Source organism: Allobosea sp. (assembly GCF_017308075.1).
Classification (GTDB): Bacteria; Pseudomonadota; Alphaproteobacteria; order Rhizobiales; family Beijerinckiaceae; genus Allobosea.
The window spans coordinates 1-114,353 of sequence record NZ_JAFKFX010000035.1 but is presented as its reverse complement, the minus strand read 5'-3'; the positions used below and the strand labels follow the sequence as shown (position 1 = coordinate 114,353).

Below are 114,353 nucleotides of genomic sequence, written 5' to 3'. Positions count from 1 at the left end.
AGTGCCTCGGCGAGCTCGCCCATGCGGGCCGAGGCGGCGGCATGCGTCGCCAGACCTAAGGCCAGCGCATCGCCCTGGCCGACACGGTCACCGGTCAAGGCGAGGTAGACGCCGGCGGCATCCGGCAGGCGCGGCAGCGCGAAGGTCGCCCCGACATCCGGGAAGAAGCCGATGCCGACCTCGGGCATGGCGAAGAGATAGCGCTCGCCGGCGACGCGATGGCTGCCATGCAGCGAGATACCGACGCCGCCGCCCATGACGATGCCGTCGATCAGCGAGATATAGGGCTTGGGATAGGCCTTGATCCGCGCATTCAGGATGTATTCCTCGCGCCAGAAGGCGAGCATCTCGTCCTGCCGGCCGGCCTTGCCGAAATCGTGGAGGGCGCGAATGTCGCCGCCGGCGCAGAACGCCTTCTCGCCGGAGGCGGTCACGACGATGCGGGTCACCGCCGGGTCGTTCTCCCAGGCGTCGAGCGCGCGCGCAAGCTCGCGCACCATGCCATGGCTCAGCGCGTTGAGCGCCTTGGGACGGTTGAGCAGGACGAAACCCGCCGCACCGCGCCGCTCGCAGATGATCTCCTGGTCCTGCGTCATGTCCGAAATGCCATCCTGCTGTCGCTTCCGGTTCTGGAAGCCGTGGCCGGGCTTGTCAACGCGAGGCGGCAGACACCCCGCCCGGGCCTGGGCGCACGGCGCGACACGCCGGGCCGGCATGCGACGCCAGTACCTGTTTTGGAATGGTTCCGATGTGCTAAAGCAACGCTCAAGACTGCTGTCGGGCAGGTTGGAGGCGTTCATGGCATCTCGGGTTGTGCGGTCCTTTCCCGCCCCGCAAGCAAGACTGGTCGAGGCCCCGACCTCGACCTCCCTCGGCCTCACCCGCCGCATGCGCCGCAACCGCAAGGCCGACTGGTCGCGCCGCCTCGTGCGCGAGAACCTGCTGACGGTCGACGACCTGATCTGGCCGATCTTCCTGATGGATTCGCGCGAAGCGCGTTCCCCCGTCGCCTGGATGCCCGGCGTCGACCGGCTCAATATCGACGAGGCGGTGCGACAGGCGGCGGAGGCCGCGGCGCTCGGTATCCCGGCCATCGCGCCCTTTCCCTTCGTCGAGCGCGAATTGCGCGACCCGACCGGCTCGGAAGCACTGAACAGCCGCAATCTGATGTGCCGGGCGGTGAGGGCGATCAAGGCGGCGGTGCCGGAGATCGGCATCATCTGCGACGCCGCGCTCGACCCCTACACCTCGCATGGCCATGACGGCGTCATGGATGGTGAGAAGGTGCTGAACGACGCCAGCGTCCACATCCTGACGCAGCAGGCCCTCGCTTTGGCCGAGGCCGGCGCCGACGTCATCGCTCCCTCCGACATGATGGACGGGCGCGTCGCCGCGATTCGTGCCGAGCTCGACGGCGCCGGGCTCGAGGACGTCCAGATCATGGCCTATGCGGCGAAATACGCGTCGGCCTATTATGGCCCGTTCCGCGACGCGATCGGCACCAATGCCACGCTGATCGGCGACAAGCGCACCTATCAGATGGACCCGGCCAATTCCGACGAGGCGATCGCCGAGGTGGCGCTCGATCTCGAGGAAGGCGCCGACATGGTGATGATCAAGCCCGGCCTGCCCTATCTCGACGTCGTGGCGCGGGTGAAGGAGACCTTCGCGGTACCGACCTTCGCCTATCAGGTCTCCGGCGAATACGCGATGATCATGGCCGCCGCCAATAATGGCTGGCTCGACGGCGACAAGGCGATGCTGGAGAGCCTGCTCGCCTTCAAGCGCGCCGGCGCCGACGGGGTGCTGAGCTATTTCGCGCCGAAGGTCGCGCGGATGCTGAAGGAACGCGGCTGAACAAGAGCCGTCATTCTCGGGCGCAGCGAAGCGCAGATCCGAGAATCTCCTGAAAGAGATGCTCGGGTCGAGCCCGAGCATGGCGCTCTGCATGAGGCATGTTCCGCGCAGCCATGAAGCGCGTTAGCCTCAGCCTCGATGCGCGCGCTGCTCACGTCGATTCTGCTCTGCCTGGCGCTCGCCTCCTGCGGGCAGCGCTTCGACACCGACCAGCGGCGCGCCTGCCGCCTGGCGATCCCGGCACTGAACCCGAGCGACAGCACGATCGTGATCGAGGGCAGCGGCCAGGGTCCGCGCCCCGGCATTTTGCGCATCGTCTACCGGGTCGAGCGGCCCGACATGCAGCCGAGGCGACGCACCATCGACTGCATCTTCGCCGGCGAGGGCACGCCGCTGCCGCGCGGCGCGCTCGCCGGCCTCGCCTCGGACGGGCGGCCGATGACCGATGCGAGCTTCCTGCTGCTGCGGCGCTTCTACCTCGAGAACAAGGCCGATCCGCCGGTCGACCCCGAGGCGACGCCGATCGCGCAGCTGCCGCTGCTGCCGCCGGGGCTCGCCTATTTCCTGCAGCAGGCGCTATCCGCCCTGCCCGCCGCCGCGGTCTATGCCCTGCTCGCCAGCGCCTATGCGCTGATCTACGGGCTGAACGGCCGCATCATCCTGACCTTCGGCGAATTCTCGGCCCTGGGCGCCGCCGCCGCCGTGGTCGGCGTCGCCGTGGTCTTCTCGCTCGCGCCTTCGACCCCGGCCTCCGGCCTCGCCATCGCCTTCCTGGTCGCCATCGCGGTCAGCGCCATACACGGCTTCGCCATGGGTCGCTTCGTGCTGCGCCATCTCGACAAGGCCAATGGCCAGCAGGTGCTGATCGCGACGATCGGCCTCGCCATCGCGCTATCCGAGTATCTGCGTCTCGCACAAGGTGTCGAACTGCGCTGGCTGCCACCGGTGTTCAACGAGCCGCTGCCGCTGGCCCGGGCCGAGAACTTCATCGTCACGACCACGCCGGTCGGGCTCGCCATGACGACCGGTGGATTAGCTGCGGCGCTGGGACTGATCCATTACCTGCGCCGCTCCGCCTATGGCCGGGCCTGGCGGGCCGTGGCGGACGATGCCCGCACCGCCACCCTGTTCGGCATCGATGCGCGCGCCGTGCACGACCGGGCCATCGTTATCGCTTGTGCCGCCTGTGGCGCGGCCGGCGTGATCGTCACGGTGATCTATGGCGGCATGGGTTTTTCCGGCGGCTTCACACTCGGCCTCAAGGCGCTGGTCGCGGCCGTGCTCGGCGGCATCGGCTCGGTTCCGGGCGCCTGCCTCGGCGGGCTCGCCATCGCCGCCTTCGAGATGGCGTGGTCGACGGCGATGCCGCTCGAACAGCGCGACATCGCCGTCTATAGCTTGCTCGCCGTGACGCTGATCCTGCGTCCCGGCGGCTTCTTCGGCGATGGCGCGCTGTCGCCGCGCCAGGTCTGAAAAGCGCTCCGGGGGGAAAACGTGGCAGAGACCGCATTCGCCGTCAGCTTCGCCGATGTCGAGGCCGCAGCGCACACCATAGAGGGCCATGTGCTGAGGACACCGCTGATGCCGGCGCCGCGCCTCTCGGCCCTCACCGGAGCCGAGGTCCTGGTCAAGCACGAAAACATGCAGGCCACCGCCTCGTTCAAGGAACGCGGCGCGGTCAACAAGCTGCTCAGCCTCTGCGACGAGGAGAAGCGCCGCGGCGTCATCGCGATGTCGGCCGGCAATCACGCCCAGGCGGTCGCCTATCATGCCAGGCGCTTCGGCATTCCGGCGACGATCGTGATGCCGGAGCCGACGCCGCTGGTGAAGGTCGAGAACACCCGCGCCCATGGCGCCGAGGTCGTGCTCTTCGGCGAAACATTGTTCGAGGCCGCCGAGCAGGCCCGCAAACTGGCGCAGGAGAAAGGGCTGGTCTTCGTCCACCCCTATGACGATGCCGCGGTGATGGCCGGCCAGGGCACGGTCGCGCTCGAAATGCTGCGCGAGGCACCGGATCTCGACGTCCTGCTCATCCCGATCGGCGGTGGCGGGCTGATGGCCGGCAATGCTGTCGCTGCCAAGGCGCTGAAGCCCGGCATCGAATTGATCGGCGTCGAGGCGGCGCTCTACCCCTCCTTCCACAACGCGCTGCACGCAGCCGAGCTGCCGATCGGCGGCGCGACTCTGGCCGAGGGCATCGCCGTCAAGACGGTCGGCGTGCAGACCCTGCCGATCGTCAGGGCGCTGGTCTCAGACATCGTGCTGGTCGGCGAAGACCTGATCGAGCGCGCCGTCAACGCCTATGCCTGCCTGCAGCATACGCTCGCCGAGGGCGCCGGCGCGGCCGGGCTCGCCGCCATGCTGCAGCAACCCGAGCGCTATCGCGGCCGCAAGGTCGGGCTCGTTCTCACCGGCGGCAATATCGACACGCGGCTGCTGGCGGCCATCATGGTCCGCGAACTCGAGCGCGAGCAGCGCATCGCCGCCTTCCGCCTGACGGCGAGCGACCGGCCGGGCCTGCTCGGCAAGGTCGCGAGCCTGCTCGGCACGCTCGGCGCCAACATCCTCGAGGTCAGCCATGGCCGGCTCTTCCTCGACGTGCCGGCGAAGGGCGTGACGCTCGACGTCACCGTCGAAACCCGTGACGAGCACCATACCGCGGCGATCGAGCAGGCGCTGTGCCGGGAAGGTTTTGCGCCGCGGCGAATCTATCCGCGCGGCCAAGAGACCGATCGCTCCGGTCAGTGACACTTCGGGAGCGTGAATCGGTCTCCTTCTCAACGAACCAGTGCGTGATCCTGGGCGAAAGCCGCTTGCACTTTTCGGCATCGCGGGCTTGCGGAACCGGGAGGCTGATCAAACATTGTCGGAGCGGGCGCCAATTCCGATCAGCAGCCTGCCCGCACGGACAAGGAAGTCGACCACCAAATGAGCCAGCCCTCTTCCTATCGCCAGCCCCTCCCGCTGGAGGAGCGCCCGGTACAGGATACGCGCGGCGTGCTCGGCTCGCGGCTGTTCGCCTGGATCGGCGACGTCGTCATCCTGTTCTTCCTGACCTGGATCGTCCTCGTCCTGCTCGGCATCCTCGGCATCGTCACCTTCGGGCTGACCTGGCTCCTGATGGGCGGGGCGACCATCGGCGTCGCGCTCGGCTACGCCGCCATCACGATCGGCGGCCGCAAGCAGGCGACGTTCGGCATGCGCATGGCCGGCCTTCGGGTCGAAACCGCCTCCGGCGGACGCCCGGATGCGCTGGCAGCCGCGGTGCACGCGCTGTTCTTCTATGTCGCGGCCGGCACGGTCGCGCTCTGGTTCCTCGACATCCTCTGCGGCCTGGCCCGTTCCGACCGGCGCCTCGGTCACGATCTGCTGACCGGCCTGGTCGTGGTGCGCGCCTGAACCGCGCGGCGCTTGTTGCCGGCGTCGTGGGTGCTACACTCGCAGCACGCGATTGACGGAGCCCTTCGAACGTGACGCGCCCCCTGCGGGATGCTCCGCAATTCTATCTGACCTCGCCGACGCCCTGCCCCTATCTGCCGGGCCGCGAGGAACGCAAGGTGTTCACCCACCTTGTCGGCGGACGTGCGCGCGATCTCAACGACGTGCTCTCGCAGGGCGGCTTCCGGCGCTCGCAGAGCATCGCCTACCGCCCGGCCTGCGAGACCTGCCGGGCCTGCATCTCGGTCAGGATCGTCGTCGACGATTTCCGGCCGTCGCGCAGCTTCCGCAAGGTGCTGTCCCGCAACAGCGACCTGATCGGCGAGGCGCTGCCGCCGCAGCCGCGCTCGGAGCATTACTCGCTGTTCCGCACCTATCTCGACGTGCGCCATCCCGAAGGCGGCATGGCGACGATGTCGGCGCTCGATTTCGCCATGATGATCGAGGACACCCATGTCGAGACCAGCCTGGTCGAATATCGCCGGCGCGGGCCCGATAGCGGCTTCACCGGGCGCGGCCAGGGCGATCTCTTCGCGCTGGCGCTGACTGACCGGCTCAGCGACGGGCTCTCCATGGTCTATTCGGTCTATGATCCCGATCTCGAGCTGCGCTCGCTCGGCACCTTCATGGTGCTCGACCATGTCGAGCGCGCCCGCAAGCTCGGCCTGCCTTATGTCTATCTCGGCTATTGGGTCGATGGCTCACCGAAAATGGCCTATAAGGCGCGCTTCCTGCCGCAGGAGCGGCTGATGCCGCAGGGCTGGGAACGCGTCGGCTGATCGCCGAGCGGCACCGACGCCGGAAAGGCGGGAGCCATGTCTAGCGCCGGCCCGTGAGTATCTAAATCGTTTGAGATGCACGACCGGGCTGCAGAACGAGCACTTGCCCAGGCGGGCGGCAACGGGCGATAGCTAACCGCGAGGGCCGCCGCCCTCTCAGGCGGCCCGTATTGGAGGAAATATGGTCGACCAGCTGACCGAGCGCCTAGAGCGCTGCTACACCGGCGTAATTCACGACATTCTTCGCGAAATGGGGCTGAAGGACTTCGTCCTGCCGTCCGAACTGCGCCCGCTTCTGCCCGGAACCAAGCTGGCGGGTCCGGCCTTTACGCTCGAGGGCAAGACCGGCGAGTTCGACGCGCATGAGACGCTGCTCGCCTGGACCGGCCTGCTCTCGCGCGCCAAGCCCGGCCATGTCTGGGTCTGCCAGCCCAACACCGAGGGCTGCGCGCTGATGGGCGAGCTCTCGGCCGAGACCCTGAAGAACAAGGGCGTGCGCGGCTGCGTCATCGACGGCCTGGCCCGCGACACCGAGTTCATGATCGACATGGGCTATCAGGTCTACTTCAAGGCCTATACGCCGCGCGACATCGTCGGCTTCTGGCAGCCCAAGGCGGTCGAAGAGCCGATCAAGATCGGCGATGTCTGGATCCGTCCGGGCGACTTCATCCTGGGCGACCGCGACGGCGTGGTCCGTATCCCCGCCGAGATCATCGAGGAAGTGCTGACCAAGTCCGAGACCGCGATCACGGCCGAGAACAAGGTCCGTACCGCAATCCTCGCCGGAACCGACCCCCAGCAGGCCTATCTGCAGTTCGGCAAGTTCTGATGAGCCACGACCCGCGCCTGATCCTGCTCGATCCCCGCGACAACGTCTTCGTCGCGCGCACCCGCCTGCCAGCCGGCGAGGCGATCGAGACCGGTGCGGGCGCGGCGACGCTCGACCGCGATGTGCCCCTGGCACACAAGGTCGCACGCCGGGCGATCGCGCCCGGCGATAAGATCCTGAAATACGGCGCGCCGATCGGCGTCGCGACGGTCGCCATCGCCGCCGGCAGCCATGTCCATGTCCAGAACATGCGCAGCGACTACACGCCGACCTATCATCTCGAAGACGAGCGCAAGGCAGGAGCGACCCAATGAGCGAGCTCAGGGGTTATCTGCGCAGTGACGGCCGCAAGGGCATCCGCAACGTCGTCGCGGTGGCCTATCTCGTCGAATGCGCCCATCACGTCGCGCGCGAGATCGCCCTGCCCTGGCGCGAGAACGAGGTCCACGCGATCGGCTTCCCCGGCTGCTACCCGAACCCTTACGCCGAGCGGATGATGGAGCAGCTTTGCACCCATCCCAATGTCGGGGCGGTGCTGCTGATCTCGCTCGGCTGCGAGAGCTTCAACAAATACGCGCTGGAGCGCGCCGTCCGCGCGACCGGCCGCCCGGTGAAGACGATCGTCATCCAGGGCACGGGCGGAACGCGCGCCTCGATCAAGGAGGGGCGCGCCTGGGTCGAGGAGCAGCGCAGCCTGCTCGACGAGACCGAGACCGTTCCGATGGCGGTGAACGAACTGGTGATCGGCACGGTCTGTGGCGGCTCCGACGGCACCTCCGGCATCACCGGCAACCCGGCGGCCGGCCGCGCCTTCGACCAGCTCATCGCCGAGGGCGCCGCCTGCATCTTCGAGGAGACCGGCGAGCTGATAGGTTGCGAGCACATCATGGCGGCGCGCGCGATCACGCCCGAGCTCGGCGCCGAGCTGGAGAAATCCGTCGCCAAGGCGGCGCGCTATTATGCGACGCTAGGTTATGGCTCATTCGCCGCCGGCAATGCCGAGGGCGGGCTCTCGACCATCGAGGAGAAGTCGATGGGCGCCTATGCCAAATCGGGGGCATCGCCGATCTCCGGCCTGATCAAGCCGGGCGACATCCCACCCAAGGGCGGGCTCTATCTTCTCGACGTGGTACCGGATGGCGAGGTCCGCTTCGGCTTCCCCAACATCAACGACAATGCCGAGATTGCCGAGCTGATCGCCTGCGGCGCGCATTGCGTGCTTTTCGTCACCGGCCGTGGCTCGGTCGTCGGCTCAGCGATCTCGCCGGTGGTGAAGATCTGCGCCAACCCCGAGACCTATCGCCGGATGAGCGACGACATGGACGTCGATGCCGGCCGCATCCTTGAAGGGCGGGCGAGCCTCGACGAGGTCGGCACCGAAATCCGCGACCTCGTCGTCTCGCTGGCGCAGGGCGCACGGACCAAATCCGAAGAGCTCGGCCATCAGGAGTTCATCCTGACCTATAAGAGCTTCGAGCCTCTCGGCCCGGCCTGTCTGCCGGCCGCCTGAAGCGCCTCAGCCGCCGCTCGCAGGAGCCGACCAGTTGGTGGTCCAGGTCTCCGTCAGCGAGCGCAGCGACGTCCGCAGGAAGAGGCGCAGATCGGTGCTTTCGTCGGGGCGCAGCGCCACATCGACGATGGCCCGGAAGCCTTTTGCCGCGAAATTAGGAGCCAGGATCGTGCTGGTGACGGCCCCGGCCGATACCGAGGCGACGGCTGTGACGCGCTTGGGATCGCTCAGGTAGAATTCGAGGTCGCCGGCGTTGAAATCGACGATGAAGCGCTTGCGGACCAGCCCCGCAGCGGTATCCGGCACATCGTCGGCCGCAAAACTGCTCTGGACCTGCCCCATGGCGTGCAAGGTCTCTGTCGTCGAGACGCTCGTCATCCGGTAGTTCAGCTCGGTCTGGCGCCCCGGTTCGAGCGGCGTCTTCGGAGTCCAGCAGCAGACGATGTTGTCGAACTCCTCGCCCTGGGTCGGGATCTCGATCAGATCGACGCGCCCCTCGCCCCATTCGCCGACCGGTTCGATCCAGTAGCCCGGCCTCGCATGGTAATGCGCCTCGAGGTCCTGATAGTGGCCGAACTCCCGATCGCGCTGGATCAGGCCGAAGCCGCGTGGGTTCTTGTCCTGGAAGGAGGAAATGGTCAGCGCCTTCGGGTTGCGCAGCGGTCGCCAGATCCATTCGCCGACGCCGGTATGGAGCATCAGCCCGTCGGAATCGTGGATCTCGGGGCGGAAATCAGTGCGCTGCTCGCGGTCGCCCTCGGCGGCCACGAACATCGAGGTCAGCGGCGCGATGCCGATGCGCTGGATCGGCTTGCGCGGAATGATCGTCGCCGTCACCGCGACACTGGTCTGGGGTCCGGGCGTGACCACGAAACGGAAGGCGCCGCTGACCGAGGGAGAATCGACCAGCCCATAGATCACCAGATCGAGGCTTTCCGGCGTTGGCCGCTCCAGCCAGAGCGAACGGAAGAATGGAAACTCCTCATCCGCCTCGCCGCCGACATCGAGAGCGAGCGCCCGCGCCGACAGGCCGTAGCGATGGCCACGCCCGAGAAAACGGAAATAGCTGGCGCCGAGGAAGGAGATCACCTCGTCCTGCAGCTTCAGGTCGTTCAGCGTCGCCGTGACCGAAAAGCCGGCAAAGCCCAGCGAGACCGGCAGCTTCTGCGGTACCGCCGCCTTGCCGAACTCGAACAGCGCCATGTTGTACGGAAGCGGAATTGCATTGCCGTTCGAGACGACGTGAATCTGGACCGGCCGGTCGTGAAGGAAGCCGAGATGGAACAGTTGCAGACGGAAATCCGTTCCGTCCTGCTGCCAGAGCGCCTTGTCGCGGCGAAACCTGATCTCGCGATAGCTGTCATAGGTCAGCGCCTTCAGCGCGTCAGGGATATCGGGCTGCGTATCGTCGAAGGGGCGCTCGGCGAGGATACGTGCTTGATTGACGACCTCGGCGTAGCTGAAGCTGCCTTGGCGCGGCGTCCCCGGCAACGGAGCATCCGGCGCGGCTCCGCCCGGCGGATTCGCCGCGTTCTGGGCCATGGCCGGCCCGGTGAGCGCCGCGGTCGAGGCCAGAAGGGCGAGAACCGAACGGCGCGAAGGCGGGATGACGGCCGCCTGCCGACGAGGCTCCTGGGAGATGACGGGACGACGCTGAGTGTCTTGGGAAGAGAAGTTCACACAAGGCTCCGGGCAAGTATCGCTCTGCCGCCACATGCCGTGACCGGTGCCTCGAAAACATGGCACTCGGAAGGAAGTTCCGGGGCAGCCCGGCAGAGACGTCCTGCGGAGCGGCCGGAAATGGCTGACCGCGCCCTGTGCCCGCACTCTCAAGCTTGCCGAACCGCCCAAATTGGGCCTTCGGCTTAAGACTAAATCAAAGAGACATGAGGCAGATTGCGGTCTTCGCTCGCAGCGTCGCGCGCTCACAATGGCCGGACCTACCCATGTTGCAGTCGCTCTCCCGCATGCCGGCGGACATGTCCTCGGACTCGCGGCGCCAGCTTCTCAATGCCGTGACCGACCTGTTTCTGCTCGACGGCGAACCCAGCGACATCTCCAAGGAGCATTACGGCGACATCGCGCTGCGCACCCTGCCGCATCTCGACAGCGAGGACCGCAAGCAATACGCTGATAGCGTCGCGGCGACGCCGAGCCTGCCGCACCAGGTCGCGGTTTCGCTGGCCGAGGACGCCGATTCCGAAGTGGCGAAGCTCGTGCTGAAGCTGTCTCCGGTCCTCACCGACACCGACCTCGCGGCCATCGCGGTGAGCCAGACCCAGGCGCATCTCAATGCAATAGCCGAACGCGCGCGCCTGTCGGAAAGCGTCACCGACATCCTGGTCGAGCGCGGTGACAATGCCGTGCTGCGTACCGTCAGCGGCAATGAAGGCGCGCAATTCTCCGAGCACGGCTTTGACCGGCTTCTCGAACGAGGCGGCGACGATGTCGCGGTCGGCGAGGCGCTGGTCCGTCGCAGCGACCTCTCGCCGCAACGCGTCCAGCGCGTGCTGCGCATCGTCGAGCAGGTCGCCGAGCAGGGCGAGCGCAGCCAGGATTCGGCCGCGCTCGCCAGGCAGGCGCGGCAACAGCGGCTCGAGGTCAAGCTTTTGCTGGCCGATCTGCGAACCAAGGTCCGCACGCTCGCCGAAGTGGTGACCATGCTGGCCGACGAAGACCGGGCCTTCCATCTCGCCCAGGTGCTGGGCGCGGCCGCGGAGATCAGCAACGAACAGGCATTGCGGGTGCTGTTGCAGCGCGACGTCAGCGGCATCGCCGTGCTGGCCCGCGCGCTCGACCTCGACCAGGAAACCTTCCGGGCAGTCCTCAGCCTGCGCGGTCGGCGGCTCTACTTCGCGGCCAAGACGCTCGAGGATGATCTGCGCGACTATACGAGGCTCGACAGCGCAACCGCCGACCGAACCATGCGCTTCCTGCGGCTGAAGACCAAAGTCGCCTGAGCCGGCCCGAGCCGACGCCACAAAAGCGCGACAATCGCGCCCTCATCTGCTAAATCATGAGCATGAGCGCGCCCGCATTCCTGGCACGAGCGAGAGGTCTTGCCCTTCTCGCCGGACTTGCGAGCCTGACCTGCGCCGGAACATCGGCCCAGGCTCAGGCCTTCCTGCCCTTCACGGGGTTCGCGACCCTGCCGAGTTTCGCCTGGTCGCAGCCCACCCTGGCGCCGGGCGGGGTCAAGTGGGAAGGCTCCTACGCCCGCATCTCGAGCGGCTTCCAGGTCACCAGCTCGAAGCATTACGGCACCTCGGCGGGGCCGACCATCGGCCTCGAAGGCGGCAAGATGTGGCGCGACGGCGACTTCGTCTACGGCATCGTCGGGGCGCTGGAATATGCGCCGGGCTTCGGCGGCTACAGCAATCCCGGATTCGGCCAGGCGAGCTTCACCCGCGACATCGCCGGCGCCTTCCAGATTAAGGCCGGCGTGCTCGCGACGCCGGACGTGCTGCTCTACACCAAGCTCGGCATGGCAGCCGCCAACGAGATCTATCGCTACGGCGCGACGCCGTTCTCTGCGCCATTCTCGCGTTCCGACATCGCTGTCAGGCCGGAGGTCAGCGCCGGTGTCGAATGGGCGGTCACCGACAAGATCACGCTCGGGCTCGAAGTCGGCATGGTCGGCCCTGCGATCCGCTGAGAGATTGAATCAAGCCGCTGGCGGATTGATTCCGGAATTCGGCGCAAGTCTCTGAAACAACGTAACTTTTTGACGAGGCGAGGCCCCGTACATCCCAGGGTGCTTCAAATGCTGGCCGGTGCCTCTGCCTGCGAGAGAGGCTCGGGTCTGCGCCCGAGGACGACGCTTCGACTACCCCCCGAACTTGTTGCTCTTCGGGAAGCCCTTCGGCGGCAAGCGACCAGCCTCCGCCCGGTGACCGAGCCATTCCAGCAGCTCGGCCTGTGCCACCGTCCAGGTGCGTGCCGAGGTGTCGAGCCAGGTCAGCCCGTCGGCCAAAGCGAAGACCTTGGCGTCGGAGAGCCCGCCATCCTTGTAGCGCTGCAGCTTGACGCCCTTGCCCCGGCTCATCTCCGCGACCTCCGAAATCGGGAAGCAGAGCAGCTTGCGGTTCTGGCCGATGATCGCGACATGGTCGCCCTCGACCGGCACGGCGAGCATCGCCTCGACCGGCGCATCGACGTTCAGCACCTGCTTGCCCTTGCGGGTATTGGCGACGATGTCGTCGCTGGAGACCACGAAGCCGCGTCCCTCGGTCGTCGCCATCAGCAGCTTGAGCCCTGGGCGATAGGGGAAGGCGGCGACGATCTCGGCGCTCTCCTCCAGCTCGATCATCAGGCGGATAGGATCGCCGAAGCCGCGCCCGCCGGGCAGCTTCGAGGCCTCCAGGGTGAAGATCTTGCCGTTGGTCGCCATCACCAGGATCTTCGCCGTGGTCTCGGTGAAGAAGGCGATGCGCAAGCCATCATCGCCCTTGAAGGACAGGCCCGACAGATCCTGGACATGGCCCTTCAGCGCCCGGATCCAGCCCTTTTTCGAGATCACCACCGTCACCGGCTCGCGTTCGACCATGGCCTGCGTCAGGTCGATCTCGGTCGTCTCGGGCATGTCGGCGAAGCTGGTGCGGCGCTTGCCGATCGCGGTCTCGGGACCGAACAGCTTCTTCACCTCGCGGATGTCCCAGGAGATGGTCTTCCACTGCGTCGCCTCGGAGGCGAGCAGCCCCTCGATCTGGCCCTTCTCGGCGGTCAGCTCGTCGAGTTCGGTCTTGAGCTGCATCTCCTCGAGCTTGCGCAGGGCGCGCAGCCGGGTGTCGAGGATTGCGTTGGCCTGGATCTCGCTGAGCTCGAAGACGCGCATCAGCTCGATCTTCGGCTCGTCCTCCTCCCGGATGATTTTGATCACCCGGTCGAGGTCGAGATAGACGATCAGCAGGCCGCGCAGGATCTCGAGCCGCTTCTCGATCTGGCCGAGACGAAAGCGCGAGCGGCGTAGCAGCACGTCGCGGCGATGGTCGAGCCAGGCGCGCAGCGCCTCGGCGAGACCGAGCACGCGCGGCACCAGCCCGCCGGTCAGCACGTTCATGTTCATCGGAATGCGCGCTTCGAGCTCGGAGAGCCGGAACAGCGATTCCATCATCAGGGCGGCGTCGACATTGCGGGCCCGCGGCTCGATGACGATGCGGATGTCCTCGGCCGACTCGTCACGCAGATCGGCGACCAGAGGCAGCTTCCGCTCGTTCAGGAGCTCGGCGATCTTCTCGATCAACCTGCCCTTCGAGACCATATAGGGGATCTCGGTGACGACGACCTGCCAGGCGCCGCGCTCGAGCTCCTCCTTCACCCAGCGGGCGCGGGTGCGGAAGGCGCCGCGCCCGGTGCTGTAGGTCTCGATCATCGAGGCCCGGCTCTCGACGATGATGCCGCCGGTCGGGAAATCCGGTCCCGGCACGAAGGTCATCAGTTGCTCGGAGCTCGTCTCCGGGTGCTGGATCAGATAGAGCGCCGCGTCACAGAGCTCGGCGGCGTTGTGCGGCGGGATCGAGGTCGCCATGCCGACCGCGATGCCCTGCGAACCGTTGGCCAGCAGGTTCGGGAAGGCGGCCGGCAGCACGACCGGCTCCTCGTCCTCGCCATTATAGGTCTCGCGGAAATCGACCGCGTCCTCGTCGATACCGTCGAGCAGCAGGCGCGCGACCTCGGTCATGCGCGCTTCGGTGTAGCGGTAGGCGGCGGCGTTATCGCCGTCGATATTGCCGAAATTGCCCTGTCCGTCGACGAGCGGGTAGCGTTGGGCGAAATCCTGGGCGAGGCGCACCAGCGCGTCGTAGACCGACTGGTCGCCATGCGGGTGGAACTTACCGATGACGTCGCCGACGATGCGGGCGCATTTCTTGTGGACCTGGCCGGGATCGAGCCGGAGCAGACGCATGGCGTGCAGGATGCGGCGATGGACCGGCTTCAGCCCGTCGCGCGCATCCGGCAGAGCGCGATGCATGATGGTGGAGAGCGCATAGGCGAGATAGCGCTCCTCGAGCGCGGTCTTCAGATCGACGCGCTCGGACTCCTCCTCCGGCGGCGGCTCGACAGGCTTACCCATGGTACACTCAACCTCGACTTTGCGGCCGCGTCCGGCCGCGAATCACTTCCCATGAAAATGCAGGCCCGCGCTGGCAACTGCAAAGTTTACCGATGCGCCTGCCGTGAAAATCAGTGGATTTTCGTAGCCAGCTCCAGCAACCGAGCTCGTTCGGGCGGTTCGGCGAGCCCGCGCGGCTCGTAAAGGTATCGCCGCAGGAAATGCCCGGTCAGCGCAAAGCCGGCGGCGATCTCGGCCGGCAGCGGCTGGTTCGCGCCCTGCCCTTCGCTGAGGAAGCGCGGGAGGGCCAGCAGGCGGTCGAGATAGGGCTCCGCCGCCTTGCGGCTCACCGCCTTTCCCGATTTCGGCGAGACATGGCTGAGCTCCTCGCGCACACCCGTCACGGCGCAGCGGTTGAGCTCGAGCCCAAAGCCGAGTTCGCCCAGCATGGCGAGTTCGAAGCGCACGATCAGCGCCGGCGCGAGGCGGACCTCGTCGAGATGCTCGATCAGCACGCCGAGCCCTTCGTGCAAGGCGGGATGCGGATCACGTTCCGGCAGGAGCCGCAGCAAAGCGGCGATGCTGGCGAGCCCGTAGAGGGCGACCGGTTGCGCCATCAGGCGGGCGGCGTGGGAGCTCAGGAGCTCGACCTTGTACTCGCCGAGATGCTCGTCGAGCCGCGCCCGCCAGGTCAGTGAAACCGCGTTCCCCGGCTGGAGAACGGGCTGCTGCCGGCTCGAGCGGCCACCGCGGACGAGACCGAGATGGCGACCATGGAGACGCGTCATCACCTCCAGGATCACGGCGCTCTCGCCATGCCGGCGGACGCCGATGATCGTGCCCTCGTCGCTCCATTCCATGGAGCAGAGTTATGGCGAAGGTTCCTGGCATTTCCAGTGCCTATGCACACAACGTTGTCAGCAGAAGCGCGGGATCCCCTCTCCTGGAAGGAGAGGGGTAGGGGTGAGGTGTTCGGGAGGGATATCGCGAGCCTGACCGCGGCGGCGCGGCCAGCGCTCGCGGCACTGGTCCGACGGCCTACACCTCACCCTGCCCTCTCCTTTCAGGAGAGGGTTCCCCGCGGTTCCTCGCCCAACGACTACGCCACGTACTGCGCGATCCCACCGCCGAACGACCAGTCCTCGCGCTTGACCTCGACCAGGCTGATGAAGATATCGTCCGGCCTCAACCCCGGCTCGCGCTGGAGGTTCGCGGCGATCGCGGCATAGAGCGCCTTCTTCTGGGTGACGCCGCGGGTGTTGGCGACGGTGATCTGGACGATCACCAGCCGGTCCGAGCGCTGAAAACCGAAATAGTTGGCATCGAAGACGAATTCCTCGGCCTCATGCTGGTGGACCACTGCGAACAGGTCGTTCTCAGGGACTTCGAAGGTGGCACGCAGGGCGCGATAGATTCCGTCGACGATGGCGGCGGGATGCGAGGCCGGATGGCCCCGGCGCATCGAAATTCGGATCAGGGGCATTGCAAACTCCGTCGGCAAGCGGGCGAGCCCGCGAACACCCCCAAGCTAGGCTTGTCCCATAAATCTGAAAATCGTATCATTACTGATATCAATGATATCTATTGATGATCATATGACCACCACGCTCGATCTCGACGCCGTCAGCGCCTTCTTGCGCACAGCCGAACTCAGCAGCTTCACCCGCGCGGCCGAAGCGCTCGGCACGGCGCAGTCGCTGGTCAGCACCAGGATCAAGCGGCTCGAGGCGAGCCTCGGCCAGACCTTGCTGCAGCGCCATCCCCGGCTGGTCCGGCTCACTCCGGACGGCGAGCGCTTCCTGCCGGCCGCACGCGAACTGATGGCGGCGCATGAGCGAGCCCTTCAGGCCTTCCGGCAGCCCGCCGAACGCATCACGATCGGGATCAGCGAACAGGCGGTCGGCGCCGACTGCCCGACCCTGCTGGCGCGGCTGGCACGGCAGGATCCGACCCTCGTCATCGGGTTGCGGATCGAGCCTTCCGCAGCGCTGGAGGCGGCCTATGAGCGCGGCGAACTCGATGTCGCGGTCATACTGCGTCTCGGCCAGGGACGGACGGGCGAAGTGCTGCGCCGCGACGTTTTCGGCTGGTTCGCAGCCCCTGCCCTGCCACGGCCCGACGGGCCGCTGCCACTGGTCAATCTCGTCGCCGAATGCCGCCTGCGGCTGCATGCCGTCGCAGCGCTGGAACGCGCCGGCCGGCCCTGGCGCGAATCCTTCATCGGCGGCGGCATGGCGGCGGTGCTCGCGGCTGTGGAAGGTGGGCTCGGCGTCTCGCCGCTCGCGGCACGGATCGCGCCACGCGGGTCGGTCGATGTCGGCGCCGCGTGGGGCCTGCCCGTTCTCGGTGCCTCCGAGGTGGTGCTACGCAGCAATGTCGTGACGCCGCGCGCCAACGCCTTCGTCAGAGAACTCGCGGCGGCGTTCCGGGCGGGGTGAACAAAACCGTATCTCGAACCATCATGCGCGCCCTCGTGGCGAGCATCCACGCCTTGAACACCGCCTTGCCCGAGGGAAGACGTGGATGGTCGGGACAAGCCCGACCATGACGGAAGCGCCTACGCCACCACCCGCTCGACCCGGCTGATCACCCGCTTCTCGCGCAGCTCGCTGACGATCGCGGAAAGATGCTTCAGATCCCAGACGGTCAGATCGATGGTTACGTCGGTGAAATCCGGCGTCGGACGGACCATCTGAACCGCATCAATATTGCCGTCATGCTCGGCGATCGTCGTGGTGATCTGGGCGAGCGAGCCCGGCTCGTTGATCGAGTTGAGCTGGATGCGCGCCGGGAAGCGCTGCGGGCGCTTGTCGTCGAGGTCCCAGCGCACGTCGAGCCAGCGTTCCGGCTCGTTGTCGAAGGCGGCGAGCGAGGGCGACTGGATCGGATAGATCGTCACCGCCTCGCCCGGCGTCAGGATGCCGACGATGCGGTCGCCCGGCACGGCGCCGCCGCCCGGCGCGAAGCGCACCGGCAGGTCGCCGCCGAGGCCGCGGATCGGGATCGCATCGGCGCCGGGGCTCTCTTCCGGCAGTTTGAACTTCAGGTTCTCGCCGCCCTGGCGCAATTCGAACCAGCCCTTGCCGGCCGCACCGCCCTTGCTCTTGGCATCGAGCGCGAGGCGCTTTTCGGGCTCCAGATCCGGATAGACCGCCTTCACCACATCGCCGGAGAACATCTCGCCGCGGCCGACGGCCGCGAAGACATCGTCGACGGTACTGCGCGCAAGGCGCTTCAGCGCCGCCTTGAGCTTCTCGTCGGAAAACGCACGTTCGGCGCGCTGGAAGGCGCGTTCGAGGATCTGGCGGCCAAGCCCGGCATATTGCCGGCGCACGGCGGCGCGGGTGGCACGGCGAATGGCGGCGCGGGCCTTGCCGGTGACGGCCAGCGATTCCCAGGCGGCCGGCGGCGCCTGCCCCTCGGCACGGGTGATCTCGACCTCATCGCCGTTCTGCAATTCGGTCAGGAGCGGCGCGATCCGGCCGTTGATCCTGGCCCCGACCGCGGTGTTGCCGACATCGGTATGGACGGCATAGGCGAAGTCGATCGGCGTCGCGCCGCGCGGCAGCGCGATCAGCCGGCCCTTCGGCGTGAAGCAGAAGACCTGGTCGTGGAAGAGTTCGAGCTTGGTGTGCTCGAGGAACTCCTCGGGGTTGTCGCCCTCGGCCAGGAGATCGACGGTGCGGCGCAGCCATTGATAGGCGCGGCTCTCATCCGCCTCGCCGATCGCGCCGGCGGTACGCCCGTCCTTGTAGCGGGCATGGGCGGCGATGCCGTATTCGGCGACGCGGTCCATCTTGTCGGTGCGGATCTGCAGTTCGACGCGCTGGCGGCCGGGACCGACCACGGTGGTGTGCAGCGAACGGTAGTCGTTCTGCTTCGGCGTCGAGATGTAGTCCTTGTAGCGACCGGGAACCATCGGCCAGGTCATGTGCACGATGCCGAGGACGCGATAGCAGTCCTCGGGCTTCTCGACGATGACGCGGAAACCGAAAATGTCGGAAAGCTGCTCGAAGGAGACGGATTTGCGCTCCATCTTCTTCCAGATCGAATAGGGGCGCTTGCGCCGGCCATAGACCTGCGCCTCGATGCCGCGCTCGGCGAGCTTGGTCTTGAGATCATTCTCGATCTCGCTGATGACGCGGCCCTCGCGCTGGGTCACCTCCTCCAGCCGCTTCGTGATGGTCTCGTGGGCTTCCGGCTTGATGTGGCGGAAGGCGAGCTCCTCGAGCTCCTCGCGCAATTCCTGCATGCCCATACGGCCGGCGAGCGGCGCATAGATCTCGACCGTCTCCTCGGCGATGCGCAGGCGCTTCTCGGGCGCCATGTAGTGCAGGGTGCGCATATTGTGCAGACGGTCGGCGAGCTTCACCAGGAGCACGCGGATATCGTCGACGATGGCGAGCAGCAGCTTGCGGAAGTTCTCGCCCTGCGCCGCCTTCTTGGAGACGAGATCGAGCTTCTTGATCTTGGTCAGCCCGTCGACAAGGCGGCGGATGTCGGGACCGAAGAGGTTCTCGATCTCCTCCAGCGTCGCCTCGGTGTCCTCGACGGTGTCGTGCAGGACGGCCGCGACGATGGTGGCGTCGTCGAGCTTGAGATCGGTGAGCAGCGCCGCGACTTCCAGCGGATGGGCGAAAAAGGGATCGCCCGAGGCGCGCTTCTGCGTGCCATGCGCACGCATCGCATAGACATAGGCGCGGTTGAGGAGCTCCTCGTCCGTATTGGGATTGTAGCGCTTGACCCGGTCGACAAGCTCGTATTGCCGCATCATGCCCATGCGGGCCCCGCTCCGCCGATCGCCGTCATAGAATTCATCCAATATCTGCGTAGGCCTGCCGGGCGGCAAGGCGGCATGCCGCGCATCGGGCATGAAAAAGCCCGGCAAGGCCGGGCTTTAGCAATCATCGTCAACAATTGTTCACACTGCCCGGCCTTGGCCGAGGCGCATGCGCTCAGTCCTCGTCGTCGGCGCTCTCGGTCGGCGGCACGAGCCCGTCGAGGCCGCGCAGCAGGTCCTCTTCGCTCATCCGGTCGAACTGGACTTCCGAATCGGGCGTGGCGACATGCGACTGCGAGGTCAGCAGCGGCACCGGGTCGGCCTCGGGCTCGTCGACCTCGACATGCTTCTGCAGCGAATGGATCAGATCTTCCTTGAGATCCTCGGGGGTCAGCTTCTCTTCGGCGATCTCACGCAGGGCAACGACGGGGTTCTTGTCGTTGTCGCGCGGCACCAGGATCGAGGAGCCGGAGGCGATCATGCGGGCGCGATGGCTCGCGAGCAGAACGAGCTCGAAGCGATTCTCGACCTTGTCGATGCAATCCTCAACGGTAACGCGAGCCATCCCGCGGGCTCCTTCCAGATGTCGTCGATGCGATGGAAACGATGAAGGGCGCTCTTACAGGCAGAATGCCACAGATGCAAGGTTTTACGCCGCCCTGCCCGGGCCGCCGGCAGGCACCCATGCCCGTCACGGCACCGCGACCGACTTGAGCCACTGCCGGGCGGCCTGGACGTCGGCCCTCGCCGCGCCTTCCTCGGTGGCGAGCAGATGATAGGAATGTCCCTCGACGACCGGCCCGAACGGGTGGACGAGGACGCCGCGGGACAGCTCGTCCTCGACCAGGACCAGGCTGGCGATCGCCACACCCTGGCCGGCGATCGCCGCCTGGATCGCGTGGTTCTCGTCAGTGAAGCGCAGGCCGGCTTCGGCGTTCATCCCCGTGATCCCGGCCGCGGCCAGCCACCGCGCCCAATCCGGCTGCCAGTCCCGGCGCTGCCACTCCGAATGAATAAGTGTGACAGCCTGCAGGTCGGCCGGCCCCTGGATGCCGAGCGCGGGGCTGCAGACGATCCCGAAACGTTCCTGGCACAAGGGTTCCGAAACGAGGTCTGCGAACGGGCCTGGGCCGTAGCGCACCGCCAGATCGGCCGTATCGCGCGACAGATCGACGGTCGCATCCGAGGCATGCAGCCTCAGCGTGATCTGCGGCCACTGCGCCTGGAAGGCGTTCAGAGCCGGAATGAGGCGGCGGGCCGTGAAGAGCGTCGTCGCGGTCACGGTCACCGCCCTGACCTCGCTCTGCGGAGCGAGATCGGTGATGGCGCGCGCGAAATCGTCGAAGCCATCCCTGAGCACCGGATAGAGCCGCTCGCCGGCCTGGGTCAGCGAGACGCGCCGGACATGCCGATGAAACAGCGAAAGGCCGAGCGTGGCTTCCAGCAAGCGAAGCTGATGACTGACCGCGGTCGGCGACACCGCCAGCTCCTGGGCGGCCTTCTGAAAGCTCAGATGCCGAGCCGCCGCCTCGAAGGCGCGCAGCGCACCGAGCGGCGGGAGTTTCCGGATCGCGGTCATGGCTGAATTGAAATCATCTATTGGCTGAGAAATTCGCTTTTGTCTGCAGTTTCTTAGAGAGATATCTGAGGAGAAGCGAGAGTTTCGCATGAGAAATTCGACTTCATGGAGCCCCCTCATGACACCGCTTCACATCCTGCAGATCGATGCCAGCGCCCGCCCCGGGCGGTCTGGAACTGATCCTCGCGGGTCGCATACCCGCCGACTGACCGATCGCTTCGTCGATCGCTGGCGAGCTGCGCGACCGCAGGACAGCCTGACCTATCGCGATGTCGGGCAGCAGCCGCCCTCGCCCGTCAGCGGCGACTGGATCGCCGCCGCCTTCACCCGGCCCGAACGCCGAGACGACCCGGCGCAGGCGCTGCTCGCCGAGAGCGACCTGCTGGCGAGCGAGCTTCTCCGGGCCGACCTGATCGTGATCGGTGCGCCCATGTACAATTTCGGCCTTCCGGCGCAGCTCAAGGCCTGGGTGGACAATGTCGTGCGGGTCGGCGTCACCTTCGGCTTCGACCGCAGCCGGCAAGGCGAGCCGTACTGGCCGATGCTGCCCGCCGGCAAGCGGCTGGTCATCCTCTCCTCGCGCGGCGATCACGGCTACGGTGCCGGCGGGCGCCTGGAGGCCATCAATCTCGTCGAACGCAGCCTGACCGTGCCGATGGGCTATATCGGCCTCACCGAAACGCATGCGATCGCCATCGAATACGACGAGTTCGCGGACGAACGTCTGCGCGCATCGATTGCCGCTGCCGAGACCGCCATCGACGGGCTGGTCACCAAGCTCGTGCACCAGGCCGCTGCGCCGGCGGATCGGGCGCTGGAAACGGCCTGACGCATTGGCGGCGGCGCACATGCCGCCAGCGAGCGGCGGCGCCCCCCGATCTGCGGCGATCAGAGCCCGCGCATGCGGGCGACGAGCTCCTCGAGGCCGGGCTCCGGCCGGCCTGCGGTTCCCGGCCCGTGACCGGCCATGGCCGGAAGCTCCTCCGGTCGCTGGTCGAGGAAACGCATGCGCATCGTCGTCGCGACCGCCTCGCCGAAGGCGATCGCCTCGCGATTGCCGATCGAAGGCAGGAAGGCGAGCGTGCTGGCCGAGGCGTCGGCAATCGCCGCGCGGATGATCTGCTGGTCGGCGTCATTGGCGAGGCGCATGGCGAAGACCGTCGAGCATTGCGACAGGATCGTCGGATCGAGCTCGCCCGGGCGCTGCGTGACGATGCCGAGATAGGCGCCATATTTGCGACCTTCCCGCGCGATGCGGGCGATGGCGTGGCGCGTCGGCGCGAACCCCAGGCTCGGATCGTGCGGCACGTAGCGATGCGCCTCCTCGCAGAGCAGCAGGATCTCGTATCCGCCCCGGCTCGAGATTGCGAGATCGAAGGCCAGCCGCGCCAGGCTCGAGGCCACCGCATTCACCACCTCGGAAGGCAGGCCGGCGAGCTGGAAAACCGTGACCCGCCGGCCCTGATGCGGCACGCGGAAGATCTGGCCGATCACCGGCGCGATCGTCTCGATGCTGTTGGCATGGGCGAAGAGAAAACCATAGCGCGGATCGGCATGCAACGTCTCCAGACGCACGCGCAGCGAGCGTAGCGCAGTACGCGGATAGCGCTGCTCGTGCAGGCCGATCAGTTCGTCGATCGCGGCGAAGAGATCGACCATGCGATAGGGCACGGCGAGACCCGCCGCTCCGCCCATTTCCGCCGGGCGGCGCGCGCCGAGATCGAGCGGCCGCTTCAGCACGCTGCTGCCGAGGTCGCGCGCCATGTCGTGGGCAGCGCCGCTGCGGTAACGGCTGCGCGCGACGGCGATCACCTCGCGTAGGATCTCGGCCTCCTCCTCGACCAGCGGGCGGCCGCGGAAGACGATGTCGGCGAACTCGTCGAAACGAAAGGTCCAGAACGGCAGATCGAGCGTCTGGGCGTCGATGCGGACCGAATTCTCGGGAAAGGCGTGGGCGTATTCGTTGTGCGGATCGAGGATCAGCACGCGCAGATTCGGCTTTGCCGCCACAGCCTTGCGCAGCAGCAGGGCGACCGCGCTCGACTTGCCGACACCGGTGGTGCCAAGCACCGCGAAATGGCGCGAGAGCAGGCGCTCGACGCTGACCGTCGCGGGAATCGCGCCGTCCTGCGACAAGGTTCCGATCTCTGCGCCTTCCTGGCCCCCGAGATCGTGGACGGCGGCAAGGTCGCGCGAACGAATACGGTGCGCCAGCGCGCCCAGCGGCGGATAGGTCGAGATTCCGCTCTGGAAACGGCAGCTCCCATCCGGCCGGTCGACGACCTCGCCCAGAAGCTCGACCTCGATGCCGATCGCATTCGCGCCGCTCTCCTCCCAGCCCGGATTCATCACCCGCATCTGATAGACCATGCCGACGATGCGGCTCTCGCCGAGATTGATCGAGATCAGGCGGCCGACGGCCCAGATATTGTTCGGACCGAGGGCCGGCCCGAAGACGGTGGCAGCGATGGTCGCGCGCGCGCCGGAGCACGAAACCACCCGGCCCAGCGACCGATCGGGCGACTGGCTGGCGTCGCGCCGATCCGGCGAAACGTCCGCTTCGAAATGTTTTCGGTCCGAGACGGAGTACTGCATTGCCGCAGAATAGCGCGCAGGCCTTAACAACAGATCGCTCCCCGTACAGGCGACCGGCGCGAAAATTCACCGATGGCGCCGCGACCGATCAATAACGCTGAAGAGGCCGATCAACTCCGTTGCCTTGAGCCGGAGCCGGCCAGGGCGTAGAGGCTGGAGCAGGATCTGGGGAGCCTGACGATGCCGAAGAACCGCCTGCGCCTTGGTGTGAATGTCGACCACGTCGCCACCGTACGCAACGCCCGCGGCGGAGCCGTGCCCGATCCGGTCCGGGCCGCCCATCTTGCCATCGCCGCCGGCGCCGACGGCATCACCGCCCATCTGCGCGAAGACAGGCGCCATATCCGCGACGCCGACATGGCGCGGCTCGCACGCGAACTCTCCAAGCCGCTCAATTTCGAGATGGCGGCGACCGAGGAGATGATCGGCCTCGCCGAGCAGTTGAAGCCGCATGCCGCATGCCTCGTGCCGGAGAAGCGCGAGGAGCGCACCACCGAGGGCGGGCTCGACGTCGTAGGCCAGGCGGCAGCTCTCGCCCCCGCAATCGCGCGCCTGGCGGCCGCCGGCTGCCGTGTCTCGCTGTTCATCGAGCCGGACGAGGCACCGATCGCGATGGCGGCGAAGCTCGGCGCCCCGGTGGTCGAGCTCCACACCGGCACCTGGTGCCACGCCGTCGCCGATGGTCATGCCGACAAGGCCGAGGCCGAATTCCAGCGCCTCGCCAGAGGCGCCGTCTTCGCCGCCTCGCTCGGCCTCGAGGTCCATGCCGGCCACGGGCTCGACTACGACACCGCGCGCAAGCTCGCGGCCGTGCCCGCCTTCGTCGAATTCAACATCGGTCATTTCCTGATCGGCGAGGCGATCTTCGTCGGCCTGGCAACCGCGCTGGCCACGATGCGCCGGGCGATGGACGAGGGCCGCGCCGCCGGATGATCGTCATGCGGGCGCAAGCGAAGCAATCCAGAGAAACGCCCTGGCTTGCTTCGTCGCTGCGCTCCTCGCAGTGACGGTGGAGTTCCCAGCGAAGTCCTCATCGGCTAAAGCCTCGGCATGATCCTCGGCATCGGCTCAGACCTCTGCGACATCCGCCGCATCGAGAATTCGCTGGAACGTTTCGGCGAACGCTTCACGCAGCGCATCTTCACCGAAGGCGAGCAGGCGAAATCGGACCGCCGGGCGACCAGGGCGGCCTCCTATGCCCGCCGCTTCGCCGCCAAGGAGGCCTGCGCCAAGGCGCTCGGCACCGGCATCAGCCATGGTGTGTTCTGGCGCGACATGGAAGTGGTCAACCTGCCCGGCGGCCGGCCGACCATGAAACTGACCGGGGGCGCAGCGGCAAAACTCGCCGAAATGACGCCGCCGGGACATGAGATCATCGTCCATGTCTCGCTGACCGACGATCCGCCGATGGCCCAGGCCTTCGTGGTGATCGAGGCCAGGCCCCTACGGGCCTGACCTTACTCAATTCTTGATCGCCTACTTGGCAGAAGCGGAGGTTGTGCCGGTGATCTGAGCTTCAGGCTCGTTGCTCAGCCAGCGATAGGCGATGCCGCCGAGCACGCCACCGATCAGCGGCGCGATCCAGAACAGCCAGAGCTGGCCGAGCGCCCAGCCGCCGACGAAAAGTGCCGGCCCTGTCGAACGCGCCGGGTTCACCGAGGTGTTGGTCACGGGAATGCTGACGAGATGGATCAGGCAGAGCCCGAGCCCGATGGCGAGCGGCGCGAAGCCCGCCGGGGCCTTGCCGTGCGTGGCGCCCATGATGATGAACAGGAACATCATGGTCATCACCACTTCCGTCAGGAAGGCGGAGCCGAGTCCATATTTGCCGGGAGAGTGCTCGCCATAGCCGTTAGAGGCGAAGCCCTTGGCGAGATCGAACCCCGGAGCGCCCGAAGCGATCAGATAAAGAACGGCGGCAGCGACAATGCCGCCAAGGACCTGGGCGACGACATAGGGAACCACCTGATTGCCCGGGAATCGTCCCCCGGCAGCAAGGCCGACCGTCACCGCCGGATTGAGATGGCAACCCGAGATGTGGCCGATCGCATAAGCCATGGTGACAACGGTCAAACCAAAGGCGAGCGAGACGCCGAGCAATCCAATCCCAACCTCAGGGAACCCCGCGGCAATCACGGCACTGCCGCAGCCCGCGAAGGTGAGCCAGAAGGTGCCGATGGCTTCGGCGGCGTACTTCTTTGCACTCATGTTGATTCCCCCAAAGCGTCAGTCATCGACAAGACTGTTCTTGTGCGGCATTTTCGTCAACGCGCATCGCTGTACTTCGCCCGCGCACCAGGCAGGCCGACCATGCGCCTTCCGGAGGCTGCGCCACGCACGAGGCCGTGACGCGATGCGCGTTGTCCCTCGCCCGACATTCGGCTAGACCGCGCATTCGAACAGGTAGCCAGCGGGAGCCCCTTGTGGCCAACGACGCCGAAATCAAGAGCAAGGCCAAGGACGAAGGCGGGTTCCTGGAGACGGTCAAGGTCGTCGTCCAGGCGCTGCTGATCGCGCTGGTGATCCGCACCCTGCTGTTCCAGCCCTTCAACATCCCCTCGGGCTCGCTGATCCCGACGCTGCTGATCGGCGACTACCTCTTCGTCTCGAAGTACACCTATGGCTATTCCAAGCACTCGGTGCCGTTCAGCCCGCCGCTTTTCAACGGCCGCGTCTGGGCGGCTGAGCCGAAGCGCGGCGATATCGCCGTGTTCAAGCTGCCGAGCGACAATTCGACCGACTACATCAAGCGCGTCATCGGCCTGCCGGGCGACCGGATCCAGATGATCGACGGCGTACTGCACATCAACAACCAGGCGGTGAAGCGCGAGCGCATCGCCGACTTCGTCACCACCGACCCGTGGGGCCGCACCACCCCGGCGATCCAGTATCGCGAGACGCTGCCCAACGGCGTCAGCCACCAGATCATCGAGCGCGAGGGCGACACCGGCACCTTCGACAACACGCCGGTCTTCCAGGTTCCGGCCGGCCACTTCTTCATGATGGGCGACAACCGCGACAACTCGCTGGATTCGCGCGATCGCAGCGTCGGCTATGTGCCTTTCGAGAATTTCGTCGGACGCGCCGAGATCATCTTCTTCTCGATCGACGAAGGCGCCTCCGCCTGGCGCCTCTGGGAATGGCCCTGGACGGTGCGCTGGAGCCGCATGTTCACGACGATCAAGTGACGAAACCTGGTGAAACCGGCCGCAAGCTGCCGGATCTCGCGCGGCTGGAAGCACGGCTCGGCCATCGCTTCGCCGAGCGCTCCCTGCTGGAGACGGCGCTGACCCATATGAGCGCCGATCAGCGGCGGCTGGCCAGCTATCAGCGCCTCGAATTCCTCGGCGACCGGGTGCTCGGTCTCTCTATAGCCGACATGCTGTTCACCACCTTCCCGCAGGCCGAGGAAGGCGACATGTCACGTCGCCTCGCCGATCTCGTGCGCAAGGAAACCTGTGCCGAGGTCGCTACGGCCTGGGAGCTCGGCCCCAATCTGCGGCTCGGCGAAGGCGAGATTCTGGCCGGCGCCCGCAAGAACAAGGCGATCCTGGCCGATGCCTGCGAAGCCGTGATCGGCGCCGTCTTCATCGATGGCGGCTATGCGGCCGCCCGCAAGCTGGTCGAGGCCGGCTTCGGCCAGCGCCTGCTCAAGCCCGCAACGCCGCTGCGCGACGCCAAGACGGCGTTGCAGGAGTGGGCGCAGGGCCAGGGCCATCCGACGCCGACCTATGCCGAGCTCGGCCGCTCCGGGCCCGACCATGCCCCGGTGTTCCGGATCGTGGTACGGATCGGAACCCTGGTGGAAGCGGAAGCCGAGGGACGCTCGAAGCGTCTCGCCGAGCAGGCCGCCGCCGAAACGCTCCTGCGCCGGCAGGGCCTGTGGAACGAGAATGCGGAGGGCGAGCATGGCTGAGCCTCAACTGCCGACCCGATGCGGCTTCGTCGCGCTGATCGGCGCCCCCAATGCCGGCAAGTCGACGCTGCTGAACCAGCTCGTCGGCGCCAAGGTCTCGATCGTCTCGCGCAAGGTGCAGACCACGCGGACCCAGGTACGGGGCATCGCGCTGTCCGGCCCGGCCCAGATCATCTTCGTCGACACGCCCGGCATCTTCGCGCCGAAGCGCCGGCTCGACCGCGCCATGGTGACCAGCGCCTGGGGCGGCGCAAGCGATGCCGACCTGATCGGCGTGCTGATCGATGTCGAGCGCTTCGACCATGAGGAGAACACCCGGCTGCTCGAGAAGCTCGCCGAGCTGAAGCAGCCGAAATTCCTGATCCTCAACAAGATCGACACGGTCGCCAAGGAGAAGCTGCTCACGATCACCGCGCAGCTCAACGAGCGCGGTAAGTTCGAGACCACCTTCATGATCGCGGCCCTGACCGGCTACGGCATCAAGGACATCCTGAGCTGGCTCGAGACGCGGCTTAAGCCTGGTCCCTGGCTCTATCCGGAAGACCAGATTTCCGATGCGCCGCTGCGCTTCCTCGCCGCCGAGATCACGCGGGAGAAGATGTTCGAGCGGCTGCATGACGAGCTGCCCTATCGCTCGACCGTCGAGACCGAAAGCTGGCAGCAGCGGCCGGACGGCTCGGTCAGGATCGAGCAGACGATCTATGTCGAGCGCGAAAGCCAGCGCAAGATCGTGCTCGGCCAGGGCGGACAGACGATCAAGGCGATCGGCCAGAAGGCACGCGTCGAGATCGCCGAAGCGGCCGAGGCGAAGGTCCACCTGTTCCTGTTCGTCAAGGTCCGCGAAAACTGGAGCGACGATCCCGAGCGCTACCGCGAAATGGGGCTGGAATTCCCGAAGGGCTGAGGCGCACGCCCCTGCGGCGAGGATAATGACCTCGTCAGCCGGGCGCCGCGCAGGCACCGCTCCGGCGAGGTGCCACGGAATTTCCCGCCCGCGCCGGAATTTCGACCGTCAATAGACATTGTTAGACCGTCATTTTTCTCGATCCCTTTTGTCGAAGCCTATTTGAGCGGGAGTTATTGCCATGGCAGCCGAGTCACGCATCGCCCTCTTCATCGACGGCGCGAATCTCTATGCGACCTCGAAGCAGCTCGGCTTCGACATGGATTATCGCCGGCTGCTCAAGGAGTTCCAGGGCCGCGGCAACCTGATCCGCGCCTTCTACTTCACCACCCTGATCGAGAGCGAGGAATACACCTCGATCCGCCCGCTGGTCGACTGGCTCGACTATAACGGCTACCGGGTCATCACCAAGGCGGCGAAGGAGTTCACCGACGCGAGCGGGCGCCGGCGCGTCAAGGGCAATATGGACATCGAGCTGGCGATCGAGATGCTCGAGCTCGCCCCCTATCTCGACCATATCTATCTCTTCTCGGGCGATGGCGATTTCCGTCCGCTGGTCGAGGCGGTGCAACGCAAGGGCGTCAAGGTCTCGGTGGTTTCGACCATCAACACCAGCCCGCCGATGATCGCCGACGATCTGCGCCGGCAATGCGACGAGTTCGTCGAGCTCGGCAACCTCATGCAGAAGGTCGGGCGCGATCCCACCGAGCGGAGTCCGCGCGGTCCTGCCGGCCATGGCGCTCCCAGCCATCCCGGTCTCGAGCGGCGCTACGGCATCCGCCAGAGCGACGAGCCGACCGATAGCTGAGAGCCCAATAGTCGTTCGCCCTCCAAATGCCGCGGCCAGCCTCTTCCCGTCATTCCGGCCGCAGCGAAGCGGAGCGCCGTAATCCATCGTAAGGCTCTGCGCCCTACAATGGATTCCAGAGTGGCGCGGCTGCGCCGCTTGTCCGAAATGACGAGGATGGTCGGGTTAGAATAGCCGCGGCGACACTATCCGCCGGTCTTCAGGATTCGCGCCTTGTCGCGGTTCCAGTCACGGGCCTTCTCGCTCTCGCGCTTGTCGTGCAGCTTCTTGCCCTTGCCGAGACCGAGCTCGACCTTGGCCCGGCCCTTCTCGTTGAAATAGACCTTGAGCGGAATCACGGTGAAGCCCTCGCGCTGGATCGCGCCCATGAGCTTGTTGATCTGGCGGCGGTGCAGCAGCAGCTTCCGCGGCCGGCGAACATCGTGGTTGAAGCGGTTCGCCTCGAGATATTCCGGGATATGGGCGTTGAACAGGAAGAGCTCGTCGCCCATCGGGCCGGCATAGCTCTCGCCGATCGTCGCCCTGCCGCCGCGCAGCGACTTGATCTCGGTGCCCTGCAGGGCGATCCCGGCTTCCAGCGTCTCGGTGATCGCGTAGTTGTAGCGGGCCTTGCGATTATCGGCCGCGAGCTTGTAGCGCTCGGGATCAGGCTTGGTCATTCAGGAAACTCCGGCGTCCGGCGGCCGCGACTGGCGGCCGCCGACAGCCTCACTTAAGCATTGAGCAGCCCGGCGTGAACCATGGCGCCGCGAATGATCTCGCCGGTGGCCGGCGTCACCGGCAATAGCGGCATGCGGACCTCCTCCCCGGCCCGGCCGAGCAGCTTCAGCCCGTGCTTGGCTCCGGCCAGGCCCGGCTCCTTGAACACGGCGTCATGCAGCGGCACCAGCCGGTCCTGCAGCTTCAGCGCGCCGGCATAGTCGCCCTTCAGCGCGCAGACCATCAGCTCGGCGCAGAGCTTGGGCGCGACATTGGCGACGACCGAGATGCAGCCATGGCCACCGGCGGCCATATAGGCCAGCGCCGTCATGTCCTCGCCCGAGAGCTGGATGAAGTCCGGCCCCATGGCATGGCGCTGCTGCGAAACACGCGCGAGATTGGCGGTGGCGTCCTTGACCCCGGCGATGTTCTTCAGCTCGTAGAGCCGCTTCATGGTCTCGACCGACATGTCGACCACCGAGCGCGGCGGGATGTTGTAGATGATGATCGGGATGCCGATCGCGTCGTTCACCGCCTTGAAGTGCTGGTACAAGCCCTCCTGGGTCGGCTTGTTGTAATAGGGCGTCACCACCAGCACGCCCTGCGCGCCGGCCTTCTCGGCATGCCTGGCCAGCGAAATCGCCTCGATCGTGTTGTTGGAGCCGGCGCCGGCGATCACCGGCACCCTGCCCTTGGCCTGATCGATGACGATCTCGGTGACGCGGCCATGTTCGTCATGGCTCAGGGTCGGGCTCTCGCCGGTGGTGCCGACGGGCACGAGCCCGTGGCTGCCGCTCTCGATCTGCCAATCGACCAGCGCCCGAAGGCATGCCTCATCGATCTTGCCGTCCTTGAACGGCGTCACCAGCGCAGTGAGCGAACCGGTGAAAGGCGCATGCTTGGTCATGGGCGGTCCTGAAATCGACATAGTTGCGCGAGAAACGGGCGACAGACATAGCCTTTCAGCCGCAGTCCGCAAAGCCGGCAACCCATCAAAAATCGTGGCCGCATAGTTAGGACTTCGTAAAGCTCCCTGCGGGAGCATGGCTTACTGCTACGATCCGGCTTGCTTGGGGGGACCCTTGATGGCGCTATCGCCGGGCCGACGGTTCTTCGGAGCTGGCCTGACGCTCATTCTGGTGACAACCGGACCCTGCACCGCGGGTCCAGACGGCTCGCACCCCTTCCAGGAGGAGCGACTGGCGAGCGTCGACACGCGCGCAGCAGATGCCGGAAGCAGCAATGTCGATGTCGGCGTGACCGCCTCGCTCGCGCCGCAGACGGAGCCGCCCGTCTCGCCCCTCCCCCCGGCCGAAATCATCCAGCCGGAAGAGCGGGTCGACCTCGCCCCACTGAAGAAGGCGGTCGCCGCCTATCGCACCGGCAAACTCGAGGAAGGCGACGGCATCGCCCGTGGCATCGAGGACAAGGCGGTGCGCGGCATGCTGGAATGGGTCGCGCTGCGCAGCCTGACCAATGTCGTGAGCTTCGAACGCATTGCCGAGTTTCTCGACGAGTTCCCGAACTATCCGGGCACCACGCCTTTCCGCCGCCGGGCCGAAGCGGCCCTGGTCACCGACCGGCGCCGGCCCGACACCATCCGGCGGTTCTTCCATGGCCGCGAGCCGATCAGCCCGGCCGGCCGCGTCGCGCTCGCCCGCGCACTGGCCGCCGAGGGACGTCAGGACGAGGCCTTCGCGCTCGCGCGCCGAACCTGGCTCAAAGACCATCTCGGCGCCGGACTCGAGAAGATCGTCCTCGACAATTTCGGCGACAAGCTGACGCCCGCCCATCACCGCCTGCGCGCCGAGCGCTATCTCTTCGCCGGGAATGGCGAAGCGGCACTGCGCAATGCCGCCCGCGTGTCGAAGGACTATGTCGCACTGGCGAAAGTCAGGCTTGCCTCGGCAAAGGCCAAGGGCCCGATCGCGCAAAAGCAGATCGAGGCCGTGCCGGCCGCCCTGAAGAAGGACATTTCCTTCGCCTTCCTGCAGGCGCAACAGGCCCGCCGCAGCGGCAAGGCGGCCGACGCGGCCAAGGCCCTGGCCGATATCCCGCGCGATCCGGCCCTGCTCGGCGATGGCGATGGCTGGTGGACGGAACGCCGGCTGGTCGCCCGCAAGCTCCTCGATGAGGGTGACGCCAAGGCCGCCTATGCGGTCGTCTCCGGCCACGGCGCCGAGGACGCCGCCGAACGCATCGACGCCGAATGGCATGCCGGCTGGATCGCATTGCGCTTCGAGAAGGATGCCGAGCGGGCGGCGAAGCATTTCGCCGAGGCTGCCAAGATCGCGGAGACGCCGATCTCGGTGGCGCGCGCCGCCTACTGGCAGGGCCGCGCAGCCGACGCGCTCGACAAGGCCGAGGCGGCACAAGCCTTCTATGCCCGTGCCGCCGAGCACCCCGTCGCCTATTACGGCCAGCTCGCCCGGGCCCGGCTCGGCCTCAACGACCTGCCGGTCCGCCGCACCATCGCGGCGCCGCTCGCGCATCTGCCCGGCTTCAAGGCAGCCATGCTGCTCTACGACATCGAAGCGCCCGACCTTGCCGGCCAGATGCTGATCGACCTGTCGCAACGCCTGCACGATACCGCTGCGCTCGAGGCGATCGCCGACATGGCGCGCCAGCGCGCCGACGCCAAGACTCTGCTCACCATCGGCAAGATCGCCCTGCAGCGCGGCTTTCCCCTCGACGAGGCGGCGTTCCCGACCTTCGGCGTGCCGGAATTCCCGACCGTCGGCGATCCGATGGAGCGGGCCATCGTCCATGCCATCGCCCGCCAGGAAAGCGCCTTCGATCCGGCGGCGGTCTCGCATGCCGGCGCGCTCGGGCTGATGCAGATGATGCCGGCGACGGCGCGCGAGACGGCTAGGCGGGCACAGCTGCCTTTCGAACTCGAGCGCCTGACCAGGGACCCGCTCTACTCGGCGCAGATGGGGGCCGCCCATCTCAACGACCTGCTCGGCGACTGGCGCGGCTCCTACATCCTGACCTTCGCCGCCTATAATGCCGGGTCTGGCAATGTGAAGAAATGGATCACCGCCTATGGCGATCCCAGGCTGCCGGAGGTCGATGCCGTCGACTGGGTCGAGCGCATCCCGTTCACCGAGACGCGCAACTATGTCCAGCGCGTCATGGAGAACCTGCAGGTCTATCGCCAGCGGCTGAACCAGCGCACCGCCTACATGATCGACCAGGATCTGAAGCGCGGCGGCAAGCGCGAGTGAAGCGAACGGCACCATGGCCCTTGGCCATGGCAGGCGGGCCATGTCACAAGCAGCGTGAACGCGCCGTTCCCGTCACCTGGAAACACGTGTCATTCCGGCTGCCGCGATGCGGAGCAGTTCCGGAATGGCGCAGCTGGAAAACATGGGTCGCCATGGACGCCGATAGCGGATTCCGCTCGCTCTTCATCAGCGCCCGCGACGGGCTGAAGCTGCATGTGCGCGACTATGGCTCGCTTGCGGCCTTGTCGCTGCCCGTGGTCTGCCTGCCGGGCCTCGCCCGCACCGCCGCCGATTTCCACGAGCTGGCACTGGCGCTTTCCGGCGACCCGGCGCAGCCCCGGCGGGTTCTCGCGCTCGACTATCGCGGACGCGGCCGCTCGGAATACGACCGCGACTGGCGCAATTACGAGATCCGCGTCGAGCTCGACGATCTCATGCAGGTTCTCGCCGCCACCGGCATCGAGGAAGCCGCATTCGTGGGAACCTCCCGCGGCGGGCTCCTGACCATGGCGCTCGCAGTGGCGCGCCCCGGCCTGATCAAGGGCGTGGTGTTCAACGATGTCGGCCCGGTGATCGACGCGCGCGGGCTGCTGCGCATCCGCGGCTATGTCGGCAAGCTGCCGACGCCGCGCAGCTTCGCTGAGGGGGCCGAGATCCTGAAGCGGCTCGCAGACCAGCAATTCCCGCTGTTCGGCGATGCCGAATGGGAGATCATGGCGCGGCGCACCTGGAAGCAGCGCAATGGCACGCTCGTTCCCGACTATGATCCCAGGCTGCTGAAGACGCTCGAGGAGCTCGATCTCGAGGCGCCCCTGCCGGTTCTCTGGCCCTATTTCGCAGCCCTCAACCATGTCCCGGTACTGGCAATCCGCGGCGAGAACTCGGACCTCCTGGCCGAGCAGACATTGCTCGAAATGGGCCAGCGCCATCCGCATTGCGAGATCTTTACCGCGCCCGGACAGGGCCACGCCCCGCTGCTCGGCAGCCGCGACATGACCAGGCGGATCGGCCGGCTGATCGGCCGGGCGGAGAAGCACGCCGCCTGAGCCTGCCCGCTTCGCGAGCGGGCGCGGCCGTCAATCCTTGCCGCGCCGCTCCTTCTCGGCGCGCGAATGCGCCGTCTCGCCGCCGGCGGCGAGGATGCGGGCCTCGACCCGCCATTGCTCGGCGACATCGCGTCCGGGAAAACCGGTATGATGGGCGAGATAACGCAATTCCTCGCTGCCGAGCGGGGCGATCTGGTCGAAATGCCAGATGCCGAGCCGGTTCAGCTTCTCGGCGACCACCGGGCCGACCCCATCGATCAACGTCAGATCGTCGGGCTTGCCGCTGCGCGCGGCCGACAGAAGATTGCCCGGACAGATGCCCTCGAGAGCGGCCCCGGACAGGGCCACCGCCGCGACCTGATCGGCCGTTGGGGCCGCGCCGGCCAGCGCCTTGGCCTGTGCGACCCATTCCTCACGCTCGATCCGCCCTGGAAAGGCGAGATAGGCGCCGACCCATTCGACGTTTGCGGGCGTCCAGGCGGCGATCTGGCTGAAATGCCAGATGCCGAGCGCATGCAGACGCTCCTCGTTCTGGGGCCCGACGCCCTTGATCAATTTGAGATCGTCGGCGGCGCCGCCGCGCGCCGCGACATAGCCGGCCGGCCGGAGCCCGACAATGGCCTCCTCACCGTCGAGCTTGGGCATGGGCGCTGGCTCTGGCGCGACCGCGGAGCCGGCCCGTGCCGCCATGCCCGGGGCGGGCAAGGCGCGCGCCGGTTGCGGCAGCGCCAGACGTGGCGCCGGCAGCGCGAGCGCCGCTTCGGGGACCGCCGCAGTCCCCTTGAGCAGGGAGCCGACAACGCAGCCGGCCGCATAGACCGCAACATAAAGCAGCCCGGTCTCGACCCAGAAGGCCGGCTGGTTGTTCAGCACGCGCAGCCAGACCAGTGCGGCGGCGCCGGCCCAGAGCAAGGCGACCAGCATTGCCGGACCACCGAACAGGGTTCGCAGACCATCGCGGCTGGTCAACCAGCCGAACACCAGGCCGATCGCGAAGGCTGCGACCAGGAACCAGACGAAATGGAGCGCAAGATACAGCATGGCGTGCGGCCCTATTTCGCGACGGTGAACTGAACGCGGCGGTTCTTGACCTTGGCGTCGGGGTCGCCATGGGCGACCAGCGGCCGGTCGACGCCATAGCCCTTGACCTCGAGCTGTTCGGGCTCCAGCCCGCGCCGGATGAGTTCCTCGCGCACACGGAAGGCGCGCCGGCGGGACAGATCGAGATTGTTGAAGCCGGCGCGCTCGCCGTCCATGTTGGCATGGCCCTCGACGGTGACACGCGTATCCGGGCAATGTTTCAGGATCGCCGCGGCCTCGGTCATCGCCCTTTCGGTCACCGAATCGAGCGTCACGACCGCCGTGCCCTGGCCGAACATCACGTAATAGCGCTGGGTCAGGGCATCGAGATCGTTCTGGCAGGTGCTCGGCGGATCGATGACGCAGCCGGTCTGGCGCATCCCGATCTCGGCCTTGCCGGTGAAACCTTCCGGCAAGCCGCTCGCGGCGTTGGTCTCGACCTCCGAGCGGATCAGCTCGCGGCAGGTCAGCCCCTGAACACTGACCTCGTGGTCGACGAGATCGACGGAGCCCAGATCGAGCCGAAGCAGATCCTGCACGGCGCTGCGGGCCGCGACCCCGAAGCCGGCCGGAGCCGCAGGCACGATCGTCGTCTCATCGCGAATCTTACCGCGCAAGGGCGAGGCCTCGATCAGCTCGGCGATCGCCTGCTTCGAGCCGGCATCCGGCAGATGGCCCGACAGCGTTCCGCCTGTCCTGTCGACCGCCGCGGAGAAGCCATAGCGGCTGAGGGTCAGCAGCGGCGCGCCGGACAATCCCAGCCCCGCGGGCAAGGACTGCGCCTTCAGTGCCTCCTGCAAGGCCGTCCAGCTCGCCAGATCGCGCGCCGCGCCGGTCACCGTGAGATTGCCGCCGGCCAGGCTGACGCTGCCGCGCTCGATCTTCTCGAGCAGTCCGAGGGCGAAGCGCGTGACGGCGTCGAAATCGGCGGCGTCGCGCAGATTGGGCTCGACACGCGTCCGGTCGGTCAACGCGCCGCCCCGCAGAGCGGCGCGGGCGAGTTCCGCCGCAGCGGCCTGGGCGGCGGCGTTGGGCGCGATGCCCGAGAGCGCGATTCCAGCCTCTGTCTTCTCGGCACGCCATTGCAACGGGCGCGCCGGCACAGGCGTCGGCGGGGCGGGCGGAGCCACGACCACGGCCGGAACCGATGGCGCCGGCGTCGGTAGCGGCTGCGGCCCCGGTGGTGCAGGCGCTGGCGGCGCGAAGCTGAGATCGAGCGGCGGCGCCTCCGGCAGCGGCGGCATCACCGGCACCGGCGGTGGCGGTGGCGGTGGAGGGGCCGGCGGGCAGGAGATCGCCGCCAGTGCGACCGATTCCGGACCATCGGCCTGGGCGATGTTCAGGCGCAAGGCCTCGCAGGCGGCGAAGTCCTGCGGCCCCTCGCCGCCGATGCGGTAGCGCGTGCCGTCGATCTCGACCTTGCCGCTACGCAGGCGCGCCAGCTCGGAGAGGGCCCGGCCGACCCGCGCCAGGAAGGCCGGTGGCTCGCCGCTCGCCGGCTGGGTGCGGTCAGTAATGGCACCCGCCTCGGGAAAGGCCCGCGCCGCAAGGCCCGAGACTTCGTTCTTGACGGCTTCAGACGGATAGAAGCCCGACAGGCTAACCGCCCCAGCCGCATTTTTCTCGGCGCTCCAGACATAAGGAGAGACGACCGGCGGGTTGAGCGCGCAATCGACCCGCGAAAAGCCGGCAGGAGGGGCTGCCGCTGCGGCAGCGCGCAGCGCCAGGAAGGCTTCGGGCGACGAAGCCGTCCCCTCGACACAGAAGCGCGTATCGTCGAGCGCGACCTTGCCGGCAGAGAGCCTGCCGAGATCCGCGATCATCGCCCCGGTCAATGCCGGGAAACCCGCCGGCGCACCGAAAGCGATCTTCTGCTGGTCCTCGATCCGCAAGGCAGTTCCGAGGCCGCGCGCAGCGGCGAGATTGGCTCTCGCAGTGCTCTCGTCAGGCACGAAACCCGTCAATGTCACCTTGTCGGCTTCACGGCTCGCCGACCAGCTATAGGGCTTCTGCGCGACGACCTGTGTCAGACCCCCGAGAACCCGCCGGACACCGAACTCCGCCTTCAGCTGCGCCAGCGCCTTGGCGGCGCCATCGGCGCTCGTCGCCTCGCCATCGAGATAGACGTCGCGTCCATCGACCCGGGCCGAGACCTCGCGGATCCCCGGAGCCGCGCCCGCGAGCGCACCGGCGGCTAGAGCTCGCGCCTCGACATCCTTGCGCACCGCTTCGCTCTGAATCAGGTTGGCCGAGCTCCACAGCACTGCCAGCGGAACGAACCCCCACAGCCAACCGGCCTGCCGTGCCATCCCCGATCCTCGCCCCTGCCACCGACTCGAACCGAATCCGGTCCCTCGCACCGGTGAGAATCAGGCCTCATCACACTGGCAAGTCAAGCAAGCCGGCAAGCTTCTGCCCTGGAATTCGCCCTTCCCCTCCCGGCTGGCGGCCAACGGTGCGCGAAATCCTCAAAACGAAAGAAGCCCCGGGTTTCCCCGGGGCTTCCATCATCACGATCGGAAGATCGATCAGAAGTCGCGCTGGATGCGGAAGCGGCCAGCCCAGGCGTCGTCCGCCTTCACGAGCGAACCACCGTTGGCCAGAGCAACCCGGTTGCCGAGGTTGTTCGAGGCCAGGACCGACTGGCGCATGTCGGTGCGGGTGTAGAGCACCTCGACGCCGATATCCAGACCCGAAACCGGCGACCAGATCAGGTTACCAGCAACGATGAGCTCCTTCGGATCGAGCGGACGCGAAATCTGGCCAGCGACGGCCTGATTGGTCAGCACGTAGCCGAGCTTCAGCTCAGAGTACGAAGCGATGAGCTCCGAACGCAGGGTCGGGGTCCAGAAGTGACGCAGAGCGGCAACGATCGACCAGCCGGTCGACGAGTCGACCTGACCGAGCGCGTTCACGCCGAAGTCACCAACCGCGAGCGCAGCGTTCTGAGCGGCGATGCGGCCCGAACCGAAGTTGCCACCCCAGCCGAGATAGCCGAGAGCGCCGTCAGCGTAGGCAGCCTGCAGGAACAGGAAGTCGCCAGCCGCAAGCATCGGCAGGTTGATCTTCACGCCACCCTGGATGGCCCAGCCCATCTCGTCCTTGTTGCCGACGAAGACGCCAGCGCCGTTGGCGATCGCCGGGTTGCCGGCGGCAGCGCCGCCCGGACCGAACACGGTGTTCAGGCCGGCGTTGTTGATGCTGCGCTGGGTAAGAGCAGCCGACAACTGGGCCGAACCCCAACCCTGATCGACGCGCAGCGAGGCGACGACGTCCGGGTAGTCCTGACCGAGGTAGTTGGAAACGCCGCCGGGGCTGACGACAGCCGCTTCACGCGAACCGGTACCCGAGACGCGATCTTCGAGCGACAGGGTGGCCGAGAAGCCCGAACCGAAGGTGGCGGTGTAGGCCAACAGGTTCAGACGCGAGTCAGCCGTACGAACGGTGGTGAAGCCGAGGTCGTTGGCGTAGAAGTCGAAGAACGACTGAGCGCGACCAGCGGTGATCGGGCCGAACTGGACGAAGGCCAGATCGAGGTTGGCGCCCGAAGCAGCGGTGCCGCCGGTGGTGCGCGGAGCGCCCGGAACGACGATGCCCTGGTTGCCGCCGATCGTGTTGTTGTACACGCCGGTGCTGTTGGTCAGCTCATAGCGGAAGAAGGTCCGCAGGGTGCCGTAAGCGGTGGCGGTACGAGCGTCGACGTTCAGACGGCCACGAGCGCGGCTGCCGTAAGCGTCATTGCCGTCGCCATAACGCGAGCCGACAGCGTACTCAGCGCGAACACGACCGCCGATGCGGAGGCAGGTGTCGGTGCCGGGGATGTAGAAGAAGCCAGCGCCGTAAGCGGAGCAGACGCGAACGTATTCGACCGGAGCAGCCTTCCGCGAAGGAAGGTCGGCGGCCTGAGCCCCGGCAACCGCGGCGATACCGGCGGCAGAACCGAGGAGGAGGCTCTTAACGAGCTTCATTTGATAACCTCCAAAAGAGTTTCGAGACCCTCGGGCTTCGGTGACTTCGTGATCCGGACGGCCCCAGGAGACCCCACCGGTGAAACCACCTATCCCGGTCTTCCCCCCCCGTCCCTGAACCACTCAGAGGCGAAGTTGAAAAACAGCGACCGGGAATGTCCCGCCGCACAGTCACCATTACGAATGCCCGCCCCGCGATCAACCTCCATCGCACCTACCCCACAGCCAAGCGGGCGCTTTGGACCCTGGTGTTGCACGCCTGCCACGCTTTGAGCGTGGAACTTAGGGAACTGTTAACCAGCGGGGACCGGAACGACCTCATCATAGGCCGGCGCGGGCCCTTTCCGGGCCGAATCTGCGATCTCACGGGGAAGCGGTGATTCCCGGAGCGATCCGACTCAATATTCCCATTCGGCACCGACACCGACCGCGGCGCTGCCGTCGGCATTGGTTTCGGCCTGGAGCTTCAGCCGCCGAGTCAGGTCGATGCCGACCGAGACACCGCTTTCGGAAGGCTTGGCTCCCGCCTTCACGCCGAGGGTGATGTTGTCGGACAATGCGCGCGAGACGCCGACCGTCGGCCCGTCAGGGCCCATCTGGACGTCGAGATTGTCGACCCCGAGTTGGCGCCGCAGCTTCTCGAAGACGTCTTCGCCACCGGCGCCGGAAAACTGCGCCGCGGTCTGGGCGAGCTGCAAGGCCTGGAAAGGCGAGAGCGAGCCGGAGGCGCGTTCGAAGAGCAGCCGCGACAGCACCTCGTCCGGCGGCAGTTCCGGTGAGGAGCTGAAGGTGAATTCCGGCGCCGACGCCTGCCCGCTGACGATGATCCTCGCGGTGACCTCGGCGGCGCGCGTTTCGGCGACGAAATCCAGCTCCGGCATGACGTCCCCCGAAAAGGTCACGCGACCGCGGCTGAAATCGAGGCGCTGGCTCAGCACGTTCAGCCGGCCGCGCCGCAGGTCGAACCCGCCGTTCAGTAACGGATTCGCCGAGGTTCCGCCGACGCGCAGCTCACCGCCGAGCTCGGCGTCGATGCCGCGACCGCGGATGAAGACGCGTCCCGGGGCGGAAACCGTGATGTCGAGCGCGGCATCGAAGGCCGGCGCGCGGGCGCCCTTGCGCTGCGCCGCGGCCCGGGCCTTGCGCTGCGCCGCGAGCCGCTGCGCAGCCTGGCCCTTGGCATTGACATGGCGGATGCCGTCGACGGGGCGCAGGCTCGACGGCAGCCGGTCCGGCACGGCGACCTCGATCGAAACCACGCCGATCCGCCCGGCGATTCGCGGGCGCTGCGCCAGCGGCCCGGCGAGATCGAGCCCGAGATCGGCGACCGCGGTCACCAGCCCGTTGGCGACGAGCTGAGCACGCTTGCCCTCGATGCGGATGGTTCCCGGAAAACCCGCCTCCGGATCAAGCCGGACATTGCCGCTGGCCGAGAGCGTGCCGCCGCCCGGGGTCTGCGCCGAGAAACGTTCGATGGCGAGGTCCGGCCCGCGCGCGGCGAGGCGCGCCTCGAGCCTGGTCAGCCTCACACCCTGGAGGGCATCGCTGAAGCTGCCATTGGCGAGCGTCGCACCGCCGGCAAGCTGGGGCGCGGACATCGTTCCGCTGACCCGCATGTCGATGGCGACCTGCCCGGTCAGGTTCCGGCCATCGGCGGCGAGCTGGGTATTGGCCAGCGCCGCATCGACCCGGCCTTGGATGGTGAGATCGAGGGCGCCAGCACCTCCGAGCGGCGCGCTGCCCTTTGCCGTCAAGGCGACGAAGCGGCCGGCATTGAGGCTGGCGTCGAGGCTGGTCTGGCGACCGTTCAGGGTGCCCTGCCCGGCGATCTCGATCGGCGGCAGGCCGGCCTGGCGGGTCTGCGGGGCGACCAGGCGCGCGATCTTCACCCGCCACGGGCCGGTCGGGACCTCCGGCGTGCCCTTGATCATCGCCTCGGCGTCGAGCGTTCCGGAGAGGTTGAGCGCCGGTGAGGCGAGCCGCGCCGCCGAGAGCGGCACGTTCTGCGCCTGGAAGCGCAGATCGAGGGTGCGTCCGGCCTCGCCGTCGAGCACGATGCGGCCGGCGTCGACGGCGAGGGCGAGATCGCGGATCGCGACGCCGCCATCGATGGCGGTGAAGCTCGCCGGCTTGGAAAGCGCGATGCGGCGGCCGTCGCGGCTGGCGCTGAAGCTGGCCAGATCGAAGCGCAGCGGCTCGGCGACAGAGAGTCTGCCCTTGGCCGCGAGCGCAAAACCGCGGGCGGACGCGTCGAGGCTGATATCGCTGGTCTCGGCGGCGCCCTGCGAAACCAGGCGGATCGCGCTGACCGGCTCGCCGGCGATGACGGCCCGGTCGATCTGGACATTGCCGTCGATGCGCGGCTTGCGCAGGGCATCGACGACGGCGAGCGTGGCGTCGAGCTTCTCGAGCGTCAGACTCGGCGCCGACAGGCGCTGCGCATTGGCCTTGAGGTCGATGTTCTGGCCGCCATTCGGCCGGGCGAGGCGCAGATCGGCGTCGATGCGGCCACCGAGCTTGGCGAGCGCCAGGGCGGAGAGGTCGTCGAGATTGCGGGCGGCGAGCTTCAGAGTGCCTTCGGCGAGATTGGCGGCGTCGAGATCGAGCACGCCGTTCAGCGTGACCGAGCCGATGGCGATGTCGAGCTGCGGCAGGCTCCAGCCGCCGGGATCGCGCTTGGCGAAGCGCACCATGCCGGTCGCCGGTCTGCCTTCGACCTCGCCGGAGAGCTTGGCCTCGCCGGTGAGCGCGCCTTGCAGGTCGCGCAGCACTGCATCGAGCGCCAGACGCGGCACCGGCCGGCCGAGCGCCGTGGCGTTGCTGATTCCGGCGCGCAGCGTCGCATCGAGCTTGTCGAGCGGGCCGGACAGGGTGGCGTCGAAAGCGCCCTGCCCCGACAGCCGGGCGTCGGCGCGACGCAGATCGGGAATCGCGATGTTGGCGCGCAGATCCGAGCCCTGGGCGCCGAGCGCGCCGTCCGCGGCGGCGCTGACATGGGTGCCGGCGATGCGCAGGCCGTTGACGATGACCCCACCACCACCCGGCAGCCGGACTTCGCCGCCAAGCGTCAGCTTGCCGGCCAGCAGGCGATCGAGCGCCGCCTGGTCGAGGCCGAGTGCCTCGGCCGAACCGTCGAGCTTCACCGCATAGCTCTTGAGATGCGGCTCGGCATCGATCGCGGCGGCGACGGTCGCCGCCCCCTTGAGCTTGCGCTCGGCCAGGCCACTCAGGCGGGAGAGGTCGGGCAAGCGCGCCTGGGCCTTGCCGAGAATGCGCTTGGGGCCGAGCTGGCCGACATAATCGAGCTCGGCACCGCCGAAGGCGAGCTTCAGCGTCTCGAACGCGCCGCCGCCGCCCTCGCTGGCAGTGCCGCGCAAGGTGAAACGGACACGGTCGCCGACGAAGCGCGCGAGCGCGGCATCGGCGAGCGCAATTCCGGAGGCCTCGCCATCGGAAACCAGAACCGTCCGGGTCGCGGGATCGCCGAGCGGGCCGCTCGGCGTCGCGGTGAAGGTCAGGCCGAGCTTGCCGAGCTTGCCGGCCGGCACCGAGGCGCCCTCGGCCTGCAGGCTGGCATCGACGCGCGGCCCGGCAGCCGGCCCCTCAATCCTGGCGTCGAAGGCGAGCTTGGCGATCTCGGCGCCCGAGGCGACGGTGCGGCCCTCGGCATTGGGGCGCGCCGCCGCCGTCACCGTGAAATCGAGATTCTTGTCGGCGCCGTAGAGGCCCTTCACATCGAGCCTGGCCAAGGCCGAGACCAGCGCAAGCTCCTCGACCGCGACCGCGCCGTCATCGGCGAAGCCGACCGCGCCGTCGAGCCGGGTCGAGCCCTGGAAGACCGGTGCGACCGGCGCCGGCATCAGGCCGGCGATACGGGAATCGAGCGCGAGCAGCAGGCGGCGACCGGCACCGCGGCGCGAAAGGTCGGCAGTGCCGTCGGCGCCGATGGTCGGCCCGGCATTGAAGGCGAGCGTCGCCTTGAAGCGGTCGAGCGGGCCGTCGCCGGAAAGGTCGAGCTTGACCGGAGGGCGATCGGGCAGGTCGGCGATGGTCGACAGCAGTCCGCCCTCCGGCTCGTCGAGCTTGACCGCCAATTGGAGCTGCGTCGTCTGCGGCACGAAACGCAGATTGACGTCGAGACTGCCGCCCATGTCGAGCCGGCGCCCGGCGAGGCGCAGATCGAGCCCCTCATTGGGTGGGCCGAGCCGCGCGGCGCCATTGGCCGTGAGCCGTGCCGGCGCGCCGATCACGGTCGGCCCGAGCGCCAGTTCGCCGAGCTGGAAGGCCTCGATGACCACCTTCAGCGGCAGTTCGGGCAAAAGCGGGCCGTCACTGGCCTGGGCGGCCGCGGCGGCCGGATTCGGCAGCGGCCTGCGCAGGATCTCGAGCTTGCCGATCTCGAGCCGGTTGACCTCGAGCCGGCGCAGCAGGAGCGCGCTTCGCGTCCAGCTCAGGCGCGCCCGGTCGAGACGAAGCCAGGGGCCGTCGCTGTCGGAGATGACGATGTCGCGGATCGTCGCGTCGGAAGACAGCGCGCCGTCGACGGCGCCGATCGAGACCTGGCTGCCATCGGTCGAGAGCGCCTTGGAGATCAGATCGGCGAGGACGCCGCGCTCGCCGGCGTTCTGGGCGAAGCCGCCGAGGCCGGAGAGCAGCATGGCGCCTGCGGCGATGAGCAGTGCCGCGATGGCGCCGAGCAGCTTTGGGAAACGGAGCGCGCCCATCAGAAGGCCTGCCCGATGCTGATGTAGAGAGCGACGGGCTTGTCGCCCTTGCGCGGGTTGAGCGGGGCCGCGACGTCGACGCGGATCGGCCCGATCGGCGTATAATACCGCAGGCCGAGCCCGGCGGCGAGTTGCAGCCGCTCCTTGAAATTCGGCACCTGCGATTCGAAGGCCATGCCGGCGTCGAAGAAGGGCACGATACCGATCGTGTTGGTGATCTTGATGCGCGCCTCGGCCGAGGCCTCGAACAGGCTGCGCCCGCCGGTGAGGTGATCGAGCGGCCCGAGCGGCGACAATGTGCGGTAGGCGTAGCCGCGCACCGAACCGCCGCCGCCGGCATAGAAGCGCCGCGTCGCCGGGATATCGCCGAGGTCGGCACCGGCGATCGAACCGAGCCCGATCCGGCCGGCGAGCACATAGCGGCTGTCCTCGTCGAGCGAGTAATAGCCGGACAGCGAAGCCTTGCTCTGCAGGAAGGGTGCATCCGTGTCGCCGAAGGCGGCATAGGGTGCGACCGAAGCGGTGAGGCGGATGCCACGCGTCGGATCGAGCAGGCTGTCGGTGGAATCATAGCGCAGCGAGAGCGGCACGCCGGCGATCAGATAGTCGACCTGGCCGAGCACGTCGCTGGTCTGCCCGCGCTCGACCTCGAGCCCCGCCTGGACCGAGAAGCTGTCGCTGAAGCGATGGCGGATGCTGGCGGTTCCGTTGACGTAGCGGGCTGTGTAGCCGCCATAGCGGTTGGTGCCGACGCGCTCGCGCGTGCCGACCACATCGATCAGCAGATCGTTGCGGCTGCCGCCGAGCGCCGGCTTCATGAAGCCGACGGCGAAGCGTCCGCCGAGATCGGATGGCAGGAAATCGCCGAAGCGCTGGATCTTGGTGCCGTCGATGCGCGGCGCGAAGAAGAGATCGCCCTCGACGCGCAGCCGTTCAGCCCCGCCGAACAGATTGCGATGCTCCCAATAGGTCCTCACCGCCGGGCCATCGATGGTCGAGTAGCGCGCGGAGAAGCCGACCACGCGCTTGGGCCGTTCGGAGACCTCGACGAAAATCGGCAGGTTGCCCCGCGCATCGAGGGCCGTGCCCTCACGCATCCGCACCGCGCCAACGGCAGGAATCGTCGCGATCGACTTGCGGGTATCGGCGAGTTCCTTGGGCGAATAGGGATCACCGGGCTCGAGATAGATGAAGGAGCGGACCACCGCCTCGGGGATGTCGCCGGTCTCGCCGATGCCGAACTCGCCGAATCCGGCGACCGGACCGGGATCGACGACCAGAGAGACGTCCATGATCTTGGCGGCATGGTCCACCACCGGCCGGATCTCGACGACCTTGGCGAGCGGGCGCGAATGGGCCCGCCAGTAATCGACCAGCGCCGCCTGCGCCGCGCGCAGCGACGCCGAGCTGGCCGGATCGCCCGGCTTCAGCCCCGAGACCTTGGCCGGATCGGCGATGACCGCGGTCGGATCACGCTTCTCGCCGGCTACGATGTCGACATTGCGCAGGGTGAAGAGCGGCCCGGGATTGACGGTGACGACGACAGGCGCCGGGGCACGGTTGCGAAAGCGCTCGGCCGCGGCGGCGAAGCCCGGCGGCGGCTCGCCGGCCTGGCTTACGACCGCTCCGTCGACGGCGATGCTGACCTGGGCGTTGAAATAGCCGCGCGCCCAGAGCGCATCGAGCATCGGGTCGATATCGGCACTGGCCCGGCGCGCCAGCGTATCGCCGTCGGGCGGCGCATCCTGCCTCAGGCGATAGAGGAGCGAGGCATCCTGCAGGTTGCGCGTCAGCGCGCTCGCATCGGAAGCGTCGCCGAGCTCGAAGTTCAGCTCGTAGGGCAGCGTGGTGGCGCTGACGGCCGGCGGCTTCTCCTTCGAACCGAACAGTCCGAAGACGTCGAGCGAGGACAGGTCGAAGGCACGGGCCGGCGGAGTTTCGGCCACAAGCATCACGACGAAAGCGCACAAGCCCCCGCCCGCAATACCGAGCCCCCTCCTCCGTCTCGACAGCATCAAACCTCCAACGCAACGCGACTAAAATGCAGAAAATGAGTTCATTTTGTGATCCTGCCGCCAGTTGATCACAATTCAACGCTGCCGATCCGCAGCGACAATCCGAGCACCCGCGAGGTAAACGTAGCGTTACGCCCCCGCAACGAAAGCGCTCGCGGGCATGGGTTCCCGCGAGCGCAAATCGCCTACGCCAGCGCGAAGGAGATCGCCGTGATCGGGTCGAGCCGGGCGATCACCGGGCCGAGCGTCGGCGCGAGCACGCCGCCGCAGAGGCTGCCGGTGGTGATGACCTGCCCCGCCTTGAGGCCGCCGAGCGGCGTCTCGGCCGGGCGATTGGCCCAGGCCAGCGCGGTCACGAGCGGATCGCCATTGGCGTGCTCGGCCGGACGGTCATAGAGGACATCGCCGTCGAGCTCGACCGTGCAGGTCAGCGAGCGGACATCGTCGAAGATGCTGAACGGAACCTCCGGGCCGACGAAATAGCCACCATGGCCAAGCGCATCGGCGAGCCAGAGTGGAAAGGCGACATGGGTCCAGTCGGCGATGCGGCTCTCGACGATCTCGATCCCGACCAGCGCGGCGTCGCAATGCTCGATCAGCTCGGCGCGGGTATAGGGGTTGCCCGGCCGCAGCGGCATGTCGCGCCCGAGCCGCACCGCGAGCTCGATCTCGACGCGCAGCTCGGCACCATGGGCGGAGCGATAGGTATCCCCGGACTTCAGATAGGGCCCCGGCATCGGCGCGGCGATCGGGCGGCCGCCCTCGGCGATCGAGACCTTCAAGCCGGCATCGGCATAGCCCATCGCCCTCTGGACCTTGGCCTGCACGGCGAGCGCGGCGTCGATATCGGCCGGGACCGGCAAGGTCGAGATGTCGACCAGGCTGTGGCCGCGGCGTGCGGCGGTCAGCGCCTCGGCAAGGGTGTCAATCGTCGTCGCCATCGTGCTGGGTTCCTGTCGCAGCAGCCTCGTAGGCTTCCTTGGCTACAGCATCGGTCTGCGAATGGGAATTCGTCAGGCGCCGGGGCGGCTGCCGCCAGGCGCGGGCCGGCGGCGCGCTAGAACTCACGCGACCGAAACGATCAGGAGAGATTCGATGACCAGATCAGAGAACGACCGCCGTATCGACTATCTCGAATTCGTCGTCGCCGACCTTGCGCGGGCGCGGGCCTTCTATGAGGCCGCCTTCGGCTGGACGATGACGGATTACGGCCCGCAATACTGCGCCTTCGCCGATGGACGGCTGGAAGGCGGGTTCACGACGCAGGGCACGCCGAGGCCGGGCGGACCTCTGGTCATCCTCTATGCGGACGACCTTTCCGCCGCCCAGGCCTCGATAGAGGCCGCCGGCGGGCGGATCGTGCAGCCCACTTTCGACTTTCCCGGCGGCCGGCGCTTCCACTTCGCCGATCCGGATGGCTATGAGCTCGCGGTCTGGACGAAGGGCTAACGACGCGCCGTCGTTCCCAGGCGAAACCTCTGGGTCCGCCCCTCGATCGAATTCTGAGGCGCGGACCCGGGAACCTCGTTCAGGGGAGGCTCGGGCCAAGCCCGGGCCTGACGAGGGACCTTGGCCTCACTTGCCCCAGCGCAGAGCCAGCGGATCGAGTTCGCGCGCGAGTTCGATCAGGCCCTCGCGGGTCTTCGGGTGCAGCGGCACCAGCGGATGACGGACGGCCTCGCTCTTGATCACGCCGCCTTCCTTCATCAGCGCCTTGGTGGCGCGCAGGCCGCACTGGCGGTTCTCGAAATTGATGATCGGCAGGACGTCGCGATAGAGCGCGGCGGCCTTCTTGCGGTCGCCCGCGGCATGCGCCGTGACGATCGGCTTGATCAGGTCGGGGATCATGGCCGAGGTCATCGTCCCGGTGGCGCCGGCGTCGAGATCGGCCATCAGCGTGATCGCCTCCTCGCCGTCGAACGGCCCGACGACCGCCTTGCCGCCGGCCTCGATCAGGGCGCGCAGCTTGTTGGCGGTACCGGCGATCTCGATCTTGAAATAGCAGACGAGCGGAACCGCCTTCGCCAGCCGGACCATGAAGGGCACGCTCATGTTGACGCCGGCGAGCGGCGCGTCCTGCAGGATGATCGGCAGGCCGCTGGCATCGGCGACATGCGCGAAATGCTCGATCATGCCGTCCTCGTCGGCCTTGAGCAGGGCGCCGTGATAGGGCGGCATCATCATCAGCATCTTGGCGCCGGCATCGGCGGCGGCCTTGGCGCGCTGGGCGGCGATGCGGGTCGAGAAATGCGAGGTGGTGACGATCACCGGCACACGGCCCGCTACCTGCTCGATCGAGAGCAGCATCACCTGGTGGCGCTCCTCGTCGGTGAGCAGGAACTGCTCGGAATAGTTGGCGAGGATGCAGATGCCGTCGACGCCCTGGTCGATCATCAGATCCATGACGCGCTTGTTACCCTCGATGTCGAGGTCGCCATTGTCGTGGAAAATCGTCGGCGCGATCGGGAAAATGCCCTTGTAGACTTCGGTCATGGCAGGACTCTCTGCGGCGGTGGAGCTGTCAGGCCTTTGCGGCGCGGGCGGTCGTCAGCTTGCGAATGCCGCGCCTGGCCGAACCCAACAGCGGGAAGAGAAGAAGCGCGAGCGCGATCGCCATCAGCGACCCGACCAGCGGATTCGACCAGAAGATCGAAAGCGAGCCCTGCGAGAAGATCATCGACTGGCGGAAGGCGTCCTCGGCCTTGTCGCCGATGACCATGGCGAGAACCAGCGGCGCGATCGGATAGTCGAGCTTCTTGAAGAAGTAGCCGACCAGGCCGAAGGCCAGCGCGAGCCAGATGTCGAACTCCTTGCTGGCCACCGTATAGGCGCCGATGAAGCAGACCACGACGATGGCCGGGCCGATGATCGAGAACGGAATGCGCAGGATCGAGGCGAAGAGCGGCACGGTGGCGAGCACGACGATAACGGCGACGACGTTGCCGAGATACATCGAGGCGATCAGGCCCCAGACGAAATCGGGACGCTCGACAAACAGCATCGGGCCGGGGTTGAGGCCCCAGATCATCAACCCGCCCATCATCACCGCTGCGGTCGCCGAGCCGGGAATGCCGAGCGCCAGCATCGGCAGCATGGCGGCGGAGCCGGCAGCATGGTCCGCCGTCTCGGGCGAGATCACGCCCTCGGGCTCGCCCTTGCCGAATTTCTCGGGGTTGCGCGAGGAGCGCTTGGCCATGGCGTAGCTCATGAAGGAGGCCGCGGTCGGCCCGCCCGGCGTGATGCCCATCCAGATGCCGATGATGCTGGATCGCAGCAGCGCGAACCAGTAGCGCGGCAGCTTGAGCGCGGTCAGAAGCACGTCGCGGGGACGCACCTTGGCCTTGACGCCGTCGAAGCGCAGCCCCTCCTCCATGGTCTGGAGCAATTCTCCGAGGCCGAACAGGCCGATCACCGCGATCAGGAAGCTGACGCCGGCGAGCAGCACGTCGAACTCATAGGTCAGGCGGACATTGCCGGAGACCGAGTCCATGCCGATCGTGGCGAAGGCAAAGCCCATCGCCATCGAGACGATCGTCTTGAAGGGCGAAGCGCCGCCGAGGCCGACAAAGCTGGCGAAGGTCATGAAATAGACCGCGAAATACTCCGGCGAGGAGAATTTCAGCGCGAAGCGCGCAACCCAGCCCGAGAGCAGCGTGATCAGGATGACGCCGGCCATGGCGCCGAAGCCGGCCGAGAGGAAGGCGAAGGACAGCGCCTCGGCCGCTCTGCCCTGCTTGGCCATCGGATGGCCGTCGAAGGTGGTGGCGACGGAGGACGGCTCGCCGGGAATGTTGAACAGGACCGAGGTGGTCGAGCCGCCGAACAGCGCGCCCCAATAGAGCGAGGTCAAGAGGATGATCGCCGAGACCGGGTCCATGGTGAAGGTCAGCGGCAGCATCAGCGAGACGCCGTTCGGGGCGCCGAGCCCGGGCAGCACGCCGACGAGGATGCCGAGCAGCACGCCGGCCATCATCAGCGCGATGTGATGAGCGGTCAGCGCAACTTCGAAACCGTGGAGGAGCGAGGCGAAGTTTTCCATGGGGCGTTCCGGCTCGCGAAGGTCAGAGGCCGAGCATCGTCTCGACAGGCCCCTTGAGCAGGGAGACCTGGGCGAATTTCTCGAGGCCGAAATAGAAGAAGGCGGCGGTACCGAAGGCGGTCGCAAGCGTCGGCACCCAGCCGAAGCGCCCCTGGAAGCGCATCGCGAAGACGAGATAGAGGACCATCGCGACATACATGCCGAGCGTCACGCTGAGCACGATGAAGGCGAGCATCGGCAGGAAGAAGGAGATGACCCGCTTGGCCTGCTCGCGGTCGAGGAAGCTGTCGGCCAGCGCGGCCGAACCACCCAGCCTGCGACCGACCGTGGATACCAGCGTCCCGAGACTGGCGAGCGCGATGAGCAGGCCGCAATAGAAGGGGAAGGCGCCCGGCTGCGGACCGGAGGAATCCCAGCCGATTCCGAATTCGCGCGCGCCGTTGACGATGACCAGCCCGAAGGCGAGCGTCGCCAGGGCTGTCCCGATTTCGGCCTGGAAGCGGGTGATCATCGGCAGCCTTCCATCCCTGGTGATTTTTGCGACGGGAAGCGGGCTCGAAGGCCCGCTTCCCTCAGATCTGTCGGGCTCGACCCGGCTGCCGAAACGCCTTGGCGCCTTGGGTCAGCGGGCCACCCAGTCAGCAGCAGGTCAGTTGACGACCCAGCCTTCGTCCTTGAAGACCTTGGCGTTGGCCGCCTCGTCCTTGGCGACGAAGTCGGTCAGTTCCTTGCCCTTCATGAAGCGGGCGGTCTGCGCGGTGCGGGCGACGAACTCGGCCCATTCAGGGGTCTTGCTGACCTTCTCCATGACGTCGGCATAGAAGCCGACCGCATCGGCCGGAACCTCGGCCGGCAGCCAGACGGTACGCGGCATCTGGAAGGATTCGAGCGGCAGGCCGGCTTCCTTGCAGGTCGGGATGTCGCCCCAGCCCTTGCCGTTGTGGACCGGCTCGCCCTTGGCGAGACGCACCGGCGAGAAGACGCAGAGCGGCTTGACCTGGCCGGCCTTCCACTGGCCGATATTCTCGTTCGGGTTGTTGGTGTTGGAGTCGACATGGCCGCCCGCGAGCTGGGTCGCGGCCGCGCCGCCGCCCTGGAAGGGCACATAGATCCACTTGGCGCCGGTGGCGTCCTGGATCATCGCGGTCAGCGTCTGGTCGGTGTCCTTGGACTGGCTGCCGGCCATCTTGAAGCTGCCGGGCTTGGCCTTCACCGCGTCGATATAGGCCTTGGCATCGTTATAGGGCGAATTGCCGTTGACCCAGATCAGGAACTCGTCGAGCGCCAGAGCGGCGACCGGGGTGAGATCGGAGAATTTGTAGCCGAGCTTGGCGACGTAGGGCAGCAGATAGGCGTTGTTGGTGCCGAAGACGACCTTGTGGGCATCGCCCTTGCCGCCCTTGCCATAGATGAAGGCCTCGGCGCCGCTGCCACCGCCCTTGTTGAGCACCACGATCGGCTGCTCGACCAGCTTGTGCTTGGTGATGATCGACTGAATGATGCGCGCAAAGTTGTCGGTGCCGCCGCCCGGCCCCGAGGCCACGACGAATTCGATCGGCTTGGTCGGCTGCCAGGCCTGGGCCGGCATCGCCATCGCGAAGGACGCGGCGACGAAGCTCGCCGCGATCGTGAACTTCTTCATACTGTTCTCTCCCTTGCTTCAACTGATCGGGCGGCTCTTATGTGGCCGCCCTGCCGGAATTGCCTCAGGCCGCGGTCTTGCGCGCCGCCCTTCCCTCGCTCGCCATCTTGATGGCCAGCGACAATGCCGCCCGGCAAGCGCCGAGATTGGCGATACCCTTGCCGGCGATCTCATAGGCCGTGCCATGGGCCGGCGTGCAGATCGGGAACGGGAACCCGCCGATCAGGGTAACGCCGCGATCGAAGCCCATCAGCTTCATCGCGATCTGGCCCTGGTCGTGATACATCGTCAGGACGGCGTCGAAATCGCCGTTCTTGGCGCGCAGGAACACCGTATCGGACGGGAACGGCCCCTCGACCGTGTAGCCCTTGGCCTGTGCCGCCTTCACCGCCGGCTCGATCGTGTCGATCTCGTCGCGGCCGAAATTGCCGCCGTCGCCGGCATGCGGATTGATGCCAGCAACCGCGATGCGCGGCGGATTGAAGCCCGCGGCGCGCAGATTCTTGTCGGCGAGGTCGAGCGCCCGCAGGATGCGCTCCTGGGTGATGTTCTTCGCGACCTCCGACAGCGGGATATGCGAGGTGACCCGGCAGTTCCAGAGCTTGTCGAGCACGTTGAACTCGCTCGCCGGGCCTTCGAAGGCGATCGCATCGCGCACGAAGCGGATCTCGTCGTCATAGCCCGGATAGGCGAAGCGCATCGCCGCCTTGTTGAAGGGCGTGAAGAACACCGCATCGGCCTTGCCGGCAGCGGCGAGCTGCAAGGCCCGGCGGAAATTATCGGTCGCCGCCTTGCCGCCGGCGAGCGTCGCCTTGCCGCGCTGGAGATCGGCCGGATCATGGTTGGCCAGATCGACGAAGACCGGCTTGCCGGCAGCGGCCGGCAGCGCGTCGCCTTCCTTGACCACATGCAGATCGGGCGTCAGCCCGGCATCGGCAGCGCCGAGCTGGAAAAGGCGGAAATCACCGAAAACCACGTAACGCGCGGCGGAGCGCAGATCGGGCTCGGCGAGAATGCGCGCAGTGAGCTCGGGGCTGATGCCGGACGGATCGCCCATGGCGACCGCAATAACCGGCAGGGCGTTCTTCGCCTCAGTTTCCAAGGAATCCTCCCGTAATCCGGTCATAGGCCGGCAATCTGGCATGGGCCTAACATGCGCCCAATGGCTAGGCAAGTATTCTGTATGCAGCATAATCAATGTGACATAAGATGCGTCTGGAAAGGTACCTCCGACCGGGCGCCCCTCTGTCCGGAAGCTGGCGTTTCCACAAGTTTCCATGACCTGGGCGCCGCAGGACCGGCCATGCCGAGCGGAGGCCGCGTTGACATGGCGAAAACGCCATGCGGTACAGGACGATTGAGAAGGAGCGTCGATGACGAGCGGAGTCGGGACGTTGAGCGAAGCGTCGGAAGCCTATCCGCGCATTCAGCGCCGGACCTTGCACGACGAGGTGCTCGAGCGCATGCGCGACATGATCATCGAGGGCACCCTCGCGCCGGGGCAGCGCATCAATGAAGGGCTGATCGGGGCACAGCTCGGCGTTTCGCGCACACCGCTGCGCGAGGCGATCAAGACGCTGGCCAGCGAAGGCCTGGTCGAGATCCAGCCGGCCAAGGGCGCGATCGTTCGCAAATTCAGCTCGACCGATATGCGCAACATCCTCGAAGTGCTGAAGAATCTCGAGCAGCTCGGCGGACGCACGGCCTGCGAGAACGCCTCGGACGAGACGATCGCGGCGATCCGGGCTCTGCACGATGCGATGATGGAACAATATCGCGTCCGGAACCGGCTCGAATATTTCAAGCTCAACCAGGCGATCCATTCCGCGATCGTGGCCGCGTCCGGCAATGACGTGCTGATGGAAATGCACGGCACCCTCCAGGCCCGGATCAAGCGGCTGCGCTTCATCGGCAATGAGGGGCCGGACAAATGGGCCGGAGCCGTCGCCGAGCACGAGGCGATGATCGAGGCGCTGGAAAAGCGCGATGCCGAGGCGCTGACCGAGGTCATCCGCCTGCACATGGACTCGACGCGGCTGCGGGTCTGGGACGTCCTCTGAACCGGCGCCGGACTTCCTTCCCGGGACCGGAGCCGAACCCTCGGGCCCGATGCCTTAACATCGGCACTCACAGCAGCGAGATCGGGCTTCAGGCGACAGCCGGACCGGCCAGCACCGCGCAGGGCGAAGCCGCTCCGCAAGAGGAAGCGACCTGCTCAGTCTGCGCCTGAGGCTGCGCGCCTTGACAGTCCTTTCGCCCTCGCCTCCGCTGGCAGCAGGAAGGCGAGCGGGAGGAAGCGCGGGCCATGCTGACGCTGCGCCAGATCGAGGTGATCCGGGCCATCATGATCACCGGCACGATCGCCGGCGCGGCGAAACTGCTCAACGTCTCGGCCCCCGGCATCAGCCGGCTGATGAAGCACACCGAGCGAACCTTTCGCCTCAAGCTGTTCGAGCGCCGGCACGGACGCTATATGCCGACGCCTGAGGCCAACGACATCTTCGAGCAGATCAACGGCGTCTACCAGAAGGTCGACGACCTCCACTACACCCTGGCACGGATCGAGCGCGGCGACGGCGTCGAGCTACGGCTCGGCTCGGTGCCGAGCATCTGCAACGTCATGGTGCCACGGGCGATCGAACGCCTGAAGCGCAAGCATCCAGACCTGCGCATCGAGATCAACATCCTCAAGATCGAGGAAGCGCTCGACTATCTCTTGCTCGGCAAGGGCGAGATCGCGGCGATGAGCTACCGGCTCGACCATCCGGGCCTCGACTTCATCCCGCTGGCGATGGGCGAACTGTTCTGCATCGTGCCTGAAAGCCATGCGCTCGCCGAGCGCACCAGCGTCTCGGCCAGCGAGATCGTCGCGCACCCGCTGATCGGCATCGACCCGAACGACCCTTACGGCCGGATCATGAGCGAGATCTTCGTGCGCAGCGGGCTCAGCTTCGAAATGGCGATCAAGGCGCGCTTCGGCACCACCGTCTGCGCGCTGGTCAAGGCCGGGCTCGGCATCGCGATCATCGACCAGTTCACCGTCGCGCATGGCGCAATGCCGGGGATCGCGGCGATCCCGATCGAGGAACCGACCCAGTTCCAGACCTATGTCGCGGTCAAGAAGGACAAGGCCCCTTCCCTCTATGCCGACAGCTTCGTCAAGCTGCTGCGCGAGGAGATGACTGCGGTGGTGGTGTCGCAAGGGCATGGCGCAGCCTCGTCTCCGCCCAAAAGATAACATCGCGTTAGGTAGATGCGATGGATTGGTTATCGCGTTAGGGCGCTCGTTCAGCTTATCTTTCGTCAGCGCGCAGCCTGCCAAGACGGGCGCGCCGGGAAGGGACGGACATGCCGGCAAGCGTCAACGCCAGGAAAGCCAAGCGGGTCCTGCTCGGGCTGATCGGCTATCCGATCGCCCATTCGGCGACGCCGGCGATGCAGGAGGCGGCGGCGCGCGCCGCCGGCTTCGCGGCGCATTACCACCTGATCGAGGTCGAAGGTGCGCAACGCGACGACCTCGCCGCCATGCTCGAGGGCGTGCGCCGGCTCGGCTTCTCCGGCATCAACGTCACCTACCCCTACAAGGAGGCGGTCGTGCCGCTGCTCGACGCGCTTTCGCCGGAGGCTGCGGCGATGGGGGCGGTCAACACCATCACCGTCGCCGATGGCCGGCTCACCGGGCACAACACCGATGCCAGCGGCTTCGCCACGGCCTATCGCAAGCTCGGCCGGAATGACGGCGACAGGCCGGTCGCGATCATCGGCGCCGGCGGTGTCGGCAAGGCGATCGCCTTCGCGCTGGCCGGCGGCGGCGTCGGGACCTTGCGGCTCTACGACATCGACCGCGGCAAATGCGAGGCCCTGGCGCAGATGCTCGCCGGCCGCGCCCGAATCGAGATCCCGGCCAGCGCGGCTGCGGCCGCGGAAGGCGCCGCCGGCATCGTCAACGGCACGCCGCTCGGCATGGCGCCGAACCGCGAAATGCCGCTGCCGGCCGGCGTTCTACGAGCATCGCAATGGGTCGCCGATTCCGTCTACCATCCGCTCTGGACACCGCTCATGAAGGCTGCGCAAAGCATTGGCGCGACGGTGATGAGCGGACGCGAGCTCGCCATCCACCAGGCACTCGACGCCTTCGCGCTGTTCACCGGCGCCGAAGCGTCGGAAAGCGCAATGAGCAGTGCGTTCGACGCCGCGATGGCGGAGCGCGCCGGCGAGCATGCGGCATAAGAAGACGGTCCGGCACGACCGGGGCGACAAGAAACGAAGCTATCGGAGGAGGTACAGACCATGAAATCGCATTGGATCATCGCCGCCGCGCTCAGCGCCGGCATCGCCCTGCCCGCCTCGGCGCAGGACAAGGTCAAGCTGATCAACGTCGTCGAGCTCTCGGGCGCGGGCGCCACGGCCGGCACCAATTTCAAGAACGGAATCGACCTCGCCGTCGCCGAGATCAACGCCAAGGGCGGCCTGCTCGGCAAGCAGATCGAGATCATCCATTACGATACCCAGACCAATCCCGGAAACACCCGCGCCGCTGTGCAGCGCGCCATCGACGAAGGCACATATGCCGTGCTCGGCCCGGTCTTCTCCGGCCCGATCGGCGCCTCCATGCAGATCGCCCAGCGCGCCGAGATCGCCCAGATCGTCGGCGGCGAGGCCGCCGGCCTGACCAAGCAGGGCAACCAGTATCTGTTCCGGACCTCGCTCAGCCAGGCGGCGGCGATGCCGAAGATCGCCAAATATCTCAAGGACACCGTCAAGGCCGGCTCGGTCGCCGTGGTCTGGGTCAACAACGACTTCGGCAAGGGCGGCCGCGACGCGATCATCCCCGAACTCGAGAAGGCCGGAATCAAGGTCGCCGCCGACGTCTCGACCGAGCAGGGCCAGGCCGATTTCTCGGCCGACGCGATCAAGATCAAGAACGCCAATGCCGACGCGGTCTTCGTCTATCTCAACGAGGAGGAGAGCGCCCGCTTCCTGCGCGCCGCCAAGCAGCAGGGCGTCAACAAGCCGATGGTCGGCGAGACGACGCTGCTCGGCGCCAAGGTGATCGAGCTCGCCGGCGAGGCCGCCAACGGCGCCAAGGGCCATGTCGGCCTGTCGATCGACGCGCCGATCCCGGCCTTCCAGGAATTCGGCAAGAAGTTCCAGGCCAAGTACAACTACGCTTCCGACCATAACGGCATGAAGGGCTATATGGGCGTCTACATGATCAAGTGGGCGACCGAGAAGCAGAAGAAATTCGACAAGAAGGGCCTCGCCGACACGCTGCGCGGCGCCACGATCAAGCCCTCGGAAGAGCCCGGCATCCTGATGGAGACCACCATCGAGAAGAACGGCGATCTCGATCGCGAGAGCTTCCTCGCCGAGGTCAAGGACGGCAAGCAGGTGATCACGGCGACGCTGCCGAAGATCAACCCGTAGGACCGGCTCCCCCTCGGCGTCATCCCGGGCGAGCAATGCTCGACCCGGGATCCGTCGAGGGGCGGCACCGCTGCATGGATCCCGGCGCTCCCCTGCGCTGCGGCCGGGATGACGCGAGCAGATCGAACGCAACGCTCAACGAACCGAGCGAGAACACCGCCATGGCCGAATTCATCGCCTATCTCATCGCCGGCGTCGCCACGGGCGCGATCTACGCCCTCGCCGCCATCGGCTTCACTCTGGTCTGGCAGACCTCGCAGACCATCAACTTCGCCCAGGGCGAGTTCGTGATGCTGCCGGCGGTGCTGGTCCTGCTCGCGATCAAGCTGTTCGGCGCGCCGATCTGGCTCGCTGCGATCATCGGCATCGCGGCCTTCATCCTGATCTTCGGCGTCGGCTTCAAGATCGCCGTGGTCGACCCGATGATCCGTCATGGCGTGCTGCCGCTCGCCATCGCCACCATGGCGCTCTCGATCATCATGAAGGAAGGCGCCAAGGACGGCTTCTCGGCCGAGGCCCAGAACTTCCCCTCCTTCGTGCCGACCGACACGCTCTCTATCTTCGGCGCGGCGATCTCGCTGCAGCACCTCGCCATCATCGCCGTCGCCTTCGCCGTGATCGGCGCGCTGCAATGGTTCGTCGGCGGCACGAGGCTCGGTCGCCAGATGCAGGCGACGGCGCAGAACCCGACGGTGGCACGTATCCTCGGCATACCCGTCGAGCGCATGGTGCTTTTGACCTTCGTGATCAATGCGGCGCTCGCCGTCGTCGCCTCGGTGCTGATCTCCCCGATCTATCTGGCAAAATTCTCGAATGGCGAGGTGATCGGCCTGTTTGCCTTCATCGCGGCGATCGTCGGCGGCTTCAACCAGGTGCGCGGGGCGCTGGTCGGCGGACTGATCGTCGGCATCGTCGACAGCCTCGCGGCCGGCTACTTCTCCAGCCAGTACAAGCTCGCCGTGCCGCTCGTCCTGCTGATCATCATCATCCTGCTCAAGCCGGAAGGCCTGATGGGCCGCAGAGAGGAGCGCCGCGTATGACCGCGCCCGCGACCAAGGGCAGCGCCGGCCTGCGGACCACGCCCGCCCGCGCGCCTACCCTCGGCGGTTTCGCCGACGGCACGCTGATCACCCTCGCCCTCGGCGCCGTCATCCTCTGGTTCGCCCCCTCCGGCATGGGCCGCTACGGCACCTATGTGCTCTCGCTCTGGCTGGTGATGGCAATCGCCGTGATGGGGCTCAATCTGACGCTCGGCTATGCCGGCCTGAAATCGCTGGCGCAGGCCGCCTTCATGGGCATCGGCGCCTATATCACCGCGCTCCTGACCACCAAGACCGGCATCTCCTGGTATGCCGCCTTCGCGATCTCCGGCATCGCAACCTTCGCGGTCGGCCTCTTGCTCGGCTTCCCGGCGCTCAGGGTCAAGGCGCACTACCTCGCCTTCGTGACGCTCGCCTTCTCGACGCTGGTCTGGCTGGTGATGCGCAACGAGCAATGGCTGACCGGCGGCGTCTTCGGCCTATCCAACATCCCGCGGCCCTCGCTGTTCGGCTTCAAGCTCGACGGGGCGCTCGCCTTCCATCGCTTCGTGGTGGTGGTGACCTTCCTCCTCGCCGTTCTGCTCTGGTGGATGATCCGCTCACCCTGGGGCCGGGCCTTCACGGCGCTGCGTGAGAACCCGATCCGGGCGGCGAGCCTCGGCATCGACACGCGGATGTACACGCTGCTCGCCTTCGCGATCGGCTCGGCCTATGCCGGCTTCGCCGGCGCGCTCTACGCCCCGCTGGTCGAGTTCATCGACCCCTCGCCCTTCTCGCTGTCGCAGAGCTTTTTCCTGCTGCTGATGGTGGTGGCGGGCGGCGCCGGCTATCTGCTCGGACCGTTCATCGGCGCGCTGCTCGGCGTCGTGCTACCGGAATGGCTGCGCTTTGCCGGCTCGCTCTACCTGATCATCTTCGCCGCCATCGTCATGCTGCTCCTGATCGCCTGCCCGCAGGGGATGAGCGGGCTGATCGAACGCGGCTGGGCCTGGATCACCGGCAAGAACAAGGCGGGAGGCGGCCGATGAGCCAGGTGCTGGAAGTCACCAACCTCCACAAGGCCTTCGGCGGCATCAAGGCGGTGAACGGGGTCTCGTTCTCGGTCAATGAAGGCGAGATCCTCGGCATTATCGGCCCCAATGGCTGCGGCAAGTCGACCCTGTTCAACTGCATCCTCGGCCAGCTCGAGCCAACCGAGGGCTCAGTGAAGCTCGACGGCCGCGAGGTCACCAATATGCGCCCCTCCGAGCTCAATCGGCTCGGCGTCAGCCGCACCTTCCAGCTGCTGCAGGTCTTCCCCGAGCTCACCGTGCGCGAGAACCTGATTCTCGCCGGGCAGGAGCATCAGGGCTCGATGCTGTCGCGCTTCTTCGGCGCCCGCGATGCCGGACTCGGCGAGGCCGCCGACAGGATGATCAGCTTCTTCAAGCTCGGCCATCTGATCGACGCCAAGGCCGGCGGACTCTCTTATGGCCAGCAGAAGCTGCTCGACGCCGCCATGGCCTTCATGGCCGGGCCGCGGCTGGTGCTGCTCGACGAGCCGGCCGGTGGGGTCAACCTGACCATGCTCGGCGACCTGAAGGAGCGCCTGCGGGCCATCAATGCCGAGCAGGGCTCCACCTTCGTGGTCATCGAGCACAACATGGATTTCGTGATGTCGCTGTGCACGCGCGTCCTCGTGCTGGCCGAAGGCAAGGTGCTGGCGGAAGGCACGCCGGCCGAGGTCAGGGCCAATCCGGCGGTGATCGAAGCCTATCTGGGGCATTGAGGAGCGATCCATGACCACCCCCATCCTCGAACTCGACGGCGTGGTCGGCGGCTACGGCGCCATGACCATCCTCAACGGCACGAGCTTCAAGGTCCGTCGCGCCGCGATCACCACCGTGATCGGCCCGAACGGCGCCGGCAAGTCGACCGTGTTCAAGGCGATCTTCGGCCTGCTCAAGGTCCGCGAGGGCCATATCCGGCTCGATGGCCGCGACATCACCAACTGGAACCAGCGCAAGCTGCTGGAAGCCGGGATCTGCTATGTCCCGCAGGGCCGCAACATCTTCCCCGAGCTCTCGGTGCGCCACAATATCGAGCTCGGCAGCGTCGCGGCGGGCGCTGGCATCACCGATATGCCGAAGCGGCTAGAGGCGGCGCTCGACCGCTTTCCGGCACTGAGACGCAAGGCCGACCAACAGGCCTCGACCCTTTCGGGCGGCGAGCAGAAGCAGCTCGAAATCGTCCGCGGCCTGCTGCTCGATCCGCAGCTCGTGCTGATTGACGAGCCCTCGATCGGGCTTTCGCCGATGATGGTGCAAGAGACCTTCGGCATCCTGAAGGACCTGCGGGCGAAAGGCGTCACCATCCTGATGGTCGAGCAGAACGCACGCTCGGCGCTGGAAATCTCCGACGAAGGCCTCGTGCTCGAACTCGGCCAGACCAGGATGCAGGGCCCGGCCGCCGAGATCCTCGCCGATCCCCGCGTCGGCCAGCTCTTCCTCGGCGGCGCGATGACGGACGCGGCATGACGATGCCCTGGCCCTCCTCACCTCTCATCCTGAGGAGCCGCGCAGCGGCGTCTCGAAGGATGATCGCGAGGGGCACCGGAGCCACGATCTGGAGCATCCTTCGAGACGCGATCCCGATGGGATCGCTCCTCAGGATGAGGGTTTCATTTTCGACCAGCTGAGGACAGTCATGAACCCGACCTCGATCGCCACGGTCTCGATCAGCGGCGACCTCGCCGAGAAGCTGACGGCGATCGCCGCCGCCGGCTTCGACGGCATCGAGGTCTTCGAGAACGACTTCCTGAGTTTCGATGGCGGACCGCGCGATGTCGGGCGGATGGTCGCCGACCTCGGCCTGAAGATCTACGCATTCCAGCCCTTCCGCGATTTCGAGGGCATGCCGGAGCCGCTGCGAGCCCGGACCTTCGCGCGTGCCGGCCGCAAGTTCGAGGTGATGAACGAACTCGGCGCCGAGCTGATGCTGATCTGCTCGAACGTCTCGCCGCAATCCCTGGGCGGCATCGACCGGGCCGCCGCCGATTTCGCCGAGCTCGGCGAACTCGCGAGAAAGCACGGCGTCAGGGTCGGCTATGAGGCGCTGGCCTGGGGCCGGCACGTCAACGACTATCGCGATGCCTGGGAGATCGTGCGCCGCGCCAATCATGAGCGCATCGGCCTGATCCTCGATTCCTTCCACACCCTGGCCCGATGCTCCCCGCTGGAACCGATCGCCAGCATACCGGGCGACCGGATCTTCCTGGTCCAGCTCGCCGATGCGCCGAAGCTCGACATGGACGTGCTGAGCTGGAGCCGGCATTTCCGCAACTTTCCCGGCCAGGGCGACCTCGACGTCGCCGGCTTCGTCAGAGCTGTCGCGGCGACCGGCTATTCCGGTCCGCTCTCGCTGGAGATCTTCAACGACCAGTTCCGCGCGGGATCGACCAAGCGCCTCGCCACCGACGGGCTGCGTTCGCTGATCCAACTCGGCGACAAGGTCGCCCGGCTGGAGGCGCCCGCCAGGGCCGAGATGCCAGACCGCTCGCCCTGCCTCGCTGTCGAGTTCATCGAATTCGCGCTCGACGAGGAGCCGGCGCATGAACTCGCCGCGCTCTTCACCGCCCTCGGATTCCACCAGAGCGGGACGCATCGCAGCAAGGCGGTGACCCGCTGGAGCCAGGGCGGCGTCAACCTGATCATCAACACCGAGAAGGACGGCTTCGCCCAATCGCATGCGATCATGCATGGTCCGGGCGTCTGCGCGCTGGCGCTACGGGTCGCCGATGTCGAGGCGACGATGGCGCGGGCGCGAGCGCTGAAGGTGCCGACATTCGAGCAGCGGGTCGGCCCCGGCGAGATGGAAATCCCGGCGATCCGCGGCGTCGGCGGCAGCCTGATCTACTTCACCGAGCCGAAGGGCGAGCGCTCGCAGAGCTGGGAGAACGACTTCCTGCCGGTCGAGAACGACAGCGACCGCCCTGCCCTGCTTAGCGGCGTCGACCATATCTCGCAGTCGATGGACTATGACGAGATGCTGTCCTGGCTGCTGTTCTATACCTCGCTGTTCGCGTTGGAGCGGATTCCGCAGCTCGCCATCGCCGACCCCGCCGGCCTCGTCGAGAGCCGGCCGCTGGTCAATGCGGATGGCAGCCTGCGCTTCATCCTCAACGGCTCGCAGGCGACGCGGACCCTGTCGTCGCGCTTCGTCTCGGAGCATTTCGGCTCCGGCGTCCAGCACATCGCCTTCTCGGCGCCGGACATCTTCGCGGCGGTGACGGCGATGCGCGAGGCGGGCCTATCCTTCCTCGACATTCCCGAGAACTATTACGACGACCTCGAAGCCCGCTACGACCTCGATCCCGCCTTCCTCGACCGCCTGCGCGAGCACCACATCCTCTACGACCGCGATGGCGAGGCCGAGTTCCTGCAGGTCTATACGCACGTCTTCGCGCAGCGCTTCTTCTTCGAGATCGTCGAGCGCCGCGACGGCTATTCGGGCTTCGGCGCGGTCAACGCGCCGGTCCGGCTCGCCGCCCAGGCGCGCGAGGCACGGCCGGTGACCGTGCCCCGCCCCCTGCGAGAGGATTAGCTCGTCAGCACCACCTTGCCGACTACGCGGCCGCTTTCGAGCAGCTCATGGGCCTCGGCGATGCGCTCCAGCGGGAAGCGTACCGCCACATCATGGCTGAGCCAGCCCTGGCGCAGCCCCTCGCCGATCGCGGCGGCGGCCGCGTCATGCGCCGCCTCGTCCATGACATAGACGAGCACGCAGCGGATCGTCGCGTCGAGCGTGATCAGCGGCCAGAACGGCAGGGCCGGCTCCGGGATCGCGTCGGAGGCGTAGGTCGCGACCACACCCCGCGGCGCCAGCACCTGCATCGTCACCTCGAGATTGGCGCCGAAGGCCACGTCGACGACGCGATGAACGCCGCGCTCCGTGCCGGTGAAGGCGCGGATACCGGCGGACAGGTCGTCGCTCAGGCGGTTGAGCACGAGATCGGCGCCCGCCGCCCTGGCCGAGCACGCCTGCTCCTCGCGGCTGACCGTGGCGATCACCCGCGCCCCGCCGTGCTTGGCGAACTGGATCGCATAGCGGCCGACCGCGCCGGCACCGCCGGTGACGAGGACGACCTTGCCGGCGACCGGCCCGTCGGCGAAAACGCAACGATGCGCCGTCATCGCCGGCACGCCGAGGCAGGCCCCCTCCTCGAAGGAGACGCTGTCCGGCAGCGGCTGGACCTGCCGCGCCGGCAGGGCGACATACTCCGCCGCCCCGCCGAAGGGGCGGCCGAGCGCCGCCTCGTAGAACCAGACACGCTCGCCGATGCGGCTTTCCAGCTCGGGCGAGCCGACGGCAACGACCTCGCCGGCGCCGTCCTGATGCGGGATCACCAGCGGGAACGGCATCTTGTCGCGGCCGAGCCAGCCGGCACGCGCCTTCCAATCCGACGGATTGATGCCGCTGGCACGGACCCTGACCAGCAACTCGCCCGGTCCCGGCGCCGGATCGGGCCGCTCACCCAGTTGCAGGACCGCGCTCGCCGGCCCCTTGCGCTCGTACCATGCCGCTTTCATCGCCGTGCTCCTGCATAATTGCGAAAGCAGGCAAATGCCGTCATAGCTCAGATTGCACAAGTACGTACAAAAGAAGCATATACTATCATGAATGTAAGCATGAAGATCGAGATCGAGACGCCGGCGACAGAAGCGGAGACAAGGCCGAGGCGGCGCCCGGCCGGTCGTACCGGCTGCGGAGTCGAGGCGACACTCTCGGTCGTCGGCGGCGTCTGGAAGCCGGTGCTGCTCTTCCATCTGCTGCGCGGCAAGCTGCGCTTCAACGCGCTCTGCCGGCTGACGCCGCGGGCGACGCAGCGGATGATCACCTTGCAGTTGCGCGAGCTGGAAAACGACGGCGTGCTGCGCCGGATCGTCTATCCGGAAGTGCCCCCGAAGGTGGAATACGAGCTCACCGAGTTCGGCCGCTCGCTCGAGCCGGTGCTGCTGAGCATGCGCGCCTGGGGCGAGGCCTTCCAGGCGCGCATGGACGGATCGGACAAGCCGCCCCGGACCTGTTGAGCCGGGTCAGGCCCGCAGCGCCTCCAGGCCCTGCCAGTCGAAGGCGATGCCGTGGCCCGGACGCGAGGGGGCGATGGCGAGCCCTTCCTCGATGCGCAGGGGCTCGGCGATGTAGCGGTCCAGCCCAAAACCGTGCGCTTCGAGGAAGGCGCCGTTGGGAGCGGCCGCCAGCAGGTGCACGGTGACGTCATGCGCGCCGTGCGAGGTGACCGGCAGGTTGAAGGCCTCGGCGAGGTGGACGATCTTCTGGAAGGCGGTGACGCCGCCGCAATTGGTGACGTCGGGCTCGGGGAAGGTGACGCCGCCGGTGGCGACGAGCTGCTTGAACTCCCAGAGCGTGCGCAGATTCTCGCCGGCCGCGACCGGCAGACCGCCCTCGCGGACGATGCGGGCGTGGCCCGCGACGTCGTCGGGGATGATCGGCTCCTCCAGCCAGGTCAGCTCATAGGGCTGGAAGGCGCGGGCGGCGCGGATCGCCTCGTCGACGCTCCACTTCATGTTGGCGTCGACCATCAGCGGGAAGCCGTCGCCGAGATGGCTGCGCATCGCCGCGACGCGCTCGACATCCTCGGCGAGGCGCTTGCGGCCGACCTTCATCTTGATCGCCCGGAAACCCTTCTTCAGATTGCCGTCGGTCTGGGCCAGCAGCTTCTCCAGCGGGTAGTCGAGATCGATGCCGCCGGCATAGCAGGAGACCCGGTCGGCATTGCCGCCCAGCAGCTTCCACAGCGGCTGTCCGAGGCGCACGCCCTTGAGATCCCAGAGGGCGATATCGGCCGCCGAGAGCGCGAGCACGGTCGGGCCGCCGCGGCCGCCATAATGCTGCGCCCACCAGATCTTGTTCCAGAGATGCTCGATGCGGTCGGCATCCTCGCCGATCAGCAGTTCCGGCAGTTCGCGGCGCAGGATCGCATCGATCGCGGCACCGTTGCGGCCGCAGGTATAGGTGTAGCCGACACCGACCGCACCGTCGGCATCGGTGATGCGGAGGGTGTTGAGCTCGAAGGCCAGCATCTCGCCATGCATGCTGTCGCTGACCGCGACCTCGAGCGGGATGCGGTAGAATCCCGCCTCGACCTTGCTGATGCGTGCCATGGAACCTCCCTCGATCGGCGCCCGAGACTTGCGGGCGTCCTGGGGAGGAAGCCTAGGGAGGCCGCCGCCGCATCGGAAGGCGCCGGCCTGCATACGGGCCGGCGCCAGGACGCGGGACGGGAGGCCGAGCCGCATCGGACCGCGCAAGCGCATCACCACCAGGCCCGGCCGCTCACCGTGACCTTCGACGACATTGGAAAGGTCTCCTCGGCTTCGAGCCGGATCTTCGCGACCTGGCCGCGCGAGGGCGGGCGAAAGGCCCGCTGGAACTCCGCCGGAAGCGGCACCGTGATCGGCTGGATCTCGGAAATCGTGCCATCCGCCTGCTTGAATCCGTCGGCGACCCGGACGGGATCGCCGACCCGGACGTCGTAGAGCGTCCCGGTCTCCAGATAGACCAGCGCGTATTTGTGGCCGACATAAAGCTGCATGAGATTGTCGCCAGGCCGCAAAACATCGCCCTGAACCGCCGTTTTGGGTCCGATGATGCCATCGGCGGGCGAAGTGATGACTCCGTCATTATAACTCCGGCGCAGCTGCTCCAGGGCAGCCCTGGCCTCGCCCAGCGACAAATCGAGCTGGGCGAGCTGCTGGATCGTGCCGCGGCGCTCGGCCTCGCGCGAGACCTTCTCCTGCATGGCGGCATAGCGATCCTTCTGGACATTCGCCGCAAAGGCGTCGGAGACGAAGCCGAGCCCGGCGCGGGAGGTGTTGACCTTGCGCAATTGCTGCTCGGTCTCCTTCAGCCGTTCCTCGGCGGTCTTCATCACGGCATTGGCGACCTCGAGCTTGATCGCAAGCTCGGCCTGCCGCGCCGTCGTCTCGGCCGCCCGCGAGGTCAGCGTCGCCATCGCCTCCATGATCTGCGGCGAACTGACGAGGGCCAGGACATCGCCCTGCTTGACCATCTGCCCCGGCTGCGCCGCCATCCTGGTGACCTGGACGGAATAGGGCGAGGCGACGATGACGTGATCGGACAGGATCAGGCCTTCCGCTCGCAGCCAGAGCAGATTTCCGAACAGCACATTGCCGAGATAGGCGAAGGTCGCGATCACCGCGGCGATGTAGATGTACCGCCCGTAGTTTCGCCTGGCCTTCTGGTTGGCACGCACATCGTTGAGGAACTTGTCGGCGCGCTCATGGTCGCGCAGCTGAGTGATCATGACCTCACGACTTCCAGTGAGCCTGGTGGGAGACGCGTGACGGCGAATAGGAATCGCGTGACGAGGCGCGATAGATCCATTCCTCCCCGTAAGCGTGCAGCCGCACGCAGCGCATGAAGACGCCGTTGTAGAGCCCGAAGGTCAGGATGTAGGGCGCGATCGTCCAGACCATCCCGGCGCTGTAGCGACGGCAGATCGCGAGCGCCATCAGGAAGCCGATGGCATCCAGGACGAGATAGATGATGGCAACCGCGATCAGGATGTTCAGGGCGCCGACGCCGAAGCACAGGAACAGCCAGCCGACATAGATCGGGAAGACCAGCGTCACGAGCCCGTTCATCACCAGCCACTCGCATTGCTCGAAAGTCTCCAGCAGCAGGAACCTGCGGCGACCGGCCCGGAACGTGTCGCGGAACTTGCGCATGCGTGTGCGCAGGGTGTCGCGATCCCAGCGGCGGCGCTGGCGCACCAGTGCGGCGACGGTCGCCGGCGTGTCGGTGAAGCACCAGGAATCCGCCGCGAACCTGATCTTCCAGCCGCTGCGGCGCAGGCGCAGCGTCAGGTCGAAATCCTCACCCGGGCCAGGGGCGAGCAGACCGACCTGATGGATCGCCTCACGGCGGAAGGCTCCGAAGGCCCCGGAGGCGCAGACGACCATGTCGATCGTATCGAGGGCGCGCTTTCCCATGCCGATGGAGACGATGTATTCGATCGCCTGATAGCCGGTGACGGCGGAATAGTCGTAATTGCGCACACCGATCGAGCCGGTAGCCGCTCCGACGCGCGGATCAGTGAAGGGCTCGATCAGCCTGGCGATCGCGTCGCGGTCATAGGAGCAGTCAGCGTCCAGATTGATGATGATGTCGCCCTTGGCGAGCGAGAAGCCGAGATTGCAGGAGGCCGACTTGCCGCTGCGGACCTGGTTGGACAGCGCGATGTCGATCTGGCCTCGAAGCCGGTATTTGTGGATGATCTCGCGCATCCCATCGGTCGACCCGTCGTCGATGAAGATGATCTCGTCGATCTTGCGGGTCTGCTCGCTGAGTGACTTCAGGCAGCGCTCGATCGCATCGGCCTCGTTATGCCCGGCGATGACGACGCTCAGCTTCAACCCGTCGAGATAGCGCTGTTCGGCGGGCGTCGGTTCCTGCTTCCTGGCGAAGCTCGCGGCGAAGACCGCCATCCCCGACAGCGTGTAGCGCGGCACCTCCAGCAGGATCATGAACCAGAACATGGCGAGCCATGTCGCCCAGTCGAGCTGCCCGAGCATCACGAACGGGGCACCCAGATCCAACATGGTCAGGCCCGCCGGTTGAAGAGGCCCTCGATCGCGACGTCCTCTATCAGCGTGAAGCGAAAGCCGGGGTCGACCTTCAGGACGTCGCGAATCCGGGCGGAGGCCTGCTGCAGGGCACGGGCGGCATCGTGCGGTCCGGTACGCGGCATCAGGATCAGAAAGCCCTCGGCATGCTCGCGCACCGCATCGACCTCGCGCAATGCGCTGTGCAGGGCATCGCCGACGAGCTGCATGCTCTGCTCCCAGAGTCGCAGATCCCGCGCCGCGATCGCATCGCGATTGGCGAAGCTGATGTTCGCGACCTGAAAGGGCGAGCCGAACTCGCGCTGCTCCTTCCGCGTATGCTCGAGCAGCAGACGGAAGCGATCGGCTCCCGGGCCGGCAGGCAGGCCGGCACGATCTGCGCCGTGGAGCAGGCGGCGCTGGCCGGCTGCGGTCAGGCTGTAGGAATACCAGGTCCGCGCCGGAACCTGATCCGGCGCGTGATGAGCGCCGCAGTCCATGCATTTGAAGCCGACCGCGGGCTTGTCGTTGATCGCCCCGCAATCGTCGCAGCGACTGATCGAGCCGGGCTTGTCGTAATCGAGGCCGATATGACGCAAGGGCCGGGCGCATTTCGGGCATTTGAAGCCGCCATGGCTGCGAAACTGCGTTTCCGGTGCCTCATGCGCGCATTGGAAATGATGGACGACCACCTCCTCGCTGATATTGGCGGAGCGGCAGGAATGGCACTCCTCACGCACAGAGAGATGCGCCGAACGGCATTGCGGACAGCAGAAGAGACGGTCGAAGAAGCGGCGCGTGAGATAGCCCTTGTTGTCGAGCCCCACCGCCAGCTCCGAGACGTTCTCGAGCGGTCCGGCGACCGGGTAGCGCACCAGATCGCGCGAGCCGGGATCATGGACCGGCGCCAGCCCCTGCCCCCGCGAATAGACCCGGGCGAGCAGGAGGTCCTCGGGCGCGGCGCTGTGGCGGATGCTCACCGGCAGTTCGCGCAGCCGGGCCTGGATCGCATAGGCGCGTTCCCAGGCAAATTGCTCGCCCTGCCCGGCCGCGTCGATGCATTGACGATCGTCCGGAACGAGGCTGACGATCGGCACCAGCGGATCGCCGACATGGCCGAGGATGGTGCGCAGCGCGTGATCCGGGACGGCGACCGTCAGAACCACCGCGTCGATCGGCTCTCCGCGCCCCGCGAGCTTCCAGCCCGGCGGGTAGCGGCATTCATCGTGAAGCCTCGGGTAGGCCAGGAAATTCGCGGTCGGCGTCAGTGCAAATCCGTCGACCCCCATGAGCATGACGATACTCCATGCCGAAGGCGACGAGGCCAGCCATGCCGGGCCGGCCACCGTCCCCCTACGCGACGCGAACGAGTGCTTTCAGAAATTTGGTAACACATCTTAACCATACGAGAACGGCAAAGGCCCGCACCTTGGGAGAGCATACGGGCTACTCCGTTCTGGCTCGCCGGATGGCCACACAAATGCGCGATGCACCCGCCCCGCGCCTTTTTCGGCGCGGGAGCCTGACATCGTGGCCGCGCCGCCATAGCAGGCCGGCCGGGGCCTTGCGGCTGTCCGGGACGCGGCTCAGCCGCGCAGCATCTGCATCGGCGCCGGGTAATAGCGGAAACCTTCTCCGGCCCTGGCGAGATTGCCGAAGCCGGGCCAGGCGAAATGATAGGACATCACCGGCGTCTTGCTCTCGGCCAGCATGCCGAGCAGCTTCACCCGCGACTGAGCCGCCTGTTTGGGGTCGCTGTCATAGGCGAACTCCATCAGCGGCTTCTCCAGCAGCAGCACGGCATGGTGGGTGAGGTCGCCGAGGAAGGCGAAGGATTTTCCGCCCGAGGAGACCAAGAAGATGTGATGGCCGAAGGTGTGGCCGGGCGCGGCGATGGCTTGCACGCCGGGCAGGAACTCCTGTCCGTCCTTGAAGAAGACGATGCGGTCGCGCACCGGCAGGAGATTGGCGCGCGCATGCTCGATGAAGACCTTGAGCGGCGAGCCGAGCTTGCTCTCATCGGTCCAGAAATCGAAATCGGTCTGGCTGAGATAGATCTGGGCGTTGGGGAAATGGGCTTTGCCCTCGGCCGAGCAGATGCCGCCGATATGGTCGATATGGGCATGACTGCAGATGATGGCGTCGATGTCGCCGGGGTTGATGCCGGCTTCCTGCATGCTCTTGAGCAGCCGCCCGGTGGTCGGCCCGAACGCCTTCGAGAAGCCCATGCCGGTGTCGAACATCACCAGCCGGTCGCCGAAATTGACGATCGGGATGTTCTGCTCGAGCACGACATTGTCCTTGGGGAGGAAATTCGTCTCCAGCATCTTGTAGACCTCCTCCTTGGAGACGCCGGCGAAATTGCTGCCGGGATCGCCGAGCGGCAACGGCCCGTCCGAGACGACACTGACCTCGGCCTGTCCCAGCGCGAAGCGGTAGAAATACGGCGCCTGGCTGCCCGCGAGCGGCGCCTTGGCCAGCACTGGCCCGGCAGCCGGCAGGCTTGCACCGACGGCGAGCGCCGCCGCTCCCGAGAAGAAGCCGCGGCGGCTGGTCGGCGATGTGATGAGCTTCGACATGGCGTTCCTCCTGGGTTGAGAGCGACGCCGGGTCTGTCCCGCTGCCCGGCCTTTGCCGCTGCGGAAGCTTGCACGCGCCCCCAGTGGACGGCCAATAAGCCTTCGCTCTAGTCTGCATAAGCGAAAGCTGCCGCCGGCAGCCCGATGGCACCGATGGGTTGGAGGGTCTGGAACGACGATGGATCTGCGCCAGTTGCGCTACTTCACGGCCATTGTCGAACAGGGCTCTTTCTCGAAGGCTGCGACCAAGCTGCGTGTGGCCCAGCCGGCCCTGAGCCAGCATCTGCGGCATATGGAGGACGAGCTCGGCGTGGCTCTCCTGCACCGCGGGACGCGTGGCGTGGTGGCGACCGAGGCCGGCGAGCGCCTGCTGGAACGGGCCCGCACCATCCTCGCCGAGTTCGCCGGCTTGCGCGATTGCGTGCGCGGCGAGACGGTCGCGCCGGCCGGCGAGGTCCGCATCGGACTGCCGGGGACGGTCAGCGAACAGTTCAGCGTGCCGCTGATCGAGGCGGCGAAGGAGCGCTACCCGGCGGTGCGCATCCGGATCGCCGAGGCGATGAGCGGCTTCGTGCTCGACTGGCTGCGCAAGGGCGAGGTCGATCTCGCCGTGATCTACTCGACCTCGGACCCGAAGGGCCTCGGCATCCATCATGTCCTGACCGAGGAGCTCTGCCTGTTCGCCGTGCCGGGACTGACCGCGCTCGGAGCCGCGCCCGGCAAGCCGGTGACGCTGGCCGAGGCGGTGGGGCTCGACCTGATCCTGCCGGGACCGGGCCATGGCCTGCGCGACCAGATCGACGAGGCGGCGGCCGACATCAACGCCACGGTCCATGCCGCCGTCGAGATCGAATCCTATGCGCAGATCAAGCGGCTGGCGGAACGTGGGCTCGGCTATGGCATCCTGCCGCGCATGGCCGTGAGGGCCCAGGAGAAGGCCGGCATCTTCCGGACCTGGCCGATCGAGCAGCCTTCGCTCTATCGCAAGGTCCATCTCGCCTATTCGACCGAGCGGCCGATGCCGGCGGCGGCGCGAGCCATCGGCCAGCTCTCCTGGGATATCCTGCGCGGCCTCGTCACCGACGAAAGCTGGGCCGCGACGCTGGGCGAGGACGGCGATCGGCCGGCCTTATATGGCTGATCGGGATTTCTTCTTTGACAGGCCTTCGTGCGAGTTCGAAGGTCGGCAAAATGCCTCGCCGTCCTTGCGAGCGTAGCGAAGCAATCCCGAGACGGCAGGACTCTAAGCCCCCTGGATTGCTTCGTCGCGACGCTCCTCGCAATGACGGCAAAGCCAAGCACCAACGAGCCGAAGAGGATACGCCTTGAAGACCCGTGCCGCCGTCCTTCATGCCAGCCCCGTCGCCGCGCCCTATGCGCAGTCGAAGCCGCTCCGGATCGAGGAGGTCGAGCTCGCCCCGCCCGGCATGGGTGAAGTGCTGGTCAAGGTCCGGGCCGCGGGCCTGTGCCATTCCGATCTCTCGGTGATCGACGGCAACCGGCCGCGCCCGGTGCCGATGGTGCTCGGCCATGAGGCGGCCGGCGAGGTCGAAGAGGTCGGCCCCGGCGTCACCGACCTCAGGAAGGGCGACCGTGTTATCATGGTCTTCGTCCCGTCCTGCGGGCATTGCGCGCCGTGCAGCGAGGGGCGCCCTGCCCTGTGCGAACCCGGCAATGCCGCCAATGGCGTCGGCGAACTGATGGCCGGCGGGCGACGGCTCTCGCAGAACGGCAAGCCGGTCAACCATCATGTCGGCGTCTCCGCCTTCGCCGAGCATGCGGTAATGTCGCGGCACTCGCTGGTCAAGATCGAGGCCGACATCCCGCACGAGATCGCGGCCCTGTTCGGCTGCGCCGTGCTGACCGGCGTCGGCGCCGCCGTGAACACCGCCAAGGTCCGCGCCGGCGAGACGGCTGCGGTGGTCGGCCTCGGCGGCGTCGGCCTGTCCGCTTTGCTCGGCACCGTCGCCTGCGGCGCCTCGCGCGTCATCGCCGTCGACCTCTCCGACGAGAAGCTGAAAATCGCCCGCGAACTCGGCGCCACCGACACCTTCAACGCCGGCGCACCGGATGTCGTCGAGGCGATCCGCGCCGCCACGAAGGGCGGTGTCGACCACGGCCTCGAAATGGCCGGTTCGGTCAAGGCGCTGGAACTCGCCTACCAGATCACCAGGCGCGGCGGCACGACCACCACCGCCGGCCTCGCCAACCCCGCCCACACCATGTCGCTGGCGCCCGTGCGCCTCGTCGGCGAGGAGCGCACGCTGAAGGGCTCCTATGTCGGCTCCTGCATCCCGGTGCGCGACATTCCCCGCTTCATCGACCTCTATCAGCGCGGCCGCCTGCCGGTCGACAAGCTCTGGACCAGTTCGAGCCCGCTCGACGGCATCAATGAAGGCTTCGACGCGCTCCATGAAGGCCGCACGATCCGGCACATCATTCAGATGTGAGGCTCACTCGGCTGGCTGACCGCCGGCCGTCGCTGTGCGAGGGGCGAGCGCGGTCGTGAGCGCCGCCGTCAGCATCAGAACCACCGCCAGCGCCGGGAGAGCCGCGAAGCCGGCGCGGGCATAGCGCGGCCCGAATCCGCTCGTGCCGACGAAGAGCGCGAGATAGGTCACGCCGCTGTTGAGGCCCATGATCGCGCCGCGGCGGGCCGGATCGAGCGCGGCCAACCTGAGGATCAGCACGTTCAGCGCGGCGTGATTGGCCATACCCCAGCCGAACATCACGGCAAGCAGTGCGGGATAGGAGCCGGCGACCAGGCTCATCAGCAGATAGACGCAGCCGACCACCGCGAAGAACAGCGGCAGCAGCCGGGCCGGGCCGAGGCGATCGATCCAGCGATCGAGAAAGGCGGTGGCGCCGAAGCCGAGGCCGTAGCAGAGGGCGAGCAGGCCGGCGGCGCTGACGGGCAGACCCAGCGTCCGGTGCAGATGGTCGCCGACATAGGCGTAGACGCCGTAGAACGAAGCCATAAAGGCGGCGCAGGCGAGAAGCAGCGGTGCGATGCCGGGAACGCGCAGGGCCGAGAGCGGTGACGGCGCGGCGCGGCCAGTCGGGCTTCCACCGGCGGTGAGCTTCGTGGTTCCGGCGACGGCCGCGAAGCCGGCGATGACGACGATGCCGTAGACCATGCGCCAGCCGAAGAGATCGGCGATCACCGCCGAAAGCGAGACGCCCGCGACCATGCTCAACGTCCAGCCGAACAGAACGACACCGAGCGTGTCGCTTTCGCGGCCGGGCGGCGACGCCAACGCGGCGAGCGTGTAGATCGCGGGAAGCGCGACGCCCGCGGCGAGCCCGGCCAGCAATTGCGCGCCAATGAAAGCCGGCAGGACCGGCGCGGCCGCACTCGCCGCGAGCGCTGCGAGAAAGGCGAGCAGCGCATGGCGCAGCATCCGCCCCGGCCCGAAGCGGTCGATCAGTCCGGCGAGCAGCAGGGCGCTCGCCGCCGTGCCGATGCCGAAGGCGGCCGAGGCCGTCATCACCGCCGGCACGCCAGTCGCGAAGCTCTCGGCGACGCGCGGCGCGATCGGTCCGAGCGCCAGCGAATTCGCGCCGATCAGCCCGATGCACAGGCAGAGCGCATAGGCGGCCGCCGGAGCCCGAGAGGTGATTTGATCTGCATTCGTCATTTCGGCAAATTGATCGAACTGCATTCCGGTTCAATCGGAGAATATCGAATGCTTGAAAAAACAGATGGGGTTCGGCGCGGCCGTGCTTCCGAGCGCGAACTCGATGCGATGGACCGAAAGCTGTTAGGCGTCCTCGTTGAAGATGCGACCACGAGCTATGCCGAACTCGGCGAGCGCGTCGGCCTGTCGCCGCCGGCGGCGCATGAGCGGGTGAAGCGGCTGCGCCGGTCGGGGGCGATCAGGCGGGTCGCGGCGCTGATCGAGCCGGAATCGACCGGCAAGACGCTGCTCGCCTTCATCCATGTCGACACCACCGGCTGGGGCAAGACGACGACGCTGCTGGCGATCGAGGCGCATCCCGAGGTGGAGGAGATCCATTCCGTCGCCGGCGACACCTGCATGCTGCTGAAGGTCCGCACCGAGAGCACGCATGCGCTCGAAGGCCTGCTGGCGAAGATCTACGACGTGCCCGGCGTTACCGCGACGCGCAGCTATGTCGTGCTCTCGACCTATCTGGAGCGGCCGGTCCAGCCGGGGCTTACCGCGGAATGGCCCGGACGGGTGAAGGAACCGCGCGCGCCGGGCGGCACAGCGAGCGGCTGAGCCGGAACCTCAGCCGAACAGGGCCGGATTGACCACCGGGCGCGGCCCGACCGGCACCTTGAGATGGTGCAGCCGGATCGGCTGGTGCAGGAGATAGCCGCGCTCGTCGCGCTCCGACAGCGTCTCGAAGCGGGCCTGCAGCTTGTCGCGCGCCGCCAGCGCCTGCGCCTCGCGCGCCGGGTCAGCCGCGATCGCGCGCGCGATGAAGGCGGCGAGATCCGGAAAAGCCTCGATCCGATCGAATTCGATCCGGCTGATCTCGCTGACGACGCCGCGACGCAACGCCCTGACGATCGCCTCCTGGGCCGCCTGGCGGACCTCGGTCTCGTCCTCGATCAGGCGCAGCGCATCGAAGAAGGTCCCCTCCGAGAGCGGCTCGACGACGATAAGCGTGCCGCCCTTGCCGACGACGCGGGCGGCCTCCTCGAGCGCCGGCAGCATCTCGGGGACCGGCACGTGATGCAGGCTATTGAGAAAGATCGCCGCATGCATGGAGGCATCGCCCCAGGGCAGATGCCGCGCGCCTGCCTTGTGAAGCTGGGCCTTCGGGACGAGCCTGCGCGCCGCCTCCAACGCCGCCTCGTCCGGATCGACGCCAGCCATGCGGGCGCCACGTTCGGCGAGCGCGCGCAAGAGATATCCCCGGCCGCAGCCGATATCGAGTATGCGCCGGTCCTGCAGGGGCGCCAGCAGCGATTCGAGAATATCGACGGTGTCGCCTGCCGGCCGGGTGCCCATGACGATCATTGCATACGCGGCCGGCGAACCGGCGCAAGACCCGATTTCGGGGGATCCTGCGCCGGGCGTTTTAGAGCTGGGCTCAGCCGTGCTTGTGCACGATGGTCTTGGTGACCGCGAACTCCTCCAGGGCCATGAAGCCCTTCTCGCGGCCATGACCGCTCTTGCCGGTGCCACCGAAGGGCAGTTCGATGCCGCCGCCGGCACCATAGCCGTTGATGAAGACCTGGCCGGCGCGGACGCGCTTGGCGACGCGCTGCTGGCGCCCGCCATTGCCGGTCCAGACACCGGCGACGAGGCCATAGTCCGTGGAGTTTGCGAGCCGGACCGCATCCTCCTCATCCTCGAAGGAGAAGGCGGCGAGCACCGGCCCGAACACCTCTTCCTGCTCCAGCCGGTTGCCGCGCGGCACCTGGCCGAACAGCGTCGGCGTCACATAGAAGCCGCCATTCGGCACGCCCTGGGCGATCGCGCCCTCGGCGAGGACCGGGATGCCCTGCTCGCGGGCCTGGTCGATGAAGCTCTGCACCCGGGCGCGCTGCTTGGCGTTGATCACCGGGCCGCAATCGAGGTCCATCTCCGGCGTGCCGGCGCGCAGCTTGGTGAACTCCTTGGCGACGGCGCCGATGAAGTCATCATAGACGTTCTTCTGGACGAGCACGCGGCTGCCGGCCGAGCAGGTCTGCCCGGTGTTCTGGACGATCGCCTTGCAGACGGTCGGGATCGCGGCGTCGAAATCGGCGTCGTCGAAGATGATCTGCGGAGACTTGCCGCCGAGCTCGAGCGTGCAGGTGATGAAATTATCGGCGCAGGCCTTCTGGATGATCTGGCCGACCTGCGGCGAACCGGTGAAGGAGATGAAGCCGACGCCGGGATTGCGGCAGAGCGCCTCGCCGGCCTCATGGCCGCGGCCGGTGACGATGTTGATCGCGCCATCGGGGAAGCCGACCTCCGAGGCGAGTTCGGCCAGCCGCAGCGCGCTCTGGCAGGCATCCTCGGCCGGCTTCAGCACGACCGCATTGCCCATGGCGAGCGAAGCGGTCAGCGAGCGGCCAATCATCTGCGCCGGATAGTTCCACGGCAGGATATGGCCGGTGACGCCATAGGGCTCATGGACGACGTTGACGCTGTAGCCGTTGAGGAACGGGATGATGTGGCCGTGCACCTTGTCGGCGGCGCCGCCATAGAACTCGAAATAGCGGGCGGTCGCCTCGATATCGGCCCGCGCCTGCGCCATCGGCTTGCCGGTGTCCTGCGCCTCGATCTTGGCCAGTTCCTCGAAATGGTCCTGGACCTTGAGGGCGAGCTTGGAGATCAGCCGGCCGCGCTCGGCGGCGGTGAGCTTGCCCCAGGCGCCTTCATAGGCGGCCTGCGCCGCCTTCACGGCATCGTCGATGTCCTGCGCGTTGCCGCAGGCGATGCGGGTGAATTCCTCGCCGGTCGCCGGAGCGAGCACGGCCATGGTCTCGCCGGTGCGGCCGGCCACATAACGGCCGTTGATGAAATGCTGGGTCATGTAAAATCCTTCCAAGTCCTGCGAGGCGAGTCTTGTGAGGCGAGCCTCGACCTGTGGCGCCCCTTGTGAGGGATCGTCAGGGCTGGCGATAGTCGGCCGTGCGATCAGATGCCCTGCACTGGCCGCACGACGAATCGCAGCGGGCGGCACGCAGCCATCCCCTCGCCCGCTCTCTTCCACACGGCACCGAGATGCGCATGGGTCTCAATGCAGCCCGGCCGCGGCGAGCGAGCTTGCCGCCAGCGCAGCCTCGCTGACTTCGCCGCGCTCGATGGCATAGGCCTTCTCGGCGAAATTGCGCAGCAGGCTCGGATTGGATTCGGTGATCAGCAGGGCGATGTCGGGGTGGCTGTCGCGCAAGGTCCGCAGCGCCGCCGCATAGCGGTTCGCCAGCACCGGGGCGAGGCCCTGGAAGGGCTCGTCGAGCAGGATCACCCGGCTGCCGACCATCAGGGCCCGCGCCAGCGCCGCCATCTTGCCCTGGCCGCCGGAGAGACCCGCCGCCGGCCGGTGGCGCAGTTCGGCGAGCTCGGGCAGCACGTCGTAGATCCCGTCCAGCCGGCGCGCGATCTCGGCCGCCGGCAGCTTCATCACCTCGGCCGGCAGGCGGATGTTCTCCTCGATGGTAAAGGCGGGGAAAAGCCGCCGGTCCTCCGGCGCGTAGCCGATGCCGAGGCGCGGGCGCAGATGCGCCTTGACGGCGTCGAGCGGGCGCCCATCGAAGCTGATCTCGCCCTCGGTCACCTTCATGAAGCCCATGATGGCGCGCAGCAGGCTGGTCTTGCCGGCACCGTTGCGGCCGATCAGCGCCACGGTCGCGCCCTCGGCCAGCGAGAGATTCGCCCGGCGCAGCACTTGCACACCCTCGATCTCGGCTGAAAGTCCCTTGATCTCCAGCATGATCAGACTCCCACTCCGATCACGGTCTCGCGCACCTCAGGATGGTTCAGGATCTCCTCGGGCGAGCCTTCGAGCGCAATCCTGCCGCCGGACCAGACGGCGACGCGGCTGGCGTAGCGGGCGACCACGTCCATATCGTGCTCGACGAAGATCGCTGTGGTGGCGCGAGCGTCGAGCGCGCGCGTCAGCGTGTCCATGACCTCGAATTTCTCGGTCGAGGAGACGCCGCTGGTCGGCTCGTCCATGAAGATCAGCTTCGGTTCGAGCGCGAGCGCCACCGCGATATCGACGAGCTTGCGCATGCCTTCCGGGAGTTCGCGCACGATGCGGTCGCCGATCGCCTTCAGCCCGACCATGTCGAGCAGCGCCCACATCTCATCCGCCTTCGGATGGCGCTCCATGACCAGGAAAGGCGACCAGGAGCCTTCGCGGGCGGAGAGCGCCAGCAGCAGGTTGTCGATCACCGTATTGTCGAGGAAGAGCTGCGGGATCTGGAAGGAGCGGCCGATGCCGAGGCGGGTGATGGCACGCGGCGAGAGCGCGGTGATGTCCTGCCCCGCGAAGATGACGCGGCCGGATTGCGGCTTGAGATAGCCGGTGCAGAGATTGATGAAGGTGGTCTTGCCGGCGCCGTTCGGACCGATGATCGCGATCCGCTCATTGGCCGAGACCTTGAGCGAGGCACCGTTCGCCGCCTGCACGCCGCCGAAGCGCAGATTGAGGTCGCTGGCCTCGAGGATGACGCTCATCGCCCGCCCTCCTTGCGGCGCGAGCCGGTGGCGATGCCGTAGAGCCCGGCCGGCGCGAAGAAGATGATGGCGAGCAGCATGACGCCAAGCACGGCATGCCAGGTCTCGGGCGCGTAGACTGCCGCATAGCCGCGGATGATCTGGAACATCAGCGCCCCGAGGAATGGCCCGGCAACGCCGCCGATCCCGCCGAGAATGGCGATGAAGACGAACTCGCCGGAGCGCACCCAATAGGCCAGCTCCGGCGTGACATGGCCGGAGACGAGCGCGATGACCGCTCCTCCCAGACCCGCCAGCAGGCCCGAGAGCAGATAGGCTCCGAACAGCACCTTGCGCGGGGAGACGCCGAGATATTCCAGCCGCGTCTCGTTCGACTTGATCGCCTCCAGCGCCTTGCCGCCCGGCGAGGCGAGATAGCGGGCGACGAAGAGCGCGGCGACGAGGCAGAGGCCGAGCGTGATGTAGAAAATCCAGAGCTCGAACTGCTCGCGGCCGAATTCCATGCCGGCGAGCGTCGGGCGCGGCACGCGTTTGCCGTCGGCACCGCCGGTGATCGAGAAGAGCTTCTCCAGCAGCGAAAAGAACACCATGGAGATGGCGAGGTTGAGCATGCCGAAGAAGATCGCCCGGTAACGCACGATGAACAGGCCGACGATGGCGGCGAGCAGGCCCGACGCCGCGGTGGCGACCGGGATCAGGATCAGCGCCTCATGGCCGAGCTTCGCGGCCGCCATGAAGGCGACGGCATAGGCGCTGAACGAGAAGAACAGGCCATGACCGAAGGAGACCTGGCCGGCGCGCAGCAGCACCATGATGCCGAGCGCCGCCAGCCCCTCGCAGAGCGCGACGGTCAGGATCACCGTCGACCAGGGCGAGAACAGCGGGAAGAGCGCGAGCGCGACGAGCAGCGCGGCGCCGAGGACGAGCTGGCGCACCATCACACCTTCCTCGTCTGCACGGTCGAGAACAGGCCCTGGGGACGGACCAGCAGCACGACCATCATGATGAGATAGGGGATCAGCACGTCGAACTCTGGCGCGAAATAGACCGCGGCGGAGCGCCCGAGGCCTATCAGCAGGGCCGCGACCGCCGCGCCCTCGATGCGTCCGAGCCCGGCGGTGGCGGCGACCGCGAAGGAGAGCACCAGCGTGCCCGCCCCGATGCCCGGCGTCAGCGAGGTCGTGGCCGAGGCGAGCGCGCCGCCAAGCGCCGCCAGAGAGGCGCCGATGATGAAGGTGATCAGGTAGACGCGAGCCGCGTCGATGCCCATCGCCGTCGCAGCCTCGCGGTCCTGCGTCACCGCGACGATGGCCCGGCCGAAACGGGTCCGGCGCAGGAAGAAGCGCAGGCCGACGAGCACGGCGAGCGCCACCAGCGGCATCAGGATGAGCTGGTATTTGGTGTAGAAGATGCCGAAGACCTCGACCGTGCCGAGCCAGTTCATCGGCGCATTGGCGAAATAGGGCTGCACCCCGAACACCACCTTCTGCGCGTCCTCCAGGATCATGAAGACCGCGAAGGTGACGATCAGCTGCAGCACCTCCTCCTTGCCGTAGACCCGCCGCAACAGCACGATCTCGACGAGACCGCCGACCACGGTGCCGACCAGCGCGGCGGCGACGAGCAGGAAGGGAAAAGCGAGCCAGGCGGGCAGGCCCATCGCGCCGATGGCGAGGACGCCGGCCGCCGCGACATAGGCGCCGATCGCGTAGAACGAGCCATGGGCGACGTTGATGATGCCGAGCACGCCGAAGATCAGCGACAAGCCCACCGCGACCAGAAAGATCAGCGAGCCATAGGCCAGGCCGTCCAGCGCGGCGAGGAGAAGCATTTCAGGAGGCATGCAGACCGTTCTTCAGAAACTGATTCAAGTACTTGAGAGCCTGATTCAACCAGGCCCCGTCATTCCGGCCGCAGTGAAGCTGAACGCCGGAAGCCATCGCAGGGAACTGCGCTCTACGATGGTTTCCGGGGCTGCGCGGCTAGAGCCGCTTGTCCGGAATGACGGGCGCGGCGCCGGCGTTCACTTCGCGTAGTCGAAGGTCTCGATCGACTTGTCGTTGACCAGGGCCTGGGTCGCCTTGGCGAACCAGTCGAGCGACTTCTCGCCGACCGGCGTCGTCACCAGCTTGCCGGGATAGAGCGCCATCTTGTCGTAGACCGCGAAGGGATATTCGGGCACGCGCTTGGTCGTGCCGAGCATCTGGTCCTCCAGCCCCTGATGGTCCCCGCGGATGGTGATCGTGCCGGTCAGCGACTTGAACTCCAGTCCCTCGAAGGCGGCGATGACCTGTTCCTTGCTCGGCCATTTGCCGCCGGCTGACGCCCCGGCCTTCTCATAGGCCTTGGCAAGGCCGGTCAGGGCCTGCTGCATGTGGAAGGTCGGGTAGATCGGATAGACGCCGGTCTTGTCCTTGTACTTCTTGACGAAGGCCTGCATCTCCGGCGTGTTCTTGGTCTTCGGATGCAGCCAGTAATGGTCTCCGCGGGCGCCGACGATGACGCCCTCGGGCAGCACGTTACCGAGCCGCTCCAGTGAGCTTTCGGCCAGCGGCAGCACGAAGGTCGACTGCTTCAGGAGCCCGCGCGCCGCCGCCTGCTGGACGAAGGTGTCGAGGTCGCCGCCCCAGGAGGTCGAGAGCACGACATCCGGCCGCAGCGCCGAGAGCCGCGTGATCTCGGTCGAGAAATCAGGCGCGCCGAATTTCGGGAAGAGCTCGGCCACGACCTTCACATCGGGCTTCAGCGCCTTCAGCCCGGCCTGGAACAGAGCCCAGGATTCACGGCCCCAGGCATAGTCCTGGTTGACCACCGCGATCGACTTGAAGTCGGGCTTGGTCTTCATCAGGTAGAGCAGCGTCGCCATCATCTCGGCGCCGGCATGCCCTTGCGTGCGGACGGAGTATTTCCACTTTCCGTCCTCGAAAATGGTCTGCGTGCCGCAATCCCACATCACGTTGACGACCTTGAGGTCTTCCGCGACCGGGGCGAGCGCGTTGCAGGAGCCCGACGAGATCGCCCCCAGCATGACCTGCGCGCCCTGTTCCTGGACGACGCGGCGATATTCGGAGAGGAGCTGGTTGGTGCCGGCGCCCTCGTCGACATAGACCGGCTTCACCGGCACGCCGAGAATGCCGCCCTTGGCGTTTAGCTCCTCGATCAGCAGGTCGGCCGCGTTCTTGCCGGGCACGCCGAACACCGAAGCCGGACCGGAGAGGAAGGTCGCGATGCCGACCACGAGCTCCTTCGGCTTGTCCTGTGCCAGCGCCGGCAGCGACGCCAGCACGCCGGCCAAGGCGGCACCCGCCACCGCCAGTTTCATCCTCACCATGATTTCCTCCCTGGTATCCGCGAAACGGGGCCGGCGCTCTTTTGCGGCGCCTGAACCATGGCGAAGGGGCGCATAGGCAGGCCGCGGTCACAAGTAGGATAAAGCGATGAAGCCCATAGCGATTTTCTATAGTCCCTCGCCCGACCTGCGAGCCGGCAGCGCTATGCCCCCCATCGCAAAAGACTATTTGACTTGGAGAGCGCGAGGACGGCCTCTCGCGACATCTTCAGCCCTTATCCTGAGCAGCAATGCGTCAGGCTGCGTCTCGAAGGATCGAGGGCTGGTGGAACGCGTGACGGCAATAGGCGGACTAGCAGATCAAGATGACGGATGCTCTGGAAGGAATCCTGGTGGTGGCGCTGGAACAGGCGGTCGCGGCGCCGGTTGCGAGCTGCCGCCTCGCCGATGCCGGGGCGCGCATCATCAAGCTCGAACGGGCGGAAGGCGATTTCTCGCGCGGCTATGACGATTACGCCGAGGGGCTGTCCTCCTATTTCGTCTGGATCAATCGCGGCAAGGAATCCTGCCGGGTCGACCTCAAGAATCCGGGCGACCTCGCTCTGGTCGAGGCCATGCTGGCGCAGGCCGACGTCTTCATCCAGAATCTCGCGCCCGGCGCCACCGGCCGGCTCGGCATCGGCTCGGCCGAGCTGCGCCAACGCTACCCGAAGCTGATCACCTGCGACATTTCCGGCTATGCGCCGGGCACGCCGCACTACACCCGCAAGGCCTATGACCTCCTGATCCAGGCCGAGGCGGGCCTCTCGGCGATCACCGGCAGCGAGAGCTCGGGGCCGATGCGGATCGGCGTCTCGATCGCCGACATCGCCACCGGCAACGCCGCCTATGCCGCGATCCTGGAGGCACTGCTGCGGCGGGCCCGCACGGGCCAGGGCTCGCAGATCCAGCTCTCCCTATTCGACACCGTCGCCGATCTGATGAACGTGCCATATCTCACCCGGCGCTATGGCGGGATCGAGCCGCCGAAGCTCGGCCTCGCCCATCCCTCGATCGCACCCTATGGCGTCTTCCGCCTGGCCGATGCCGAGGTGCTGCTGGCGGTGCAGAGCGAGCCGGAATGGCGCATCCTCGCCCGCGACGTGCTGCGCGACGACGCGCTCGCCGACGATCCGGGCTTCGCGACCAATGTGCTGCGCGTGCGCAACCGCACCGTACTCGACGCGGCGATCCAGGCCATTCTCGCGCCGCGCGGCTTCTCCGAGACGACGGCGGCGCTCGACAAGGCGCGCATCGCCTATGGCACGGTCTCGCATGTCGGCGACCTGATCAGCCATCCCGCCGCGACGGCGCTGCCGGTCGAGACGCCGAACGGCCCGGTCGAGGTGCTGGCGCCGCCAGCGATCGTCGACGGAGAGCGCACGCGGCTGCGGCGCGTGCCGGCGCTCGGCGAGCACGAGGCGGCGCTGCGCCAGGAATTCGCGCCCAAGGCGACGCGCACGGCCTGAGTTGATCCGATGACGCAGCCCGAGCACGCCGAAATCCGCGACGCCGTCGCCAGGCTCTGCGCCGATTTTCCGGGCGAGTACTGGCGCAGGCTCGACCGCGAGATGGCCTATCCCACCGAGTTCGTGACCGCGCTGACGCAGAGCGGCTTCCTCTCGGCGCTGATCCCCGAGACCTATGGCGGCGCCGGCCTCACCCTCTCGGCCGCCGCCGTGATCATGGAGGAGATCCAGCGCCAGGGCTGCAACGGCGCGGCCTGCCATGCCCAGATGTATGTGATGGGCACGCTTCTGCGCCACGGCTCCGATGCGCAGAAGCAGCAATACCTGCCCAGGATCGCCTCGGGCGAGTTGCGCCTCCAGGCCTTCGGCGTCACCGAGCCGACGAGCGGCACCGACACCACCGCGCTGCGCACCACGGCCCGACGTCAGGGCGACCACTACCTCGTCAACGGCCAGAAGATCTGGACCAGCCGGGCCGCGCAATCCGACCTGATGCTGCTGCTCGCCCGCACCACGCCGCGCGAGCAGGTCGCCAAGCGCACCGACGGGCTCTCGGTCTTCATCCTCGACATGCGCGAAGCGCTGAAGGCGGGCCTCACCATCCGGCCGATCCGGACGATGATGAACCACGCCACCACCGAGGTCTTCTTCGACAATGTGAAGGTGCCGGCGGAGAACCTCGTCGGCGAGGAGGGCAAGGGCTTCCGCTACATCCTCTCGGGCATGAATGCCGAGCGCATCCTGATCGCCGCCGAATGCGTCGGCGACGCGAAATGGTTCATCGAGAAGGCATCGCGCTACGCCAGGGAGCGGCAGGTCTTCGGCCGGCCGATCGGCCAGAACCAGGGCATCCAGTTCCCGATCGCGAAGGCCTACGCCAATATGCGCGCCGCCGAGCTGATGGTGCGCGAGGCGATCCGCCTCTACGAGGCCGGCGCCAATCCGGGCGCGGAAGCCAACATGGCCAAGATGCTCGCGGCCGACGCCTCCTTCGAGGCGGCCAATGCCTGCGTCCAGACCCATGGCGGCTTCGGCTTCGCCGAGGAATACGACGTCGAGCGCAAATTCCGCGAGACACGGCTCTATCAGGTCGCGCCGATCTCGACCAACCTGATCCTGTCCTATCTCGCCGAGCATGTGCTCGGCATGCCGCGGTCGTATTGAAGACAACGACATCGACCATCGCCCGCGGGGAACCCCTCTTCTGGAAGGAGAGGGGCAGGGGTGAGGTGTTCGGACTGGAAACGTTGGCTTGAACCCAGCGGCGCGGTGAGCGCTCGCGGAACTGGTCACAGGGCCTACACCTCACCCTGCCCTCTCCTTCCAGGAGAGGGTTCCCCGCGCCCTTCCTTGCAGGGAACATCATGGACATCGACCATCTGAAATCCTGGATCGGCAGGACGGAAGAGGCTTCCGACCTCGTCACGCCGCGGCTCGTCACGAGCTACGAGGCGACGTTTTCCCTTCATCTGGCACCCTACGAGGAAGACGAGGCGCCCCTCGCCCTGCACTGGTGCCTCGCCCCGCCGATCGCGCCGATGGCCGCGCTCGGGGAGGACGGCCACCCGGCCAAGGGCGGTTTCCTGCCGCCGATCCCCCTGCCGCGGCGGATGTGGGCCGGCGGGACGATCGAGACGATCGCTCCCTTGCAGACTGGTGACATGGTCACCCGCCGCTCGCGCATCGCCGATATCGCCTACAAGGAGGGCCGCAGCGGACCGCTCTGCTTCGTCGCCGTCGACCATGAGATCGTCACGGCGCGCGGCCTCGCCCTGCGCGAGCGCCACAACATCGTCTATCGCGAAGCCGCACAGCCCGGCGCCGGACCGGCCACGAGCATGCCGCCCGTCCCGACCGAGCCCCGCGTCGCCGATCTCGCCTGGACGGTCGAAGCCTCGCCGGTGCTGCTGTTCCGCTATTCGGCGCTGACCTTCAACGGCCACCGCATCCATTACGATGAGCCCTATGTCACCGGGGTCGAGGGCTATGCCGGACTCGTGGTGCACGGTCCGATCCAGGCGACGCTGATCATGAACATCATCGCGACGCTCTCCGGCGGCGAGCCGATCCGGCTCGACTATCGCGGGCTCGCCCCGCTGATCGCCGGCGAGCCTTTCCAGGTTAAGGCCAAGCGCCTGGCCGACGGCGCGATCGCAGCCTGGACGGAAGGTGTCGACGGGCGGGTGCGGATGGAGGGCGTGAGCCGCTAACCGCAGCCTTTTCATAAGAGAGAGAACCGCCACGCGCGTGCGCCCTCTCCCGCATGGGGTAGGGGTGAGGGACCGCCACTGACTATTGGGACGAGGCGGTGCTGTTTGTGCTTTCTGTGGGTAGGGCAGGCCCTCATCCCTGCCCTTCTCCCACACGGGAGAAGGGTTCCCCGCGCTCTTCCGTCAACTGGCTCGCTGCACAATCATCATCCCCCATGTCACGGTCCTGCCATGGTGCTAGCGTCTCTCGCAGCACCTTGCTCAGGAGCCGACGATGGACCACGCCCCCCGCTTCAGCCGCCGCGAAACGCTCAAGGCTGGAGCAGCCATCGCCGCTTCGGCCGCCCTGCCCGCCGCGCTCGCGGCGCAGGCTCCGGTGCGCCTGAAGCTCCGACTGCTCGAAACCACCGATCTGCACGTCAATGTCGTGCCCTACGACTATTTCCGCGACGCGGCGGACGATACGGTCGGCCTCGCCAAGACGGCGAACCTGATCAAGGCGGCGCAGGCGGAAGCCAGGAACAGCCTGCTCTTCGACAATGGCGACTTCCTGCAGGGCTCCTCGCTCGGCGATTATGTCGCCTACAAGAAGGGGCTGAAGGCCGGCGAAACCCATCCGATGATCGCCGCGATGAACGCCCTGCCCTATCAATGCGGCACGCTCGGCAATCACGAGTTCAATTACGGGCTCGACTTCCTCGAGCACGGCCTCGCCCGCGCCGAGTTCCCGATCGTCTGCGCCAATGTCGAGCGCGTCGGTGGCGGCATGCTGATCGAACCCTGGCGGATCTTCGAACAGAGCTTCGAGGACGAGGCCGGCGCCAGGCATATCCTCAACATTGCGGTGATCGGCTTCGTGCCGCCGCAGATCATGCAATGGGACAAGGCCCATCTCGAACGCAAGGTCACGGCGACCGACATCGTCGAGGCCGCGCAGAAATACCTGCCGGAGATCGCGCAAGCCCATCCGGACCTGACCATCGCGCTCTGCCATTCCGGCATCGCCGGCGGCGAGCGCCGGGGCGGCGAGGAGAACGCGGCGCTGCACCTTGCGAAGCTCGACGGCATCGACGTGATCCTGACCGGGCACCAGCATCTGGTCTTCCCCGGGGCGAAGGCCTTCGACGGCATTGCCGGCGTCGACAACAGGAAGGGCTCGCTGCACGGCAAGCCGGCCTGCCAGCCCGGCTTCTGGGGCTCGCATATCGGCGTTCTCGATCTCGAGCTCGAGAAGCGCGAGGGCGGCTGGAAGATCGCCGAGTTCAAGGTCGATCCCAGGCCGATTTTCGAGCGCACCCCCGACCGCAAGATCGTGCCGAAGGCGCAGGCCGAAGCCGCCATCCTCGCCGCGGTGAAAGCCGACCATGAGGCAGCGCTGGACTATATGCGCGAGCCGGTGGGCGCGACCTCGGCGCCGATCAGCAGCTTCTTCGCCTTGGTCGCCGACGATCCTTCCGTGCAGATCGTCGCCGATGCCCAGATCGCCTATGCCAGGCCGCTGATGGCGCAGACACAATACAAGGATCTGCCGGTCCTCTCCGCCGCAGCGCCCTTCAAGTCCGGCGGACGCGGCGGGCCGAGCTTCTTCACCGACATCCCGGCCGGGCCGCTGGCGATCAAGAACATCGCCGACATCTATCTCTACCCGAACACGGTGCAGGTCGTGAAAGTCACGGGCGCCCAGCTGCGCGAATGGCTGGAGCGCTCGGCCGGCATATTCAACCGCATCGACATCGCGAAGTCCCAAGAACAGCCGTTGATCAATCCGGGCTTCCCGGCCTTCAATTTCGACGTGATCGACGGTGTCAGCTACCGGATCGACGTGACCCAAGCCTCGCGCTACGACCTCGACGGCAAGCTGGTGGCCCCCGAGGCAAGGCGCATCGTCGACCTCGCCTTCCAGGGGAAGCCGATCGACGAGAAGGCACAGTTCCTCGTCGTCACCAACAACTACCGCGCCTCGGGCGGCGGCAATTTCCCAGGCACCAGGACGACCATCGTGCTGGAAGCACCGGACCTCAACCGCGACGTGATCGTCCGCCACATCATCGAAAAGAGGACGATCGACCCGACTGCCGACGGCAACTGGTCGCTCATACCACTGCCGGCCGGCGTCAACGTCACCTTCCCGACCTCGCCGGCGGCCGCCGGCAAGAAACCGGAAGGGCTGAAGGCGCAGGCCGTGGGCGATGCCGGCGAGGGCTTCGTGAAATATCGGCTGGGTGGATGAGAGGCCACGCGGCGGGGATCATCGGTAGCTCACGACCTGTTCTTCGTCACCCAGCAGGCCGAACCACTCTGGACGCTGCGCCAAACGCCGTTCGATTTGCAACCAGCGAGCGGCGGCGTGCAGACACGCGCGACGCAGGCGGACGGGTTGTTGCCGACCTTGTTGCAGTTCTGCTCGCAGCTTCTGAACATGGCCGAGCAGGAACCGGTGGCAGGCTTGCACCCTTCCTGGGCGCGCGCCGGGCCTCCGACGCCCAGGATGAGCGCGAGGACCACGCCGGCAAAGACCGCCAATCTGGCCATATTCAACCCTCCGCAATGGCGGAGCCGATCGTGGCTGCAGCGCCCGGCACGTCAATGATGCAGGCTCGGTACCCCGACCGCTCCGGCAAGCACCGAGGCAATGCGGCTCGCGCGTAACGCTCCACGCGCCAGCCGCCTGACCCGCACAGTGCCGTTGTGCTAACAGCCCGGCATGCTCAAGCGCTTCTTCGCCTATTATCGGCCCCATCGCGGCCTCTTCCTGCTCGATTTCTCCTGTGCCGTGATTTCGGGGCTGCTCGAACTCGGCTTCCCGATCGCGGTCAAGCTGTTCGTCGACGAGTTGTTGCCCGGCGGCGACTGGCCGCTGATCCTGCTGGCCTCGCTCGGCCTGCTGGCCATCTATCTGGTCAATACCGGGCTGATGGTGGTGGTGACCTATTGGGGCCACATGCTCGGCATCAACATCGAGACCGAGATGCGCCGCAAGGCCTTCGACCATCTGCAAAAACTCTCCTTCGGCTGGTTCGACAACCAGAAGACCGGCCATCTCGTCGGGCGCCTGACCAAGGATCTCGAGGAGATCGGCGAGGTCGCCCATCACGGGCCGGAAGACCTGTTCATCGCGGTGATGACCTTCATCGGCGCCTTCGCGCTGATGCTGATGGTCCATGTCGAGCTGGCGCTGATGACGGCGGTGATCGTGCCGCTGATGGCCTGGCTGACCAGCCGCTATGGACGGCGGATGACCAAGACCTGGCAGAGCCTGTTCGGCCGGGTCGGCGCCTTCAACGCCCGGATCGAGGAGAATGTCGGCGGCATCCGCGTCGTCCAGGCCTTCGCCAACGAAGAGCATGAGCGCAAGCTGTTCGCGCAGGACAACCAGCGCTACCGCACCACCAAGCTCGACGCCTACCGGCTGATGGCCGCCTCGATCTCGCTCTCCTATTTCGGCATGCGGCTGACGCAGATGGCGGTGATGATCGCCGGCGCCTACTACGTGCTGATCGGCGACCTCAGCGCCGGCGGCTTCGTCGGCTTCCTGCTTCTGGTCAACGTCTTCTTCCGGCCGATCGAGAAGATCAATTCGGTGATCGAGACCTATCCGAAGGGGATCGCCGGCTTCCGGCGCTACACCGAATTCCTCGACACCCGGCCCGACATCGCCGATTTGCCCGGCGCCGTCACGGCCACCGGCCTCAAGGGCGACATCGCCTATGAGAAGGTGAGCTTCGGCTACACGCCGGCCCGCAAGATCCTGAACGGGATCGACCTTGCGATCCGCGCCGGCGAGACCATCGCCTTCGTCGGCCCGTCGGGCGCCGGAAAGACCACGATCTGCTCGCTGCTGCCGCGCTTCTACGACGTCACGGGCGGGCGCATCACCATCGACGGCATCGACATCCGCCAGATGACACTGGCCTCGCTGCGCGGCCAGATCGGCATCGTCCAGCAGGACGTCTTCATGTTCGCCGGGACGCTGCGCGAGAACATCGCCTATGGCAGGCTCGGCGCCAGCGAGGCCGAGATCGAGGACGCGGCGCGGCGCGCAAAGCTCGACGAGATGATCGCGCGACTGCCGGACGGACTCGACACGGTGATCGGCGAGCGCGGCGTCAAGCTCTCCGGCGGGCAGAAGCAGCGCCTGGCGATTGCCCGGATGTTCCTGAAGAACCCGCCGATCCTGATCCTCGACGAGGCGACCTCGGCGCTCGACACCGAGACCGAGCGGGCGATCCAGGCCTCACTGGCCGAGCTGTCGAAGGGCCGCACCACGCTCGTCATCGCGCACCGGCTCGCGACGATCCAGGACGCCGACCGCATCATCGTGATCGACGAGAGCGGCGTCGCCGAGCAGGGCCGGCATCAGGACCTGGTGCAGCGGCCAGGCATCTACCGGCGTCTGCACGAGGCGCAATATGGCGGGGGCGGACGCTAGCTAGCCAGCCGTCACGCCTGCTCCTTGCAAGTCGAACCAAACGACATCACTCGTCAGATTGCGCCGTGCCTTGAGGTTTAGTCTGGGACAGAACTTATCCCCAGCGCGTTTTCCGAGCTTACTATCTGTATCCGTCGCGGAGATCAGGGACGGATGCTCAGCTATCGCTCAATCCTAAGAAATACCAGCACCGGCCGGTTGCGAAGGAACGCCGTTGCGAGCCGCATCGCTGGTGAGAAGATGATGGCCGCCTTCACACGGTTGCAAACATTAGTACTCACAGCAAAGTTCAACCCAGACCAGCCTCGCGTTCCCGCCGGAAGTTCCGACGGTGGCTAATGGAGCGGCGGCAGCGGTGATGGTTCCGCGACCATAGACGGCTTGCCTCCGGGCGATGCAGTGGCGGCAATCACCAGCCGCGCACTGCGAGCGATTTGCGAAGCACAGTTCGAGCGCGACATTTTTCAGTGCCGAATGGTTGGACTGCGATCCTGTTATGATCAGGCGTATCAACGCTATGCGGCCTGCCTCGCGCGCCAGCAGATTCCGCCATTCAACTACTGAGAACAGCGATGATCATGATGCGTAGAGGGTTGACCTACCGAAGCGACACCGGCGACCTTGCGGTTCCGGTGACGGTCCACGCTCCCCTCAAAGGCGAGCACGACTGGTCCTGTGCCTACGAGATCGGCTGGCCGGACGGGACACACCGCGGCCACGGCTACGGAATCGACGCCACGCAGGCGATGTTGCTCGCCCTGAAGGCTATCGGGGCTGACATCTACACCAGCGACTTTCACCGGGCAGGCAGACTTCGCTGGCTGGAGCAGGGCGACGGCTACGGTTTCCCTGTGCCCAGTGCCATCCGGCACCTCCTGATCGGCGGGGATGCCGAGGCCGAGGGGTAGCCCCTCACCCCTCGACCAGCCGGCGCGCGATCACCTGCGCCTGGATTTCCGCCGCGCCCTCGAAGATGTTGAGGATGCGGGCGTCGCAGAGCACGCGGCTGACCGGGTATTCCAGCGCAAAGCCGTTGCCGCCATGGATCTGCAGGGCGTTGTCGGCCGCCGCCCAGGCGACCCGGGCCCCCAGCAGCTTGGCCATGCCGGCTTCGAGGTCGCAGCGCCGCTCGGCATCCTTCTCGCGGGCGGCGAAATAGGTGAGCTGGCGCGCGATGACGAGCTCGGCCGCCATCATGGCGAGCTTGTCGGCGACGCGCGGGAAGGCGATCAGCGGCTTGCCGAACTGGATCCTCTCTTGCGCGTAGCGCAATCCCAGATCGAAGGCGGATTGCGCCACGCCGAGCGCCCGGGCCGCGGTCTGGATGCGGGCGGCCTCGAAGGTCTGCATCAATTGCTTGAAGCCCTGCCCCTCGACGCCACCGAGGAGATTCTCGCCCTTGACCTCGAAGCCGTCGAAGGCGAGCTCATATTCCTTCATGCCGCGATAGCCGAGCACCTCGATCTCGCCGCCGGTCAGGCCCTCGACCGGGAAGGGCTCGGCGTCGGTGCCGCGCGGCTTCTCGGCGATCAGCATCGAAAGGCCGCGATAGCCCGGCGCGTCGGGATCGGTGCGGACCAGCAGCGTCATGATGTCGGCGCGGACGGGGTGGGTGATCCAGGTCTTGTTGCCGTAGACCTTCCAGACGTCACCGTCCTTCATCGCCTTGGTGCGCAGCGAGGCAAGGTCCGATCCGGTGTTCGGCTCGGTGAAGACGGCGGTCGGCAGGATCTCGCCGGACGCGATCTTCGGCAGCCAATAGGCCTTCTGCTCGTCGGTGCCGCCACAGAGGATCAGCTCGGCGGCGATTTCGGAGCGAGTGCCGAGCGAGCCGACGCCGATATAGCCGCGCGAGAGCTCCTCGGAGACGACGCACATCGAGACCTTGGAGAGGCCCATGCCGCCGAATTCCTCGGGTATGGTCAGGCCGAAGACGCCGAGCTCGGCCATCTGCTCGACCACCGGCATCGGGATATATTCGTTGGCGAGATGCCATTCATGGGCGTGCGGCGTGACCTGCTGCTCGCAGAAGCGGCGCATTTCGGCACGGATCGCCTCCAGCGTCTCGTCTAGCCCGGGATCGCCGACGCTGGCGAGGCCCTGCGACTGGCTGAACAGCGAGACGAAGCGAGCCCGGTTCTCCGGCGTGTTGCCCTGCGCGATCAGCGCGTCGGCGGCATCCGAGCAGGCATCGGCGACAGCCTTCGCCGAAAGTCCGAGCGCGGGGAGCCGGACAATCTCGCCCTGGCTCATCGGAATGCCGCCGAAGATCTGCGCGGCATATTCGCCGGCGCCGATCCTGATGGCGTAGTCCTCGATCGCGCCGTAGCGATCCTCGGCCTGGAGGCGCTCGCCATAGGCTTTCAGCTCGCGCAGCGCCATGACATAGGTCGCGAGCCAGGACAGGCCGTGGGCGGCGTGCTGTTCCTGCTCCAGCTTCGCCGCGGAAATCCGGCCCTCGACCAGCACCTTCTGGCGCACCGCCGCGACGGCCTGCTCCAGCAGCGCCTCGAAGCCGGGCAGCGCGGCGCCGATCAGTTCGATGGCGGAAGCTTGCGTCGCGGTCCTGAGGGCGGCGTTGGCGCTCATGGTCTCTCTCCCTTGTTGCGGCGCAGCATAAGGGAAGTCGAAGCGCTTGCGATAGTCGTGTTTCGGCAGCCAGCGCCCTACTTTCGGCTGGCGAGGACGACGCCGAGCACCGCCACCGCCATGCCGACGAGCTGGATCGGCGAGAGGGTCTCGCCGAAGAGCAGCCAGGCCTCGACCGCGACCGCCGGCGGCACGAGATAGAGAAAGGTCGCGGTGCGCGAGACCTGGCCGCGGCGGATCAGGATCAGATAGAGGCCGATCCCACCGAGCGAGAGCGCCAGCACCGACCAGGCGAGCACCAGCGTCATCGTCAGGTTCCACTCGATCCGCATCGGCTCGAGCAGGAAGGCGAAGGGCAATGTGAACAGGAAAGCGGCGGCGTATTGCACCGCCGTCACGGTGCGCAGGTCCCCGGAGACGATCCGCGCCTTCTGCCAGAACGAGCCGAAGGTGACGGCGAACATGCCGATGACGTTGACGATCACCGGAACGAGCACAGCTCGCATGACCTCGGGCTCGACGCCGACGAGCTTCGGCTCCAGCACGAGCCCGATGCCGATAAAGCCGCAGACGATGCCGGCCCAGCGCACCGGCGAGATCCGCTCGCCGACGATCAGCGGGGCGAACAGCGCCGTCAGCACCGGCTGCAGCCCGGCGATCAGGCCGGAGACGCCGGCCGGCAGGCCATGGCGCACCGCCCACCAGACGCCGCCGAGATAGAGCGCGTGCAGGAGGATGCCGGCGATGGCGCAATCGATCCACGCACGCCGCCCCTTCGGCCAGGGCGCCCCGACTGCGACGGAGAGCGCGGCAAGCGCGACGAAGGCGCAGGCGAAGCGCAGCGACAAGAAGGTCAGCGCGTCCGAATGCCGGGCCGAATAGCCGGCGACGATCCAGCCGCTCGACCAGAGGAAGACGAAGAGCACCGGCGCGAAGCGCAGGAAGAGCGGCGTGGCGAACATCAAACGACCTTTCCGAGCGCCTGATACGCTGGAAGCGCCGCCTTGTCGCGGCTATGGACGCCGCAACGGCATGTCCTCCGCGCCGTCACGGCTTGCCAGCCGCTCCGAAGCGGCCACAATCGCCACCCTGCCCTGCCGAGCCTGCCGATGTCCCTGCTCTCCGCCCCCGCCATCGCCTTCGAGCGCTTCATCGCCCATGATGGCTGGGCGATCGCCAGCCACATCGCGCTCTCGGTGCTGATGTCGCTCTTCCCCTTCCTGATCATCGTCACCGCGCTCGGCGGCCTGTTTGGCTCCCAGGCGGCGGCCGACGAGGCGGCGCAGCTCCTGCTCGAGGCCTGGCCACGCGAGATCGCCGAGCCGATCGCGCGCGAGGTCCGCTCGGTGCTGACCGCGGTGCGCAGGGATGCGCTGACGCTCGGCGCGGTGCTGGCGCTTTATTTCTCCTCCTCCGGCGTCGAGGCGCTGCGGATCGGGCTGAACCGCGCCTATGAGGCCTATGAATGGCGTTCCTGGTGGCGCACCCGGCTGGAATCGATCGTCTATGTGATCGGCGGCGCCTTCTTCATTCTGGCCTTCTCGCTGCTCGTCGTGCTCGGCCCGCTGATCTGGCGCGGCGTCGTCGGCTATGTGCCGGCGCTGGCGCCGCTCGGCTTCCTGCAGGCCTTCCTGCGCCTATCGGCGGCGACGGTGGTGATCGTGCTGGCGCTCTGCGTCGCCCACAAGGCGCTGCCGGCCCGCGCGCCGCATATCGGCGCGATGTGGCCGGGCATATTGATGACGCTCGCGGTCTGGCTGGTCGGCGGGCTCGGCTTCGGCTGGTATCTCGACTCCTTCGCCGGCGCTTATGTCACGACCTATGCCGGCCTCGCGACGGCGATGATCGCCCTGGTCTTCCTGTACTGGCTGGCGGCGATCTTTCTCTACGGGGCCGAGCTCAATGCCGCGATCGCGATCGTGAGGGCGCCGAAAGCCACACCGGGCGAGGCGATCGCATCGCTCTGACCGGTGATGTCGACACGAAGTTTCGAGATGGGGCCTGTCACCGGATGATCGAGACTGCGCGCCTGCGCCTGCGCCCTCATGCGCTGGAGGATTTCGAACCCTGGTACGCGATGTTCTCCGACCGGGAGCTCTTCAGGTTCATCGCCGCGCCGCAACTTTCGCGGGAGGATGGCTGGAACCGGCTGCTGCGCTACGCCGGACACTGGTCCCTGCTCGGCTACGGCATGTTCGCGGTCTTCGACAGGGCGAGCGGCGCGTTCATCGGCGATGTCGGCTTCGCCGATTTCCATCGCGGGCTGGGCGAGCGCTTCGACGCCATCCCGGAAGCATCCTGGATCCTGAACCGCGCGGCACAGGGGCGCGGCCTCGCCGCCGAGGCCGTCGCGGCCTGCCATGACTGGATCGACCGTGCGCATGCGCCAGCCCGCACCGTCTGCCTGATCAATCCCGACAATGCCGCATCGCTGCGCATCGCCGGCAAGTTCGGCTACCGGCCTTCCGGAAACTGCCTCTACAAGGACGCTCCCTGCGTCATGCTGGAACGGCTAAGTCCCCGGCCGGAAACGGCAGGGCGCGATTGAAGACGGAAAGCCTGCAACCATGCGGATCGAAGCCTGTGCCGCCGACATGCTGGACGACTGGGTTGCGCTGCGCATCGCGCTGTGGCCGGAAGGCGGCGCGCAGGACCATCGCGACGAGGCCGCCGGGATACTCGAAAGCGAGAATGAGACGGCCTTCATCGCGCGGGATGACGACGGGCTCGCCATCGGACTGGCCGAGGCTGCGCTGCGGCACGACTACGTCAATGGCTGCGACACGTCCCCCGTCGGCTTCCTCGAAGGCATTTATGTGCAGCCCGAGAACCGGAAGCGCGGCGTCGCCCGTGCGCTGTGCCGCGCTGTCGAGACCTGGGCCGCCGGCCATGGCTGCGCCGAATTCGCCTCCGATGCGGACCTGCTCAACACCGGCTCCCAGCAGATGCACGAAGCGCTCGGCTTCGAGGAAACCGAGCGTGTCGTCTACTACCGCAAGCGACTGCAGCCGGGCTGACCGCCCGGCCGGCGCCGTCAGCCCTGGCCGAGCAGCGACATGCGCCGGGTGATCTCGTTCTTCTCGAGCCGGCAGGCGACGCAATAGGCGGGGTTGAAGACGTTGGCGACGTCGTAGCGCACCATCTGGCCGAGCAGATGGCTGGCCTCGACGGCATCGACGCCGAGATCCTCGACGATCCAGCGCAGCATCTCGGTCGTGGCGAACTGCAAGGGCTGGTCGAGCGGACGCCCGCTCGCGATGGTGACGATCTCGGTCTCGCTCTCGCAGCGCGGCCAGCGGCCCGGTGCGTTCTTGCGCAGATGCAGGGTGAACTCGATCTCGAAGCTGGTCTCGATGCCGGTGCCGACGATCTCGCCATCGCCCTGGCCGGCATGGCCGTCGCCAAGGAAGAACAGCCCGCCCTTTTCGGAGACGGGGAAGGCGATCCGCGCACCGGGCGCGAAGCGGCGATAGTCCATGTTGCCGCCATAGGGGCCGCTGGTCGCGGTCGAGATCGCCTGGCCGCCGGCCGGCGCCACGCCGAAGCAGCCGATCATCGGCGCCAGCGGGAAGCTCCAGCCGGCAATGCGCTCCGAGCCGCCGATCAGGGTGACCGTGCCCTGCCCCGCATCGATCGCCCATTCGAAGCGCTCGCTCTTCGGCAGATCGGCGACCGTCCTTGGGTCGACCACCTGCTGCGAGAGCGGCGAATAGGTCCAACCGGTGGCGCGGTTCGGCGTCATCCGGTCGATCGTCACGATGATCGCATCGCCGGGCTCCGCTCCCTCGACGGCGAATGGCCCGGTCATCGGATTGCCGCGCGGCGCCTTCTGGACACCGTCATGGTCGAAGCCGGCGGCGTCGAGCGTCGTCGTCACGATCGTGTCGCCGCTCGCGACGGTGAGAACCGGCGGCAGCGTCGCCATGACGTTGGAATAGGTGGTCGGGACGAAACGATGCAGCGCCATGGATCTCACCTGCCGGTCATGCGGATGCTTCCGGCGCCGAGGATCGGCCGCCGAAAACGCAAGGGCCGAATCCCTCGGGATCCGGCCCTTAAGTAACCCTAGGCGAATTCGTCACGGGGACGCCAGCAGGCCTGCGGGTCTGAGCATGACCGGGCCCGCTCAGCCCTCCAACGCCTCGACCACGTCCTCATAGGTGCGCAGGCCGGTCCGTGGCGCGTAGACCAGCACCGCCATGTTGCCGGGCGCGTGCTCGTTCTTCCACATCTTGTGGTGGGCGAGCGGGATCTTGTCCCAGGGGAAGACCTCGGACATGCAGGGATCGATCCGCCGGTCGAGCACGAACTGGTTGGCGGCCGAAGCCTGCTTGAGATGGGCGAAATGCGAGCCCTGCACGCGCTTCTGCCGCATCCAGACATAGCGGGCGTCGAAGGTGATGTTGAAGCCGGAGGTGCCGGCGCAGAACACCACCATGCCGCCGCGCTTGGCGACGAGGCAGGAGACCGGGAAGGTCGCCTCGCCGGGATGCTCGAAGACGATGTCGACATCCTTCTTGCCGGTGATGTCCCAGATCGCCTTGCCGAACTTCCGGGCTTCCTTGGTCCACTCGACATATTCCGGCGAGTTGACCTTGGGCATCTGGCCCCAGCAATTGAAGTCCTTGCGGTTGATCACGCCCTTGGCGCCGAGGCCGAGCACATAATCGCGCTTGGTCTCGTCGGAGATCACGCCGATCGCGTTGGCGCCGGAGGCGGCGCAGAGCTGCACGCCGAAGACGCCGAGACCGCCGGAAGCGCCCCAGATCAAGACATTGTCACCCGGCTTGATGGTGTGCGGGGCGTGGCCGAAGAGCATGCGATAGGCGGTGGCCAGCGTCAGCGTGTAGCAGGCTGCCTCCTCCCAGGAGAGGTGCTTCGGCTTCAGCATCAGCTGGCGCGACTGGACCCGGCAGAACTGGGCGAAAGAGCCGTCCGGCGTCTCGTAGCCCCAGATGCGCTGGGAGGAGGAGAACATCGGATCGCCGCCATTGCACTCCTCGTCGTCGCCATCGTCCTGGTTGCAATGGACGATGACCTCGTCGCCGACCTTCCAGCGCTTCACCTTCGAGCCGACGGCCCAGACGATGCCGGAGGCATCGGAGCCGGCAACGTGAAGCGAGCCCTTGTGCACGTCGAAGGGCGAGATCGGCTGGCCGAGCCCGGCCCAGATGCCGTTATAATTGACACCGCCCGCCATCACGAGGAGCAGCACCTCCTCCTCGCCGATGGACCAGGTCGGCACGACCTCGACCTGAAAGCTCTCCTGCGGCGGACCATGACGCTCGCGCCGGATTGCCCAGGCATACATGTTGGCCGGGACATGGCCGAGCGGCGGGAGCTCGCCGAGCTCGTAGAGTTCCTTCAACGCGGGCTTCGCGACGGGCTGCGGCTTCGACATTCGCTTTCTCCCTTGTCGCCACGCCTGCTTTCGGTGGCGTTGCCGGCGATCATGCGGCCCTATGCTGCACCGCGCCATCCTTCTTTGGAATATATTGCATCGCAAAATAGCCGGGATGACAAGCCGCCCCCATCGGGGATTCCCCGGCTTGACGCTGCGTTGTCTGTGACAGCTTACTCGGTTTCCGCAGGGAGACCCAAAATCGTGATCTGTCGCATTTCGACCATCGTCGGCCTCGCGGCCTCAGGGCTGATCTGCGGGTTCCAGCCGGCACTGGCCCTGTCGCCCGAAGCGAAGCGCATCGCGGCCAGCGAGGCGCGGTATGGCTGCGAGGGGCCGGGCGGGCGCTTCAGCGCCAAGGGCGCGATCGAGCGCGACCTGACCGGCGACGGCAAGCCCGATCTCCTGATCAACCATGATGAACTGACCTGTTCGAGCAGCCTCGGGCGCAGCGGCTCCTGCGGGGCGGCTGCCTGTACCGTGAAGATCTTCGTACGCGAGGGCGAGCGCTTCAGGGAGGCGCTGGATATTCTCAGCGCCAGCGTCGAGATCAGCCCGGGCAATCCCCCGAGGATCGGCTTGTCACGTGGGCCGAACTCTCATTCATATCGCTGGAACGGCCGCAGCTTCAAATAGCGGCGCTTTGCCCGGCGCGTCCGCCGAACCTGCCCGAACCCAACCCTATCGCGGTGGCGGAAAGCCGAACGCGATCCGAACAAGGCCGGCCTGGCTGTTCACGCCCGTTTTCGCGTAGACGGCCTTGAGCTGACCGCGCACGGTCTCGAGCCCGGTGCCGCCGCGTTCGGCGACCTGGATCGGCGTCAGGCCGGCGGCGATGCCCTCCGCGACCCGGCGCTCCGCAGGCGACAGCCCGTAGCTCCGAGCCAGCCAGCCGATATCCGGAGCGTCTGCGGGGCGCGCCTCCTCCAGGATCAGCGTGGCGGCAAGCCCGGAAAAATACCCGGTGGCGCCCTCGGCCTCCGCCTTGACCAGCGTCAGCCTGTAGGCGCCGAGATGCACGACACGGGACCGTGGACCGGTATAGCCGCGCGACAGCATCCGCTTCAGCAGTGCTGCGGACGCCTCATCCCGCAGCCGCAGGGTTCCCATGGCCGTCAGCCCCACCACCGTTCCGGCTGAGAGCAGGGCCTCGGCCCGTGGAGAAGCGGCCCGCAGCCTCATGCCCTCCCCGACCACGATGACGGCGACATCCGGCGCATCCAGCAGCGAGCCCCCGAACTGCGCGAGCGCCCCGCCGGAGCGACCGGTGCGATAATAACGGAAGGCGCGGGTCAGATGCGGGCTCAGCCGCGTCAGAAGATCGGCGACATGCTGGTTCTCCTCGGGATCGATGCGCGTCGTCAGGGTACTCAGCAAGAACGAGCAGGTTTCCTCGCGCCACAGGGTCACCCCAACTCCGGCCTCGATCTCGCGGCGCCGCAGGAAGTCGGCATAGTATTCCGTCCTGACGAACGCGTCGCGGGGTACGATACGTTCCCCGATGATGCCGGTGCCGAGTGGCGTGCGGGCAACGTTGTGCATCCACGGGTTCAGGCCGACATAGTAGGCGGCGTAGTCGCGCGCCGTGTCGGCATCGAGCCCGGCGGCCAGTGAGATGCCACCTTCTCCCGATTTCTGGTCATGGAAAAACAGGGTCGAAACGCCGCCCGGGATCAGGGCGTTCAGCCGGTCGAGGAAATCCTGCCAGGATTTCTCGCCGAACAAAGCGGCGTAGATCAGATCAGTCAACTCCCGCTCGGCAGGCTCGATCATCGTATCGTTCAGCATGCCGCCTGCGCCAGCGTCCCGTCTCCATGGGCGAGTCGGGAAAAAGCGACTCCCGTAAACTTAACGCGTTCCAACCGAGATAGGCCATACTGCTTGGCGAGGCTGGCACCGCGCGCAGCGGGTGGACAGCTCTACAAGAACTTCCCTTCCGTCCCGACCCTGCGCTGTCTTGGTTCTCGGACCCTGTTACAGCGTCTTCTGAAACATCCTTCGAGACGCCCCCTCCCGACGGAACGCCCCCTCAGGATCAGGGCTGCAAGACATCGCAAACAGGCTTTCAGGCGGGCTACGAGGAATCTGGCATGCCCGGATCGCCGGAGACGCCGCATCCGCCCGCCAAGATGACCGCACTTGCTTCGCGTCCAAGTTGTGGCGATACCGCCATCATGGACATGATTCGAGAGCTTCACGGCACGATTGTGCTGATCTGCGCTGAAGACGGTCCGCCGCTTGCAACCGAGCGCGACGCCAACGATTTCCTCGGCGCCGCCTGGGCAGCGGAAGCCGCGATGGTGGCGATCCCCGTCGCGCGGCTCGATGCCGCCTTCTTTCGGCTCGCGACGCGTCTCGCCGGCGAGGTCGCGCAGAAATTCGTGAATTACCGCGTGCGCCTGGCCGTCATCGGCGACATCTCCGCCCATTGCGCGGGCAGCCAGGCGCTGCGCGACTTCGTGCATGAGAGCAACCAGGGCCAGGCACTCTGGTTCGTTAGGGATATCGCGGCGCTCGACGCCCGGCTCGCGCCCTGAACGTCAAGCCGGGGCGCGCGCCGCCAGCATGTAGTTGACGTCCATATCGGCCGAGAGCGACCAGCGATCGGCGAGCGGGTTGTAGGCGACGCCCTGGTGCGAGAACGGCACGAAGCCGCCTGCCACGATCGCCGCCTCGAGTTCGTCGGGGGTGACGAATTTCTGCCAGTCATGGGTGCCGCGCGGCAGCCAGCGCAGGATGTACTCGGCGCCGACGATGGCGAGCGCCCAGGATTTCAGGGTGCGGTTCAAGGTCGCCATCACCAGGAGCCCGCCGGGCTTGGCGGCGGCACAGCAGGCGCCGACGAAGGCCTCGACATCGGCGACATGCTCGACCACCTCCATGGCGAGCACGATGTCGAAGCGCCGGCCTGAGGCGACCACGGCCTCGATCGTCTCGTCGCGATAGTCGATCGACAGCCCGGTCTTCTCGGCATGGGCCCGCGCCACGGCGATGTTGCCGGCGGCAGGATCGAGCCCCGTCACCTTGGCGCCGAGGCGCGTCAGCGGCTCCGACAGCACCCCGCCGCCACAGCCGATATCGACGATGTCGAGCCCATCCAGCGCCCGCAGCGATTTCGGATCGCGGCCATAATGCTCGCAGGCGAGATCGCGGACATAAGCGAGGCGCACCGGATTGAACTTGTGCAGCACCGCCATCGGCCCCTTCGGATCCCACCAGCTCTTGGCCATGGCATCGAAGCGGGAGACCTCCGCCGGATCGATCGTCGAGCCTTCGCGTGCCGCTGCGCTCATCGTCTTGCTTCCCCGTTTACGCCCGTCCGGCGCCGACCGCATTGACAGTTTTGGCGCTGGCCGTCATCTACACCCGCCCTTCGCCCGGCGCGAGGGGACGTTTCGTCCCGGCCTGTGCCGGGGCAGTCTCGAGAGCCTTTGGATGTCATGGCCCGTCTGGTGATGAAATTCGGCGGCACGTCCGTCGCCACCGTGGAGCGTATCAAGAACGCGGCCCGCCACGTCAAACGCGAGTTCGACGCCGGCCACGAGGTCGCCGTCGTCGTCTCGGCGATGTCGGGCAAGACCAATGAGCTGGTCGCCTGGGCCAAGGAAGCCGCGCCGAACTTCGATCCGGCCGAGTACGATGTCGTCGTCGCCTCGGGCGAGCAGGTCACCTCCGGTCTGATGGCGCTGGTGTTGCAGGAGATGGGCCTGCCGGCGCGCTCCTGGCAGGGCTGGCAGATCCCGATCTACGGCTCCGACGCGCACAGCGCGGCAAGGATCGAGAGCGTCGACGGCGCCGGCATCCTGGCCGGTTTCGACCGCAATCGCGAGATCGCCGTCTGCTCCGGCTTCCAGGGCATCAATCCGCGCAGCCATCGCATCGTCACGCTCGGCCGCGGCGGCTCGGATACCAGCGCGGTCGCGCTCGCCGCCGGCCTCAAGGCCGACCGCTGCGACATCTACACCGATGTCGACGGCGTCTACACCACCGATCCGCGCGTCGTGCCCAAGGCCCGCCGCATGGACAAGGTCTCCTTCGAGGAGATGCTGGAAATGGCCTCGCTCGGCTCCAAGGTGCTGCAGGTGCGCTCGGTCGAGATCGCCATGGTCCAGCGCGTGCCGACCTATGTCCGCTCCTCCTTCGACGACCCAGACAACCCCAATCCAGGCACCCTCATCTGCGACGAGGACGATATCGTGGAACAGCAGATCGTCACCGGCATCGCGTTCTCGCGCGACGAAGCCCAGATCACGCTCCGGCGCGTGGCCGACAAGCCCGGCGTCGCCGCGGCGATCTTCGGCCCGCTCGCCGATGCCAACATCAATGTCGACATGATCATCCAGGTCGTCTCCGACGACCAGGCGACCACCGACATCACCTTCACCGTGCCGACCGGTGATTTCGAGCGGGCCAAGGCCCTGCTCGAATCGAAGCACGAGACCATCGCCTACCAGTCGCTGCAGGGCGCGACCGAAGTGGTGAAGATCTCGGCGATCGGCGTCGGCATGAGGAGCCATGCCGGCGTCGCGGCTCGCGCCTTCCGGGCGCTGGCCGAGAAGGGCATCAACATCCGCGCGATCACCACCTCCGAGATCAAGTTCTCGGTGCTGATCGACGCGGCCTATACCGAGCTCGCGGTGCGCACGCTGCACTCGCTCTACGGGCTCGACGCCGCCTGAGCGTCGGGGCGGTCCAGCGCCCTCACCTCCAGAAGGGCGTCGCGGCCGCGAATTTCCGCCAGCTCTTCAGCAGCGCCTTCGCGGCCTCGAGCTCGTGACGGCGCTGCCAGCCGAGTACTGCGCCGGCGGCGAAATCGACCCCGGGCCGGAGCTGGCCGCCGCGCAGCGCGCCGAGCAGCGGATAGGTCGTCGCAACATCGTTTGCGACGCCGAGCGCCTCCTGCAGCCTCGTCAGCCTTGCGAGATATTTGCGCGCCGCCGACTGCCCGGCATAAAGTGGCAGAAAGAACTCGGCCGTATAGCGCAGCTTCTTCAAGGCGAGCCTGAGCTCGTGCCGGGCCTCGGGCGGCAGCCTGGCGAAATGCCGGCCGCGTCGCAGCACCTTGCGATGGCTGCGCGCGAGCACCCTGCCGGCAAAACTGCCGACCGGCTCGGCGAGCACCGTCAGCGCCGCGCTTTCAATGCCGTTGCGCCAGCCGCGCCGCTCCAGCACCGCACCAAAGCCGAGCAGGAAGCGATTGACGCTCCGGCTAGCGAGCGCGGCGTGAACGGCCACATAGCTTTCGGCCTGCTGCGGCACCGCCGCCTCGCTCAAAGGCGAGAGATCGACCCCGTCCAAGCCTTCGGCGGCGATATCGGGCAGCGTTTCGGTGATGAACACATCCCAGTTGCGCGCCGGGCCGAGGACATGGGCGAGATGCTTGGCATCGGCCGCGATCGGCTCCAGGGCCGGAGGCCCCAGTTCGCGCCGGAGCAGGGTGAAGGCGGTGCGCAGGCGGCGTAGCGAAACGCGCATCTGGTGCACGGCTTCCGGCGAGCCGGCTTGCATCGCCGGGCCGAGATTCGCCATGAGATGGCGGTAGCCATTGCCCAGGATCGCGGCGATGGCGGCATCGACATTGTCCTGCGCGGAAAGCGTGACGGGCTTGGCCTTCTGTGCTTGGGCCGCCGTCCCGAAAGCCAGCCGGTGCCCGCGCGCCGCCTTGCTCGCCGTCTCGATCTGCAGAGGCGCGAGCTCCAGCAGGGCAAGGCCGAACTCGTAGAGTGCCGCCGCATCGCCTGACTTCAGCTCGAGCTCGACCTCGCAGAGCGGCAGGTTCTTCTCGCCGGCCTCGATCGTGCCGTGGTCGAGTGCGATCTCGATCTCGGCTCCGGCGAAATCGAGCTTCTGGATACGCCGACGCACCTTGGTGGCGAAAGCCGGCGCCAGCGAGGTCGCGGGAAGCGAGACGAGCGGCTCGCCGATCTCAGCCAGCGGCAGCAGCGTGAGGTCGAGCCGCCCCTCCGGCGACGGAACCTCCCATTCGTCACGCGCCAGCGGATTCTCGCCCGCCTTGGCCCGCTTCAGAGTCTGGATATGGCGCCGTCCGCTGCGGCGCAGGCGCAGGGACAAGCCGTGACGATCGAGCAGGCAGTCGGGCGTGTCGTAATAGGTCGCCTCGAGCCGACGGACGATGCCACGATTGCGCGCATGCCGCGCGATCAGCTCGGCATCGCGCAGGACGCTCAGCGCTTCCGCCGAGCAAGCCAGCTTGAGCTCGACCTCGCGCGGCGCGACCGCAGGCGGCGGCAGCTCCTCCGCGACGGGCTTTGCGGCATCCTGCTCCGGTGTGGCTTCCAAAGCGGCTCCCCTGCGAGACTGCGGCTGCTGACGCGGCGGCGAGACTAGCCTCGCAGTCAAGCGGCTGTCACCCCGTCCTTCCGGACAGCAGCGGCTGCGCCGAAATGCCTATGGCCAAGCGCCCGCTCGCCCTGCGAGATTGGCGGAGCTCCCGCGGACCCGTCTTTCCTTCCATGCGCATTGCCGTTCTCTCGGACATCCACGCGAACCGCGAGGCGTTGCAGGCGGTGCTGGAGGCTGTCGAGCGACTTCGCCCCGATCGGCTGGTTCTGCTCGGCGATCTCGTCGGCTATGGTCCGGATCCCGGCTTCGCCGTCGAGATGGCACAGAAGCTGGCCGCGGCCGGCGCGCTCTGCGTGCTCGGCAACCATGACGAGGCGGCCGTGCACGGGCCGTCCGGCATGACGGCACATGCTCATGAGGCGGCGCTCTGGACGCGGACGCAGCTGTCTTCAGAGCAATGCGCCTTCCTCGCCGCCCTGCCGCTGACGGCGACGCTGGCAGGCGCTCTTTTCGTCCATGCCAGCGCCCGCACGCCGCAAGCCTGGCCCTATGTCACCGATGAGCGCAGCGCCGGCCAATGCCTGGCCGCCAGCGAGGCGGCGCTGATCATCTGCGGCCACACCCATCAGCCCGCGCTGTTCTACGCCAGGCCCGGACACGAGCCGGTGCGGTTCACCCCGCGCCGGAACCTCGCCGCGCCGCTATCGGCACTGCGGCGGCATGTCGTGGTGGTCGGCGCCGTCGGCCAGCCGCGCGATGGCGACCCGGCCGCCTGTTTCGCCCTGCTCGACACCGAGCGGGCCGAGGTGACGATGGTCCGCGTGCCCTATGACAGGCAGGCCACCGCCCGAAAGATCGCCGCCGCCGGCCTGCCGGAATGGCTCGGCATGCGCCTGCAGATCGGCCGCTGAGGGAGGAACCGGATGGAGAAGCCGCAGGCCGGCACGGCGATCGACGGTTTCACGCTGACGGAAAGGCTGAAGGCCGGCGGCATGGCGACGCTCTGGCGGGCGACCCATCCGGACGAGACAGCGCCGCTGGTGCTCAAGATCCCCTTCTTCCACCCGGGCGACGACGTCTCGGCGATCCTCGGCTACGAAGCCGAGGCGCTGATCCATCGCCGGCTGGCCGGCCCGCATGTGCCGCGCTTCGTCGCCGCCGGCGATCTTGCCCGCACGCCCTATATCGCGATGGAGTTCGTCGCCGGCACGAGCCTGGCGGAGACGATGCGCCGCGCGCCGCTGCCGGCAGCCGAGACCGCGCGCATCGGCGAAGCGATCGCCGTCGCCCTCGCCGAACTCCACCGGCAAGGCGTGGTCCATCTCGATCTCAAGCCTGAGAACGTGATGATGGTCGGGAACCGGGCAGTGCTGCTCGATTTCGGACTGGCGCATCATGTCGAGCTGCCGGACCTGCTCGGCGCCGAGAGCACGATGCCGATGGGCACGGCCGCCTATATGGCGCCCGAGCAGGTGCTGGGAGACCGCTCCGACCCGGCGAGCGACCTCTTCGCGCTGGGCTGCCTGCTCTATCAGATGGCTTCGGGAGAGGAGCCTTTCGGCCGGCCGCAGAGCGTGGCCGGCATGAAGCGCCGCCTATACCACGCCCCGAAGCCGCTCGGGAGCATCAATGCCGAGACGCCGGCCTGGCTCGAGGAGATCGTCCGGCGCTGCCTCGAGGTCGATCGCGGCCGGCGCTATGCCGATGCGAGCAAGCTCGCCTTCGACCTGCGCCATCCCGAGCAGGTCACGGTGGCACGCCGGCGCCGCGTGCGGCCGCACGGGCTCTGGCAGCGCCTCGTCGCCCTGTTCCAGAAGCGCGACGAGCAGGAGATCACCGGCGCGCCGACACAGGTGCGGCGCAAGGCCGGCCCGTCGATCATCCTGACGGCGGTCGACCTTTCGGAGGGCGAAGGACCACTCGCCGGCGCGATCCTGGCCGAGACCAGCCGGCTGCTCGCGGCACGCGAGGATTCCTGGCTCGCCTGCATCACCGTGCTGCGCACCGAGATCATCGGCGAGACCAAGACTGTCGATGCCGAGGGCCGTTCGCTCTACATCAAGCGGCTGGTGGCGCTGAAGGACTGGGCAAGGCCGCTACACCTGCCGGAGGAACGCGTCAGCTATCACGTCATCGAAGCGGTCAGCGCCGCCGATGCGATCCTGCGCCATGCCGAGCGCAACGACATCGACCATATCGTCGTCGGTGCCCGCTCCTCCTCGGCCGTGCGCCGGCATCTCGGCAGCGTCTCGACCAAGGTCGTCGCCGAGGCGCTCTGCTCGGTCTCGGTGGTGCGGCTCAAGACCGGAGAGCCGGACTGAGCGACGTTGCGCGTTGACCTTCCTCGGCGCCCCCCCGAATATGCCCGCCATGTCAGCCGGCCCCGCCTCCGCTCCGCCCGAATTCGACCCCACCAGGCTCGACGCGTTCCTGCGTTCCGCTTTGCCCGACCGGGCCGCCGGCCGGCTGGAGTTGGAGCGGATCAGCGGCGGGCAGTCGAACCCGACCTTCTTCGCCTCCTATCCGGAGGCCGGCACGCGTCTCGTCCTACGCAAGAAGCCGCCCGGCCCGCTCCTGCCCTCGGCCCATGCGGTCGAGCGCGAATACCGCATCCTGAAGGCGCTCGCCGGCTCGGCCGTGCCAGTGCCGCCGGTCTTGCTGCTGCACGAGCCGGAGGATGTCGTCGGCACGCCGTTCTATTTGATGGAGCGGCTGGAGGGCCGTGTCTTCCACGAGACCGCCCTGCCCGGCGTCGCGCCGACGGATCGCCGAGCGATGTATTTCGCCATGGCCGAGACACTGGCCGCGCTGCATGGCTTCGACTGGCAGGCGGCAGGCCTCGCCGATTTCGGCAAGCCGGGCAACTACTATGCCCGCCAGCTGGCGCGCTGGGGCCGGCAATGGCGCGAAACCAAGACGCAGGACATTCCGGCGATCGACCGCGCCATCGACTGGCTCGGCGCCCATCTCGACGAGACGCCGGACACCACCATCGTCCATGGCGATTTCCGGATGGGGAATCTGATATTCGCGCCCGCGGAGCCGAAGGTCGTCGCCGTGCTCGACTGGGAACTCTCGACGCTCGGCCACCCGCTTTCCGACGTCGCCTTCTCCTGCCTGCCCTGGCATTCGACACCGGAGATGTATGCCGGCATCGTCGGGCTCGACCGGGAGGCGCTCGGCATACCGACGCAAGCCGAATACATCGACCGCTACTGCGCCGCCGCCGGCCGGACGCAGGGACCGGGCCGCTTTCACATCGCCTTCTCGTTGTTCCGCTTCGCCGTCATCCTCGACGGCATCGCGGCGCGGGCGAAGACCGGAAACGCCGCGGCCGAGAACGCCGTCGCGGTCGGCGCGATGGCGGCGAGCTTCGCGCAGCGTGCCGCGAGCGTGATCGAGCGCAATGACGTCTAGGTTCGTTCTTGTTGTCATTCTCGGACGGAGCGAAGCGCAGACCCGAGAATCTTCGGACGAGAAGGCGCCGAATGGCGCCTCTTCCGGCCTGAGATGCTCGGGTCAAGCCCGAGCATGACGCATTGGGATTGAGGAGAGCACCATGGATTTCGCTTATTCGGCCAGGGTCGAGGAGCTGCGCACGAGGCTGCAGGACTTCATGGACGCCCATATCCAGCCGGCCGATGCCGCCTGGAAGCATGAAGTCGAGGCCGGGCGCTATCCGACCGCACTGGTCGACGGGCTGAAGGCGCGAGCGAAGGAGGCCGGGCTCTGGAACCTGTTCCTGCCGGCGCTGAAGCAAGGCGAGCCGGGCACGCGGCTCAGCAATCTCGAATATGCGCCGCTGGCCGAGATCATGGGCCGGATCTTCTGGTCCTCGGAGGTATTCAACTGCAACGCCCCCGACACCGGGAACATGGAAATCCTGCACATGTTCGCGACGCCGGAACAGCGCGAACGCTGGCTGAACCCGCTGCTCAACGGCGAGATTCGCTCCTGCGTCGGGATCACCGAGCCGGGTGTCGCTTCCTCCGACCCGACCAATCTGCAGACCACGATCATCCGCGACGGCGACGATTACGTCATCAACGGCCGCAAATGGTGGACGACCGGCGCATTGCACCCGAAGGCGAAGCTCTGCATCGTCATGGGCCTGTCCGACACGGCGCCCGACGCCGACCCGCACAAGCGCCACAGCATGATCATCGTGCCGATGGACGCGCCGGGCCTCACCGTAATGCGCAACCTGCCGCTGCTGAACCACTATTCGATCGAAGGCCATACCGAGACCGACTTCAACAATGTCCGGGTGCCGGCCGCGAACCTGCTCGGCGAGGAAGGGGCAGGCTTCGCGCTCGCCCAGGCGCGCCTCGGGCCGGGGCGCATCCACCATTGCATGCGCACGATCGGCCAGTGCGAGGTCGCGCTCGAACTGATGATCGAACGCGCTCTCGACCGGAAGGCTTTCGGCCGGCATCTTTCCGACTACGCCAATGTCCAGGACTGGATCGCCGAAGGACGCATGGAGATAGATCAGGCCCGCCTGCTCTGCCTGCGCGCCGCCTGGATGATGGATAAATACGGCAACAAGGCCGCCCGCACCGAGGTCTCGGCGATCAAGGTCGTCGCGGCGCGGCTGCAGACCAAGATCGCCGACCGGGCGATGCAGGTCTTCGGAGCCGGCGGGCTCTCCAACGACACGCCGCTCGCCTTCATCTACAGCTGGGGCCGGGCGCTGCGCTTCATCGACGGGCCGGACGAGGTGCATCTGCGCACCGTGGCGCGGAGCGAGATCAAGAAGCGCAGGGAAAGCAACCGCAGCACCTTCGACGAACAGGGCGTGCTGCGGCCGCATGTGAAGGCGAGCGCGTCCTGCCCCCCCGCATCTCCAGATTGACGCCGTCTTTCCAGGCAAGCGGCGAAGCCGCGCAGCTCCGGAATCCATTTTAGAGCGCGAGCTGGGCGCGTCAGTGCTCTAGGATGGCTTCCGGCGCTCCGCCTCGCTGCTGCCGGAATGACGGGGAGTTGTCGTATAGGTCTGTCCTGACCACTCTCAGCGGCTGAAGATGCCGTGGAAGCGCCCGAGGAAGCTGCGCAGGCGCTCGCTTTCCGGATTGTCGAAGACCTCGGAGGGGCGGCCCTCCTGCGCGACGCGGCCCTGGTCGAGGAACAGGACGTGGTGCGAGACCTCGCGGACGAAGAGCATTTCGTGGCTGACCAGCAGCATGGTCATGCCGGACTCGGCGAGCGCCTGCATCACGCCGAGCACCTCCGCCACCAGCTCCGGGTCGAGCGCCGAGGTGACCTCGTCGAAGAGCAGGAGGCGCGGCTGCATGGCGACGGCACGAGCAATCGCGACGCGCTGCTGCTGGCCGCCCGAGAGCTGGTAGGGATAGTGGTCGCGGCGCTCGGCGAGACCGACGCGGCCGAGCCAGTGCTCGGCGATCTCCTTCGCCTCGGCGGCACTCTTGCCCTGGACCTTGGTCAGGCCGAGCATGACGTTCTGGCCGGCGGTCAGGTGCGGGAACAGGTTGAATTGCTGGAAGACCATGCCGATGCGGGCGCGCTGGGCCGAGATCTTCGTCTCGCTCAGACGCTTGCGGGTGCTGCCGACCATGCGATAGCCGATCGGGTCACCATCGAGCAGGATCTCGCCGCCATCGTGCTCTTCCAGCAGGTTGACGCAGCGCAGGAAGGTGGTCTTGCCCGAGCCGGACGCACCGATCAGCGAGACGACCTGCCCCTGTTTGACGGTGAGGTCGATCCCCTTCAGCACTTCGATCTCGCCGAAATGCTTGCGGACATTGGTGGCCTGGAGCAGGGCTGGCTCGGTCATCGGCAGTCGCATCCCGTTCGGTTCGTTCCACGCGCTTCGGAGCTGGCACCACGCGACGCCATGCTCAGTAGCGCAGATAGGAGGTCTTGCGTTCCAGCAGCGCGCCGAGCTGCGCCAGCGTGAAGTTGATGATCAGGTAGAGAACCACGGTCAGCATGTAGAACTCGACGATCATGTAGTTGCGCGCCATCTGCTGCTGGGCCGAGAGCAGCAACTCGACGACGCCGATGATCGAGAGCAGCGTCGTGCCCTTGACGATCTCGAGCCCGGTATTGACCCAGGGCGGCAGCATGCGCCGGAAGGCCTGCGGCAGGATCACGTAATACAGCCGCCTTCCGAAGGTCAGGCCGATCGCCTTGGCGGCTTCCATCTGCCCGGCCGGCACGGATTCGACCGCGCCGCGGAAGTTCTCGGCGACATGGGCGGTGGCGAAGGCGCCGAGCGCGATCACTCCGGCCCAGAAGGCGGCGACGTTCACGCCGAACAGGGCGAGGCCGTAATAGGTGAACAGGATCAGCACGAGCACCGGGATGCCGCGCATCAGATCGACATAGAGCCGCGCCAGCAGCTTCAGCCACCACCAGCCATAGGAGAGCGCGACGCCCATCAGGATGCCGCAGAAGGTCGCCATGACGATGCTCAGCGCCGAGCTCAGCAGGGTGACGCCGAGCCCGGAGAGCAGCGAGGCGCGGGCCTGCCAGGCCTCGAACCAGAAAGTGCCGGGTGCCATCGAGAAATCCATCGCCGGCTCCCTAGCGGATCGAGGCGTAGCGGCGCTCGACCTGGCGCAGCAAGATGGCGATGAGATAGGCGGTGGCGAGATAGAGCGCGCTCGCCGTCAGCCAGACCTCCATGACCCGGAAGGTGTTGGCGTTGATCTGCCTGGCGATGAAGGTCAGCTCCGGCACCGCGATCGCCGCCGCGAGCGACGTGTCCTTGAACAGCGAGATCAGGTTGTTGCTGACCGCCGGCAGGGTGATCCGGAACATCACCGGCAGCACGACATAGGCCTGGCGCTGCCAGGGCCGCAGGCCGATCGCCTTGGCCGCCTCGACATATTGCTTGGGGATGGAGGAGAGGCCGGCGCGGAAGACCTCGGACATATAGGCGCCGGCATAGAGCGAGAGCGAGAGCACGAAGCTTTCGGTCTTGTCCAGGAAGGTGATGTCGAATTCCGGCAGGCCGAAATAGAGGAAGAAGATCAGCAGCAGCAGCGGCGTGCAGCGGATGAACTCGACATAGGCCCAGACCGGCACCGAAAGCCATTTCTTGCCGGAAAGCCGGGCATAGGCCGTCAGGATGCCGATGATGCAGCCGATCGCCAGCGAGATCACCGCCAGCCAGAGCCCGAGCAGCAGGGCGTCGATCAGCTTGTCCCAGTTCCGCGCGATGACGGACCAGTCGAAATGGTAGTCGATCATGGCAGTCGCGAAGGTCCCGAAAGCGGCGGGCCGGATGTCCGGCCCGCCAGCGCCACGTTGCGCTCAGGCGAATGCGGGATCAGGCGAATTCCTGCGGGAAGCCGACCTTCGGGATCGGCAGCTCGATGCCGAACCACTTCTTGTAGGAGGCGGCGAAATAGTCGAAATCGACGCCCATCATCGCCTCCTTGTAGACGGTGTTGACCCAGTTCAGCCAGATCGGGTCACCCGGCTTGACCGCCGAGGCATAGGAGTTCGGCATCCAGCCGAAGCCGGAATCGACGAAGCGGCCGGGCGCCTGCTGCATCAGCCAGCGCATCGCCGACTGGTCCTGCATCGAGGCGTCGATGCGGCGGGCATTGAGCGCCTGCATCGCCGCGTCCGGGCTGTCGAAGGCGTCGACCTTGGCCTGCGGCAGAGCCTTGCGGATCCATTCTTCCAGGAAGACATTCTGCATGCCGCCGACGGTGACGTCCTTGCCGGCCGCCTTCAGCTCCTCATAGTTCTTGAACTTGCCGCCCCGGGCCAGCATCAGCAGGCCGACGCCCTCGCGGTAATAGGGGAAGGTGAAGTCGACCTGCTGGGCTCGACCGGGCGTCACCGTCATCCATTGCACGACGATGTCGACCTTGTCGGTGACGAGGCTGGGGATGCGGGCATCCGAGCCCTGCAGCACGAACTCGACCTTCTCGTAATCGTCGAACAGGCCCTTGGCCAGGAGCCGGGCGAGATCGATATCCATGCCGACCAGCTTGCCGCTGGCGTCCTGAAAGTGCCAGGGCGGGTTGGTGCTGCCGGTGCCGACGATCAGCTTGCCGCGCTCCTTGATGATGTGGAGCTTGCTCTTGGCTGCGGTCTGGGCCTGCGCCGCGTTCGGCGTCAGCAAGCCGCTCGCCGCCGCGCCGATCGCCGCGCCGGCGAGGCCGAGACCGAACAGGCTGCGTCGCTCCAGGGTCAGGGCTGCCTCCTCTTTCGGGGTCGCGGCGCCGTTCGAAACGCTGTCGTCATGAATGCCCATCGCGTATCCCCTTTTCTCTTGTTCCCTGCAGGCGCAAGCCCGCGGCACGACAAGGTTTGCAAGAAATCGGGCCGCTGCAAAGCCAGATAATGCGGCTTGACGCTGAGGAATTTCCGGCCAAACTCAGGCCTGTGCGAGCGCGCGCTCGCAGAGTTCGGCGACCGCAGCCACGTCGCCGGGATCATCGACCTCATGGGTCCGGACCGGCATCTCCTGATAGATCTTGCCGTCCTTGAAACCATGTCCCGTCACCATGCAGACGACGCGCGAGCCGGGCGGCAGATCGCCCGCCGCCAGCAGGCGCGGCAGCGCCGCGATCGGACTCGCCCCGGTCGGCTCGGCATAGACGCCCTCGCTGCGGGCGAGGCGCTGCATCGCCGCGCGCAATTCGTCGTCGCTGACGGAGATCGCCCGGCCGCCGCTCCGGCGGACCAGCTTCAGCGTATAGGCGCCGTCGCGCTCATAGCCGATCAGCGGGTCGCTGATCCCCGAGGCGATGGTCTGCGGCATGCCCCAGGCGGCGACCTCTTCGGCACCGAAATCGAAGGCCTGCACGATCGGCGCGCAGCCCTGCGCCTGCACGGCGATCAACCGGGTCGTGGCGCCGGCATCGGCGATTCCCTGCCAGACACCCTTGACCAGCGGGCCGCTGCCGGTCGGCACCAGGACATGACTGGGCGCGCCGCCGAGCTGCGCGACCAGCTCGGTGCCGACGGCGGTGAGGCCGGCCACGGCATAGGGGTTGATGAAGGTGGTGGTCAGGTTGGCGAAGCCGTGCCGCTCGGCGAGAGCGAGCGCGAGATCATAGGAGCGGCTGTAATGCCCCTCGACCAGGAGCAGGAGCGCGCCATAGGCCGCGATCTGCGTCACCTTGCCGAGCGGCGTATGCGCCGGCACGATGATCACTGCCGGAATGCCGGCGCGCGCCGCATAGGCGGCGGTCGCCGCCCCGGCATTGCCCGAGGAGGCGCAGACCACCTTGCGGACGCCGAGCGCGAGCGCCCGGCCCATGGCACTGGCGACGAGACGATCCTTGAACGAGCCGGACGGGTTGCGGGTCTCGTCCTTCAGCCAGATCTCGCCCGAAAAGCCCGGCAGCGCCGCCTCGATCCGGTGGGCCCGGAGCAGCGGCGTGACGCTCTCGCCGAGCGAGACCCGCTCCGTTCCGTCATCGCCGACGGTCTCCAGAATGCCGCCGCAGGCCTTGCAGCGATAGAGCAGCACCGGCGGATAAGCCGTCGCGCAATCGACGCAGCGCAGTTCCATCGCGAGCACTCCCCAGGGCTGTCGGCCGGACGCCTCACCCCTCGCAAGGCCGCCATCGCCCCAGCCTAGACCGAAAAGGAAAGCCGTGGCTGCCCCCCGATTTTTCGGGGCGGCCCCGCGTCTTCGGGGGCCTCGGGGGAAGGAGTTGGGTAGGTCGCAAGCGATCACTCGGCCGCGACAGGCGGCCCGGCGAGCTGGACCGCGACCGTGCCGAACCAGCGCGTCTCGACCTCGAAGTGCAGGGGCAGCGGAAAGGCGCCGCCCTCGCGCAGCGCGATCAGGACCGAGCCCTTGAGCGGTCGCCTAGCGACTTCGCGATCGTCCTCGTGCCGGAGGCCGGCGATGGTCCGGACGGTGAAGCCGCAGTTCAGCGCGCGGCCATTCAAGGAGCCCTGGCCGCTCAGTTGCACCATCGCCGACGAGGTCATGACCGCGACCGAACGGCGGCGGCCGTCATAGATCGCCGTCGAGCCGTCGCAGCTTTCCGTCTCCGCCACCTTCTTGAGCATCCCGGCGACGCCGGAGAGCGAGTCGACCGTGCCGCGGATCTGTTCGGGCGGCACCGCCTCGCGATCCTCATTCGACGGTTCCTGCCGCCGGATCGTCGGCACGCCGCGCTGATAGTGCAATTCGCTGACATAGGTGCGGCCGCGCCAGGAGCCGTTCGCCTGGTAGTGGCCCGCCCCCGTTAGGTGGCCCGGTTCTAATCTAGTGCATGGTGGGCTTGGCGGCCACGGTTGAGATGGCCGGCGAAGCGGGTTGGGTTTGCGCAGCCGGCCAGACCACAGCGACCGGTGCTGGCGGCTTGTAGCCGAGCGAGGA

Annotated in this window: 101 protein-coding genes (1 of these 101 running past the window's edge); 50 read left to right on the top strand and 51 right to left on the bottom strand. The window is 67.1% G+C overall.

The window, feature by feature from the left end; genetic code table 11:
- On the bottom strand, nt 1-596 hold the 5' portion of the coding sequence (locus tag J0J10_RS17825) for an enoyl-CoA hydratase/isomerase family protein (protein ID WP_291647882.1). Its footprint begins 466 nt before the window's first position; the window shows 596 of its 1,062 coding nt (coding positions 1-596); it begins with the start codon at nt 594-596; its stop codon lies off the left edge, out of view.
- A 202-nt stretch (nt 597-798) separates the two neighbouring features.
- Between J0J10_RS17825 and hemB the strand changes: the two genes are divergently transcribed.
- The 8 genes from hemB (at nt 799) to J0J10_RS17785 (ending at nt 8,413) form a co-directional block, all read left to right on the top strand.
- Nucleotides 799-1,857 (top strand): porphobilinogen synthase, encoded by a 1,059-nt coding sequence (hemB, locus tag J0J10_RS17820; protein ID WP_465247219.1) that lies wholly within the window; start codon nt 799-801, stop codon nt 1,855-1,857.
- A 138-nt stretch (nt 1,858-1,995) separates the two neighbouring features.
- Nucleotides 1,996-3,330, top strand: coding sequence for a branched-chain amino acid ABC transporter permease (locus J0J10_RS17815; protein WP_291647880.1), 1,335 nt, complete (start codon nt 1,996-1,998; stop codon nt 3,328-3,330).
- A 21-nt stretch (nt 3,331-3,351) separates the two neighbouring features.
- The gene (locus J0J10_RS17810; RefSeq protein WP_291647878.1) at nt 3,352-4,605 is read left to right on the top strand and encodes a threonine ammonia-lyase; all 1,254 of its coding nucleotides are present in this window, start codon (nt 3,352-3,354) and stop codon (nt 4,603-4,605) included.
- 180 nt (nt 4,606-4,785) lie between these two features.
- Nucleotides 4,786-5,256 carry an RDD family protein gene (locus J0J10_RS17805; RefSeq protein ID WP_291647876.1) on the top strand — a complete coding sequence of 157 codons (471 nt, stop codon included), beginning with the start codon at nt 4,786-4,788 and terminating at the stop codon, nt 5,254-5,256.
- 71 nt (nt 5,257-5,327) lie between these two features.
- Nucleotides 5,328-6,074, top strand: coding sequence for an arginyltransferase (locus J0J10_RS17800; RefSeq protein ID WP_291640134.1), 747 nt, complete (start codon nt 5,328-5,330; stop codon nt 6,072-6,074).
- Between the two features lie 181 nt (nt 6,075-6,255).
- Entirely contained in the window at nt 6,256-6,903 is a 648-nt protein-coding gene (locus J0J10_RS17795) for an RraA family protein (protein WP_291640135.1), read from the top strand.
- Nucleotides 6,903-7,217, top strand: coding sequence for a UxaA family hydrolase (locus J0J10_RS17790; protein ID WP_291647874.1), 315 nt, complete (start codon nt 6,903-6,905; stop codon nt 7,215-7,217). The genes J0J10_RS17795 and J0J10_RS17790 overlap by 1 nt, the downstream gene beginning before the upstream one ends.
- Nucleotides 7,214-8,413: a UxaA family hydrolase gene (locus tag J0J10_RS17785; protein WP_291647872.1), complete on the top strand. Its 1,200-nt coding sequence runs from the start codon at nt 7,214-7,216 to the stop codon at nt 8,411-8,413. Before J0J10_RS17790 ends, J0J10_RS17785 begins: the two co-directional genes overlap by 4 nt.
- Nucleotides 8,414-8,419: 6 nt before the next feature.
- On the opposite strand, the gene J0J10_RS17780 is transcribed toward J0J10_RS17785, so the two are convergent.
- Nucleotides 8,420-10,093 (bottom strand): OpgD/OpgG family glucan biosynthesis protein, encoded by a 1,674-nt coding sequence (locus tag J0J10_RS17780; RefSeq protein WP_291647869.1) that lies wholly within the window; start codon nt 10,091-10,093, stop codon nt 8,420-8,422.
- A 266-nt stretch (nt 10,094-10,359) separates the two neighbouring features.
- On the opposite strand from J0J10_RS17780, the gene J0J10_RS17775 reads away from it, so the two are divergent.
- Both J0J10_RS17775 and J0J10_RS17770 read left to right on the top strand, forming a co-directional pair.
- The gene (locus tag J0J10_RS17775) at nt 10,360-11,373 is read left to right on the top strand and encodes a DUF2336 domain-containing protein (RefSeq protein WP_291647867.1); all 1,014 of its coding nucleotides are present in this window, start codon (nt 10,360-10,362) and stop codon (nt 11,371-11,373) included.
- Nucleotides 11,374-11,435: 62 nt separating this feature from the next.
- Complete coding sequence (locus J0J10_RS17770) at nt 11,436-12,068, top strand: outer membrane protein (RefSeq protein WP_291647865.1); 633 nt, start codon at nt 11,436-11,438, stop codon at nt 12,066-12,068.
- Nucleotides 12,069-12,239: 171 nt separating this feature from the next.
- Here the strand turns inward: J0J10_RS17770 and parC are convergent, their stop codons facing one another.
- From parC to J0J10_RS17755, 3 genes are all read right to left on the bottom strand, one after another.
- Nucleotides 12,240-14,486, bottom strand: a complete 2,247-nt coding sequence (gene parC, locus J0J10_RS17765) for a DNA topoisomerase IV subunit A (protein WP_291647863.1) — start codon at nt 14,484-14,486, stop codon at nt 12,240-12,242.
- A gap of 110 nt (nt 14,487-14,596) precedes the next feature.
- Entirely contained in the window at nt 14,597-15,325 is a 729-nt protein-coding gene (gene recO / locus J0J10_RS17760; protein WP_291647861.1) for a DNA repair protein RecO, read from the bottom strand.
- A 239-nt stretch (nt 15,326-15,564) separates the two neighbouring features.
- The gene (locus tag J0J10_RS17755) at nt 15,565-15,948 is read right to left on the bottom strand and encodes a tautomerase family protein (protein WP_291640152.1); all 384 of its coding nucleotides are present in this window, start codon (nt 15,946-15,948) and stop codon (nt 15,565-15,567) included.
- A gap of 112 nt (nt 15,949-16,060) precedes the next feature.
- On the opposite strand from J0J10_RS17755, the gene J0J10_RS17750 reads away from it, so the two are divergent.
- On the top strand, nt 16,061-16,903 hold the full coding sequence (locus J0J10_RS17750; RefSeq protein WP_291640154.1) for a LysR family transcriptional regulator: 843 nt from the start codon (nt 16,061-16,063) through the stop codon (nt 16,901-16,903).
- A 119-nt stretch (nt 16,904-17,022) separates the two neighbouring features.
- On the opposite strand, the gene J0J10_RS17745 is transcribed toward J0J10_RS17750, so the two are convergent.
- From J0J10_RS17745 to J0J10_RS17735, 3 genes are all read right to left on the bottom strand, one after another.
- Nucleotides 17,023-19,239 carry a RelA/SpoT family protein gene (locus J0J10_RS17745; RefSeq protein ID WP_291640172.1) on the bottom strand — a complete coding sequence of 739 codons (2,217 nt, stop codon included), beginning with the start codon at nt 19,237-19,239 and terminating at the stop codon, nt 17,023-17,025.
- 181 nt (nt 19,240-19,420) lie between these two features.
- The gene (gene rpoZ / locus J0J10_RS17740; RefSeq protein ID WP_291640156.1) at nt 19,421-19,810 is read right to left on the bottom strand and encodes a DNA-directed RNA polymerase subunit omega; all 390 of its coding nucleotides are present in this window, start codon (nt 19,808-19,810) and stop codon (nt 19,421-19,423) included.
- A 126-nt stretch (nt 19,811-19,936) separates the two neighbouring features.
- Nucleotides 19,937-20,824, bottom strand: coding sequence for a LysR substrate-binding domain-containing protein (locus tag J0J10_RS17735; RefSeq protein WP_291647859.1), 888 nt, complete (start codon nt 20,822-20,824; stop codon nt 19,937-19,939).
- A gap of 118 nt (nt 20,825-20,942) precedes the next feature.
- Between J0J10_RS17735 and J0J10_RS17730 the strand changes: the two genes are divergently transcribed.
- Nucleotides 20,943-21,653, top strand: a complete 711-nt coding sequence (locus J0J10_RS17730; RefSeq protein WP_291647857.1) for an FMN-dependent NADH-azoreductase — start codon at nt 20,943-20,945, stop codon at nt 21,651-21,653.
- 59 nt (nt 21,654-21,712) lie between these two features.
- On the opposite strand, the gene J0J10_RS17725 is transcribed toward J0J10_RS17730, so the two are convergent.
- Entirely contained in the window at nt 21,713-23,449 is a 1,737-nt protein-coding gene (locus J0J10_RS17725; protein ID WP_291647855.1) for an ATP-binding protein, read from the bottom strand.
- Between the two features lie 150 nt (nt 23,450-23,599).
- Here J0J10_RS17725 and J0J10_RS17720 point away from each other — a divergent pair, with 150 nt between their 5' ends.
- A complete protein-coding gene (locus J0J10_RS17720) occupies nt 23,600-24,352 on the top strand; it encodes a pyridoxine 5'-phosphate synthase (RefSeq protein ID WP_291647853.1) in 753 nt (250 codons plus the stop codon).
- Nucleotides 24,353-24,469: 117 nt separating this feature from the next.
- Nucleotides 24,470-24,874: a holo-ACP synthase gene (gene acpS / locus J0J10_RS17715; protein WP_291647851.1), complete on the top strand. Its 405-nt coding sequence runs from the start codon at nt 24,470-24,472 to the stop codon at nt 24,872-24,874.
- A 21-nt stretch (nt 24,875-24,895) separates the two neighbouring features.
- Here the strand turns inward: acpS and aqpZ are convergent, their stop codons facing one another.
- On the bottom strand, nt 24,896-25,627 hold the full coding sequence (gene aqpZ / locus J0J10_RS17710) for an aquaporin Z (protein ID WP_291647849.1): 732 nt from the start codon (nt 25,625-25,627) through the stop codon (nt 24,896-24,898).
- A gap of 215 nt (nt 25,628-25,842) precedes the next feature.
- Between aqpZ and lepB the strand changes: the two genes are divergently transcribed.
- The 4 genes from lepB to J0J10_RS17690 all read left to right on the top strand — a co-directional run bounded on the left by lepB (nt 25,843) and on the right by J0J10_RS17690 (nt 29,047).
- A complete protein-coding gene (gene lepB, locus J0J10_RS17705; protein WP_291647847.1) occupies nt 25,843-26,607 on the top strand; it encodes a signal peptidase I in 765 nt (254 codons plus the stop codon).
- Nucleotides 26,559-27,335 (top strand): ribonuclease III, encoded by a 777-nt coding sequence (gene rnc, locus J0J10_RS17700; protein ID WP_465247218.1) that lies wholly within the window; start codon nt 26,559-26,561, stop codon nt 27,333-27,335. Before lepB ends, rnc begins: the two co-directional genes overlap by 49 nt.
- The gene (era, locus tag J0J10_RS17695; RefSeq protein ID WP_291639534.1) at nt 27,328-28,239 is read left to right on the top strand and encodes a GTPase Era; all 912 of its coding nucleotides are present in this window, start codon (nt 27,328-27,330) and stop codon (nt 28,237-28,239) included. Before rnc ends, era begins: the two co-directional genes overlap by 8 nt.
- A 181-nt stretch (nt 28,240-28,420) precedes the next feature.
- The gene (locus J0J10_RS17690; protein WP_291639532.1) at nt 28,421-29,047 is read left to right on the top strand and encodes a LabA-like NYN domain-containing protein; all 627 of its coding nucleotides are present in this window, start codon (nt 28,421-28,423) and stop codon (nt 29,045-29,047) included.
- A gap of 185 nt (nt 29,048-29,232) precedes the next feature.
- Here the strand turns inward: J0J10_RS17690 and smpB are convergent, their stop codons facing one another.
- Entirely contained in the window at nt 29,233-29,706 is a 474-nt protein-coding gene (smpB, locus tag J0J10_RS17685; RefSeq protein ID WP_291639530.1) for an SsrA-binding protein SmpB, read from the bottom strand.
- A 53-nt stretch (nt 29,707-29,759) separates the two neighbouring features.
- Nucleotides 29,760-30,653 carry a 4-hydroxy-tetrahydrodipicolinate synthase gene (gene dapA, locus J0J10_RS17680; protein ID WP_291639528.1) on the bottom strand — a complete coding sequence of 298 codons (894 nt, stop codon included), beginning with the start codon at nt 30,651-30,653 and terminating at the stop codon, nt 29,760-29,762.
- A gap of 232 nt (nt 30,654-30,885) precedes the next feature.
- Between dapA and J0J10_RS17675 the strand changes: the two genes are divergently transcribed.
- Together J0J10_RS17675 and J0J10_RS17670 are read left to right on the top strand one after the other, a co-directional pair.
- Nucleotides 30,886-32,973, top strand: coding sequence for a lytic transglycosylase domain-containing protein (locus tag J0J10_RS17675; protein ID WP_291647845.1), 2,088 nt, complete (start codon nt 30,886-30,888; stop codon nt 32,971-32,973).
- A gap of 152 nt (nt 32,974-33,125) precedes the next feature.
- Complete coding sequence (locus J0J10_RS17670) at nt 33,126-34,019, top strand: alpha/beta fold hydrolase (RefSeq protein WP_291647843.1); 894 nt, start codon at nt 33,126-33,128, stop codon at nt 34,017-34,019.
- A gap of 30 nt (nt 34,020-34,049) precedes the next feature.
- Here J0J10_RS17670 and J0J10_RS17665 read toward each other — a convergent pair whose 3' ends face one another.
- The 6 genes from J0J10_RS17665 to J0J10_RS17640 all read right to left on the bottom strand — a co-directional run bounded on the left by J0J10_RS17665 (nt 34,050) and on the right by J0J10_RS17640 (nt 46,747).
- Nucleotides 34,050-35,060, bottom strand: coding sequence for a hypothetical protein (locus tag J0J10_RS17665; RefSeq protein WP_291647841.1), 1,011 nt, complete (start codon nt 35,058-35,060; stop codon nt 34,050-34,052).
- 11 nt (nt 35,061-35,071) lie between these two features.
- Nucleotides 35,072-37,408 (bottom strand): OmpA family protein, encoded by a 2,337-nt coding sequence (locus tag J0J10_RS17660; RefSeq protein ID WP_291647839.1) that lies wholly within the window; start codon nt 37,406-37,408, stop codon nt 35,072-35,074.
- Nucleotides 37,409-37,627: 219 nt separating this feature from the next.
- Nucleotides 37,628-39,067 (bottom strand): porin, encoded by a 1,440-nt coding sequence (locus J0J10_RS17655; RefSeq protein ID WP_291639518.1) that lies wholly within the window; start codon nt 39,065-39,067, stop codon nt 37,628-37,630.
- Nucleotides 39,068-39,465: 398 nt separating this feature from the next.
- Complete coding sequence (locus tag J0J10_RS17650) at nt 39,466-43,791, bottom strand: translocation/assembly module TamB domain-containing protein (protein WP_291647837.1); 4,326 nt, start codon at nt 43,789-43,791, stop codon at nt 39,466-39,468.
- Nucleotides 43,791-45,743 (bottom strand): autotransporter assembly complex protein TamA, encoded by a 1,953-nt coding sequence (locus tag J0J10_RS17645; protein WP_291647960.1) that lies wholly within the window; start codon nt 45,741-45,743, stop codon nt 43,791-43,793. The genes J0J10_RS17650 and J0J10_RS17645 overlap by 1 nt, the downstream gene beginning before the upstream one ends.
- 248 nt (nt 45,744-45,991) lie before the next feature.
- Complete coding sequence (locus tag J0J10_RS17640; protein ID WP_291647835.1) at nt 45,992-46,747, bottom strand: fumarylacetoacetate hydrolase family protein; 756 nt, start codon at nt 46,745-46,747, stop codon at nt 45,992-45,994.
- Between the two features lie 154 nt (nt 46,748-46,901).
- Here J0J10_RS17640 and J0J10_RS17635 point away from each other — a divergent pair, with 154 nt between their 5' ends.
- Nucleotides 46,902-47,255 carry a VOC family protein gene (locus J0J10_RS17635; protein ID WP_291647833.1) on the top strand — a complete coding sequence of 118 codons (354 nt, stop codon included), beginning with the start codon at nt 46,902-46,904 and terminating at the stop codon, nt 47,253-47,255.
- Nucleotides 47,256-47,381: 126 nt separating this feature from the next.
- Here J0J10_RS17635 and J0J10_RS17630 read toward each other — a convergent pair whose 3' ends face one another.
- The 5 genes from J0J10_RS17630 to J0J10_RS17610 all read right to left on the bottom strand — a co-directional run bounded on the left by J0J10_RS17630 (nt 47,382) and on the right by J0J10_RS17610 (nt 52,544).
- Nucleotides 47,382-48,299 carry a dihydrodipicolinate synthase family protein gene (locus J0J10_RS17630; RefSeq protein WP_291647831.1) on the bottom strand — a complete coding sequence of 306 codons (918 nt, stop codon included), beginning with the start codon at nt 48,297-48,299 and terminating at the stop codon, nt 47,382-47,384.
- A gap of 28 nt (nt 48,300-48,327) precedes the next feature.
- Nucleotides 48,328-49,845 carry a tripartite tricarboxylate transporter permease gene (locus J0J10_RS17625; RefSeq protein WP_291647829.1) on the bottom strand — a complete coding sequence of 506 codons (1,518 nt, stop codon included), beginning with the start codon at nt 49,843-49,845 and terminating at the stop codon, nt 48,328-48,330.
- A gap of 22 nt (nt 49,846-49,867) precedes the next feature.
- Nucleotides 49,868-50,356, bottom strand: a complete 489-nt coding sequence (locus J0J10_RS17620) for a tripartite tricarboxylate transporter TctB family protein (protein WP_291647827.1) — start codon at nt 50,354-50,356, stop codon at nt 49,868-49,870.
- A 138-nt stretch (nt 50,357-50,494) separates the two neighbouring features.
- Nucleotides 50,495-51,487, bottom strand: a complete 993-nt coding sequence (locus tag J0J10_RS17615; RefSeq protein WP_291639505.1) for a Bug family tripartite tricarboxylate transporter substrate binding protein — start codon at nt 51,485-51,487, stop codon at nt 50,495-50,497.
- 64 nt (nt 51,488-51,551) lie between these two features.
- Nucleotides 51,552-52,544, bottom strand: a complete 993-nt coding sequence (locus tag J0J10_RS17610; protein WP_291647957.1) for a 4-hydroxythreonine-4-phosphate dehydrogenase PdxA — start codon at nt 52,542-52,544, stop codon at nt 51,552-51,554.
- A gap of 316 nt (nt 52,545-52,860) precedes the next feature.
- Between J0J10_RS17610 and J0J10_RS17605 the strand changes: the two genes are divergently transcribed.
- The 9 genes from J0J10_RS17605 to J0J10_RS17565 all read left to right on the top strand — a co-directional run bounded on the left by J0J10_RS17605 (nt 52,861) and on the right by J0J10_RS17565 (nt 62,535).
- Entirely contained in the window at nt 52,861-53,547 is a 687-nt protein-coding gene (locus J0J10_RS17605) for a GntR family transcriptional regulator (RefSeq protein WP_291639503.1), read from the top strand.
- Between the two features lie 245 nt (nt 53,548-53,792).
- A complete protein-coding gene (locus tag J0J10_RS17600; RefSeq protein ID WP_291647825.1) occupies nt 53,793-54,725 on the top strand; it encodes a LysR family transcriptional regulator in 933 nt (310 codons plus the stop codon).
- A gap of 110 nt (nt 54,726-54,835) precedes the next feature.
- Entirely contained in the window at nt 54,836-55,717 is an 882-nt protein-coding gene (locus J0J10_RS17595) for a shikimate dehydrogenase (protein ID WP_291647823.1), read from the top strand.
- Between the two features lie 60 nt (nt 55,718-55,777).
- Nucleotides 55,778-56,914 (top strand): ABC transporter substrate-binding protein, encoded by a 1,137-nt coding sequence (locus J0J10_RS17590; protein WP_291639497.1) that lies wholly within the window; start codon nt 55,778-55,780, stop codon nt 56,912-56,914.
- 161 nt (nt 56,915-57,075) lie between these two features.
- On the top strand, nt 57,076-57,954 hold the full coding sequence (locus J0J10_RS17585) for a branched-chain amino acid ABC transporter permease (RefSeq protein WP_291647821.1): 879 nt from the start codon (nt 57,076-57,078) through the stop codon (nt 57,952-57,954).
- Complete coding sequence (locus J0J10_RS17580; RefSeq protein ID WP_291647820.1) at nt 57,951-58,982, top strand: branched-chain amino acid ABC transporter permease; 1,032 nt, start codon at nt 57,951-57,953, stop codon at nt 58,980-58,982. Before J0J10_RS17585 ends, J0J10_RS17580 begins: the two co-directional genes overlap by 4 nt.
- The gene (locus J0J10_RS17575) at nt 58,979-59,722 is read left to right on the top strand and encodes an ABC transporter ATP-binding protein (protein ID WP_291647818.1); all 744 of its coding nucleotides are present in this window, start codon (nt 58,979-58,981) and stop codon (nt 59,720-59,722) included. The genes J0J10_RS17580 and J0J10_RS17575 overlap by 4 nt, the downstream gene beginning before the upstream one ends.
- 10 nt (nt 59,723-59,732) lie before the next feature.
- The gene (locus tag J0J10_RS17570; protein WP_291647816.1) at nt 59,733-60,470 is read left to right on the top strand and encodes an ABC transporter ATP-binding protein; all 738 of its coding nucleotides are present in this window, start codon (nt 59,733-59,735) and stop codon (nt 60,468-60,470) included.
- A gap of 169 nt (nt 60,471-60,639) precedes the next feature.
- Complete coding sequence (locus J0J10_RS17565; RefSeq protein WP_291647815.1) at nt 60,640-62,535, top strand: bifunctional sugar phosphate isomerase/epimerase/4-hydroxyphenylpyruvate dioxygenase family protein; 1,896 nt, start codon at nt 60,640-60,642, stop codon at nt 62,533-62,535.
- Here the strand turns inward: J0J10_RS17565 and J0J10_RS17560 are convergent.
- Nucleotides 62,532-63,521 carry an NADPH:quinone reductase gene (locus J0J10_RS17560; RefSeq protein ID WP_291647813.1) on the bottom strand — a complete coding sequence of 330 codons (990 nt, stop codon included), beginning with the start codon at nt 63,519-63,521 and terminating at the stop codon, nt 62,532-62,534. The genes J0J10_RS17565 and J0J10_RS17560 overlap by 4 nt on opposite strands.
- A 99-nt stretch (nt 63,522-63,620) precedes the next feature.
- Between J0J10_RS17560 and J0J10_RS17555 the strand changes: the two genes are divergently transcribed.
- Nucleotides 63,621-64,022, top strand: a complete 402-nt coding sequence (locus J0J10_RS17555) for a winged helix-turn-helix transcriptional regulator (protein WP_291647810.1) — start codon at nt 63,621-63,623, stop codon at nt 64,020-64,022.
- Between the two features lie 6 nt (nt 64,023-64,028).
- On the opposite strand, the gene J0J10_RS17550 is transcribed toward J0J10_RS17555, so the two are convergent.
- The 5 genes from J0J10_RS17550 to J0J10_RS17530 all read right to left on the bottom strand — a co-directional run bounded on the left by J0J10_RS17550 (nt 64,029) and on the right by J0J10_RS17530 (nt 70,147).
- Nucleotides 64,029-65,117: a mandelate racemase/muconate lactonizing enzyme family protein gene (locus J0J10_RS17550; RefSeq protein WP_291647809.1), complete on the bottom strand. Its 1,089-nt coding sequence runs from the start codon at nt 65,115-65,117 to the stop codon at nt 64,029-64,031.
- Between the two features lie 152 nt (nt 65,118-65,269).
- Complete coding sequence (locus J0J10_RS17545) at nt 65,270-66,280, bottom strand: HlyD family secretion protein (protein ID WP_291647807.1); 1,011 nt, start codon at nt 66,278-66,280, stop codon at nt 65,270-65,272.
- Nucleotides 66,281-66,284: 4 nt separating this feature from the next.
- On the bottom strand, nt 66,285-67,577 hold the full coding sequence (locus J0J10_RS17540; RefSeq protein WP_291647805.1) for a glycosyltransferase family 2 protein: 1,293 nt from the start codon (nt 67,575-67,577) through the stop codon (nt 66,285-66,287).
- A gap of 2 nt (nt 67,578-67,579) precedes the next feature.
- Nucleotides 67,580-68,875 carry a TackOD1 domain-containing metal-binding protein gene (locus tag J0J10_RS17535; RefSeq protein ID WP_291647803.1) on the bottom strand — a complete coding sequence of 432 codons (1,296 nt, stop codon included), beginning with the start codon at nt 68,873-68,875 and terminating at the stop codon, nt 67,580-67,582.
- 291 nt (nt 68,876-69,166) lie between these two features.
- Nucleotides 69,167-70,147, bottom strand: a complete 981-nt coding sequence (locus J0J10_RS17530) for an MBL fold metallo-hydrolase (protein WP_465247220.1) — start codon at nt 70,145-70,147, stop codon at nt 69,167-69,169.
- Nucleotides 70,148-70,337: 190 nt separating this feature from the next.
- Between J0J10_RS17530 and J0J10_RS17525 the strand changes: the two genes are divergently transcribed.
- Nucleotides 70,338-71,300, top strand: a complete 963-nt coding sequence (locus tag J0J10_RS17525) for a LysR family transcriptional regulator (protein WP_291647801.1) — start codon at nt 70,338-70,340, stop codon at nt 71,298-71,300.
- A gap of 184 nt (nt 71,301-71,484) precedes the next feature.
- The gene (locus J0J10_RS17520) at nt 71,485-72,609 is read left to right on the top strand and encodes a zinc-dependent alcohol dehydrogenase family protein (protein WP_291647798.1); all 1,125 of its coding nucleotides are present in this window, start codon (nt 71,485-71,487) and stop codon (nt 72,607-72,609) included.
- Nucleotides 72,610-72,612: 3 nt separating this feature from the next.
- On the opposite strand, the gene J0J10_RS17515 is transcribed toward J0J10_RS17520, so the two are convergent.
- On the bottom strand, nt 72,613-73,797 hold the full coding sequence (locus tag J0J10_RS17515) for an MFS transporter (protein ID WP_291647796.1): 1,185 nt from the start codon (nt 73,795-73,797) through the stop codon (nt 72,613-72,615).
- A gap of 48 nt (nt 73,798-73,845) precedes the next feature.
- On the opposite strand from J0J10_RS17515, the gene J0J10_RS17510 reads away from it, so the two are divergent.
- Nucleotides 73,846-74,400, top strand: a complete 555-nt coding sequence (locus J0J10_RS17510) for an Lrp/AsnC family transcriptional regulator (protein WP_291647793.1) — start codon at nt 73,846-73,848, stop codon at nt 74,398-74,400.
- 9 nt (nt 74,401-74,409) lie between these two features.
- Here the strand turns inward: J0J10_RS17510 and J0J10_RS17505 are convergent, their stop codons facing one another.
- The 7 genes from J0J10_RS17505 to J0J10_RS17475 form a co-directional block, all read right to left on the bottom strand.
- Complete coding sequence (locus J0J10_RS17505; RefSeq protein ID WP_291647791.1) at nt 74,410-75,138, bottom strand: class I SAM-dependent methyltransferase; 729 nt, start codon at nt 75,136-75,138, stop codon at nt 74,410-74,412.
- 82 nt (nt 75,139-75,220) lie between these two features.
- Entirely contained in the window at nt 75,221-76,654 is a 1,434-nt protein-coding gene (locus J0J10_RS17500) for an aldehyde dehydrogenase family protein (RefSeq protein WP_291647790.1), read from the bottom strand.
- Nucleotides 76,655-76,858: 204 nt separating this feature from the next.
- Complete coding sequence (locus tag J0J10_RS17495; protein WP_291647789.1) at nt 76,859-77,554, bottom strand: ABC transporter ATP-binding protein; 696 nt, start codon at nt 77,552-77,554, stop codon at nt 76,859-76,861.
- 2 nt (nt 77,555-77,556) lie between these two features.
- Complete coding sequence (locus J0J10_RS17490) at nt 77,557-78,303, bottom strand: ABC transporter ATP-binding protein (RefSeq protein WP_291647788.1); 747 nt, start codon at nt 78,301-78,303, stop codon at nt 77,557-77,559.
- On the bottom strand, nt 78,300-79,241 hold the full coding sequence (locus tag J0J10_RS17485; protein ID WP_291647787.1) for a branched-chain amino acid ABC transporter permease: 942 nt from the start codon (nt 79,239-79,241) through the stop codon (nt 78,300-78,302). The genes J0J10_RS17490 and J0J10_RS17485 overlap by 4 nt, the downstream gene beginning before the upstream one ends.
- Complete coding sequence (locus tag J0J10_RS17480; RefSeq protein ID WP_291638283.1) at nt 79,241-80,146, bottom strand: branched-chain amino acid ABC transporter permease; 906 nt, start codon at nt 80,144-80,146, stop codon at nt 79,241-79,243. Before J0J10_RS17480 ends, J0J10_RS17485 begins: the two co-directional genes overlap by 1 nt.
- Before the next feature lie 180 nt (nt 80,147-80,326).
- Nucleotides 80,327-81,634, bottom strand: coding sequence for an ABC transporter substrate-binding protein (locus J0J10_RS17475; protein WP_291638282.1), 1,308 nt, complete (start codon nt 81,632-81,634; stop codon nt 80,327-80,329).
- 323 nt (nt 81,635-81,957) lie between these two features.
- Between J0J10_RS17475 and J0J10_RS17470 the strand changes: the two genes are divergently transcribed.
- The 4 genes from J0J10_RS17470 to J0J10_RS17455 all read left to right on the top strand — a co-directional run bounded on the left by J0J10_RS17470 (nt 81,958) and on the right by J0J10_RS17455 (nt 87,540).
- Nucleotides 81,958-83,100, top strand: a complete 1,143-nt coding sequence (locus J0J10_RS17470; RefSeq protein ID WP_291647786.1) for a CaiB/BaiF CoA transferase family protein — start codon at nt 81,958-81,960, stop codon at nt 83,098-83,100.
- Nucleotides 83,101-83,109: 9 nt separating this feature from the next.
- A complete protein-coding gene (locus J0J10_RS17465; protein ID WP_291647785.1) occupies nt 83,110-84,264 on the top strand; it encodes an acyl-CoA dehydrogenase family protein in 1,155 nt (384 codons plus the stop codon).
- Nucleotides 84,265-84,464: 200 nt separating this feature from the next.
- Nucleotides 84,465-85,310, top strand: coding sequence for an HTD2 family dehydratase (locus tag J0J10_RS17460; RefSeq protein ID WP_291647784.1), 846 nt, complete (start codon nt 84,465-84,467; stop codon nt 85,308-85,310).
- Between the two features lie 274 nt (nt 85,311-85,584).
- Nucleotides 85,585-87,540: a bifunctional 2',3'-cyclic-nucleotide 2'-phosphodiesterase/3'-nucleotidase gene (locus J0J10_RS17455; RefSeq protein ID WP_291647782.1), complete on the top strand. Its 1,956-nt coding sequence runs from the start codon at nt 85,585-85,587 to the stop codon at nt 87,538-87,540.
- 29 nt (nt 87,541-87,569) lie between these two features.
- Here J0J10_RS17455 and J0J10_RS17450 read toward each other — a convergent pair whose 3' ends face one another.
- Nucleotides 87,570-87,842, bottom strand: coding sequence for a hypothetical protein (locus J0J10_RS17450; RefSeq protein WP_291638277.1), 273 nt, complete (start codon nt 87,840-87,842; stop codon nt 87,570-87,572).
- A gap of 172 nt (nt 87,843-88,014) precedes the next feature.
- On the opposite strand from J0J10_RS17450, the gene J0J10_RS17445 reads away from it, so the two are divergent.
- Nucleotides 88,015-89,739 carry an ABC transporter ATP-binding protein gene (locus tag J0J10_RS17445; RefSeq protein ID WP_291647781.1) on the top strand — a complete coding sequence of 575 codons (1,725 nt, stop codon included), beginning with the start codon at nt 88,015-88,017 and terminating at the stop codon, nt 89,737-89,739.
- A 572-nt stretch (nt 89,740-90,311) separates the two neighbouring features.
- Nucleotides 90,312-90,647, top strand: coding sequence for a DUF6968 family protein (locus J0J10_RS17440; protein WP_291647780.1), 336 nt, complete (start codon nt 90,312-90,314; stop codon nt 90,645-90,647).
- Between the two features lie 4 nt (nt 90,648-90,651).
- Here J0J10_RS17440 and J0J10_RS17435 read toward each other — a convergent pair whose 3' ends face one another.
- Nucleotides 90,652-92,328 carry an acyl-CoA dehydrogenase family protein gene (locus J0J10_RS17435; RefSeq protein WP_291647778.1) on the bottom strand — a complete coding sequence of 559 codons (1,677 nt, stop codon included), beginning with the start codon at nt 92,326-92,328 and terminating at the stop codon, nt 90,652-90,654.
- A 77-nt stretch (nt 92,329-92,405) separates the two neighbouring features.
- Nucleotides 92,406-93,290, bottom strand: coding sequence for a DMT family transporter (locus tag J0J10_RS17430; protein ID WP_291647777.1), 885 nt, complete (start codon nt 93,288-93,290; stop codon nt 92,406-92,408).
- Nucleotides 93,291-93,437: 147 nt separating this feature from the next.
- Here J0J10_RS17430 and J0J10_RS17425 point away from each other — a divergent pair, with 147 nt between their 5' ends.
- From J0J10_RS17425 to aac(6'), 3 genes are read left to right on the top strand one after another with little or no spacing between them, the layout of a single operon-like run.
- Nucleotides 93,438-94,295: a YihY/virulence factor BrkB family protein gene (locus J0J10_RS17425; protein ID WP_291647776.1), complete on the top strand. Its 858-nt coding sequence runs from the start codon at nt 93,438-93,440 to the stop codon at nt 94,293-94,295.
- 44 nt (nt 94,296-94,339) lie between these two features.
- Nucleotides 94,340-94,876 (top strand): GNAT family N-acetyltransferase, encoded by a 537-nt coding sequence (locus tag J0J10_RS17420; protein ID WP_291647774.1) that lies wholly within the window; start codon nt 94,340-94,342, stop codon nt 94,874-94,876.
- A gap of 19 nt (nt 94,877-94,895) precedes the next feature.
- On the top strand, nt 94,896-95,345 hold the full coding sequence (gene aac(6') / locus J0J10_RS17415; protein ID WP_291647773.1) for an aminoglycoside 6'-N-acetyltransferase: 450 nt from the start codon (nt 94,896-94,898) through the stop codon (nt 95,343-95,345).
- A gap of 17 nt (nt 95,346-95,362) precedes the next feature.
- Here the strand turns inward: aac(6') and J0J10_RS17410 are convergent, their stop codons facing one another.
- On the bottom strand, nt 95,363-96,295 hold the full coding sequence (locus J0J10_RS17410) for an acetamidase/formamidase family protein (RefSeq protein WP_291647771.1): 933 nt from the start codon (nt 96,293-96,295) through the stop codon (nt 95,363-95,365).
- A gap of 159 nt (nt 96,296-96,454) precedes the next feature.
- Nucleotides 96,455-97,729 carry a crotonyl-CoA carboxylase/reductase gene (gene ccrA / locus J0J10_RS17405; RefSeq protein WP_291647769.1) on the bottom strand — a complete coding sequence of 425 codons (1,275 nt, stop codon included), beginning with the start codon at nt 97,727-97,729 and terminating at the stop codon, nt 96,455-96,457.
- A 12-nt stretch (nt 97,730-97,741) separates the two neighbouring features.
- Between ccrA and J0J10_RS17400 the strand changes: the two genes are divergently transcribed.
- Nucleotides 97,742-98,365: a hypothetical protein gene (locus J0J10_RS17400; RefSeq protein ID WP_291647768.1), complete on the top strand. Its 624-nt coding sequence runs from the start codon at nt 97,742-97,744 to the stop codon at nt 98,363-98,365.
- Between the two features lie 45 nt (nt 98,366-98,410).
- Here J0J10_RS17400 and J0J10_RS17395 read toward each other — a convergent pair whose 3' ends face one another.
- The gene (locus J0J10_RS17395) at nt 98,411-99,517 is read right to left on the bottom strand and encodes a helix-turn-helix transcriptional regulator (RefSeq protein ID WP_291647766.1); all 1,107 of its coding nucleotides are present in this window, start codon (nt 99,515-99,517) and stop codon (nt 98,411-98,413) included.
- A 302-nt stretch (nt 99,518-99,819) separates the two neighbouring features.
- Between J0J10_RS17395 and J0J10_RS17390 the strand changes: the two genes are divergently transcribed.
- Nucleotides 99,820-100,266 (top strand): DUF4180 domain-containing protein, encoded by a 447-nt coding sequence (locus J0J10_RS17390; protein ID WP_291647764.1) that lies wholly within the window; start codon nt 99,820-99,822, stop codon nt 100,264-100,266.
- A gap of 3 nt (nt 100,267-100,269) precedes the next feature.
- Here J0J10_RS17390 and ubiG read toward each other — a convergent pair whose 3' ends face one another.
- Nucleotides 100,270-101,022, bottom strand: a complete 753-nt coding sequence (gene ubiG, locus J0J10_RS17385; protein ID WP_291647763.1) for a bifunctional 2-polyprenyl-6-hydroxyphenol methylase/3-demethylubiquinol 3-O-methyltransferase UbiG — start codon at nt 101,020-101,022, stop codon at nt 100,270-100,272.
- 147 nt (nt 101,023-101,169) lie between these two features.
- On the opposite strand from ubiG, the gene J0J10_RS17380 reads away from it, so the two are divergent.
- Nucleotides 101,170-102,408: an aspartate kinase gene (locus tag J0J10_RS17380; RefSeq protein WP_291638264.1), complete on the top strand. Its 1,239-nt coding sequence runs from the start codon at nt 101,170-101,172 to the stop codon at nt 102,406-102,408.
- A gap of 22 nt (nt 102,409-102,430) precedes the next feature.
- Here the strand turns inward: J0J10_RS17380 and J0J10_RS17375 are convergent, their stop codons facing one another.
- A complete protein-coding gene (locus J0J10_RS17375) occupies nt 102,431-104,029 on the bottom strand; it encodes a CYTH and CHAD domain-containing protein (RefSeq protein WP_291647762.1) in 1,599 nt (532 codons plus the stop codon).
- 173 nt (nt 104,030-104,202) lie between these two features.
- On the opposite strand from J0J10_RS17375, the gene J0J10_RS17370 reads away from it, so the two are divergent.
- The 4 genes from J0J10_RS17370 (at nt 104,203) to J0J10_RS17355 (ending at nt 108,887) form a co-directional block, all read left to right on the top strand.
- On the top strand, nt 104,203-104,943 hold the full coding sequence (locus tag J0J10_RS17370) for a metallophosphoesterase family protein (protein ID WP_291647761.1): 741 nt from the start codon (nt 104,203-104,205) through the stop codon (nt 104,941-104,943).
- A gap of 12 nt (nt 104,944-104,955) precedes the next feature.
- Entirely contained in the window at nt 104,956-106,353 is a 1,398-nt protein-coding gene (locus J0J10_RS17365; protein WP_291647760.1) for a bifunctional serine/threonine-protein kinase/universal stress protein, read from the top strand.
- 49 nt (nt 106,354-106,402) lie between these two features.
- Nucleotides 106,403-107,449 carry a phosphotransferase family protein gene (locus J0J10_RS17360; protein WP_291647759.1) on the top strand — a complete coding sequence of 349 codons (1,047 nt, stop codon included), beginning with the start codon at nt 106,403-106,405 and terminating at the stop codon, nt 107,447-107,449.
- Between the two features lie 142 nt (nt 107,450-107,591).
- Nucleotides 107,592-108,887, top strand: a complete 1,296-nt coding sequence (locus J0J10_RS17355; protein ID WP_291647758.1) for an acyl-CoA dehydrogenase family protein — start codon at nt 107,592-107,594, stop codon at nt 108,885-108,887.
- 156 nt (nt 108,888-109,043) lie between these two features.
- Here J0J10_RS17355 and J0J10_RS17350 read toward each other — a convergent pair whose 3' ends face one another.
- From J0J10_RS17350 to J0J10_RS17325, 6 genes are all read right to left on the bottom strand, one after another.
- Nucleotides 109,044-109,826: an amino acid ABC transporter ATP-binding protein gene (locus J0J10_RS17350; protein ID WP_291647757.1), complete on the bottom strand. Its 783-nt coding sequence runs from the start codon at nt 109,824-109,826 to the stop codon at nt 109,044-109,046.
- Nucleotides 109,827-109,890: 64 nt separating this feature from the next.
- The gene (locus J0J10_RS17345) at nt 109,891-110,568 is read right to left on the bottom strand and encodes an amino acid ABC transporter permease (RefSeq protein WP_291638257.1); all 678 of its coding nucleotides are present in this window, start codon (nt 110,566-110,568) and stop codon (nt 109,891-109,893) included.
- Nucleotides 110,569-110,578: 10 nt separating this feature from the next.
- Entirely contained in the window at nt 110,579-111,244 is a 666-nt protein-coding gene (locus J0J10_RS17340) for an amino acid ABC transporter permease (protein ID WP_291638294.1), read from the bottom strand.
- Between the two features lie 82 nt (nt 111,245-111,326).
- Nucleotides 111,327-112,265 (bottom strand): transporter substrate-binding domain-containing protein, encoded by a 939-nt coding sequence (locus tag J0J10_RS17335; RefSeq protein ID WP_291647756.1) that lies wholly within the window; start codon nt 112,263-112,265, stop codon nt 111,327-111,329.
- A 123-nt stretch (nt 112,266-112,388) separates the two neighbouring features.
- Nucleotides 112,389-113,531, bottom strand: a complete 1,143-nt coding sequence (gene thrC, locus J0J10_RS17330; RefSeq protein ID WP_291647755.1) for a threonine synthase — start codon at nt 113,529-113,531, stop codon at nt 112,389-112,391.
- A 164-nt stretch (nt 113,532-113,695) separates the two neighbouring features.
- Nucleotides 113,696-114,142, bottom strand: coding sequence for a hypothetical protein (locus J0J10_RS17325; protein WP_291647754.1), 447 nt, complete (start codon nt 114,140-114,142; stop codon nt 113,696-113,698).
- Between the last annotated feature and the right edge of the window lie 211 nt (nt 114,143-114,353).

Coding starts and splice junctions, on each gene's coding strand:
- hemB (WP_465247219.1), top strand. CDS start 799: ATGGCATCTCGGGTTGTGCGGTCCTTTCCCGCCCCGCAAGCAAGACTG.
- J0J10_RS17815 (WP_291647880.1), top strand. CDS start 1,996: ATGCGCGCGCTGCTCACGTCGATTCTGCTCTGCCTGGCGCTCGCCTCC.
- J0J10_RS17805 (WP_291647876.1), top strand. CDS start 4,786: ATGAGCCAGCCCTCTTCCTATCGCCAGCCCCTCCCGCTGGAGGAGCGC.
- J0J10_RS17795 (WP_291640135.1), top strand. CDS start 6,256: ATGGTCGACCAGCTGACCGAGCGCCTAGAGCGCTGCTACACCGGCGTA.
- J0J10_RS17790 (WP_291647874.1), top strand. CDS start 6,903: ATGAGCCACGACCCGCGCCTGATCCTGCTCGATCCCCGCGACAACGTC.
- J0J10_RS17785 (WP_291647872.1), top strand. CDS start 7,214: ATGAGCGAGCTCAGGGGTTATCTGCGCAGTGACGGCCGCAAGGGCATC.
- J0J10_RS17775 (WP_291647867.1), top strand. CDS start 10,360: ATGTTGCAGTCGCTCTCCCGCATGCCGGCGGACATGTCCTCGGACTCG.
- J0J10_RS17770 (WP_291647865.1), top strand. CDS start 11,436: ATGAGCGCGCCCGCATTCCTGGCACGAGCGAGAGGTCTTGCCCTTCTC.
- parC (WP_291647863.1), bottom strand. CDS start 14,486: ATGGGTAAGCCTGTCGAGCCGCCGCCGGAGGAGGAGTCCGAGCGCGTC.
- recO (WP_291647861.1), bottom strand. CDS start 15,325: ATGGAATGGAGCGACGAGGGCACGATCATCGGCGTCCGCCGGCATGGC.
- J0J10_RS17755 (WP_291640152.1), bottom strand. CDS start 15,948: ATGCCCCTGATCCGAATTTCGATGCGCCGGGGCCATCCGGCCTCGCAT.
- J0J10_RS17750 (WP_291640154.1), top strand. CDS start 16,061: ATGACCACCACGCTCGATCTCGACGCCGTCAGCGCCTTCTTGCGCACA.
- J0J10_RS17745 (WP_291640172.1), bottom strand. CDS start 19,239: ATGATGCGGCAATACGAGCTTGTCGACCGGGTCAAGCGCTACAATCCC.
- rpoZ (WP_291640156.1), bottom strand. CDS start 19,810: ATGGCTCGCGTTACCGTTGAGGATTGCATCGACAAGGTCGAGAATCGC.
- J0J10_RS17735 (WP_291647859.1), bottom strand. CDS start 20,824: ATGACCGCGATCCGGAAACTCCCGCCGCTCGGTGCGCTGCGCGCCTTC.
- J0J10_RS17730 (WP_291647857.1), top strand. CDS start 20,943: ATGACACCGCTTCACATCCTGCAGATCGATGCCAGCGCCCGCCCCGGG.
- J0J10_RS17720 (WP_291647853.1), top strand. CDS start 23,600: ATGCCGAAGAACCGCCTGCGCCTTGGTGTGAATGTCGACCACGTCGCC.
- acpS (WP_291647851.1), top strand. CDS start 24,470: ATGATCCTCGGCATCGGCTCAGACCTCTGCGACATCCGCCGCATCGAG.
- aqpZ (WP_291647849.1), bottom strand. CDS start 25,627: ATGAGTGCAAAGAAGTACGCCGCCGAAGCCATCGGCACCTTCTGGCTC.
- rnc (WP_465247218.1), top strand. CDS start 26,559: ATGGCCCTGGACGGTGCGCTGGAGCCGCATGTTCACGACGATCAAGTG.
- era (WP_291639534.1), top strand. CDS start 27,328: ATGGCTGAGCCTCAACTGCCGACCCGATGCGGCTTCGTCGCGCTGATC.
- J0J10_RS17690 (WP_291639532.1), top strand. CDS start 28,421: ATGGCAGCCGAGTCACGCATCGCCCTCTTCATCGACGGCGCGAATCTC.
- smpB (WP_291639530.1), bottom strand. CDS start 29,706: ATGACCAAGCCTGATCCCGAGCGCTACAAGCTCGCGGCCGATAATCGC.
- dapA (WP_291639528.1), bottom strand. CDS start 30,653: ATGACCAAGCATGCGCCTTTCACCGGTTCGCTCACTGCGCTGGTGACG.
- J0J10_RS17670 (WP_291647843.1), top strand. CDS start 33,126: ATGGACGCCGATAGCGGATTCCGCTCGCTCTTCATCAGCGCCCGCGAC.
- J0J10_RS17665 (WP_291647841.1), bottom strand. CDS start 35,060: ATGCTGTATCTTGCGCTCCATTTCGTCTGGTTCCTGGTCGCAGCCTTC.
- J0J10_RS17660 (WP_291647839.1), bottom strand. CDS start 37,408: ATGGCACGGCAGGCCGGTTGGCTGTGGGGGTTCGTTCCGCTGGCAGTG.
- J0J10_RS17655 (WP_291639518.1), bottom strand. CDS start 39,067: ATGAAGCTCGTTAAGAGCCTCCTCCTCGGTTCTGCCGCCGGTATCGCC.
- J0J10_RS17650 (WP_291647837.1), bottom strand. CDS start 43,791: ATGGGCGCGCTCCGTTTCCCAAAGCTGCTCGGCGCCATCGCGGCACTG.
- J0J10_RS17645 (WP_291647960.1), bottom strand. CDS start 45,743: ATGCTTGTGGCCGAAACTCCGCCGGCCCGTGCCTTCGACCTGTCCTCG.
- J0J10_RS17640 (WP_291647835.1), bottom strand. CDS start 46,747: ATGGCGACGACGATTGACACCCTTGCCGAGGCGCTGACCGCCGCACGC.
- J0J10_RS17635 (WP_291647833.1), top strand. CDS start 46,902: ATGACCAGATCAGAGAACGACCGCCGTATCGACTATCTCGAATTCGTC.
- J0J10_RS17630 (WP_291647831.1), bottom strand. CDS start 48,299: ATGACCGAAGTCTACAAGGGCATTTTCCCGATCGCGCCGACGATTTTC.
- J0J10_RS17625 (WP_291647829.1), bottom strand. CDS start 49,845: ATGGAAAACTTCGCCTCGCTCCTCCACGGTTTCGAAGTTGCGCTGACC.
- J0J10_RS17620 (WP_291647827.1), bottom strand. CDS start 50,356: ATGATCACCCGCTTCCAGGCCGAAATCGGGACAGCCCTGGCGACGCTC.
- J0J10_RS17615 (WP_291639505.1), bottom strand. CDS start 51,487: ATGAAGAAGTTCACGATCGCGGCGAGCTTCGTCGCCGCGTCCTTCGCG.
- J0J10_RS17610 (WP_291647957.1), bottom strand. CDS start 52,544: ATGGGCGATCCGTCCGGCATCAGCCCCGAGCTCACTGCGCGCATTCTC.
- J0J10_RS17605 (WP_291639503.1), top strand. CDS start 52,861: ATGACGAGCGGAGTCGGGACGTTGAGCGAAGCGTCGGAAGCCTATCCG.
- J0J10_RS17600 (WP_291647825.1), top strand. CDS start 53,793: ATGCTGACGCTGCGCCAGATCGAGGTGATCCGGGCCATCATGATCACC.
- J0J10_RS17595 (WP_291647823.1), top strand. CDS start 54,836: ATGCCGGCAAGCGTCAACGCCAGGAAAGCCAAGCGGGTCCTGCTCGGG.
- J0J10_RS17590 (WP_291639497.1), top strand. CDS start 55,778: ATGAAATCGCATTGGATCATCGCCGCCGCGCTCAGCGCCGGCATCGCC.
- J0J10_RS17585 (WP_291647821.1), top strand. CDS start 57,076: ATGGCCGAATTCATCGCCTATCTCATCGCCGGCGTCGCCACGGGCGCG.
- J0J10_RS17580 (WP_291647820.1), top strand. CDS start 57,951: ATGACCGCGCCCGCGACCAAGGGCAGCGCCGGCCTGCGGACCACGCCC.
- J0J10_RS17575 (WP_291647818.1), top strand. CDS start 58,979: ATGAGCCAGGTGCTGGAAGTCACCAACCTCCACAAGGCCTTCGGCGGC.
- J0J10_RS17570 (WP_291647816.1), top strand. CDS start 59,733: ATGACCACCCCCATCCTCGAACTCGACGGCGTGGTCGGCGGCTACGGC.
- J0J10_RS17565 (WP_291647815.1), top strand. CDS start 60,640: ATGAACCCGACCTCGATCGCCACGGTCTCGATCAGCGGCGACCTCGCC.
- J0J10_RS17560 (WP_291647813.1), bottom strand. CDS start 63,521: ATGAAAGCGGCATGGTACGAGCGCAAGGGGCCGGCGAGCGCGGTCCTG.
- J0J10_RS17555 (WP_291647810.1), top strand. CDS start 63,621: ATGAAGATCGAGATCGAGACGCCGGCGACAGAAGCGGAGACAAGGCCG.
- J0J10_RS17550 (WP_291647809.1), bottom strand. CDS start 65,117: ATGGCACGCATCAGCAAGGTCGAGGCGGGATTCTACCGCATCCCGCTC.
- J0J10_RS17545 (WP_291647807.1), bottom strand. CDS start 66,280: ATGATCACTCAGCTGCGCGACCATGAGCGCGCCGACAAGTTCCTCAAC.
- J0J10_RS17540 (WP_291647805.1), bottom strand. CDS start 67,577: ATGTTGGATCTGGGTGCCCCGTTCGTGATGCTCGGGCAGCTCGACTGG.
- J0J10_RS17535 (WP_291647803.1), bottom strand. CDS start 68,875: ATGCTCATGGGGGTCGACGGATTTGCACTGACGCCGACCGCGAATTTC.
- J0J10_RS17525 (WP_291647801.1), top strand. CDS start 70,338: ATGGATCTGCGCCAGTTGCGCTACTTCACGGCCATTGTCGAACAGGGC.
- J0J10_RS17515 (WP_291647796.1), bottom strand. CDS start 73,797: ATGACGAATGCAGATCAAATCACCTCTCGGGCTCCGGCGGCCGCCTAT.
- J0J10_RS17510 (WP_291647793.1), top strand. CDS start 73,846: ATGCTTGAAAAAACAGATGGGGTTCGGCGCGGCCGTGCTTCCGAGCGC.
- J0J10_RS17505 (WP_291647791.1), bottom strand. CDS start 75,138: ATGGGCACCCGGCCGGCAGGCGACACCGTCGATATTCTCGAATCGCTG.
- J0J10_RS17500 (WP_291647790.1), bottom strand. CDS start 76,654: ATGACCCAGCATTTCATCAACGGCCGTTATGTGGCCGGCCGCACCGGC.
- J0J10_RS17495 (WP_291647789.1), bottom strand. CDS start 77,554: ATGCTGGAGATCAAGGGACTTTCAGCCGAGATCGAGGGTGTGCAAGTG.
- J0J10_RS17490 (WP_291647788.1), bottom strand. CDS start 78,303: ATGAGCGTCATCCTCGAGGCCAGCGACCTCAATCTGCGCTTCGGCGGC.
- J0J10_RS17485 (WP_291647787.1), bottom strand. CDS start 79,241: ATGGTGCGCCAGCTCGTCCTCGGCGCCGCGCTGCTCGTCGCGCTCGCG.
- J0J10_RS17480 (WP_291638283.1), bottom strand. CDS start 80,146: ATGCCTCCTGAAATGCTTCTCCTCGCCGCGCTGGACGGCCTGGCCTAT.
- J0J10_RS17475 (WP_291638282.1), bottom strand. CDS start 81,634: ATGGTGAGGATGAAACTGGCGGTGGCGGGTGCCGCCTTGGCCGGCGTG.
- J0J10_RS17470 (WP_291647786.1), top strand. CDS start 81,958: ATGACGGATGCTCTGGAAGGAATCCTGGTGGTGGCGCTGGAACAGGCG.
- J0J10_RS17465 (WP_291647785.1), top strand. CDS start 83,110: ATGACGCAGCCCGAGCACGCCGAAATCCGCGACGCCGTCGCCAGGCTC.
- J0J10_RS17460 (WP_291647784.1), top strand. CDS start 84,465: ATGGACATCGACCATCTGAAATCCTGGATCGGCAGGACGGAAGAGGCT.
- J0J10_RS17455 (WP_291647782.1), top strand. CDS start 85,585: ATGGACCACGCCCCCCGCTTCAGCCGCCGCGAAACGCTCAAGGCTGGA.
- J0J10_RS17450 (WP_291638277.1), bottom strand. CDS start 87,842: ATGGCCAGATTGGCGGTCTTTGCCGGCGTGGTCCTCGCGCTCATCCTG.
- J0J10_RS17445 (WP_291647781.1), top strand. CDS start 88,015: ATGCTCAAGCGCTTCTTCGCCTATTATCGGCCCCATCGCGGCCTCTTC.
- J0J10_RS17440 (WP_291647780.1), top strand. CDS start 90,312: ATGATCATGATGCGTAGAGGGTTGACCTACCGAAGCGACACCGGCGAC.
- J0J10_RS17435 (WP_291647778.1), bottom strand. CDS start 92,328: ATGAGCGCCAACGCCGCCCTCAGGACCGCGACGCAAGCTTCCGCCATC.
- J0J10_RS17430 (WP_291647777.1), bottom strand. CDS start 93,290: ATGTTCGCCACGCCGCTCTTCCTGCGCTTCGCGCCGGTGCTCTTCGTC.
- J0J10_RS17425 (WP_291647776.1), top strand. CDS start 93,438: ATGTCCCTGCTCTCCGCCCCCGCCATCGCCTTCGAGCGCTTCATCGCC.
- J0J10_RS17420 (WP_291647774.1), top strand. CDS start 94,340: ATGATCGAGACTGCGCGCCTGCGCCTGCGCCCTCATGCGCTGGAGGAT.
- J0J10_RS17410 (WP_291647771.1), bottom strand. CDS start 96,295: ATGGCGCTGCATCGTTTCGTCCCGACCACCTATTCCAACGTCATGGCG.
- ccrA (WP_291647769.1), bottom strand. CDS start 97,729: ATGTCGAAGCCGCAGCCCGTCGCGAAGCCCGCGTTGAAGGAACTCTAC.
- J0J10_RS17395 (WP_291647766.1), bottom strand. CDS start 99,517: ATGCTGAACGATACGATGATCGAGCCTGCCGAGCGGGAGTTGACTGAT.
- J0J10_RS17390 (WP_291647764.1), top strand. CDS start 99,820: ATGCCCGGATCGCCGGAGACGCCGCATCCGCCCGCCAAGATGACCGCA.
- ubiG (WP_291647763.1), bottom strand. CDS start 101,022: ATGAGCGCAGCGGCACGCGAAGGCTCGACGATCGATCCGGCGGAGGTC.
- J0J10_RS17380 (WP_291638264.1), top strand. CDS start 101,170: ATGGCCCGTCTGGTGATGAAATTCGGCGGCACGTCCGTCGCCACCGTG.
- J0J10_RS17370 (WP_291647761.1), top strand. CDS start 104,203: ATGCGCATTGCCGTTCTCTCGGACATCCACGCGAACCGCGAGGCGTTG.
- J0J10_RS17365 (WP_291647760.1), top strand. CDS start 104,956: ATGGAGAAGCCGCAGGCCGGCACGGCGATCGACGGTTTCACGCTGACG.
- J0J10_RS17360 (WP_291647759.1), top strand. CDS start 106,403: ATGTCAGCCGGCCCCGCCTCCGCTCCGCCCGAATTCGACCCCACCAGG.
- J0J10_RS17355 (WP_291647758.1), top strand. CDS start 107,592: ATGGATTTCGCTTATTCGGCCAGGGTCGAGGAGCTGCGCACGAGGCTG.
- J0J10_RS17350 (WP_291647757.1), bottom strand. CDS start 109,826: ATGACCGAGCCAGCCCTGCTCCAGGCCACCAATGTCCGCAAGCATTTC.
- J0J10_RS17345 (WP_291638257.1), bottom strand. CDS start 110,568: ATGGATTTCTCGATGGCACCCGGCACTTTCTGGTTCGAGGCCTGGCAG.
- J0J10_RS17335 (WP_291647756.1), bottom strand. CDS start 112,265: ATGGGCATTCATGACGACAGCGTTTCGAACGGCGCCGCGACCCCGAAA.
- thrC (WP_291647755.1), bottom strand. CDS start 113,531: ATGGAACTGCGCTGCGTCGATTGCGCGACGGCTTATCCGCCGGTGCTG.